Below are 115,343 nucleotides of genomic sequence, written 5' to 3' on the forward strand. Positions count from 1 at the left end.
GTCTTGGAGTATAGGGCTTTAGGTCATCTATCATGGTTATTTCACCTTCTAATGCTCTTTTTCTAGCATATGCACTTAGGTTTAGTCCTTCTTTTTTTGCTTTTCTGATAATAGTATTGTATTCTCTCTTGGTTACTCTTGTACTTATCCATCTTGTTTTATTTATGGTTATCACTCCTATGTTTTAGAGGGTATGGGATACTTCCCATCTGCCATTTTATTGGCAGAATTCATCTGTTTGTGGTACAAACAGGAAGCTTGCCATCAACTAGGGTTGATGTTATGATGCTATCTTCAGCTGTGTTGTTCAGTTATTGGCTGAACGATTTACGATGTAAGGATAATGGATATTGAAAAAGAATTATTAATCATTGATGATACCAATGGAGCGTTTTTATTTATTGAGAAACATATGTATGGTACTCTTTGCCCAGTTTTCTCCCGTTGCTTGTTCCATTGCTTTGGCTATTTGAGAGTAAGACATACCCCTTGCTTTGAATTCTGAGATAAGTCGTAGATTCTTTTCTGTTTTCCTTGATGGTCGTACAACTGGCTTTTGCATCGTGTTTTTTAGTGTTCTATACTCCCCTAATAGCTTGTTGTATCTCAGCAGTAGTTCGTTATACTCTTCTTGATTCTTCTCCAATAGTTCTTTGTATTTTTCAATATCCTCTTTATCTACTGTAGTTACACAGAGCTTGATGTTCTCATGTTTTAGCTGTGCTATCTGTTTATTCTTGGTTTTTATTCTTTCTTGCAGGATGGCTATATCTTCTTTTGCTTTATTAAGCTGTTCAGTATCATTTGAACCGAATATATTGAATGCCATTATCATCATGCCTCCCTTTTTTGAATGGTTTACATTTCCATATCCCATTCTTCTTCGTCATGTTTTTCAGTTATTTGTTCCTGTTGATAGGTATTGGTCATACCGAATCTTATGTTCATGCTTTCTTGGGCTAGGATATAATTAGCTTCATCTAGGCTATAATAGATGTCTAATGGTGATATCCCCATATCTGTATAGCCGTTGTAGAGGTTAAACCCTAGTCTTATTAATGCTTTTGAACTGGTACTAAAATCTACTTCACTGGCAGTTAGACATTCAGAGCTAATCATATGCTCGCTGAAGTCATAAATGGAGTGACGTTTTTGATATAGGTCATGATTACCTGATAGGATGTAGAATAGGACTTGTCGTTCTACATCTTTTGGATGCATACCATCCTCTGCTACTAGATGCATAAATCTTTGTTGGTGTTCCTCATTTTTGAATAACATTATTTACAGCTCCTCTCTAGACTATTTGAAAATAATTATTTTACCCTCCACTTTATAGGACAGTTCAGAAGGGTTTGTAAACCACTCCCTATATGACAACGTCAAAAAAACTAAGAGACCCTATGCTATCATAGAGTCCCTTAGTTTAGTGTGGAGTTTTTTCAGCCTTTTTGTAATTGCCATTTTTGATACTTCAAAGATATCCCCTATTTCTCGATGGGTATATTCTTCATAGTACTTATACGATATAAGTCTTTTTTCATCGGTATCAAGTGTAGCAATAGCACTTCGCAGATTTTCTAAGGTCAGGTTCTTTAAAGCAGTTTCTTCGGTATTATAGTTACCAGTTACATATCTGTCTAACATCGGTTCAAGTTCACCTTTACTAAGATGCCTACGATCAGAACGTCCCTGTGCTTCTATTCTCCGCCTATCTGCCTCAAGAAATTCTGCGACCTTCTTTGGCACTGAAATATCTCTCTTTTCGTAAGTTATGTTTACGTTCATTCTCTTCCCTTCTACTCATCGCAAAAGGGTACACACAATGTGTATCACCAGCTACTGTAGCCAATTTTACAGCGGAATAGCATGTCTCATTTATTTCTTTAAGTTGGATAAATGGTATGCTATCAGGGTTACATATTATATGTAATCCCTCTGGCTTAAGATTTTTTTATTTTTTTGAGGATTAGTGCTATATCCTCAGTTTTATTTTATCAGAATACACTTTAGTTGAATATGCTATTTACTCATAATTTTTACACTTACCAATTTTATTATTACTCCCACTTACTAATTCCACTTTCCCAGCCTTTTAAAAGTTCCTCTTCATTGAGAATTGCGTTAAACGGCTCTTTAATAAATAATATTAATTCATCAAGAACTAATTCAAAATCTAATTCTTTATCTAATGTATTCCTTGTAAAGGCATTCCACCTTGATAGAATTTCTTTATCTTTACTTAATGCTTTCACCTTATCAATTGTATCTCTTTCATATATTCTTCCGCGATTATTAAGGGTTTCATAAATAGCCTCCTGTAGCTTCCTACCATCATAATCATAATGATTAGCCAAGTAATAAATATCATAAAAATCTTTCATTCTACTATTAAACTGCATTCTATCTATTATTGCATCCCATTTCTCTGCAATTGTTGATTCAAGAGAATATGTAAATATCTCAGGTTTTGAAAACCCTTCTAGTTGAACATTTAACTGTCTTACTTCTGGTCTAGGAATAACTATATCTCCAATACCAAAATCTATATCAAAAGGAGTCTTTGTCTTATCTATTACGCCTATCATTTTAACTCTTTGTCCATGATATTTCTTATGCTCGGTTATAGGTTGTAAGCCTTTTATTTCGTAATTAACAAAATCATTTTCTGTATCACAACCAATTATATTCTGTATCATAATTAACATTTTCTGTTCGTCATTTGAATGGTTTCTAAGTAAAAAATCTATGTCCATAGTAGGTCTGCTCTCAAAATTGGTAAGCGTAAACAAAAATAGTCCCCCTTTTAGAATAAGGCTTTCTTTATATCTTGAATAGCTTACACGTCTAAGAAATTCTTCCTGACAAAATAGCTGCAACAACAATTGAAATGATATTCCTGACTTTCTTGATTTATTTTTCAGCTTCTGTAGCACTGATTTAGATCTAACCATTACAACCACACTCCTATCATGGTTTTAACTTTTGATTCCGACCTTAACTTCCTTGCATATGTCATTAAGTTTCCAATATTCTTTTTTGAGTCATTAAGATAATTTTTTATTGCTTGATTAATTATTTCTTTATCCATTTTATTAGAATATCTAATAGTGTCACAGATAGTCCTATCTCTATCAAATATGTTTATTCTTTGCTCTTCGTAAATATATTCCATTTTTCCAATACTCATATATTCTTTATTAATGTAGTAAGTTTTTACTCTAGGATAATCTATATCAAACTTTAATCTTGCACTACCTCTATTAACTGCAAGGTGCCATTCATTAGGTGTTCTATCTATATATCCATAAATGAAAAGTGCTGAATTAAGATACACTACAGCCTCTGGATATAATCTAGTAATTATTGTAGCATCAGATATAAACTCTTCTTGCCACTCGTAATAACCTCTCTTTATTTTAACTATAATACCTTCGTCAACTAATTTTTTTAGAATACTATGATGATAACCTTCTTTTTTAAACTCTGATGTTTTTATTACACCATTATACTTATCAAATATTCTTTTGTATACTTCATATTCACTTTTCATTGCAGAACTGTCTCCTTTTTCATCAACTTGTGTACATTTCTGCCTATAATTATATAGTTCTAATTTAAGTTCGTCAATCAAAAATTATATTTCTATTAAAAGATTTTCATTAATTATATCAATCCATTTCATCAATAAGAATATCATAATATCTACAAAATGTTGAACATAGTTCATAATGTAGTAATTCTAATTTTGAACAATCTTCGTCTGCCTCTTTCTTCTCTTGAATTTTTACTTCTAGTTCCTTTCGCTTTATTCTGATTTTTTCTAAGTTATTTAGAATTTCATGGCGTCTTAAATATAATTTTAATTCATAGTATATATATTCTCCAAGTTTGCTTGTATATACTATTTTACCTGAAGTATCTCTTGCTAAATGTTTATAATATTCATCTCCACAAGGATCTAAGAAACCTTTATCTTCAATACAATTAACCATAGGGTCTTCACTAACCCATTTATTTGATTTGGAAATATTACAATAAGGACAACTGTAGAGTAAATTATCATATGTAAATTCTAAATGCTTAAATTTTTCTTTAGGTGCAAAATGTTCAACATGATAAGAATTATACCCACCGCTGTATTTATCTAGGTCGTCACAGTATGCACACTTATTCTTAAAGTCTTTTGCGAGCCTTATTTTATTAGAACGATTAGTTTTCCATACTTCACCACTATAAGAACGGATTGGCTTTTCATGTTTTATTGGTTCACACTCATTCATATTAAGATTCATCCTCTATTAATATATCAATTTTTTTAAGTAACTCCGTTAACTTATCGGTTTGTAAGTCTTTCTTTATTTTATCAGGAATTTTATATTTCCCATTGATAGAACGTTCAATATACGAATCCAATTCTAATATTCTTCCATCAATCTCATTGTTCTTTCCTGCTAAAGGTAATAACTTCTTCATCTCCTCTTCCCATAATTTCTTCTGATTTCTATTCTTCAATATCTGTTCAATAATTTTAAAGTTAAGTTCTATTCTTTCAGCATCTTCATTTAAATACCTTGAAAAATCAAATACTTGATAGGCATTAAAAATTTCATTTCTAAACAAATCATCTTCATGTGATGTTAAAATAAATATAGGGAAATCGTGTAACCTCTCCATCAACATCTTGGCAAATTCTATACCAGTATAATCTATAGTACTGTATGATGAAAGCTTGTAATCTACTAAGACACAATCCAATTTATTCTCGATTACTTGTTGTACCACATCTTCTATCTCTTTTGAAAGTTTTAATTCAATTGGATTTAATTTATATGTAGAATACTTACTAATTTTCTCCGGCTTAGCCTTATTAAGCCCTTCTATTAATTTAGTCATTATTTGAGTTATTTTGCTAGAATCATCGTCAATAATTCCTATGTTAAATATTATTTCTTCCATGTTATCACTCCTAACTTAAAGCGGGAAGCAAATGTCTATTCCAAAACCATTTTTATATTCCGTTATTTTATAAGTTGCGTTATATTCTCTTGCCGTAGAAGCTACAATATACATCCCTAATCCAGTACCTGTCTGGTCTCCATTTACATCAAATTTACTTGAAGTTCCAAAATTAAAGATTTCATACGGATTTTTAAATAAATTATCAATTCCTCGTCCATTATCATTATAATGGAAAATAAATTCTTTATTTGATTCAAGAGAAATGTTGATGATTCTTTTATCAATCTTACACTTCTCAAAGGATTCGATTGAATTTATTACTAAATTATAAATTATGCTTTCAAAATCAGAAATAAAAATTCTTTTAAAGACTGGATTATTATCACATTCAATGCTAACATCAATCTTTTTTTGAACTAATATAGGTTCTAAGACTTGAATAATTTCCTTAATAGTGGCATAAACATCTTTCTTAAGTCGTTTTCTTTTATCACTCTTTATTTGGTTTGTCAAAGCAGATATCCAAGATTTTAAAAATATATCATTCTTTTTAAAATCCTCTATATTTCTATCAATTAACATTTTATTCCCCATAGCAAGAGCTGTAGCAAATGAATCAACTCTATTAACCAATATTGCATTAATTCCTTTCAAGTCATGTACTATTGATGTAGTTATTAATCCATTTGTAGCTAATGATCGTAACAACTTTATCTCACTTATTAATTCTTCTCTTTCTTCTTCGTATATTTTAACTGCTTTAGCAAGCGTTTCAGCACGTTTAACCACAGCTTTTTTTGTAGTTTTTGTCGGTTTCTTTTTTTTCTTGGTTTCAAGAATGTCATTAGCAATGTTCATACCGCTTTTCTTTGTTCTTTCTTTTTCGCTCATTTTATCAGCATATAATTTCATTGTATAACCAATGTAAGCACGATCTTTCTCAAATCTAGATATTAATTGCTTAATTACATCCTTAAAAATTCTAAAATGATTATTCTCTATTATACCTTCTCTACTAGATTTATCTAATATACTACCATTACTTATTCTAGAAATAAATATTGTGCCTTGTCCCTGTTTATTTCTAACCTGCCATTTACCAGATGGATTAGAGATACCCGCAGGATTTTTTGCCCTACGAGCATCTAACCCAAGCCAATCAAATGCATCTGATTGTTTATCTCCATAAGGTCTTACTAAAAAATTATCACGATATATTTTAATCCCACTATGTTGATCCAACCATATTTTTCTTTTCTTACTTATCTCCTTATAATAGAATGTCTCTTGAGAATCTTCTTGTATGGACATTTTCATAAATGTATATTGAAATTCAAATTTACCGATTTCCCTAATAACTTTTATGTATTCTTCATCATCATTTGCCATAAGTTGGCTAATAGAAAGGGGTTCTTGAATTAACTTTCTTTCAAAATCTTCTTTTCTGTATGGTTCCACTTGAAATCTTTTCATATCAAAAACATCTTCTGGAATTTTATCTAAGTCAAACTCATTGCGGATTATATCTATATAAAAGTATTCCCCATCAAATTTTGCATCTATTCTGTAGTCATATTCGTCTGAAACTTCATTATCAACAACTACTGCTTTCTTATCAATATCTTCTTTTAAACATAGTATATAATCTTTTTGTTCTGAAGGTGGAATTAAGTAGCCCATAGCTTCTAATAGGTTTGAAATATTTCTTTGTGTCCACTTATCTCGTAATTTTTTTATAACAAAGAGCGTTCCTGTTGACAGATAATCTCCCTCAAAAACAGTACCTCTAACATCTTTATCCTTCTCATACGTATCTTTGATTTCTTCAAGATCATTCACAATTTCTTTTGGTATTATGTCTACAAAATCTTGACCAATATAATCAAAATTTGCTTCAATCTCATCCAAGTTTTTCCCTGATTGTTCAAAGCTTTCCCAATTGGTCTCCCATAAAATAAGCTGATGGCTATCATTGTGTTTAGTATACATCTGACACTTACTACCTAATCTATCTAGTGCAAATCTCCCTATTCCTTTTTCTCCAGATTTTACTCTCTTCTTCTCTGATAAATACTGTTCTCTTTTATTATCCGTACCAATCATCATCCATTGATTTTCAATGATTTCTTCTGTCATACCAACTCCATTATCTAAAATATAAATGGTATCATTCTCAATGTCAAAATAAACAACACATAATGTTGCATCAGCGTCATATGTATTCTTAACAAGTTCAATTATAGCCCCATCTACTTTAGATACACTTTCTCTACCCAATAAAATTGTTGCTCTTGAAGAAATTTTATATTTCATTTTTCCCATTGAAAATCCCCCTTGCAAAAGAATTCATAATTATTGATATCAGAAGACGTAATTCTAAGTGAATTCCCACTAGCATTAATTCCTATACCTTGTACATATTTAAGAAAATCTTCAGACTCTAGCATTTTTTTTGCTTTGTCTAATGAAATATTAGTACGAGGTGTAATATATATTCCTGAATACGGAATACAATCTTCTGATAATTCATATACCTTCACAGTTTTAGTAACTACAGTTGATATCAATAATTTAGATTGATTTAGATGGGCTAATGCCTGCGATCTACCATACTCAAACCATTTGGTACTTATATCTGATTTTCGCTTGCTAAGCTCCTTTGAAAATGTTAATAAATATTCAACTGCTTTCGGGTATATCTCTTCAAATTCTTTCTGTTTATATCGCTTCAATACATTATCTTTATAATAATACGGAAAAATTATCAACTCTTTTTTATTAGAATTTAATCCTCTAGGGCTAGCAGCAACTCTTACAACACTTTTTTCTACAAGACAATCATTGACTTTATAATACTCGCCGTAATCTTCATATTGATTCAATACATATGCTTTATTATATAATGTTGCAATTGTAATAGAAGCTTTAAAATAGTCTTCAAAACGATATTTCTTTACATTGTTTCTTTTGGTAATATTAGTAAAAACCCACTTTCCACTCAAATTAACTTTCTTAATTTTTTTTGTTTTTTTATTAACTACATTGCTATAAACAATATAGTCTCTATTAATATTATTATCAATAATGATAAATGCAGAAGAAGTCAAAGCATTATTAAAGAGTTTTCTAGTTTTAAAATCAATAATTTTAATTGTATTCTTAATTAACTCTTCTCTAAGCTTTTGAGCAAATACATTTTTAAAGATACTATTTGGAATTAAAAATGCCATTTTTCCCTTCTCGTTTAATAGAGATAGTCCATGTTCTATAAAAGCATAACAATAATCAAATTTGCCATGTGTGCATGTACTAAATTTTGCTTTTATAAAACCCCTAGTTTTATTATCTAAGTCACTATACTTGATATAAGGTGGATTCCCAATTACAAAGTCAAACTTCATATTAAGATTAGTTTTTAATGAATCTTTATTTAGAATTTTCCATTTGACATGTTTGATACCATATTGACTTACAAGCATATCTAAATTCATCATACATTTTTTATAATGCGAAAAATCAATCTCTATACCATATATATCTTTTTCTAACCCCTCTGTTATATCGCTTATTGAAAGATCATTAGCTATTGCCTCTTCAACATATCTTTTAACTATAGTAACAAGCATGTTTCCATCGCCACATGCAGTATCAATTACTTTTTTACCAAACAAATCTTTCTTATATTCTACGCTATCAAGCAAATCTTCTACAACAGCTTCTGGAGTGAATATTTGGCATTTTTTATTCATAATGTCACCTCTTTACATCAAACCTTCTCATAGAAATATATTAACTAAACATTTATTGATACCTTTTCACCCCAATAAACAAAAATGACTAAATATCAATGAGCTTATTAATTTCATATATATAAATTTAGTTTACTTTTCTTACCTGACCTTCATATAGACTCATTTATCTAGTATTATAGCATTTGTAATAATATTTGCCAATGAAATCTAAATAGAACTTTATTTCTACATGCAAAAGACAAAATTCTACTTACAACATAGAATCTTGTCTTTGAAAAATTATATGCTAAATTCATCTATATACTACATCATTTAATACAACTTCCTCAGCCACACTCCTAGCAGTGTTATAATACCCAATCCTATCCATAAACCCACAATCCTCTGGAATAAGATTTTTCTTTAAATACTGCTCCTCAATCATCATAGCCATTTTATTAGCTTCATCATTAACCCTATTACAATGCTCCATCAGCTCACCATTTACAAGCAGTTCTCTATACATATAAGGCTTATACTCTTTAAGATATATAAGTCTCATTCGCCCATACTTCCCAAGCGGTCTTTCATCATCCTTAACATCATTAGAAATCTGAATCTTAGGATATAATATCCCATCAGCCTCTTCATACTCAAGTTCCACAGGCTTAAACTTACTCATCTGAAAGCACCTCCATCATCATCCTAGCACCAATTTTAAAGCCTTCTATGAAGGTTTCTTGATAATAATAAGAGTCTCTTTCATTGCGTGTAGTTAGTAATTCATCATAAAGCCTAAATTCAGCTTTATCTAGTTTACTTATAAAGTCATCTTCTAACTTGCTAACTTTTCTATTAACCTGTTCAAATTCTTCTCCTCTTGGCAAAGCCTCTTCATTCCTATAAATTTCCCCATAATACAACATTTCTAAAATACGCTTCATTCAAATCACCTTTCTTATTTTTATTTAAAAGGCAATCCAAACAAAAACATTCTTATATCCACTCACGCCCTACCTTAGCTCAGTACTGATTGGACATATCTACTCAGTACCTATTTTGATAGCAACACGCACCGTAATTTCTCGATTAAAGTTCTTATTTCTGAAATTGGCTATATCAGTACTAAAGGTACAAAAATCGCAGAAGTGTGTAAATTCCTTGATTATTAGCAGTCTGCTCGATATAGTACCGTTACACATTCGACGTGTGTGGGTTCTATCATAGGAATACACAAATTCGTCACTTTTATGTATTCCCAAGGACTTTTTTGCTGTGCTATCTTTCTCAACTTTCAAACCTGTCTTGAAAACAAAAGTTACTGAATAAGGATTCTTTATACCAGATTCATCAACTTTGCCTATTATAACATGGTCTATAACATTTTCAAAAATCTCTCGATCAAACTCTGTAAGTAGTTCATTATTGTTAAATAGATTTTTAAAAGAATTAATCTTTTCCCTTAATCCTTCTTGCTCATTATAATCACCATCTAGGCTCTCTTGTTCTACTTTCAACTTCTCGATTTTTTCAATGATGTGGGTATACTTACTTTCATAATCTTCCTTAGTAATTAAACCATCAATATTTAGTTCGACAAGTTTACTTAATTTCCTTTCATACTTATAGATGTCTTCACTAATCTTTTTAATCTTTTGTGCTGTTCCATCACTGCCTATAGACTCTTCAATAGTTTTTAGAAATTCAACGACCACATTTTTGTGATTGCTACACATCATATTAAATGAATCGACAAATGCGGCTTCTATGTCAGCTTCTTTTATGCTTTTAGAATGCTCACAATACTTCCTGCCTTTCTTGGTGCTAGTCACACATGCCCAAACGACCTTCTTATATTGCGAGCCACCATGCCATGACCTTCTTGATATGGTACTCCCACAAAATCCACATTTCATCATACTGCTAAAGGCATATTTCCTACTATACTTTTCTCTTTTAATGCCTTTCTCTTGGGATTTTCTACGGCTTCTTTTTGTTAAGATTCTTTGAGCTTCTTCAAATACTTCTTTTGTAATGATCGGCTCATGGTGATTTTCCATATAGTATTTATCTTCTTCGCCAAAATTCTTAAGACGTCTATGGGTAATAGGATCAACCGTGAAGGATTTTCCTAGTAATAAGTCACCTTTGTACTTTTCATTCTTGATGATGCCTGTAACAGTACTTGTTCCCCAGTTGGAGTTACCTCTCTTAGTTTTGTAACCAAGTTGTGTCAACTCTTTCGCTATAACATAGCATCCTACTCCTTCAACGTATCTTCGGAATATGTACTTAACAACTTCAGCTTCTCTTTCGTTGACGGTGAGTATCTTTTTATCTGAATCATAATCATAGCCTAAACAACCATTGAAGCCAACCATTTCACCTCGCTTCATCTTCATCTTTAAGCCCATTTTGACATTGGCTGATATTGATTCACTTTCTTGCTGTGCCAATGAACTCAAAATAACCAACAACATTTCACCATTCATGGTTAGCGTATTGATGTTTTCTTTTTCAAAGAGTACAGCTACATTACGTTCCTTTAATAAGCGTACATATTTCAGCGTGTCTAGTGTGTTCCTTGCAAATCTAGAAATAGATTTAGTAACTATTAAGTCAATTTTATCATCAAGGGCATCACTAATCATCTTTTGAAAACCTATTCGATTATTTATTTGAGTCCCTGATATGGCTTCATCTGTGTATATCTCAACCAAATCCCATTCTGGATTGTTTGAAACTAGTTGACGGTAATGTGTCACTTGGGAATCGTAGCTTAACTTTTGTTCTTCTGAATCAGTACTTACTCGACAGTAAGCTGCTACTCTTAATCGCTCTAATACAACAGCGTTTCTTCTATTGATTCTATCAGAAGAAGCTTGTATCACCTGTACTTCTTTCACTTAAATCCTCCTTTCGTTTTATCCAATAGCTCATTCATGAATGTGACTTTAGTGTATAATATTCATGTTCTAAACTACAAGAAATGGTTCAATAATTTTATACTTCTTCATCAATTTATTTTTTATCAAATCATACTCTGCTTTATTGAGTAAATCTTTTCCTAACAGTTGCTTTAACATAATAAGTTGCATGTTGTATAATAATAAGTTATCCACCTCTTAACCTCCTAATAAATATCCATCATCATGTAATATGGCTATAAAAAATATTCAGGCGATTTCTTAACCTGAATAAATGAAGTAATCTCTTTTATGTTGTGTGTGACCCTACAATTAGGCAGTGCTTTCCTTACAGCATCTTTGTATCTTCCATTAGCTCTAATATCCAAAATAGATATTACTGCTGTATCTGTTTCCGTTCTAACAGCTCGTCCATAGCCTTGTTTCAGTTTAGTAAGCATTTGTGGAATCAGTATTTCTTCTTTGAATAAGTCATCCTCATCCATTTCTTCTTTTTTATATTCTGCAATTGGATCGGGTACTGGAAAGGGTAATTTAACAATAATAAGATGAGACAGTAAATCACCTGTTAAGTTTACACCTTCCCACATACCCCCACATGCAAGTAGCACACCCTTCTTACTTTTTCGATAAGTTTGTAATACTGAACTTTTTCCTTTTGAAAGGATAAACAGTGGAAAAGCCACTTGCTCATTCTTTAATAATCCATAGACCTTGCTCATCATTTCATAGGATGTAAATAACACCAGAGCATGTCCATAACTAGCTTGAATTAATGTTAAGATTCTGTCAGCAACAGCTTTTATATATTGATCATCATCTGGATTAGGATAAGGCAGGTCGTTGGCTTGATAAAGTAATGTGTTCTGATAATAATTAAAAGGGGATACTTTGTACATTTCTTTTACTCTTTTAATATGCTCAATGCCTAACATACTTTTTGAATAACTAAAGTTACCACCTACTGATAATGTACCACTGGTTAATAAAACTGCTACATCATCTTTAAAAATGTCCTGCCCTAACATTTGGTGAATATTTTTGGGGATAGCCTTTATTAAAACTCTAGTTTGTTCCATTTCAACCCATCTAATTGAGTCCTCACTCATAATACAATCTACAATATCACCAAGTTTCTCAAAAGCAATTTGTTCCTTACGGTTATAATCTGGAACTGTTAAAACGAGTTGTTGTAAATTCTTCTTTATGCGATTGAATTGTCGTAACAAAGGTCTACTATCTTGAATACTGTATTTCGAAGATTCATCTTGATGATTTTCAATTGTTATATGCAAGTCTTCATTAAAAAGGTGATGAGTGTTTTCAATAATGCTATTACATAATTGATTCATCTTCTTAAATCGCTTGTTCTTTTCGGCTTGGGGCTTTATACGTTTTATCAAACTAAGAATTTCATCCTTACCCAAAACCACAGTTTGCATATCGCTGTATACTTCTATTAATTTATGAGCTTCATCACAGATAACTATGTGATGTCTAGGTAGTAATGACCTTTCTTCTCTACTTCTTTTAAGTATGTCTGCAATCATATAGTTGTGATTGGTTACCTGAAAATTGTAATGAGGAGCATTTAAGATTTTTAGGTAACGTCTATAACTACAAGTCTTTCCCTTTGGACAACTCTTACAGTGACCCGCTATAACATTAATTCGCTCCCTATCATAACGACTGATGCCCACTACATTTTCTAAATCAGCATGATTGCTGTCTAATGCTCTCTTCAATAGCTCATATTCCCTTGAGTTCTTCTTTTGAGGGTCAAGGCAATTCACATAGTTTCTAAGACGTAAATCACAAATATAATTGTTTCTACCTTTTCTAATAACCGCTGTGATTTCTTCATCTATGATACCGTGAGCCATCAGCATATTTGATATTTCTGGTAGGTAGTCTTTTACTATAGCATTTTGTAATCGCTTACTGGATGTTGAAATAATGATTGGATGGGTGATTGTCTCAACTTCTACTTCTCTGAAACCACATATCTGGTAAACAACAGCCGCCACAAGGTATGCATGCGTTTTCCCTAATCCAACAGCAACATCACTTAGGGAAATAGCTTTCTGGATCATGGCTATATACATATGTTTAGACAATTCTATCTGTTCATGTCTTTTATTAAATCCGAAATTCTCAAATACTTCATTAAAGATGTACTCTATTAATTCCTCACCTGATTCAGGATAACTAATATTATAAAAATTATAATCAGCAATCTTAGTTAGTAAATTCTCATAATCTATTGAACTGATGGCTTCTTTTTTATATCCCATATATTTTGTTTCACCTGTTATATAATTGTAGGCTCTATATTTATAGGTCTTTCCTGTATAGGTTTCAGTAACAATACAGTCCCTTGATATAAAGATACCTATTTCACGTTCTTCTAATTTCACTTTAGTGCTTAATTGCTCTAATGCATATTCCGTATGTCTATTTATTTTACTCATTCTTATCTCCTCCGTTTTTCTTCCTTAGTTTTTAACAACATGCCTATATAGCAACCTTCATTGCTCCATAAGGATGCTGTTAAAAAAGTATTAAAATAAATCTCTAAGGCGAGTCTTGGTGGGACTCTCATTGAATCTAATGTAGCTCTCTGCTTGCAAACTACACTATTTTCATCACTAACTTTAGTGACTGCACTCCATAGGATTATTAGGACTATGCAGAAGTATCATCATATCTTTTCCCTTGTAGATCATGGCGATTGATTTCATAACCACGAAATCATTTTTAATCAACCTTCATCGCTCCCACTAAGTGATCTTGGCGAGGTCATTAATGTCGCTTTCCTTACGGCTACAAGGTAACGTACCTTAGAGAATGATATAAATGGAGTATTGCTACATGGTTCATGTTAGTTATCATCAACCATGTAGCCTATCTGACCATTATTTTTCAATGTTCATGAAGAGATATGAAAAAGTCCCTTCATAAGTTAGGAAAAAAAACGGCTATTTGTACCCCCTATTTAAAAAACTTTTTTAATTTTTTTCTGGCTTGCTCAATGGACTTCTGTATTTTGGTATGATTTACACCTTCTTCATTGGCAATAGCTCTAAATGTTTTTCCATCAATATAGTGAGCAATAAACCTTCTTCTTTGTGTCTCGGTTAAGCAACTAAACATCTCTAATATCCGTTTATTGTCTGATTCATAAATTAAGAGATCTAACGCATCTTTATGCTGATTGACAATAAGTTTTTTGTCTTCTGCATAGAACAAATCAATGTGAAGAATGTGGTTCCGATGAGTCCTTTCTCTTGATGCTTGTCTCTTATCATCAGTTTCTATGAAAGCTCTAGTTCGTCTACATAAATTACAAGTTTCATGTGACTGCTCATGACAATGACCACAATACTGTTGTATATAGAAAGCACATTTGTCACAAAGTAACTCTTCATTCAACAGACCTTTACACTGATCACATAAAATAATTTGATTCATTTGCTATTCCCTCCGTATCTTCTTGAATTTGTAATTTCAAAATGACAGGAAGGAACATGGTGCACGAATAGAGTTTTTCATACTTGCCCTCCTCTTCATGCAATTGCATAAAGAGAACTGAGCTATATTTTAAATAAGCTATAATCTACATGACTTATTTAAAATTTGGTATAAAAAAAGACCTTATAACCTTCTAAGGTCATAAAGTCTTATCTCACTATATGCAATTGTTCTACATTAATTCAAATCAATTTATCCTTCTATTAATAAGGACATACAATTTACTTTTTTCCAAATAAAATAGCACTTATTTAATTTTTAAATAAACTCATAAATCCCTTAATACTTTATCAAAGTTCTTTTTCATTTTTTTCAGTATAATCTTAATTCTATATTCAGCAGTTGAAATTGCAATATTATTTTTTAGTGCAATTTCTTTATACGTTTTACTACGAAAATACCTATCTGTTACTAATTCTCTTTCATACTCAGAGAGATCATTAAGTGTTAGTAATAGTGCTTGAATATCTAATTTATGTATTATATAATCTTCAACTAAGATTGTAAGTATTGATTTATTATTATAAATAAATATATCAATACTTATTGAAAGCCAAATTGATTCTCGTCTTCTTATTTTTCTATTACGGCTTTGCTCCTCACGTTTTAAATGTTCTAAACATTCTTTTATTCTTTTATCTACCCATATAATTTGTCCATTGTAAGTAATCTTCACTTTCACTTTCTTAACCTCTATCTTATAAATCTCTTTATTTTAATTTACATTCAATTGTAAATTTTTATCTATTTATATAAAAAATGCTCATGGTTATAGATTTAACATCCTACTACCATGAGCGTTATCTTATAATTATTACGTCAATCGGATAATAACTATGATTTATTTATAGTTTTTATATTTGATCAATGACTTTTGTTAAAAAAATATTTACTATCTCAGGATCAAACTGCCTACCTGCATTATTTTTTATTTCTGTCTTTGCTACTTCTACTGTAAGTGCTTTTCTATAAACCCTATCATTTACCATGGCATCATAAGCATCCGCTACCGAAATAATCCTAGATAATAGAGGAATATTATCTTTACTTAACCCTTGTGGATATCCTTTACCATCCCATCTTTCATGATGATACAATACATAATTTGCAATATGCGATAATTCAGGAACTGATTTCAGAATTTGATATCCTGTATGACAGTGCTTTTTCATTTCCCTCCATTCTACTTCTGTAAGTTTATCTGGCTTCAATAAAATATCATCTCTTATTGATATTTTTCCTATATCATGTAACATTGCTAATAATTGCAATTCATCTAACTTATCACTAGACAAATTCATATTTTCTCCAATTTTTCTACTTATAAACTCTAGCCTTTTTGCGTGTTCCTCAGTTTCGTGGCTTTTCTCTGACAGCGTTTTTTGCATTGTAACAATTATAGAATTTCTTAAACTTTTCCCTTCTAACAGCTTTTTTTGGTACATATAATTTTCTGCTCGTTTTATTGTGTCAAATATTTGTTCACTATGCTTTTTCTTTGTTGCGTACCCAAGAGAAATACTTATTTCTGAAATCGCTGTATCTACAGCCTTACATTTTTGCTTTATTACTCTACACATACTACTTGCTATTTCATCTGATGAATTTATTAATAATATTAAGAATTCATCTCCTCCCCATCTAGCAGCTAAATCACCTTGCCTACACGATTCTACTATAATTCGACCAATCGACCTTAATAAATCATCTCCAATATCATGCCCAAAAACATCATTAATCATCTTTAAGCCATTTAAATCTCCCATAATAATAGAAATAGGCAAATTTTCTTGACTATCTATATTTTTGAGTACTTCTTCAAAATATCCACGGTTATATAATTCAGTCATCGCATCATACTGGCTTAAATATATAATTTTCTCATCTTTTCTTACCTGTCCAGTCATATCCCATATAACCATAACTACCCCAGTAACTTCATTCTCCTTATTAATAATAGGCGAAGAACAACTGTCAATATATTTTTCTTTAAAATCCTTAGTAATTAATATATTTGGTTCGCCCCAATTTATTATCTTTTTAGTTTCTAGAACTATATCCACAAAGTTATCAATCAGTTCTTTATTTTTTTTATCAACAATGTTAATAACTTCATTGGATTTTTTTCCAATAGCTTCATCCATTTTCCATCCTGTAATTTGTTCTGCTGTTTTATTAATCATCCTTATTTTCCCTTGCTTATCAGTGACAATTACTCCATCAGCAATTGATAACAGCGTTACCTCCATTTCTTCTTTTGCTTTACAAAGCTCATTTTGTACACTTTGCTTCATAATAGCTTGAGATACAACTATAGATAAAGCTTCTATCATGTTTATATCACTTTTTAGCCACTTTCTTTTGCCTCTTACTTGTCCGAAAAGTATAAAGCCTTTATAGTAATTATCTAAATAAAATGGAACTGCTAATACCGACTTGTAAGCATATTGAATAAATATGTTTCGTATACTTTCACAACCTATATCTGATACATTTACAAAATTCATATCTCCATATAATGTAAATCTTTTGTTAAGCCATTTTATCTCTTGTTCTTTAAGTTTATGGCTAAACTTTTTATGATTATTTCCTTCTTTCATCCATTTACTAATCTCTAATAAATTTTTCTGTAAATCGCAATATTGAACTATGTAAACGCAATCTAAATCCATAGCTTTTCCTACTAGTTCTATGCATTTGTTTATAAAAATTTCACTATTTTTTTCTGTTCCAGCTAACTGAGATATTTTTCTTAGTAATTCTCTATAGTTTGTATCATTTTTATAATATATTTCTTTATCTCCTTTTGTTATTCTAGGATGAATTTCATTTATAGTTTCATCTTCTTTAGATTTTCTAACAAACATTAATATCCTATTATTTTTAGGAACTATTTTTATAATGTATTTTCTAAGTGTATCGTCTTTCGTATAATTAATTTCTCCAGCTATCCCTTTACTATATAAAACGGATTTAACCCACAATCCAATTATTTCTTCAACACATTCGTTTGGAAAAAGCTCTTTCATATCTTTTCCTACCATATCCTTTAAATTACTTCTTCCATTTTGATCAATAATTTTAGAAACTTTATTAAGTTCATCGAATTCAATCATAGCATCATCTAAATAATCCATCACACTGTATAACTCATTTGACATACTATAACCCCCTTACATAGGTCAAAAACAAACTGCAGCTACCTTATTGAATTTAATTCAACTCATCTAGCTGCAACTTGCCAACGCATCTTTACAAATACTATATTATGAATTTTTCAATAGTTTTTTTCATTTTATCAGCGATTAAAGCTAACTTTTCACTGGCTCTTGCCATCTCTTCCATTGATGCAGTTTGTTCTTCAACAGATGCATTAACTTGTTCCGTTGATGCTGCTGACTCTTCAGATACCGCTGATATACTTTCAATGGCTGTAAATGTTTTAGTTTTGCTATCATTAATAAATTCTAGTGCTTTCTCAAGCTTATTAAACTGCTTTACTAAATCTTTCATTGAATCTCGAATAATATCATAGGAATCTACTGTTTCATCTAAATAAATATTTACACTTCCTACAATTTCACCAGCTTTATCCATATTCTCATTCGCTGCTATAATCTTGTTCGTCATAGCTCCAAGAATACCTGATATACTGCCCGTTGCATTTTCCGTTTCTTCTGCTAGCTTTCTAATTTCTTCTGCTACAACTGCAAAACCTTTCCCAGCTTCTCCCGCTCTTGCTGCTTCAATAGATGCATTTAGCGCTAATAAATTCGTTTGACTGGCTATATTGGAAATTATATTTAAAATATCCACAATTGATTTTGACTGCTCTTCTAATTCCTGTGTATTGTTTTTTACTTGTCCTGCAATATCTAAATTCAAACCAAATTCTTTTTTTAGTTTTGCTAGAGTGTCTTTACCTTTTAGCGTAAGATCTTCGACTTCTTGAGCACTTGTATTAACCTCTACAGCTGCATTTTGCGATTCGGTGATTAATGCTCCTAATTGAGAAAGTTCTCTAACCGCACTCTCAGCTTCTTGAGCTTGTGATGTGGCTCCAATAGCTATTCCTTCTATTGCCTTTGCTACCTCTTCTGCACTTGATACGTTATCATTTATGGTATTAGAAAGTTGTTTAGATGAGTCTAACAACTCATCAGAAGATCTGTGTATATCTATAATAATTTTTTTCGTACTCTTTGCAATTGTATTAAAAGCCCTTGCTAAATCTCCAATTTCATCTTGGTATTTCATAATTTTATCAGACACCTTAGTTGTAAAATCCAATTCAGACAGTGTTATAGCATGTTTAGTTGCAATGTTTATTGGCTTTACAAATATATTCCCTATACAGTAAGTAACAATAACCGCAATAATTATTGCACCAACAATCATGAATATTAAATTATTTCTAAGACTAAAAACATCTGCCAGTAATTCTTTTTCTGGGGCTCTCACAGCTAAACTCCAACCCGTATCTCCAATTGGATGATATCCACAATAATATGTTTCACCTTGATATTTGTATTCTTTTGTTGCTGATTTTCCTTGTATCATATCCTCGATTACCTTAGCTAACTGCGTTAACTCCTTATTCTCTTTAGCAAGCTGAATGATATTTTCTTGTCTTTCAACTACTGCCATATCTTTATGAGCAATTGTAGTTCCTTTGTCATCAACTATAAAAATACCACCCGTTGATTTCGATTTTATATCCGTAATTGCATTACTTAAATAATCAGCTTTAACAAAAGCAACAATAGCACCTTCAATGCCATTTCCACTTATTGGAGCTGAAACAAAAAACTCAAGTCCCTCAGTAACATCACTATATAACAACTCACTAAAATATAAAATTTCCTTTCATAGCTTCTTTGAAATATTCTCTTTCACTAACATTAGCTTTTTTCTCGTTAGTAAAATGTGCGTTCCCATTTTTATCAACAATAAACATATCTGCAAATATATCATTTCTTTCAACTTCATATTGCATAGTTTCTTTCTGTTGAGTCCAATCCCAAGATTTAATTGCATTTCTATTGGCAATACTATCTATAATTATCTCAGCCTTAATAAGTTCGGATTCTATATATGCACTATAAGCTTTTGATACTTCTATTAATTCCTCATCCACTGATTCTTGCAGTGCTTTAATAGATGATGTGGATGCCATTATTCCAAGACTACCACTAATTACAATAATAAGAATTGAAAAATATGCTACTAATTTAAATTTAATACTTTTAAACATTCTTGTCCTCCTATACCGTATAAGTTTGTTCGCTTGCTGTACTTCTATTGATTAAATTCCAATCCTCTAAATAAAACCTCAATTGAAGTTTTAAAGCTTTCTATAATGTACTAAAATGCTTTAGATCTTTTCACTTATTTGTAAATCTATCTGGTCAACATTCTGCACACTCTTTAATTCAATAATCCTAGATAAGTTAATTATAAAGATTAACTTATCATCTTTTTTACCAATTCCTGAAATAAAATCTTCGTTAAGTTCTACTATGATCTGTGATGATTTTTCTATTTCTTCTTCTTTCAATTTTAATATTCCACATGCTTTATCTACTAAAAATCCAATTTGTTTCTTATCTCTAGAAACAACTATTAGCCTTTCATCTTTTGTTATTTTATTATTAAAATTAAAAAGTTCTTTTATATTGATAACTGGTGTTATCTGACCTCTAAAATTAGTTACTCCTACAATATGAAGAGGTGCATTAGGGATTTGATCAATTTTTTGATATGGTGCAATTTCTCTTATTTCCATGACATCAATACCATATACTTCATTGTTAATTTTAAATAATACGAATTGTTTTTCTAACATAATAACCTCATTTCTATTATTTAAACTTGCTTATCTCTTTTTTTATCTCAATTTATATCATAAATTTAGAAATAGTTTGTTGTAATTCCAAAGCTAACTCTGCTAAATGGCTACTAGCATTAGCCATTTCTTGAATAGAAGCTGATTGTTCCAGTATCGATGCTGATGCTTCTTCCGAACTAGCTGCATTTTCCTCAGCCATTGCAGAAAGAGACTGTACAACATCAAGAATATTAGATTTTTTATTATCCATCTCTTTTACAGAAGTATTCATTTTCTCAATAGCACCTTCTGTTGAACTAACTGCTACTGATATTTCATTGTACTTTTCTTCTGTTTCTTCCATACTCTCAATTTGTTTCTCAACTATTATTCTAACTTCTTCCATCTTTTCTACAGCTCCAGAAGAATTTATAAGCAATTCATTTACTATACTATCAATTTCTGTTGTAGATGAAGTAGATTGTTCTGCTAACTTTCTTATTTCATCTGCTACAACTGCAAATCCTTTACCTGCTTCTCCTGCTCTTGCTGCTTCAATAGCAGCATTTAGTGCTAATAAGTTTGTTTGCTCAGCAATAGATGATATAACACCACTAGCCTTTCCTATTTTATCAGAACTATTACTTGTTTCCTCAATAATTGCAAAAATTTCACTAGCTGCTTGTCCACTTGCTCTTGTTTTATTGGTTAAATCTTTAATGACTTCTAACCCTTCATCTATTAAGCTATAAACGTTGTTAGATGAGTTATCTACATCATTCATATAAATTTGATTTTGATTAATCAATTCTCCAAGATCAGTAATTTTAGAAGCCCCAGTTTCCGTATCTTGAGCTTGATCCATTGCGCCCTTTGCTAATTCATCAATAGTTCTTGATACTTCTTCTGAGCTACTAGCTAATTGCTGAGAACTTGCAGTTAACTCTTCTGAAGATGCAGAAACATGACTCGCTACGTCTTGAACTTGTTTAATTAATTTAATAAAATTATTTTGCATTGTAGCTAACGACCTAGCAATATCTCCTGTTTCATCTTTACGTTCTAACAATTTAATTGCTCCATGACCCTCTTCGAAAGTTAAATTGTATTTTGCTAACCGCTTTATTACATCAGATAAAAGATGTATTGTCTTAACTATATATCTGCTATTCCAATACATAAAGAACACGATTACAGCTGTTCCTATTACTGCTAATATAATCGTTATTACAAGCAACTTCTTTGCTTCAGCCATCATTTCATCATATGGAACAATAGCACTATATGACCATTTCAAATCAGAACCTTCAAAATTAATTGGTGCATACACTTTTTGCACATTCTCGCCCATTGATTCTGACCACGAAAAATTGATAAATGATTCACCTTTATTTATTCTATCTAGTATTTGTTGACCTTTATCACCATTAAATTCTCCCCCAATTTTATTGAGTCTATCTTCTTTTGGATGAGCAAGAACTATACCTTTGTCATTAATTAACCTACCGAATCCATTATCAAAGAACTTTACCTCATTGCTAATATCTCTCAAAGTCTCAAGAGAAATATCAAATCCAGCAATTCCACTAAACTTCCCATTTTTAAGTATAGGCTGACTCAATGTGATACACATTACCTCTTTACCTTTAATATTCCATACAACAGGATCAGAAATGTATACTTTTCCAGTTTTTTTTGGAATATCATAATATGAATTTCCTTCAATATTTTTACAATAATTTATTATAAAATTATCTTCATCTCGAGTAATAAGTGGTACAAACCTGCCACCTGAATTACTACCTTGTTTCCCAATATTAACTAAATCCTTACCATCAAAAGCATTAGGATCAAATATTGCCCAAGCATCTATATAATTCTTATTACTGATAAGTTTCTTTTCCAAATAGTCAATTACACTTTCTCGATCGTCATTACCATTTGATATCATCAATTCTATTGACTCACCTAATCCAATAGTATTGTCTAAAGCATCATTCAACACTGCCTCCATGTCGTTAGCTTTATTTTGGGTATAGAGTTCTATTTCTCGAATAGCCGATTCTCTGCTAAAAGACCAATTTAAAAACAATAAATATCCAATGATACTTACCATTATTAAAATAATAATTCCTAAGTTTAAATATACTAGTCTAGTTTTTAATTTCATTGCTTGTCCCCCTAGTTTTAATTATTAAAAATATCATACAAATTTACATAATATTATTCAGAATATCAGCAAGATATTTTCACAGCCACGACAATTGTTAGGTTCATGATTTTTTGAACAAATAGCATAATATTATACATTTTTAAAATAGAATTTTAATTTAAAAGGTACAAAAGTAATATTTACCAAACGTTTAGTTATCATCTTGTTCATTTAAGCCAAACTAAGTTATAAACCAAAAAACTAGAAAACAATTTCTATTCTTCTAGCTTTTTAAAGTTTTCACAAAATCTTATTATATATTTTAAAGGTATTTCAATATAAGCTTCTTTTGTACACTGTCCCTCATATTGCTTCCGAAAATCAGATGGATTGCACTGATAAAATTTTCTAATATACTTTCTTAAATACTTGGGATCAGAAAATCCACATTGATTAGATATATCTATCAATCTATTGTTAGTTGTCAAAATTATTCTAGCAGCTTTCTCAGTCATCAGTGTATACTTTAACCAGCTAAATCCATAACCGAATCGCTCAAGAATATCAATTCTAAAATAAGCATAACTCACTCCTAAGTGCTTTGATAAATCCTTTAAACTCAAATCTGATAATTCACTATTTTCCAAAAAAACCTTTCTATACAGCATTTTGTTTCTTGCAATAATATATTCACTAAATCTTTTATGTCTCTCCCCAGATGAAATATAGTCAAAATGATAACATAATAATCTTACTATCTCCTTTGCTTTTTCTTTTGTATTACAATTACATGGTTCTTTTCCATATTCATGTACTAAATCTTTTAACTTAAATTGAAGTTCATGATATATTTCTTTATTTCTATTTCTGTATTGAACTGAATTGCATAATATGATCGATTCTTTAAAACTACAACAAGCTTCAATACAAAATTTTTTATCAAAAGATACAACAACAACTAAATTATCTTCTGTTATTGCTGTAAGTTTATGTACTTCTCCCTGATTTAAAACTAATATATCTCCTGATTTCATTATGTTATCTTTAGCCCAAACTCTCAATTTTATTTCGCCTGCTACTACCATCACAATAGTCATATCATCATGCCAATGATAAAATTGTTCTTTAACAACTCTAACACACGCATGTACGTCTCTACTCTTTCTCATTTATCACATTCCCTCCTTTCCTTCATTCTACCTCGTATCAAAAAGTTAACCTACTAACTGTGAACTTTATTTTATATAGGAAAATATTTATGTACCACGACGATTGTTATGTATATAAATCGCATAAAACATTTCATCTTTTAGCTAAAAATAAAAAACAACTATTCTTCTAAAATTCTAGACAGTTGTTTATTAAATTTTATTTTTGACATAAAAAAACTAAGACCTGTTAAGGTCTTAGAGTCTATTTCTTCTCTATATACAATTTTTTTACTGAAATTCTATACCTTGGCATTATATTAGAAGTAAATACTGTGCTAGTGTCAGAATAAACTTTACGATAACTTGGTTCTTACTTCACACGCATGATAACTTCGTAATCAAGTTTATTTTTCCGTTTTTTCCAATCTGGCATGTACAGGCTTAGAAGATTATAAAACTCCTTACTATGATTTGGGTGTATAAAATGAATGAGTTCATGTAATAATACATATTCTATGCATATTGAGGGTGCTTGATAAAGATAAAAATTGACAGTAATCTTACTCTTTTCTGGCAAGCAACTTCCCCACATGGTCTTCATTTTTCTTATAGAAATACTCGGTTTTTCGTAGTCATATTTCTTTATAATAGAATATAATTTATCCACTTTTTTATTTATTTTTTCAATTAAAGCATCTCTAATAAACTTATCAAATTGCTCTTTGATAATATGTTGTTTATCAAGATTTAGCGTTTCGATATATATTTTATCATTATCGTAATATACTTTTTTTTGAGCTGCCTTTTTTATAACTACAATGGTATCAATACCAAAAAATTTTACTGACATACCACTTTTTAAATCAAAGATATTCTCAACTCCAGCAGTTTTCTGATATTCCTTTAGCTTTTCATTAATCCATTTACTCTTTTGATTTAAAAACGATACTATCCACTTGTCAGATACATTTAAAGGCACAGAAATTGACACCTTTCCATCAGGAAAAACCTTTAATCTCACATTCTTAACATTTTTGTGATAAACACTCACATTTATTTTGACATTTTCGCTAAGCACAATGCTAATACTATCCATAATTAAAACCTCTTTTGTGCAATCGACATCAACTTCTCTAATAATAAATCTAATATCTCATCACTCAAATCAAGATTGTTCTCTTCCATAAAGTCAAATAAATTGTCATCCAGTTTCCCTTCAATTTTATCAATTACAATTTTACTATTTCGCCAATCACGTTTTGCATTTTCTTTTACCGTCTCTTTAACATCCAATGATAACTCAGCTATTTTTTCTTCAAAAGCCAAATCAATTTCGTCAATAACTTTCTCTTTAAACACCTTTAATATTGAGCCGTAAAAAGACTTCGCATCACTATCATTAGAAATAATGCTTGGGTAACTACTTGTTGTTCTACCTTCTCTAAAGTTTTCTGTGATATCTTCCATGTTTTTATAATAGGCATCATCATTTCGATCTTTTAAATACTCATCAATCGTTTTCTTAATTCGCTCTGAAAATGTTAAAAACATAATAGGATCATCATGCTCAAATGTACTAATTTCGGATATCATTCTAGTTTTCATTGAATCAGCTTTGGCACGTTTATCACCACCAAAAATCTTTAATTGCTCTTCCATCTTTTGTTTATCAAGAATGCTAAGAGGTTCTACAACAATACGTACGTCTTCTGAACTGATATAAGTGTCCAAAAGCTGTCTTATACCATCCTCATATTTGCTAAAATCTACGCTATCATTGTATCTTAATGAAATAGCACTTCTTAATTTAACAAAGTGTAGGAGTTCTTTTCTATATTGTTCAGCTTGGTCATATCCTACTAATTTAAAAAGTTCATAACTAGAGTACATATAATCAACACATTTTGAGTATTTGCGCAATCTTTCATAGAAATCATTTCTCAAGCTATCATTTTCAAGGAATTCCTGCCATACGTTTGAACGCATTTCGTTTCTATCAATCCCGTCAAACAATGCCCATAAATCTTTATGAGCCAACTCTAATTTTCTTTTTTCATCTTCTGGACCAAATATAGCATTCTTGATGTCTTTTTCATCATATCCATCAAAACCTGATTCACTATCACTATAAAGATCAAGAGCCGAATTTAACTTTTTGAACACACCCCAATAATCAACAATCAAACCAAATTCTTTACCTTCATAAAGTCTATTCACCCTTGCTATAGCTTGTAGTAAACTATGCTCCTTAATGCTTTTATCAATATATAAAACAGAGGCTATTGGTGCATCAAATCCCGTTAATAGTTTATCAACAACTATCAATAGGTCAATTTCACCATCTTCGTCCTTAAAAGAGCCAGTTACTGATTCTTCATATGCATCTGTATTCTTTCCGAACAACGGCTCTACTTCAGACTTAAAAAACTCTTCAATTTTCTTTAATCCCTTTTTAGAAGTATTATCTCCATTTCCTTCTGGTTTTACACCACTTGTAATTACAACTGCTGGATTAACACCTTCAAAATTCTTAAGAATGTTATACATCTCTATCGCATAAGGTCGTGAAGAAACAGTCAACATAGCCTTTTGCCTTTTTGGCTTCAGGTAACGCATAAAATGCTCATAAAGATCAAAAGCTACCATATAAATTCTTTCATTGGTTTGAGCTAGTGCAAAAAAACGGCTCCACTTTTTCTTAAGATCTTCCGTCTCTTTTTCGGTTAATGACGAAGTAAGATATTTTAAATGATCATTTATTTTATCACTTTTAACATCTTGCTTAATAACTCTTCCCTCATAAACAATAGGAACAGTTACTTTATCCTCAACTGCGTCTTCTAAAGTGTATGAGTCAATCTTTTTTCCGAATTTCTTGTAGGTATTTCTTTTTTCTTTACCAAGCAACGGTGTTCCAGTAAAAGAGATTTTAGGAGCATTAGGCAATGTGTGTGTCATATATGTGTTTAACTTTCCATAGTGAGATCGATGTCCTTCATCTATCAATAAATAAACGTTATCACTCTCATCCACATACTTTTCTTTCATTGCTGCTTCAAACTTGTTAATAATCGTTGTAATAACTGTATTCCCTTTTTCTTTTAATAAGCTAACAAGTCCCTTTCCTGTAGTTGCTCTAACAGGTGACATGCTCGTATTTATAAAATTATCACGCATTTGCTTGTCTAGACCTTTTCTATCAGTCACCATAACAAAGCGAGGATTTTTTATATCAGGGTCTTTTTGAATCATTTTAACAAGCATAATCATTGAGATTGTTTTGCCTGATCCTTGAGTATGCCAAATAACACCATCTCTAGTATCAGCATCATCAAGACCTTTGATTCTAGCAATACATTTATTTACAGCAAAGAATTGTTTATATCTTGCTATCTTCTTAATATTGTTATCATAGATAATAAAATGTTTAATTATACTCATTAATCTCTTTTTATCTAATAATGAAATCATGGCTCTATCTTGTTCTAATATTTGACCATCTGGAGAAAACCGCTTGCATTGTTCTTCTAGCCATAATCTATTGTCTTCTTTCCAGAAAGTAAAATGCTTTGCAGGTGTACCACAAGTTCCATATATTAATTTATTTGGATTAACAGCTATAACTATTTGAGCGAACTTAAATAATTGAGGTATAAAATCTGGTTGCCAATTTCTTATATTTTGGTGGACTCCCGCCATTACATCTATTGAAGATTTCTTACATTCAATAACAGCTATAGGTATTCCATTAATCATCAAAACTATATCTGGTCTAGCGAACTTACCATTCATTCTTTCGACTTCAAATTCTTCCGTAACCTGAAAAATATTATTTTTAGGATTCTTAAAATCTATAAAATGTATATCAAAGGATTGTAACGCGCCATCAGGCAGTGTTTGCTCAAGACTCATCCCCATACAAAGAAGATCATATATCCGCTTATTGGTCATAGTCAGCCCACCAACTATTGGCATATCTAACTCTTTTATTGCCTTTTCTATAGAGTCAAGAGAGAACTGTATCTCTTGACCCTTGTATTCAAAACGTTGACTCAATAAAAATTCTCTAAGGACATCTTCAAAAATAACTCTAGATTTATGTTTCCTTAACTTTTCTGCATCTGCTCTGGAGACAAAATCATAGCCCATTTGAGAAAATATCTTTAACATCCTATCTTGACTCTCTGGTCGTTCATTAAAAATATTGTGATTTGGCATGACAATCCTCCTAACTCATGTTTGTCGTTCTTACTTTTCCTGTTAACAGTAATTGCATAAGCGATTTTTTCTTCTTAATTTGTTGCTCAAATTCATCATTTAGTAATTTGATTTCTTCATCTATTGCAGAAAGTATTCTTGCTATTTCTAATTGTTCTTCTGGATCGGGAATTGTTACATTAAGTTTCAAAAAATCTTTTTTGCTCATTACTCGGTTTCTTCCTGCACCACCCGGAGATATATCCTGCAATTGCTTCTTGAATTTATCTCTTAAAATGAAGAACTTAAAAAATTCTGGTACATTATCATTAATAAATTCATAAGTAGGAAATCTATGCGATACTAGCTTATTTTCATCTCGCTTATTCGCAATCGTAATCGCATGTTCCCACGCAAATGTAATATTAGCTATTAAGTCATTTTCTTTTACTTCGTAAAGTATATCCATCGCATTCGTCTCTGGATTAGTTATAAATTCATGAAATGTACCTTTTCCATGACTTCTAAGTCCTAACCTCCAATAGCCATTTAGAGGCTTATTTACTTTCCTTACTTTGTTCTCAACAACTTTGTTCAGTAAAACATTTCGCCACTCACCACTAAATCCATCTAATTGCTTAAAATATTCACTATGGTAATTTAGTAATACCTGCATTAAATATTTCTTTACATTTACCTTCTTTTCTATCAATTGTTCTAGCATATGAATAATCTTATCTTGAGTTGATAGTATTTTTACAATTCTAATTTGCTCTTCTTTTGATGGTAACTGCACAAAAATACTTTCAATTGTTCTAGCACTTAAACTTGGTACACCTGAAGCTTCATTATACCTATACCAATTTATTGAATCAAAAACGTAATAAAAGAATTTTTCACAACAGTCAATCTTGAACTCACTATAAAACAGTGTATCTACTGTCCAAAAAGGAGTATTAAAATATTTAGGCTTATCGATTGTACCTTTTCTGCCTATCAAAACTGATGGCTTATTACATAAAAATTCATCAGTCCAGCCTATAATTCCTCCTGAAGCTAAAATTGGATATTTCCCATTAGGTACTTCTACTTTCTTTTGCGACTTTCCATGCTTTATTTTTAAAATCTCACCTATTTTGATGCATCGCCAATCATTAGGAATAATTCCTATCTTACTTTTCCAATAGCCCTCTGGAATAGATTCTTCTATTTCTGTTTTTTCATTAAGTTCCATCACCTATTCCTCCTGATTTTCTTTACTTTTTTATTATCTTGTACATTATTAAAGAACAACATATTACACCTCTAAGCCTAACTCTTTCATATATTGTTCCATCTTAGCTTCGACTTCTTTTAATTCATCTTTTATATTCTTAATATTCATCTGTACTTCTTTAATATCAATTAGTTCTTCTTCTTCAAATGTATCAACATATCTTGGAATATTAAGATTGTAATCATTCTCTTTTATTTCTTTAATACTAGCAAGATGAGCAAATCTATCTTTATCTTCTCTCGCATAATATGCATCTACAATTTTTTGTATTTGATCTTCTTCAAATTTATTTTGATTCTTTTCTTTATTAAAATGTTCTTCGTTTGATGCATCAATAAAAAGTACTTTATCATCCTCTTTATTCTTCTTAAAAATCAATATGCAAGCAGGAATACTTGTTCCAAAAAACATATTTGCTGGTAAGCCAATGACTGCATCTAATAATCCATTTTCGATAACTTTTTGTCTAATACGTCCTTCTGCCGCTCCTCTAAACAATACCCCATGTGGTGCTACTGCCGCCACTCTACCATTGGCTGACATACTATTAATCATATGCAATAGGAAAGCCCAATCACCTTTACTAGCTGGCGGAACCCCCCAATCAAAACGATGGAATTTATCATATGATGCTTCCATTTTCCATTTCTTTCCCTTGCCATCTTCTTCTCCACCAGGATTGAAGTTGATAGCCCACTTGTCTTTTGAGAAAGGCATATTTGCAACAATAACATCAAAAGTCATTAAATTACCATCATCATCTTTATGCTGAGGGTTTGCAATTGTATCCCCCCATGCAATCTTTGCATCTCTAACCTTATGAATAAACATATTCATACGTGCCATAGATACTGCTGATCCTCCTACTTCTTGCCCAAAAATGCTTACCTTATCAATGTCACCTTTTTTAGCTGCTCTGATTAGAAGTGATCCCGACCCACAAGTCGGGTCATATACTCTTTCTCCAGAAATTGGTGGCACTAATCTAGCCATTAATTCTGACACACAGGTAGGGGTAAAGAAACTACCTGCTTTCTTTCCTGCTCTAGATGCAAATTCTCCAATCATATATTCATATGCATCGCCAATTACGTCTGCTGGCACTTCGTCTTTTTTTACTTCAATCATTGATTCTCTCAAATCAAGATTTTCAAAATCCTCTAATAGTTCTCTTAAGATACTATTTCGTTGAGTTCTATTTCCTAGATTAGCTTCACTATTAAAATCAATACTTCGAAAAACACCAGATAATTGTTGTGCATTATCTTCTTCAATACCTCTAAGTGCTGTATTTATTAGTTGACCTAATGTGTCATCATACCTATTCTCATATAGATATTTAAAGCTGTGTTCCCATTTAACCTTAAATGCAAGTCTATTTATCTGTCTTTTAAGTCTTCTTTCATCAGTATATTTACTCTTTAAATGCTCCACTTCTTCATCAAAAGTATCACTTAAATATTTTACAAACATTATAGAAAGAACATAGTCTTTATAATTTGCCGCATCTATTGTGTCTCTGAACGTATCAGCACCTCTCATTAGTGCTGCATTAATATCATTTCTAGTTGTCATTGCAATCCTCCGTTACTAGGTTTTGATAAACCCCTTTTAATAATTTCTTCTCTTGTTCTTCCAATTCTCTAATCAACATTCTCTTATTATTATTTAATCTCCTAAGCTCTCCATACTTCTCCTGAAGTTCTAACGAAATAACAGGAATACTAATTTCTCCTAATTCCTTCTTGGATACTGATTGAATTGTTGTACCCTTACGAGAGAAATGATTGAGTTTTGATATGCCTTGCATTTCCAAAATGCTTGCAATATAATGGCTATTAATTCCCTTTTGGGGTCTAACAATTAAAATATTGCTTGTAACATATACTTTTTCTGTTTGGCTATGAAAGACATTAACATAACTTGGTGATAACCGCTTAATCAATATATCGCCTTGTTCAAGTAATGCTTTATCACTAATCTCCTGTGGGCGTAGGTGTTCATCAAATTCTTTTATAACATCAAATTCATCAAGTGATGATGGATGTATACATTTATAACTATATCCTTCGTATATTTTTTTCTTCCATTCAGGAACACCCGTTATAATTTTACATACTTCTTTTAACTTCTTATTTTTAATGCCTATGGTACTCACCTCCATACAAGCTAAAAAGCGAGAGTTGTCCAGCTCTCGCATCATTGTCTTTATCCTTTTGGTGGAAAATCATCATTACCATGAGAATCTTTTCTTTGAATTTTACCATTCTTACCGTGGATGACTAACTCTGTATTTTGGTTAGTACTTATTTGCCTAGCTATTCTCTCAGCTTCTGCTTTAGTATCAGTATGATGAGATGATCGTTTTGCTCCTCCACGTTTCACGTTCCACCCTCCATTAGGGTCTGGAACAACATGATGTGTATTTGACATAATCATTCCCTCCTAACCTGTATGACATGGGTTACTACAGTAATAGCAGCCATTTACCTGAGTATAATATTGTCTAGCTTTACTGACTGCACTCTGACATGAAGAGTGATCACCTAAATCAATTCTATTCTCTCTGTTAGGGAGTCTTGTGCAATTCTCCTTATGCACTTCATGGTCACCATTTGTTTGTTGGTTCTTATTAACGTAATATTTCATATAATATCACCTTTCCCTTTCGTAATTTAGATTATAAGATATCTTAATACCTTATCTTAGCTACAGTTTCAGGAAAAAGTTTCTTCTTGTTTTACATATCTAATTGATATATAATGTATTTGCGAGATACACAAGAAGATGTGTAGAGGTTCAATTCACTTTAGGACAATTAGTGAATTGGACCTTTTTCTTTTTCCCAAGAAAATAATACCATACAAACAAACACTGTGTCAATAATTATTTTTTGTAATCGTCTTACAAATACATTTTTTATAAAAAAACATGGTTTTTATCCGAAATATTTGCTTTTGTATTTAGTTAGCATTTATCATTATTGTTTATAGATGATTCAAAGATTTGCTCAAATATCTCATCATTTGCCCCTTCACCTAGTAACGTGTATATCATATTTAAGTAGTAAGTACCATGTTTGCTTTTCCCCTTTGAATAATTAATTATAACGTTACAATTATTCATATTACATAATCTTCTCTCCTCATGTGGCTTATCCCCCGCACATAGAATCCTTATCATACAATTCTCAAATCCAACTTTACTCTTATCATTAAAAACCCCCAAATCATAAACGATACATTCAAACTCTGTTTCATTCTTGGAATTAAGAGGTTCAAAAGCAACACCTTTATAAATATAACCGTCTCCATTCTTCTCCATCTCATAATATTCAGCAATCAACTTCATATGACCACTATCATTGGCTTCTACATAACTTACTTTTGCTCCAATTGAACTTAGATAAAAAGCAAACTGCATTGCCACTGTCGTAGTTCCAACTCGATGTTGTGACCCAACAACACCAATGGCTATTAGCTTTCCTTTAAAATCAATCATAGTCTCTTCTTTCACATCATATACCAGATTAAACTTATCTTTTATATACTTCTCTGTCATATCTTCTAGTAAACACATCTCAATCTCTTGCTTAAGCTTATCTACTTCAATTTCAGTAATGATATTGAAAAAGCCTAGTCTAATCAGTTCATGGACTAGGCTCTGCTCTTCATTTGGGATATAGAAACCTATCTTAATCTTGCTTAAGGACTTAAAGGCTCTAATGGCATCAATTATTGTTTCTTCTGTATTTATTAGACATGTTCGATCAACAACAATAGCTTGCACATGTCCTAAACGTTGTATTGATTTGATTAAAAAGTCTTTTAAATCAAATTCCCCTACATACTTTTTTATAACAAGCTCTTCCTTCTCTTTTAAAAAATCTAAGATATTCATATGAACTTTACTCGTTAAATAGAGTACCACCATAATTGCCCCCTTCCTGCACATTGATTTCAAATTGCCTTGGTATATCAAATTCTATTTCCTTCGGTTGAAAAAATAGAAGTGCGATTACACCAAAGATAATCAATACAATATAAAACATAATTTCAATCATATTAGTCTTTTTCATTGAACATCATTCTCCTTTACTTTTTCTATCTGCCACCACTGCTACCCATATAATCAAACTTATAGGATGGTATATGAAAGTTCACATGAAGTCTCTTAGAACCAACCATCAATAATCCATCACCCCTTTTCTTTTGAGCAAGTAATGCTTCTTCTGCATCTGTTAGATTATAGAGTTCTTTTAGCTCTGTAAATAGCGATAGGTAAACCTTTGATATAATCTCCAGCTTTTCCCCCGCTCCACACCGTGCATGAGACTTTCATCTCACACGGCGTTCCATCAATAATTATTTATTTACATTATTACGCAATTTCCTACCTTTTTCCTTAAAGAATTTAATTTTTTCACATTAATATTTTCAATCTTTTTCATATATTTCTCTATAGTTTCATCCTGAGTTGCATGAATCAATTTATGCACATCGCCACTTATAATAACTAGATTCTTATATTCATCACTTCCACCTTTATGTCTAGGTTTCTTGTGGTGAACATATATATCTCCAATTTTCAACTTGTTTCCAGTCACGTAACATTTTCCACCTTGTGCCGTAAATAATGATAATCTATTATCATTATATTCAATACTTTCACCTTGAACAGGATTATCCATTAGGTATCTTAATACAGTGATATTCACCATTTTCAATTTATTGTGAATTAATGTTCTTCCTTTAGCAGTATAGTTACAAATATCTTGGGAAAAACACATTGGTGGGACTGTTTTAATTGAGTATATTGAAAATAACGTAATCCCTTGTATATATTTAGCCTGTGCTTTCGAATGTCCATAGAGGTTTTGATATGTTCTGCTTTTTATTCCTTTGGTGCTGACAATATTTTTCAGTCTGTTTTTAATCATTCGATTAATTTCAAATGCGATTTTATCAAAATCAAGAAATACATTTGTTGCAACTTTATAGTAGTTTTGCATTCCGAGGATTGTTGAGTTATATTTATATACATTTCCCACACTAACTTCTCTTTGTATTGCTTTTATGCATTTCACTAGCTTCATTTTACAGTTCTTTATGCTTTTATCAGTTAGGTGTGACCTAACAACCATCTTTTTATTTTTCTTATGAAGTTTGAGTTTAATTCCTAAAAATTCTGAGTAATTCTTTTTAAGATTTATTATCTTACTTTTTTCAGAACTTATTTCTAAATTCAATCTTTCTTTAAGCCACATTTTTGTGGCTTCAAATATTTTAATGGCCGTTTTTCTATCAGTACAAAATAATTTAACATCATCTGCATATCTTACTATAAATACTTCCTTTAAGTTTGTTTTCTTTAAGGCTCTGTATTTATGCCTGCCTGAATATTGATGTCTTGTATCATAACATTCCCATTGTGAAGCTATCCACCAATCAAGTTCATTTAAAACAATGTTAGAAAGTAAGGGGCTGAGTATTCCACCCTGTGGAACACCTTTTATAGGAATTCCACTCCCTTTAATTTCTGCTTTACACATTTTAGATATTATACTAATCACACGTTTATCTCTTATGCCAAGACTCCAAATTTGTTTTAATAATTTGCCGTGGTTCACATTATCAAAAAATCCTTTGATATCTATATCCACGACATAATGGAATTGACTAACTTGCATAAGTCGCATTGTTCTTGCAATAGCATGATGTGTTCCCCTATTAGATCTAAATCCATAGCTATGTTTATAAAACTTAGCTTCACAAATAGGTTCTAATATCTGTTTTATACATTGTTGAATGATTCTATCTTGAATTGTAGGTATTCCCAGTGGTCTCATTTTTCCATTGGTTTTTGGGATTTCAACACGCTTTACTGCCATGGGTTGATAATTAGATAATCTATTTCTGATATACTCTACCAATTTATCAGGCTCTTTTTCTCCTATATCTATAATTGTACTTTCATTCACACCTTTGGTCTTACTTCCTTTATTCTTCTTTATATTTCTATAGGCTAGAAGTATATTTTCTCTACTGATAATCAAGTCATAAAGTTTGTAAAAGTTTTGATTATTTTTAGACTGTAAATATAATTTATCAAACACCTTTTGTGTATCATAATATTCATTATGCCGAAGCACTTTCTTTTTCTTTAGTTTATCTGTAGGTATAAGGCAACACTCCTTTATGTAGGAAATGTTTCTCTTAGTCATACTCGAAACTTATATCTTGCGTACTACTGCTTTTAATATAATTATTGACTTGTGGCTATCCCTCCACCACTTGTTATCATGGTTTCATTAGTACTATGCCACTACTCTCACTGATATTAAGATAAGTTATACATTATTGCTTTCCTTATCAACATGTCATTGGTTTCCCAAAACCTCTTTGCTATCAGCTTTCCACGTTCCGATAATTTTATCTTTACATATATATCCTTAGGTTTTCTCTTTGAGCCTGTTCACATCATATCGCCTATAACGATATCGGGACTTTCATAAAAACCACTCTTACTCATCCTGTGAACCTTACATTTAGTAAGTATAGCTTTTCAGCTATATCGGCATATAGACCCGTACATTCGAGAATTCGTCAGTTAAACCTTTATTTTTAACATTCTAACCATAGATATTTTATAGACTCCCGACCTATCATATACTCGACTTTTTACAGTTCGCTGTTCCTCAGCTTTACCTGTTAGGGTATATTCTCAGTCGACTTCTACGAGCTTATAACGGTATAGTATTGGGATACTATCCGCTATTCGTAGTATTAGAGAGGGCATTTCAAGGTGTTAATCTATCATTCTACCCTTCAAATTATCAGTTCTCCAGATTATTGTTTTGAAAGCTCCTTTCATTCTTTCTCTAATTTTAGTCTGTGCCTAACCTTTTCAGTTAGGAACGTGTCACACGATTCTTGCCATCTGTGCCTAAGAGTACCTTAAAACACGGGATATCTAGTAATGCTTGACCATACATTCTGATTGGTGGTGCAAGGAAATCCACGACTGAATGAGATACGATAGCCAAGCCTGCTTCATACTTTCTTGCTCGCTTAGCTACATCCCTAAGAAAAACCAAGGATTGTGGCACTCTTGGATCAATCATTAAATAAGCTTCATCAGCAATAAGTAAGACGGGTTCTGTTCTGTCTTTACTCATCTCATTCCAACACCAGGTCAATAGATTAAAATATTGAGTTTTCTTCACGTTATCACTGGCATTTTGTAATGAAAAAGTATCTAGGCAAATGCATCTGGATTCTGCTTTGATACTACTATGTCCACCAAATAAAAAAGAATCGCCACCTATAGCGATATCTTTAAGTAATGTTGACAGTTCTTTATAATCTGTTTCTTCTTTTGACTTTTCTAATATCAGTTCATACAAGTCCTTCATGATAGGAAAATCTTCATTCTTTAAAGGTCTAATATCTGTATCCCAATAAATCTCAAAGTTGTTATAGAGTTCGATTAAGGCTGATTTTAATAGAGCTTTTTGAATTTCTGTAAGTTCCATATAAAGATTGAAAAATACCTCTACATTTTTTAGATGAAGAGCCATTGCACCCAAACCCTCAGCTTCATCTTCTTCACTGGTTGCAGGTATATCTCTTATCTGTAATGGATTGATTCGACCATTACTGCCACCACCTGCATTAATCACATCGCCACCCAACGCTTGGCATAGCTCTCGATACTCTGATTCAGGATCGATAAAAAGAATTCGAGTACCTTTCATATATTCAGATATGGCAAGATGTTTGACCACTGTGGATTTTCCTACGCCTGCCACACCAAGTATGGTGAAATTACTGTTGGTTCTATCGCCACCTCGTTTCCATGTATCTAGCACAACCAGTCCTCCACTGGAATCCTTTGCAAAGTAATACCCTCTACCATCACTGTAGCCACTAGTTGAAAAAGGATAACCACCAACAAATGTACTCATTGGCATGACTCTTTGTAGTATATTTCCTATGTCCTTATGTCTTCTGTAATAAGGTGAGAGGTTCTTGAAAGCTTGCTCTTGAAGGTTAGCAAGAACTCTCCCTTTACATTTAGATGAAGCGATGGCACTCTGAGTTTTTCTACATACTTTTTCAAAATCCTTATCGTCTTTGGATAAGGGCATAATGCTTAGACTCATTGCACCTACCGATTGATTATCACCATCAATACTCTCGATCATTTTATCCCCATCAAGAGCTGCCCGTTCAGCTCGTTGTTGTAAAATGGGATCTTTATTGTAGACAGCATCACTTCTATTGCGGATAATGCTACTGGATATACTATCCATGAAATCACTACCGTCAACGGGGTTGAAGGTTATACTTGTAATGGTTTTAGGAACATTGGTGAGTTTGGATAACCAACCATAATCCACTTTTTGAGGATATTTGACTATGCCATAAACCTTGGCTATATTTTCACCTATTATTAAACTGTTTCTTTTCATTTCAACACCAATGGGTGTTAACATACTTAGCAAGGTTTGATTGGGCAATTTTTGTTTTTCTATTTGCTTTTTCACGATACAGCCACCTCACTTTTTTCATAGATAGAGTTATTGACCAAACTACATAGTCCTACGATATCGCCCTCTTTAAGCAAGGTACAAGGGACACCACAACTTTCAAAACGCCTGATAAAATCTTTGGCTCCTTTAATCAAGTCTTCTTCAACACCATCACAATATTTCTGCCAAAGAACAATATAAAACTGGCGTTCAACAACCTCGCCAGATAGAGCATAATCATTCATCTCAAGAATTTCTTTTCTAAGTAGTGCCTTTTGTATTTGATCGGTACTATCATGAAGTATGTCTGTATACTCTTTGATAAGTGCTGAAATATCAACTGGTCGAGATATAGCTATGAATTTGAAGGGTTCATTTAAACTTGAAAGTTCTGCTGTTAGCATGTTGCATAATGATTCTTTTTCTCTCTCCGATAAAAGTTCAATGGATATGGGTTGAATTTTAAAGTAACTCATTACATAATTATCTTTGGTATATAGAAAGTGATCTTTGATATCCACAATATTAACAAAGTCCTGTGCAGTATTTATTGATATTTTGTTTGACGCCACGAATTTTGTGTAAAAAAAATACCCTATACCTCCGAAAAGGCATAGGGCAATCATTATAATTGGTAGCATCATAGGCATTCCTCCATATCATCAACTAAAGGAATCTTCACATAGTACTCGATTTTATCAAAACGTTTCATGTACTTCTCTACCTGTTCGTCAGTTAAGGATATAGGCTCTTCTCCACCATTATCACCAACTATAATAAAGTTGCCTGCAATAACGTCACCATTGTCAAGTTCTCTGTTACCTTCTAATCCCAAAAGCTTACCAACCTCATTACAAAACATAACTGTGTTATTATCTAAGATTACCAGTTGAGCTTTCCCTTCAACCAGTAGTTTAAAATTTTGATTGCTATTTTTAAATTCAATAATTTCTGGTTTTTCTCCTACTCGAACATGTATACCTTTTATTTTCATTTCGTATCATCTCCTTTATTTTCAATTAATATGGCAGGTCTTCTAAAATAACGAAATCCTTTTGTTTCAGCGTCATCAATAGAAACATTATTAGCACTTGAATTACAATGAGCTACAAGAATTTTGCCATTATCACTTACTGCAACAACGATTCCAATATGATTGATTTTTCTTGTGTTGGGTGCAGCTATAAATGCCAGATCACCTTCCTTTACTTGTACTTTAGTGATAGATGTTGAAATGTTCCACTGGGCTGTAACACCATGTCCAATAGTTCTATCAATGGTCGTATGATCTAATCCAGTATTGGCAAACACCCAAGTTATATAACCACTACAATCTAGTCCAAAGGGTCTTACTGTCCCAGTTGACCTGCTACCATCAGCAGTTACTTCTCTAGGTGTTCCCCATCTATTATCCCAATCTGTTGCTAGGCTTTTGCCACCCCAGAAGTAAGATACTTTACCAACTAAGCTCTTAGCTTTCCCTACTATCAAATCTCTATCAGTATGATAGTCTACTGGCAAATAGGATTTTATCAAATCAATTTCATCATTTATAAGAAACATCTGTCCATCTATCCCAAGGATATAATCACTACTCTGAAGGACTTCCTTTAAAAGTTGATTTTGATCAGTATCAAACTTATATCTTGTAGCCATTTCTTCTGCTGTTAAACTATTAATGGTGATAGTTTTATGATGGATTGTAATTGTAATTATTGATGTATTGCCATTTGCATCTGTCACAGTCTTTTCTTCTCTTTCCTCTTCAATAACCACATCTATCTGATTCATTTCCCAAAAGAGTATCTCCAATTTTTCTTTACTTGCTCCATCGATATAAGCAACTTGCTCACCATTTTCTGTTGTTTGTAAAACACTAAAAAAAGATAACACTTGAACTGAATTATCAATCAAGGTGTTATCTTCACTGCCCATGACAATGGTTTCAATAGAATCCATATCAGGGTCTTGTTGTTCTATTTCAATTTTTTCTTGAAACTCGGTTTGTAACTCTAACATATATGCCTGAACTGAAATGTCTTCTTCACTGCTTCCACCATTAAATAAACTAGAAAATATGATGAATGGTGAAGATAGTAAGAGTAAAATCAATATAAGCGGTGTTAATACAGCTATAAGTATGATCCACCGCCCATTCTCACTTGAACCAAGTTTGCCAATAGTGGTTGCTACTTTTGCTATGGTTAATGGGTCTACTGCCATCTTGCTACCTCCTTACGGTAAATCGGGTGCAAATGACGATAGGTAATCCTTTGATATCATCTCCAGATTTTCCCCCGCCTCACACCGTGCACGAGAGTTTCCCCTCACACGGCGTTCCATCGTGAATTTCAACTGGTATAACAAAGCAGTTATCAACATTAACAAGTTTTCTTAATTTATTTAACTTCATGATTTGAGATTTATCGAGACTTAATGCACTTAATAGACGGAAAATCGTTTCTTCTCTATTTGCGTGTATCAGCTTATGTATAACCTCTGATACGATAGTGAGATTTCGATAGTTATCTTTCCCACCTTGATATCGTGGTTTCTTATGGTGGCAATATATATCGCCTTTCTCCAAGGTTATTTTACTGACAGCACACTTACCTCTTTGTGCACAATATAGGGATAGACGATTATCATTAAATTCTATGGAACTATTTTTTATAGGATTTCTCATTAGATAGTGAAGTATATCCATGTTGACTTGTTCTAATCTCTTATGTATTTGCTCTCTCCCCTTTGGGGTATACTTGTTAATGACCTTTGCTTTTGCCATAGGTTTCTTATGAGATACATAACCGATAGGAACTAGTACTTTATCGCTACCTATAAACCGTAGTTGTTTACTTTTTCCATAGCATTCCTGTATGTGCTTAGGTATGGTATATTTGATTTTCCTTTTGTCTAATTGTTTTCTCTTTTTCAATCTCTCTCGAAGTCTTGCTTTTAGGCTCTTATGAATAGGAAAGGCAATTTTCCTAAAGTCTTCTTGAACACGTGTTGCCATGTTGTAATAATTATGTACACCTATTACAAAAGAGTTGTACATGTAGGTTGCAGTAAATTGCCCATTTCTGTCCTTTGGATATTGAATCTTATATATTAATTCATGGGCTTTTTGAACAATCTTTTCTGCTGATTTTTCAGTGATATGACTTTTAACAATATATTTGGGCTTACCATTGCTCTTTTTCCCTTGTCTTCGTAGCTTTAGTTTTAACCCAAGAAATTCCGAGTATCTCTTTTTTAGATTAACAACCTGTGATTTCTGTTCATTAATCTCTAACCCTAGCCGATTCTTCAACCAATCTTTTACTGCAAAATATAGTTTGTCAGCGTCTACTTTGGATTTACAAAATATTTTAAAATCATCAGCATACCTTACTATATAACACTCTTTAAGGTTTGTTAGTCTCCTAAGCGAACCATATCTACTACTGTTGATAGGCGTTCCCTGTGGATTCATTCCAGTCGCATATTGCTTTTTAGTTGGCATTGATACCCATTGGCTATCAATCCACCAATCTAATTCATTTAGAACTATATTAGATAATAAAGGAGATATGATTCCCCCTTGAGGAGTTCCTTTCTCTGGAAATCCAATACCAGCAATTTCTGCCTTTAACATGGTTGATATAATAGAAATTAAGGTTTTATCTCTAATCCCCATGTGCCACATCTGCTTTAGTAGTTTTCCATGATTGACATTATCGAAGAATCCTTTAATGTCGATATCTACTACAAAGCTACATTGGCTTAATTGCATCAATCTATACGTCTCCGCAATTGCATGTTTTGTACTTCTGTTAGGTCTGAATCCATAACTGCTATCATGGAATTTCGCTTCACAAATAGGTTCTAGTATTTGTAGAACACACTGTTGTATAAGCCTATCCATAATAGTGGGTATCCCAAGTGGTCGCAATTTTGTAGGGTCATTTGGTTTTGGAATTTTAACCCTTTTAACGGGCTGTGGTTCATACCAGCTTAGCTTTCTTTTGACAAGGTAAATAAGTCGTTCATCACTTAATTTAGCTAGATTTTTAATTGTTCTATTATCTGTACCTGCTGTTTTACTTCCTTTATTTTTCTTTAGTGTACGAAATGCTAATCGAATATTTTCTTCGGATGTAATTAATGGCATCAGTTTTTTAAATATCTTACCATCTAAGCTTTTTGAATAAAGTTTGTCTAAAACATCCTGTAAATCATAATATTCAACATACCGTAGTTTTGCCTTTTTCTTGCCTTTTGTTGTCATAGTCGGCTCACCTCGTTGTAATCTGGTTTGCCTTTCTTATTCTTACTCGAACCTATGATTTCTCTGCTTTTGTTCTACTATTTTTCAGTTTTATTCTCGACTAGTGGCTATCCCTCTACTATGTTTCCATAGTTTCATAGGTACTATGCCACCACTTTCAGTTAGATAGAAATGGGTTATACTTTGAAAGTTTTCCCTATTACCGTTTCATAGCATTGTAATCTGCTCCACGTCCTAACCTTACCATGTTCCAATATTCCTATCTGTGCATATATCCTTAGGCTATCCTTTGAGCCTGTACGCTTGATGATACCTTTAATATCATAAGGTCTTTCATGGGCACTATTTTACTCAACCTCACGCACACCGCACTTTGACGGTTACGACATTTCTACCGTATCGACTTCTAGACCCTTTCATTCGGATGTTCGTCAGTGAGCGTCAACTCACATTCTTACCATAGATATCTTATAGACCTCCGGCATATAAATAGCACCATTCACCGCTGAACAGCTTTCGTGCAAAATATATCTTGCTTACGGCTATCCTCTGCCGACTTCACCGAGCTTCAAACACATAAATCATTACATATTTCCATGCTTGTCGGAGTATTAAGGGGGCGTTTCAAGGCGTTACCCTATCATTCCACCCATCGGAATATTAGTTATCATTTCTAACTATATTCAAGTAGTTTAGAAACGCTTCTCTTTTAGCATTACACGGACTTATGCCTGTAATTTTCTATTACAGGGTAATGTTTGTGAGAAAACATGTCGCACCATGCCAGTCATCATAGACTGAGCCTTCTATGGTTACACCGTCATTTAGATTCACTCTTAACATGCCATCAGGTGTCCAACAATCTATGACTTTACTATAAACTTTATATGCTCCGTCAGGATAAGGCAATGGGGTGAAATGGGTTCTACTGTTAAAGGTAGAGTATGGGTTCTCCTTAAACTCAAATGTTCTTCCTCCAGTTTTATCAAGGAGTCGCCAATAGTCATTGTAATGAAATTCTGGAAAATAAGTCACAACATTTTGAGCAGTGGTATAGTGACTTGACGGTGCATTGGTTGTAATCCCTACATCCACTTTGATATCAACACCATAACCACTGGCAATGGTATACTCCCCATATTTTCCTTTTGCAGTAGGATTATGAGCATCTGGCTTTAACTCCATATCTGCTTGGATACTGGCTGTATATCTTGTGTAAGTATAATCCCACTGACCGTAATCTTCCCACCATCCTTCATCAACCCATTTATAACGATGTACACGTTTTGTACTGCCGTCTGCTCTTGTTTTGGTGTAGCATCCACTATGATATTTTTTCCAGTTCTCATGCCATCTATAATTCGCATCCCATACGGCACTATAAATGCCCCAAGTAGCTGTTATTTTATCAGCTTCGTGGGGCAATGCAGGAATTTTAAAATTTGGCATCTTATCTGTTGGTCGTGGATCAGGTGGCATATTCTCAGCTAAATCTTCTATTTTAACTTTAAAACTCGTACTTCTTCCACCTTCTTGCAATCTAGCAGAACTGTTACCTGAAACATTGACATTAATCGTTACTTCACATGGTTGTGATGGGGTTCGCCATTTTAGGAAGGCATATTGACTGTCTCCATTTGGAATAACAACAGGCATGGTTGTTGATTGACCATTGGCAGTAATAGTCACATAGGCTTTACCATCTGATGGATTGGTATAGGCACTTTTTCGTGTATCTTTTTCCTTGTGACGTGTATCAGGCGTAATGTCACCATTAGCAGCTTGAACCATTACTGAGGTAATTACATCTGTATTCACTCGATAAGTATAATCATAGGTTGTATCATTAGGTACAACATCTATCCCATTGGCTTCAAGCATTCGCATGCCAATACCACCACCACTAATGATTCTGTCATCACTCCAGTGAACACCATCTTTCAAAGGACTTGTTACAGGAATACCTACCCAACTTTCTTCAAGTACAATAGAATTAGGGAGATCACTATGGGTCATCCCTGCTACATACTGCCCTGTGCTTCCCCAAAACCAATTGAAGTATCCTAACTTTTGAGAAAGGGCATATTCTGTTGCTGTAAAGGCAATCGGCTGTCTATAGCCACTACTATTAGGCTTTGTGTAAGTAATAATAACGGGTTCATAGACTATGAGCCATGCAACTTTATTTTGATATTTTTCATTTACTTTAACTGGTAGGATGTCTTCAGGTGGATAGTAATCCGTTTTATTATTGATGGTGAACTGTATGTTGCTGACAAGCCCTTCTCTAGTTGTACCACGTTTTTCTGCAATATTATCAATCATATAATTTAAGGTACTTGTATCACCAAAGTATGATTTAACAGAATCTATATTCCCACCATTAGTAATTGGTATTGGTGGTGGAGAATCAATGAGATAATCATTAATGACAATTGGAGATAGATTTATCCCACTAGAATATTGAATTTTATTATAAGGTGTACCATACGTATTATTAGGCAATGTAAATGTATTTGGTACTATATAAGTAGGTTCATTTCCTAATAGTACAAAATCAGATATAGGATTGTTCATATCTGCCACATCGGATAGACCAACATATATTGATACTTTATACATGTATTCAGCACTTCTATAAAACCCTTTTCCATTAAGTGCGCTATTTGTGTTCCCACTACCACTATCTGCATTGTCTTCTGCATTCACGCACATTCCTATACTTAAAATACAAACACATAGGAAAAAACTTATTGTTCTTCGCATTTTATCATCTCCTCTCACAAAAAAAGCCAACTTCTTCAAGTTGACTTTTTAACTCACTATCATATTTTGCTCTAAAACTTATCGCCTGTGTTCGGATCATAATCACTATGTTCTTTACCATCTACTCCTCCCCTATTACCATTACTAGGTACTTCAGAAGGTGGCTTTAAGAATGGATTTTCACTATCAGGTACAACATTTTCTTCTTGTTTATCATCTGTTTCCTGTGGCACTTTTGGTGTAACAACAACAGGGTTCTCAGGTTGTTCTGTTTCTTCTGTTTTGGGTGGTTCGTCGTACTTAGGTGGTTCAGGATTCTCTTCTTCATCACCTTTTTTAACCGTATCTTCACTTTCAGGTATTAGTTCTACCTCAGTATCAGTGATTTCTTCAACTGACTCTTCTCCCGATTCTTTTTCAGGCGATTCAGGCACAGGCGGAACTTTAGGTTCATCAATATCTAATATTATTTCATCATTAGAATTCTCTTCTTTAACTTCTTGATTTTGCTCTGAGTTTTGAATCTCGGGAACATCCACTATTTCCTCTTGTTCAATATCTTCAACATTAACTTCCAGTTGCTTCTTTACTTCCGAGTCTATCTGATTAATTTGTGTAGTTGGCTGCAACCTTTGATATATACCATAACCTAAAGCAATTGCAACAATTAATAGTATTGCAACAACGCTTATGTATTTCATTCTATCTTTCATTCATATCCCTCCGTATTCTTCTTAATACGAGATATTAATACCTCAAGTTTGTTTAACTCTTCATAAATCGTATGTCGTCCTTTTTCTGTAATTCCATAATAGATAATTCGTCTATTTTCGTTCACTTCTTCTGTTACCTCAATAAGTTCTTGTTCTAACATTTTCTTTAACTTGGCATAGGGTGAAGCATTTAATGTTTTTACTTCTCCTTCTGATATGCGAGTAACTTCTTTTGAAATATCATACCCTTTAAGTGGTTCTTTCAATAATGCTAATAAAATATATATCGTTAAATCTGTTTGTCTCTTTGACAACATCATCACTCCTCAAAATATGATTGTTATAACTATAGTTTCTATAATCATCTTATCACTTATTGGTTGATATTGTCAAGAGCTTAGAACTTAGGGGTGAACTTTGCCTTAACTTTTTGTCTCATGACCATGTCAGGTAAATGTCCCCATCCAAATTCTAAGGGAACTCTCAAGACTATATAAGCATCAGCACTAAATTCATCATTCTCGTTCCCTCTAAAAGGTGTGTTTTTTACATTAACAGAAAGATCATAAATAGCGTATTCTTTTTGACTACCTGCATACTTCACATATTCAGCTCCACTTCTCTGTAATCCTAGTAGATTTGATAGTTCTGCATAAACTGCTCCATTATCAATATCACTATTCCAATCAGAACCACTTAAAGTATATCCACCTGCATATCCTTGCCTAAGACCATTGAAGTTGTTATCCCAATTATTAGTTACAACCGATATCATCGATGATTGCACACCATCACGCACCCCCTTTGCAATAATTTTTAGCCTTAAATACTCTGCAATGACTGTAAATATAAGCATCATGACCAACACAATGACACACGCTATAAGCACCCCATTTCCCTCTTTGTTTCTTAATCTTTCCAATAGACTTCACTCCTTCCTGTAGCTTTTGATGTTAGTGTTATGGGAAATGAGCCAAAAGAAAAGAAACCGATATCGGTTTCTAGTGTAAGTTCAAGGCTAAACTCATTATTCAGTTGTATTTTTCCTGATGTTGACCATTCTGCTGTCGGATTCAATCCTGTATCATTTATCATTTGATTTATTTTTGCTGTTGTTTGTGTTCCTATTCTGCCTTCAATTTCTGCGTATCTTACTACTTTGTCGGCAAAGGTATCTAGTTTTGCTTTATTGATGAATATAGGTAGTACGCTTGTTGCAAGTGCTATCATGAGAACCACTACAAAAACTACGATTACTGTATCAATGTAGCCTTCGCCTTTTTTGTTTTTTATTATATTCATGTATTCATCCTTTCTTTAACATAAAGAGACTCTTGAATACAACAACCATAACTGTTATATATTCAAGAGCCTTATAATTAATAACATTTTTTTAAATAATCTTAATTCTAGATAACACATCTCTATGGTAATCATCAATCATCTTCGTGATTTCATGACTATCACTCAAATATTCCTTACTCAATCTCAAAGCATCTATTAACAAATAAATTCCTTCAACTGTCTTATTGGACTGTATATAGAATACAGCAAGTGAATACATTGATTCGATAGTATCTTTATGCCCATTACCTAGTGTCTCTGTTGAGAGTCTTAGTGCTTTTTCCAAAAGCAACTGGGCCTCATCAAAACGCCTTAAATCATTATATAAAATACCAAGATTATTTATTGTGGCAATTGTTTCTGGATGTAATTCACCAAGAATTTTACTCCGCACTTCTAATGACTCCTTTAAGAGTTTCTCAGCCTTTTCCATTTCATTCATTTCACTATAAAATCTGCCTAGATTATTAAGCGAAGTAGCATAATCAGCGCTTTCTACCCCTAAACTTAACTTACGACTATTTTTGGCATTTTCAAGTAGCTTCTCGGCTTCTTCATATTTTCCTAAATTTAATAACGTTAAGCCTAAATTGTTGCATGTAGTTGCAATTTCATTTGGGTCAATTAATGGATGCTTTTCTGTAAGAATTAGCGACTCTTTTAAAAGTGTCTCAGCCTTATCAAAATTGTGTAATTCAATACATAATCCAGCATAATTATTTAGTGAATTTGCTATGTCTCGATGATTAGGATTAAATATTGTTCTTCTTATTTCAAGTGACTTTTGAAAATATTTTTCTGCTAAGTTATATTTACATTTCTTTGTATACATATTAGCCAGACTATCAAGAATATCTGCTACAAACTGATTATCCTCTCCATTAATTGTTTTCTCAATATCCAAAGCTTCTAGCAAGTATTTTTCTGCCAAACTATACTCACCCATATCAATTAATAACGTAGAAAAATTATATAAAGTAGCAATTAATAAATCATTATTCTCTCCGTAATAGTTCAATTTTAATTCAATAACGTCTTGAAATAATTTCTTAGCTTCTTCAAAACGACCCTTCACTTGATATATTTTTGCTAAACATCCTTTTGATGTTAAATATATCTCAAAATTTTGATCATGTTTACTGTCACAACTCTGAATCATACTTAGGTAATGATTCTCTGCTTCCTCATATCTACCTTGATCTAACATTAATCCTGCTAGATTAATTTTAGTTCTGAGAGTCGCATTTGAATCTTTACCCATCAATTCTTCACGTATACTTAAAGCCTTAATTAAAAGTTTCTCAGACATACTGTAATTTGATAAAATCAAGTTATAGTATGTCCCAAGCTGATGAAATAAGTATGATACCTTTTCTAGTTCAATTCTGTTATGATAAGCACAATTAGCTATGACATTAATATGAAGATGCCAAGGCAAATATGAAGACCAGCTATCTACTGATTTCATTTGAAAATCTATGTTTTCATATGCAAAATTTATAAGTGAACTTAAGCAGTCATGATTATTGTCATACATCTGAATAACATTTTGTAATAGTCGATGAATTGAAATCGTATTAGATGAACGCTTTACCAAGGAATATTCGGCTAATTTTGAAATTACCTCATTAAACTCAATTTTATCATTAATAATTCCTGATATAGGTGAATCAATATAATTGGATAAGTCTGTTAAAATACTTAACTCTATATTTTCTGAATATAAATACGCCATCACCTGCATTAACTGTAATGATTTTTTATCTTGAATTTTATTAAAAGAAAGTAACCAAGTTGTTGCTACTGAATTCTCATATTTAACTGGATGGCTTTTTTCAAACAATTTCATTTGGTATTCGGAATACAATTTATAATATTCAATAATAGAGATGCAATGTTTTAGTATATATGCCGCAGCTTGTTCCAATGCTAATGGAAGATATCCTAATTCCTCTACAAGTTTTTCTACTCCATCATCAATTTTCAATTTAGTTCTATTCATCATAAAATCAACTGCTTCAACTTTATCAAACACATTGACCTCATATTTATCTCCAATCATATCCCAGTCGGCAAATCTAGAAGTAATTAATATATTCCCACTCTGAGTAACTGGTATATAATCATATAATTCATCGAAATTACTTGCGTTGTCATACACAAATAGCCAATTACTGTTTTGAGAAGCCCATTCACTTATCATTAATACAACTTCATTAACATCTTCAATTTCTTTGTCAACAAAACCTAATTTTATCAATAGCGAATTATAGCTTTTAATAATCGTACTACTGTCCTCTGATTCTATCCACCAAACAACTTCATAATTCTCTTGAAATCTAAATATGTACTCAAGTGCAATTTGAGTCTTTCCAACGCCACCTAATCCAGTCAATATAAATACCTTATCTGAATCAATTTGGTTATCAAATTTGTCTTTAATGGATTTTAGGATATTTCCTCTTCCAGAGAAATGCCTATTTCTCCTAAATTTTAGGTTTAAAATTTTTTTTGAAGATTTTTCATTATAAAGTCCTGGAAATCCAGATGCAACTCTTCTTCTTTTGGTTTCATCTACGCCAGAAAGTAATTTCTTCTTTGATTCCTCTTCACTAGCTTCAAATAAATCAATGTAAATAATCTGTTTTAAAAGCCCTTCTGGTCTAAACTCACTAACTCTAATGGGTATTAGCGTAGAATTCTTGCCTGTGGGATCTTTTACAAAAGCTGCTTGCCATTCTGATTGTGTAAAAAGGGATTCAAAGTACTTCTCTGATAGAATACTTATTGTTCTATCACAATTAATTGTAGCTTCATGCATTTTTTGAACAAAATTAGATCCTGGATTAAAGTCCCATGCTTGAATTGTAGTTGTATATCCTTCATCCTCTAACGTCTTAGCAACCCAAGTAGCCCACTTCTCATCTGAATGAGTGTAACTAATGAAAAAATCTTTTTTTTCGTTACTCATTTTTACCTCCACTAACTGTAATTATGTAATCACATTAACTTTATAGTTTATAAATTATTGATATTGTGTAGATTCAAAAACTATATCTCACAACTCGTTTAATAATGTAAATCTAATGATTCTCTCTAATTATACACCTTCCAATTTATCCCTGTCCACAACATCAACTAAAACAACTCTCCCATGCTCTCTACAATCTGCAACAACATCACCACAAGATACATCATGACAAAACACCCAAGCATCATCATAGAATACTTTTTAATCTTTGCAGGTCTTTTCATCACTTCTGCCTTCAATCTTTGTAGTTCAAGTTGCTTAAAATCATGTGATAGCATTTGAAAATAAACGATATTATTATCTCCCCGAAGCGTTCCAATAAGCCCTCTAATAACATCCGATAGCATACTACTACCGATTCTTGTTTCAAATCGAGTTAATGCACTTTCTAAGTTACCTGATTTCATATCAGCGATTGTAATCTCTAGTTCTCTTTTAAATATGCCTGTGGTATTTTTCTTATAAGTTTCCAAAATAGCTAGGAGGTCTCGACTCCCATGTAATTCTTGAGTCAACGTATTGACAAATCTGGGGATTTCATATTCAACAGCCTTCTTGCTTTTTTTTAGTTTTTCATCGGCACTGCCAAGTTCTTTATATAATACAAGAATAGCTGTTATTAAGAGAACTGGTGCAAGTAATGGCAATATTAATACAGCAGGAACAATACCCAACAGTACTATCCCTGCTTTTACATAGGCTTGTGCGATAAACACCTCTGGGGTCAATTTAATATTAGCTGATCTTAAGGTCATTATAAGCTTTCTTTTTTTGAAATTTCCAAGCTTAATGAACCTCCCAATCTTCTCTGATAATTCCAATATAATCACTTCAAAAGCATTTGGCTTTTCTATGCCTTTTTTACTCACTGCTAAATAGACTTTATTGGCTCGCTTTGTTGGTACTTTCAATACGTCTAATAAGACTAAAAAAAGCCCTATTCCGAAAAATAGAGCAAACATAAATAGTATACTGTTCAATTACATCACCTCCTGTATTCTACTGGTTTTGATAACTTGATTACACCCGATATGGATACAAATAATACCCCAATACATATCGCCAATGTTCCCTTACCTATAGGTGTATGCATCAACGCATGATACCAGTCACGATTAAGAAAATAGATGAGTGGTATATTTCCAAGTAATAAAGCTACCATCATCATGAATTCTTTAATCGGCTCATAAAGCATGTTATCTAGTTCAGATGATACAATCCTCATATCTGATAGCTTAGATACAATTGGTGTTAACGTGGATTTCAAATTCTTATCTTCTTGGCAATCCATTATGGCATCTACCCATTCTCTGAAAACATCGCTATCAATCTTCTCTCTTAATTTTTCCAACGCCATATTAATATTAGAGTTAATGAGTTTGGTATCTGCTAAAAAAGCATTGAAAATATTATAAACAGGTTGATTGATATAATCTATATTCTCTTCAATAGCAGTTATAATACTGTCACACCTCATATAAGATGTGGTAACCACTGATAAGACTGTCTCTAACTCTCCATTAAGTTCATTTTTCCACTTGGTGGATATAAGCTTAACATACCAAAAGGGCATTAATGCAAATCCAACACCTAATATCGGCATTAATAATTTGTTTCCAATTAGTAAAGCGAAGATCATTCCTACCACAGACAGGATCAAAGATAATGTTGTTATAAAGTAAAAGTTATTTTCACGTCCAGTCATTATTAATATTTCTTTTGTTTCACGTAGTAATCGCTTTATTCCTTTTGACTTCTTTTTCTGAGTCACATTTAATACCTTTAGTCTTATACTCACTCGTGATTTCTTGGGTCGGTATGACTTTAATTGATTATAGATTTCTACAGGTGATATATCTAGAAGTACCATAAATCCCACCACCAACAAAACAAATGAAATCTTTATTAATCTATTCATCTATCACACCTCCCATGAGCTGACTTAATTCAGCCTTTGATATACCATTTTCTAATAATCTCTTTTGCATAACTGCCGATGGTCTATTCAACATTTCATATTGACCAATGATCTTTGACCTACCATCAACCTCCATATTGTCAACCACATTGTATTTATATAGTGTACGAATCTCCCTGCTACCATCTTCTTTAATCAGGCACTCCGTAATCTCCATGATATGCCTTGTGTTATCCTCTAGCTTTTTACAGAATGCAATAATAGGAAAAGCTTCTGTTACAAGGTTATACAATGTTTTTTCATCCATATCATATTTTTGCTTACATAACGTCACCATCCTGTAATAAGTTGCTACACATGAGTTCGCATGAATAGTTGTTGAAACACCATGCCCTGATCTTGCAGATTCTTGGGCATAAAAAGCCTCATCACTTTTCATCTCGGCAACACATATATAATCAGGATTAACCGTAAGGGCAGTCTCTAACAATTTTGCCATTGTGATCGACTGTTTAGGGTCATCACTTTGTCTTGTGACTGTATGAATCACGTTATTGATGACCTCGCCTTTATCGTTCTTTTTTATCAATGTATACCATCCCTACATTGAAGCTAGGGTAGGTATTTTTAACGATAGGTAAGTCTTTGAAATTATCTCCAACTTTTCCCCCGCCTCACACCGTACGTGAGAGTTTCCCCTCATACGGCGTTCCATCGGTTATTATTTATTCTTATTAATTTTGATTATTCAATTAAACTTTGAAGTTTCCAACTAAATCACGAAGCTTATTAACTTTCGACAAAGCAGTGGTACTAAGATTTAACTTTCCTAGATATTTGGCTATTGTATCATCGTCAGTAGCATGTATCAATATATGCACATCCTCTTTAAGGTAAATTAGATTTTGATATTTATCTGTTCCACCTTGACTTTTAGGGGTTTTATGATGTACATGCATACTTCCTATTTCAAGTTTTTCATGTGTTATTGCACATTTCCCATTTTGCGCTACATAAAGTGATATTCTATTATCATTAAGCTCTATGCTCTCATGGGCTATAGGTGTTTCCATTAAGTACTTTATAATTTTATGGTTAACATTATTTAATGTAGAATGTATTTTTATTCTACCTTCTATTGTAAAATTACATTTGTCTTGTGAAAACCCTTTTGGTATTTGAAATCTTATTAATGATATTGGGAATAGTGCTATGTTGTTTACATAATATACTTTTCCTTTGTAATCACCATAATATTTAATAAAAGTTCTACTCTTATTACCTTTCTTTGTACTATTGTTTCTAAGCCTGTTATAAAGGTTCTTGCTTAAAGGAAAGGCTATTCTTCTAAAGTCAAGATATACTCTGGTAGCTACTTTATAATAATTATGTATTCCTAATATAGTAGCATTATACTTGTTTACTGTCTGTTTACCAGGGCTATGTTGTATATCCTTTATTCTTTCTTTCAGCGTCTTTGTAATCTTTTGCTTTGCTTTATCTGATATATGTGATTTAACAACCCATTTATGTGATTTTCTATATACTTTCATTTTTGTCCCCAAGAACTCTGAGTATGATTTCTTAAGGTTGACCACCTTTGATTTTTCCTTATTAACTTCTAGATTAAGGCGATATTTTAGCCAATCTTTTACTGCACACATCATAATCTCAGCATCTTTAATATTTGTGCAAAATATACGAGCATCATCCGCATATCTAACAATAAAGCATTCCTTTAGATTTGTGGTTTTTAATGCTCTATATTTATGCCTACTTGCATATTGATATCTTGTTGGCATGTATTCCCACTGACTAGCAACCCACCAATCAAGTTCATTTAAAACTATATTTGATAATAAAGGACTAAGTATACCACCCTGTGGCACACCTTTTGACTGTACACCCATTCCTTTAATTTCTGCCTTAAGCATTTTAGAGATAATACATATTAAATTTTTATCTCTTATTCCCATGCTATATATTTGTTTTAATAACTTTGAGTGGTTTACATTATCGAAAAATCCTTTAATATCTACATCTACTACATAATAGAAACTACCATTGTTACATAGTGTTGATGCTCTTGCTAATGCATGATGTGTTCCTCTATTTGGTCTAAACCCATAACTATGTTTATAGAATTTAGCTTCACATATTGGCTCTAGTACTTGTAGTATGCATTGTTGGATTAATCTATCTTCAATTGTGGGGATTCCTAGAGGTCTACTACCTCCATTAGGTTTTGGTATCTCAACTCTTTTTATTGCTTGTGGTTTATAGTTTCCTAATCTACTTTTTACATAATTAATCAGCTTTTGAGGATCATTTACTCCAATATCAATGATATTTGTTTTATTAGTCCCCCTTGTCATGCTCCCTTTGTTTTTCTTTATATTTCTAAAGGCTAGCATTATGTTCTCGTTGCTGGTTATTATTTGCAATAGATTTTTAAACTGTTTTCCATTTTTACTTTGTTTATATAGGTTGTCAAATACATCTTGAATATTGTAATATTCATTATTCCTAAGTTTCTGATTCTTGAGAACTTCTCTTTTAATTGTCATAGGTCGGCTTTTTCTCCTGTAGGATTATTTTGCCTCTCTTAATCTTACTCGAACCCTATTAGTTGTTGTTTTCAAAATTAATATTTTATTATAATAACTGACTAGTGGCTATCCCTCCACTACTTATTATCGTAGCTTCATTGGTACTGTGCCACCACTTTCACTATAGTTAAAGCAAGTTATACTATTGTTTTCATTGCTACCACTTCATCAGAATTTAGTCCTCCATGTCCATAGCTTACCACGTTCCGATAATTATATCTTTGCATATACCCTTAGGTTTTCTCTTTGAGCCTGTTTGCTTGATATTGCCTGTAACAATATAAGGTTTTTCATATCAACCAGTCTTACTAAACCCCACAAACTACACACTTTGGTGTCATTAGCCTTTCGGCTAATCCGAATTATAGACACGTACATTCAAGAATTCGTCATTCAAGCGTTTTGCACTTGAAATACTAACCATAGGTATTTTATAGACCCCCAGCCTATCATACACTCGACCACCTCTGGTTCGCTATTCCTCAACTTTACTTGTTAGGGTGTACTCTCAGCTGACTTCACCGAGCTTATGACCCTTATATGCTAAATCATATAACGCCATTCGGAGTATCAGGGATAGCGTTTCAGGACGTTACTCCTTCATTCCACTATATCTAACCATCAGTTCTACTAAATCAGAACTTTCACGTTCATTATTTAGTGCGTAACCTTTTCAGTTACGAACGTGTCGCACAATTAAACTCACGAGTCCCATTTTCAATGGTGAAAAGCCTTTTATTATTGGGCAAAGTTGATAATACATAACTCATTAAAGTTGTTTTACCGCTAGATGTTGCTCCTGTAAAACAGATACTCTCTCCATATCTATGTGCCAATGTCAAAAAATCTAACATCTCAGCACTGGCTGTATCATTCCTAATAAAATCCTCTTTTGATAGCTTTCTTGGATTAATGATACGGATTGATACAGTTACCCCTACATCTTTATCTACAATGCCTTTAGCTATGGCTGTGATCCTTATTTTATCACTAAGATGACCAACGACAATGGGTTGTGAACTATCCAAAATCATACCACTTTGATGAAGTAATCTTCTAATGACATCCATTGCATGGGTTGGCGAATTAAAATGCTCATCCGCAGGTTTTATCTCACCATTAGAATAGGTCACCTTGATGTCATCAAAGCTGTTTACATTGATTTCTTCTATATCATCTCTTTCAAGGTATTGAGTTAGGAAGCTGAATTCAGCCATTTCCATATACAGACGTTCAATCAAGCTATAACTATTGTATCCATCTACCTTTAATTGATTTTCTTCTATATACTTCTTGATATAGGACTTCAACTTAATTTTGCTTTCAACCACACCATCATCTGTTATCAAAATGGCATAGCTCTTTGAAATATGTTCCTGCACACGCCTTAAAACTTCTGTAAAGTCCATATATTTACTCATAATCATCTTGCTCCTTTTCTTTTTTTCTTCTTAGCTTTGACAAGAATTCTCGGATTTTAATGTACAATTGCTTTGGGGCAATTCTTTTCTTTTTTGATCCTTCTTTACGCTTCTTAACCGTTTTATTAGTCTGCTCTATTTCTATTTCCTCATCTGAAATTACTGACAGCAATTTTTCTAAATTTACATTATAACTTTCGCTTTTTTTATCCTTTAAAGCATTTAACAAAAGTCCCTCCCTGTACTGACCCACAATTTCATCTAAATACGTCAACTCATAATCAATGTCCCCATAATGATTCAATATCATGGCTCTTGGTTCGATTTCTTCTAACTTACTCAACACTTTTATGTGATTATTTAAGTTATAAGATTTATCCAATAGCAATGGTAAAGTTGATTTAAAATAGCTGACTGCTTTTAAATCACTGCCACATAATCGGATAACTTGATCTGCTAATTTTAGAGATGCTTTTGAAAGATGATTTAAGTGAAGGATTGAAGATACATCAATAATTAAATAATCTACCACATGGGATAAATTAACGATTAATTCATTGGCACGATATTCTGTATAATCGGCATAACTCGCTATGTTTTCACCTTGTCTATATCCTAGAAAGACAATATTCTTATTATCTTTTAGGGTCAATAGGTTCTTTAAAATATCCTCTTGGGTTAATGTCACCATTTCTAGTAGCTTCCCTAAAGATTTATCCTCTTCCTTCACAAAGGGTAATATCACGCCCATCGGTGGAGCAATAATATCTGTACACAGCACCATTACATTATTATTCTTTGAGAGCATCTTTGCTAGTTTCATTGATAGAGTTGTTTTACCACTATTAGGACTGCCCCATATTGCAATTATCTTACTCAATGATTTCTACCTCCCCCTGGTCAAATTCATCCTTTATACTCGGTTCGTCTGTGGATTCTTCAAGAACTAAACGTTTTAATACTTCATCTTGTTTCATTAAAAAAGCCTTTGTATTATCGTCATTCCCACGATATACAAAGGCTAGATGTATCTTTCCGTTAGTTTCTAGGTCTGCAAGCATAAGGGCTTGTCTTTCAGATACGCATAATGTAATTGTTGTCGGTAATTCTTTTTCCTCTCCTTCTTCTGTTTCATTTTGATTGGTATCATATCCAGTACCTAATGTAACAGCAAGCACCTTAATATATTTGAGTTCTATTGGTGAGAGTGTTTCTTTCTTATCACCATAATCTGCCACATAGACCGAAACAATATCTCCCATTTGTAGCTTCCCTGATAGTCCACTGGCAAAGGTTCTTAGTGTTACGGATATGGCTCGTTTATCTCCTTTAAAATCTTCAAGGTATCCATATTCAGCTATTGGTACATCTGATAATTTTGATGGCAAGATATAATCTGATTTTTTCATATCGACAGTTACATACTTGCCTATGATATTCTCCTTTTTTTTAATAACCTCATTAGATAAATTGTATCCACCTACTTCAACGGTTTCGACCATATTAGATGTAATTTCATCACCTATGGCTACGTCCTTTGTTAACCTAACGATACTTACTTTGCTTGATACTGCTTCATTAAACATTGGTGTTAAACCAAAGCAAATAAAAAGAGATAGCACAATACAGGCTATCCCTAAAATGGTTCTATTTTTTAGTAACTTCAATCTATTTCCTCCCTATTTAATTCAATTTAATAATTAACCTTTCTTTTCAGTTTCAATATTGGCACTGCTTAGTAGAGTATAAAAATAATCATATATACACCATTCTTTGCTGAAGTTAATTTCCAAATACTCTTTTGCAGTCTTAAATTCATTTTGTGATACAATATTATTATCTAACATAACAGCTAAGCAAAATTTATTTAATTTGGCTTCTTGCAATAAACGGTCTCCATATTCTTTGGCATCAAAATAATCTTTAAAGTCCTCTTCAAAAAACTCAGGGAATTGACTTATCATATACCCACAGAAAAACTTGTATTCATCGTCATAATAATAATTTTCTCTTGCGATCTTAAATGCAACTCTTAATAAACTATTAACCTTACCTATTAATGATTCTAAACTCGGTGCAAATCTCCCCCATTCATCTTGCGTATACCACATACAATACATAAAATTATATAATTCTTCCTTTTTAAACCTAGAGATATTATATTTATTCATTTTTTTTATTTCGCAAGAATAGTGATCCCATTTCTCTTCATTCAATAGTTCATTTATAATCATTATATCAACTCCTAACTAAAACATTATATCATGAATAATGATGTTTGTTATGTATAAGACTAAAAAGCTAAAGGCCTATTAATAGGCCTTTTCAGCTATTTATTTACCCAAGCATCGCTTATTCTCCAAAGTGTTTCACTTACTTTTTTAAATGTAACTGTCACTGTTTCACCTGCTATATTGAGAACTCTTTTTGTTGCAGAGCCATAACTGCTTTCAGAGCCTTCCTCCATAACTTTTTGAACTACTTGCCTAATTTTTTCCCAAGTTACTGATCCTGCAATAATTTTATCCCAATCATGTTTTGGTTTCTTGATATGATTTTGCTTATTAGTATCATTATCCAGCGCATCCATAGCATCATCAATTAGTTCTTGCTCTGACATAACAATCGTTCCTGATTGAGAATTGCTATTAATCCAGTCCATTATCTTATTATATAACCATCCACCAGCAAGTGTAATTCCCCCTATAACAATTACGCCTGCTGTAACAGCTAATGCTACTTCCCCTATACCTGGAATTGCATAAATAACAACTGCTCCTGCAGCTGCTGACCTAGTAGGTGATGAATTCTTCGATAATAACTCTTCATCAAATTCATTATTTTGAATAGTGCGCATTTCAATTTCCCAAGCAAGCTTTATATCATCATTTAGGGTAGTTTTAACTTGTGCATTAGATGTATTTACAAAAACTCCAGTTAATATACAAATAGTCAAGACATAAGATATTGTTCTAATAAATAAATTTTTCCTCATAAATATTAATTCCTTTCTTCTTTAATAGTTTTTATTGCTTGTCCAAAATTACTAATGGGCAGATTTTTTTCTTATGCTGTGACTCTAGTCGTTCGATATTTTGTAATAATCTGGTCAATAAAAATATATCCCCCCCTTTCTTCTTGATACAATTATAAATTATATTACTTGAAAAATTTGTAACTATATAGAATGAATTCGTAATTTTTTATCTTGATAATTTTTTATTTTTTGCTATAATATTCAAAATAATATAACAAAAGCATATCCAATTCCAAAATAAGACACTAACGCAATTTTTCTAGTATAATTCAATCTCATATACCAAATGTATATTATGTTTACTAAAATTCCGAAAGCTAGTCCCACGCTACTTCCAACCAGCCCATTAGAAAATCCAAAAAAAAACGAACAAGCTCCAACTAGCTTAATATCGCCACCACCCATTGACCCTTCTTTTAGCAGTGCCACTACCAAAAATGGCAGTGGCACAAGAAGCAACCCTAGAATAGAGTCAAACCAATTCACCCGAATCAATCCAAGCAATATAATCATCACATGAACCTTATCAGGAATAATTCGTGTTTTTATATCGCAATAACTGGCGTAAATCAATACCACTACAAATAATACATTTTTTATCATTAACATAGTTGTCACCTCACAATATACTCATTTGCCAGTCTTCCACCATCCTCTGTATATTTGCTACGAATATAGATACAACCACTTTTTTCTAATCGCCAAAGATTCTTACGTACAGTTGTTTTATGTATCCCAAGAATCTTACTTAGCCTTTTCTGTGATATCTGAACACCACCTTCTCTATCTGCTAACTTGCTCAGGAGCATATAAATCATTTTCGCAGATACTGTAGTCTTTATTTCTCCCACTACTTTAAATTCATTAATCCTATCCACCATGTCTTCTCCTCTCCATCCTATAGACATATTTGTATTTCTTTTGTCCAAATTGATATCTAATAATAAAGCCCATTTGATCGACTACTGATATATTGGAGTTGTCCTTAGTTAACATAAGAACTGCTCCTGATACAGCAACCAACATAAATACAATGGTGACCACCGTATTTCTTGTTACAAAGAATTGCAAAGTATCTATTGCTCCTGCCACTAAAGTAACTAGAATGGTTTTCATCAATTCTTCCTTACCATATCCATTGAATATTTCTTTTCTTAGTTTTAATCCCTGTGGGATATATAATGGTTTTTCTCTTGCCATCTCATCACTCCTATGTGTAATAGCTGGTTATCACGTCTTTTATCACATAACAACTTTCTGCTAGGATATAAAAGACAATCACGTTCCTAATCTTCTTTTTATAAGCCTTCTCTAACTCTTCATCTGTTCCCATCATCACAAAGCAATAAACTACTCGAAGGACTGTGCCACTACGAATGAGGATTAGGAAGACATTAGATAGTTCTTTTAATATATCCATCCTCCCACCTCCTACTTCTTAAATAGTGCCTTACCCATTTGATAAATTCTTGCTGTAGAATAAATCTTATTACTAAGTCCTCCACCTTGACCACCTGATATGATTAAGAATTCTTGCAAAAACTTCGGTGTTCTAATGGCTAGTACCATACTAGCAACGCCCCAAAAAACATGGGCGTTGAGCATAAGCCCAACGCCGAGTTTTGCTAGTACAATCTGTACAAGGACTGCCAGTGTACTTTGAAAGAATTTCTGTATGTAGCTTTTAAATAGATTGCTATCAGCTCTATCCATTAAACCTACACAGGCAAGGGGCAACCCTATCCTTAGAATCATAATCTCTAATCCTCTTGTTAGAAATTGAATATATAAAACAAAGAAGCAAATGAAGAATATCAGCGATACAATACCAGTAAACAATCCTGCTGTGGCTATACCTGCAATGACGGTTTCAAAGGATATGGGCATTCCTCCTGATATAAGTAAGATTAACTCATTAGACATATCTTCTATGATGGTTGCAAGCCAACCATACATGGTTGGAAAGCATATACTGGTGGCAAGTGCCTTTAGAAAACCTATAAATAACGTTGAAGGTTCATCTCCTGCATCACCATCATGCCATAGGATGTATTTGTTGAATCCATTCTTTAGGAATTTGAGAATAATGAGAGATATACCAAAGGCAAAGAAGATATCAAAGATCGGCTCTATGGCATTAATACCAAGTAGGGTGTCCATATACCTTTCAGCATAAAGCACCATTGGTACAAGCCCTTCTAAAAGGGTGTCTACATAAATGAGACACCCTGATAAAATAGCACTTATAAGGAGCATAATTACAACTTCCAAATGTCCGCCTCCTTACATTTTTTCTCTAGCCTATTCAAAATGATAAAACACTGAATAAGTAATATTGCTTTTGTTATACATGCAATTGTGGTTGGTATAATAATAAAACTCCAACTCGCTGTAAATACCCGAAGTTAGAGTTTTGTTAAACGTAATACCATTTTTCGTTCTTTGATAACTGAGTTGATCCCATACGCCTGTTTTTATATTATAGCCACGTACACGTCCATAATCATCCCCACTATGACCACTTACTGGTGGTACTGTAAAGGTGTATTTTGTGATAGTTGCTCCCTCGATGCCTTCCTCAAGAATGACCGATTCGGGACCAGTTAAGGTCATGCCACCACCCTTATTAGGGTCAGCAACAAAAAATACGATAGCTGTCCAAGGTGATTCAGCACCTGCACTATCTACTGCTTTAACACGAATTACATTTTTACCAAGTGGATATGTTGCTGACTGAGATGGTCTACCTTCCCAAACATAATTAATATCATCTCCTTCGGGATCAGTTGATGTTGCTGTCACAGTAACTTGGGTACTCGGTAAGACACTATTACCACTAGGAGTTCTTGTAATAATGGGTCTACTAGGTGCTTGATTTGAGACAGTAAAGGTTAATTCTACCCACTCTGAATACCCACCATATTCGTCCTTTGCTCGTATCTGAATGGTATGTGTACCAACACCATAGTAACTATCTTTTGTCGTTCCTTGAAACTCATAGATTAGCGCATCATCATTAGAATCAGTGCTATTGGCGTTGATATTCACTTTGAATTTATCATTATTAGATAACCTAGTCACATCAGCCGTAACGATTGGTGTTGATGGTGGATTATTATAAATAGTAATGTCCTTTTCTGATATAAATACTCTACCTGTCGCATCTGCGACTTTAGCACTCAATGTGTAACTACCTGTGGTATTAAAAGTTAACTTCCCTCCATTATCAGTAAGTGTTCCTTCTGTATATGCATCTAGTGAAACCAACTCACCTTCCTTTTTCAACGCCCATAGAATACTCATATCATTGAACTTCTGCGCACTGACTGACACACTTGTTCCAACATGAGCTGTCTGAGGAAGTGTCAATTCTATGTTAGGAATGGGATGAACTAAAATAGTTCTATTGCAAGAAAAAGTTCGACCTAAGTTATCTACCATTTCTGCTGTTAATTCATATTGTCCGTCTTCTATAAAACGGATATTACCACCCTGTGCATCCAGTGTACCTTCTGTAAATTCTTCTAAATTCTCAGAGTTGCCATCTTTAATAAGATGCCATTTTATAGGTAGCGTATTCGTATCTCCAGTAAGATTAAAATCAATGATTTTATCCGTATGAGTTGCTTTGGGCAGTTCAAATTGGATATTCAGTACAGGATGTACTTTAATGCTATTTGTGGACTCAAAATCAAAAATACGTCCAGTATCATCTGTAACTTTAGCTACTATTTCATAGTCTCCCGTATTTTTAAATCGGATTGTGCCAGACTCATTATCTAACTTTCCGTCTACATAGATATCCCAGTCCTGAAAATCATGGCTATCCTTTACCATCCACTCAACTGTTAGATTTTCCATATGCTCAGTAATTGTGGAAATCGTAATGGGCGTATCCGTATGAGCATTATTAAGTAAATCAAATAAAACCTTTGGAACAGGATAGATAACGATAGATGCTGTGTTTTCAAAACGTCTATTAGTATTATCCGTAATAGTTGAGGTTAATGAATATGCGCCCTTATCCTTAAAACGTATAACACCACCTTCACTTGTAAGTTCTCCTCCAATGTAATCACTGAGAGTTACGTTTTCACCATTACGAGTGAGACTCCAAATAAGGGTTGTATCTTCTAAGGATTCAGAAGATACTACATTAAAATTAATATTTTTATCTGTATGTGCTTTGTCAAGAAGCTTAAAACCCATATTTATGGTTGGATAAATGATAGTGGATGCTTCATGACTATAACTACGTTCTTTTTCATCAGTGCAAGTTGCTATGATGCTGTAGTTCCCTTTTTCCTTTAAAGTAATGCTACCGCCTTCATTACTAAGCATACCTTCTATAGCCGCATCCCATGCTACATTTTCGCCATCTTTGACTACCGACCATACAAGGTCAAGTTCCCCTAATTCTGTCACCTTTACATCTATTGAAATGGGTTTATCAGTATGGGAATACTCTGGTAGTTCAAAGGCAATGTTAATCACGGGTAAGACTATTAAACTTTGAGAATAGCTTGTCGTCTTACCATTATAATTGGTCACTGTAGCAGTCAATGTATAGTTGCCTTTTTCTTTGAAAACGATGCTACCACCATCTTTTGTGAGCCTTCCATTGATTTCTTCTGGGAGCTTAAGTTCTACACTGCCATCGCTAGTTTCTTTGGTAAGAGACCATTTTAGGGTACTGGTATTTTTGCATATTGTTGTTACCTTGATTTCTGTATCCGTATGCACCTTATCAGGCAGTTCAAAAGTTACCTGTGCTTCTGGATAATAGACATAGTCATCATCAGAATGATTAGATGACTGTTTCTTTTTATTTTCTTCTTCCAGTTCTTTTTTAATCTTCTTCAAGGCTTCTTCTTGTCTTAATAAAAGTGCAAAAGCTTCAGCTCTTGTCGTCTCACCATCAGGACGAAAAGTACTATCAGGGTAGCCTTTTATCAAATCATATTTTGTTGCAAGATTGACAAATGCCTTATCTACTATAGCGATCTCATCGTCATCTTTATAAGGTGTTCTATTGTTTAACTGCTTTGCTTCTTCACCTTTGTCAAATGATCGTACCATCATTTTTACAATCTCTATTCTTGTAATTGGCTCATTAGGCATAAAAACATCGGCATAGTCTGATGGATCAAGAATGCCGATATCAATAAGTATTTCAATGTTTTTCTGTGACCAATGGTTTTCGATATCTTTAAATATAGAGACTTCATCTTTAACATAATGCTCTTTACTCTCTGTCTGCCTAACCAAGAGTGCTGCAAATTCCCCTCTTGTAATTATTTGGTCTGGTCGAGCTGTTCTGTCAGGAAATCCTGACACAATCCCTTTTTCCATAAGCTGAGTAATAATTTGCTCTGCCCAATGCCCTTCTATATCAGAAAATGTTAGTTTCTCAGCATAGCTACTCCCAAGTGAGAGTAGCAGCATTAATATCAATATATAAATCATATTCATTTTATTCTTCATAATCTACCTTTCCTTTCGTATAATTTTTATGGACTACTGCTTAACCATTAAAATTGAACATTTCAATAATTCTTTGTTTAAGCTGTGGTAGTACTACATCGCCGATTAATGCATATAGACCTGCAAGTAATAACGCACCTAATACGACACTTATTAGAACGGTAATTGCTGTATTTAATGCACCTTCACCTTTCTTATCTGCTAATACCATTTTCCCTCTTAATACTAAATTCATGATTTTCCATTGTAATTTTTTCATTATAATTTCTCTCCTTTTGATTGATATTTTGTATCTAAAAGCATTTGCTTTTAAATCAGTTTTAATTGATTTGATGCTACTTATTAACTATTGATAGTAGCCAACAATTAGATTGATAATGGCACTACCAAGGACTGCCCCAATGACAGATATAATCGCTGTCATAATACGATTGTTCCAACGCTTTTGATCTTGCTCATCTGCCCCACTTCTTCTGATAAAGAAGTAGATAACAAGTAGACCTCCAACAATAGGAGCAAGTATCATTAACCATGTAGTTGCGTCCCTGATAAGAGCTTCTGTACCTTTAGCGATTTTACTGTCTCCCACTGGACCACCTGTAGCAAATACAGGGGTACTAAAAAACAGCACTTGCATCATCACAAGCACTGCTAATCCTTTACTTTTAATTTTATCCATGAACTAATTTCCTCCCATCTGTGCATACATGACATTTTGATTGCTACTTTTAGCAGTCGATTTTTTTAACTGGTCTTTGTGAAACTCCCATATATTCCATAGATCAATGGTGTTTACGCCTTGCCTTTCTTCTCGCTCCCTCTCACGATATTGTCGAATTTTTCGGTTATGTTCTTTGTTCCCAAGTCCAAAGAGTTTATTGAACTGCCATTTACCTAAGTCAGGTATGGTCATCATGGCAGGATGGGTACGAGAAGTCACTAGAGCATAGGGACGATTAATCAGTTTTATTTCATCTGTTGTGAGTAATGCCCTATGAGTAAGATTAGTCGAATGAGATGTAGATGGTGTGGTATATTTTCCATGAGAACTGCTAAGGGAATAGGTTGATACCGTATAGTTCCCTAACTTCTTGGATATTTCTTCGAGTGTACCAACATCATCTGCCTGTAAATAAATCCATGTCTCACAGTTACTCTTAATGGTTTGAGCAACGTCCTTGTTATAGATTTCATCTAATTGGGCAAAGGCTTGGATGAATAAAGAAAACCTTATACCACGCCCACCACCTACGGTTAACTTATTGGCAAAGTCAGGTATCTGTGTGAAGTTACCAAACTCATCTAATAAAAGGTTCACTCGATTAAGTAATCGTCCTCCTCGATCATCTGCTACTTTTACAAGTGCCATATAACACTGATTAACAAAGAGACTGGCTAAACTATAATAGGTTTTTTTCTCATCAGGTAAGATAATAAACAGTGCTGTTTTCTTATTACTGATATCCCTTGGGTTAAAATCACTTTCATTGGTCATTGACCATATAAGAGGATTAGTAAAAAGTCGTAAATTAGTAAGATCTGCCGTAAAGAAACTTCCCTTCGTTTTAGATGGTGCAACCTCTGAGATAGCAAGTAACCCTCTTGCAGGATGGGTACTTGGAATGGTATTCAAATAATCTTGAAGTGGCATTTTGCCATTAACCGTTTTGCACATTTCAGATATAAAAAAGTAAACATTGCTTAGGTTCTGATATTTACGGTTATGTGCGCCATCATTGATTCTGTTATCATAAACCACTGCCATAATAGCAGCGGCGATGATACTGGCTTCACCATTCGACCATATCTTTTCATTGTGACTTTCTTCTGGTACAAGTGCTTGCGTTAAATCCCATGTGGCTTCAATGGCTCTTGGGATATTGTCTTCATCAATGGCATCAATAATCGGCTGTAGGAAGTTATACCGCTGAGACTTAAGTGGATTTTTAAAATCAAGAGCATAAACTTCATAGCCTAAGTTTCTAAGATAAGGTGCTGTGTAAGTAAAGAGTTCTGATTTAGGGTCACTAATAACCATACTCTCTCCTGCAAGCCCTAAAAGACCGATACTTTCTAAAACAATGCACCGTGTTTTACCACTTCTAGTTGCCCCAATGCATAATGTATGAATATCATCATCAATATAATAAACAAGCTCTTTACGCCCCTCCCTCTTCATGCCAATGACCACACCACCAGTAGCTACCTTTTGATTTTCTTTGGGTTGCGTATTTTCTTTTGATGTGGCATATATCCTCTGGTTTTCTTCAAGGATTTGATCTTCGAGATTTTTAATTGTTTCTTCTTGTTCATCACATTGAACATCTTGCTTTTCTTCTTGGGATAATGCTTCATCTTTTAGTTCTCCCTTCTTCATAGCACTTACTTCTGTTTGACTTTGTTTTTTAAGTGATTTGATGGTATCGTCGTCTTTCTCTAGCACCACGGATTTAAAGTGATTGTCCCTCTCTTTATCTGTTAGCCACCTTGCTGAACCAAATTGTCGTTGTCCTGCTGATACTGGTGTTTTTATGAGTGGTGTTATTTCTACAAGTTCACTGTGATAGGGTCGATCATTTAGCAAGTAATAAAAAATAGCCCCTAATAGAATCACTCCATTAAAGGCTAAAAATAAGAGCAGATGTTGTTTATCACTTATCATACTCCCTACAATGGTACTTAATTTAAACCATTGAACGTACCCAATTTCTCTTTTTAATAGAAAATGAATATTGGTGGTAAACAGAAGGTTCACACCTGTCCCTAATATGAATATACCTACACTCAGATACAACTTTAGCTTTTTATCCATTCACTGCATCACCTCTTTTCACACATTTTCTAATCATGCAATAATACTTGATATGTTGATTCCCCTCCTCATCTTTTCTTTTCATCTTATGCAGCAAATACATACAGTTATCGCATTTGCAATTATCATTGGTAAATGTAATACCTATAATCGCCACCTCCCTTACATCTCATGACCACTTTCTTTTTCCCAGTTAAGTCCTGTATTTTGTTTGGCATTTAAAATATCATCTGCCCTTGATGCATTCTCCATCTGACTTAATGGATAAGTATTTTTATGATCCATACCGCCATCCATTTCAAAGAGTTTTATGGCAGACAATAAGCCCTCAAACTTTGCCTTTGATACTTGCTTGTCTAACTTGACAGCATTTACTTCAAAGCGTTGTTCGAGGGCTTCTTTAGTAAACCTCTCTGGTGGATACAGTTTTCTATTTCTGCATTTCTTCCCATCTATGTTGGTAAAGGTAATGTACTTTCTATTATCTGACCATTCAGTTTCATAGCCTAACCGCTTCAGTTTATCAATAAAATCTTCTCTTGACGTGGCATACCTTTTAGCTTCGCTCACAGCTAAGAACAGTTCATGTTTCCAACTGTGTCCCTTTCCCTTGGTACGATATTCACCACGATTGATGTGGCTACCTTTCTTACCGTGAGTTACAATCAAATCATAGCGTCTACAGATTTCATCTGAATAATCTTTAAGTTCCTGTAAATCTTCTTTGCTCATTTTCCACTTCATGCCTGTATAGCTGTTGACCGTGTTCAGAATAAAATGGGTGTGAAGATGTGACTTATCTGTATGCGTTGCATAGACTATTTGAAATCCTTTGAATTTATCCATTAACAATAATTCATCAGCAATAGCTTTAGCTGTTTCTGGTGATATGGCTTCACGATTAGAAAAGGACTGAATGAAGTGAATATATTGTCTACCTGTTTCTTTATTATAATGTCTTTTGGTCATGACAAACTCATTAAAGGCATTATCAACATCACAGTTAAAACCACCATATAGACCAAAGGCTGTTTTATCATTACGAAGAATATAGTCTATGGCTCTTCTTAATCCTGTATACGTTTTGTTCCTTCCGTTAATGAATTCAATAATTGCCATATCTCATGTATCTCCTTTTTGATGGGCTGTACATCAATAGTTGTTAGCTTTCCTTGATGTGCCAAGATCAGGGCTTGATTTAAATTGCTCCCTAACTTAGATAATTGGTGAGTATGCTCCTTTAAGCCTTCATAAATAACAATATCCCTCTCAAGGGCTTGGAGGGATACATACTGGCTCATATTCATTTTGGCTTTCTTGGCTTTTCTTTCAATCTGTCGATACTCGGTATCGGTTACTCTTAGTCCAATAAATCGTTCTTTTTTTATGGTCATCACTCCTCACTAAATACAAAAAACTAGCGGCATCATAACCACTAGCATTCATTGTTTTGTTCATTTAATTTTTTCATGATTCTCATACCATCAACTTGACCCTGTAAATAGATTTGATTGCCTTCCAGTATGATAAGAGCAGAATAGATTTCAATAAATTGTTCTATTAAATTCTGCTCTGGCTTCTGCAATTTCTTTGAAAGGGTTTCTATCTTGTCGTGTAGCTGTCCAAATTCTTTACGTAAAATGGAGTATTCTACACTATGTTCCCTTAATTTCTTTAAAACTTCTTCTCTATATTCAGTAGAGAACTGTTCTAAGCTTTCATAGAATAACTCTTCACTTACAAAACCACGCATCACATTCCCTCCCTAAGTATGATTAAGACCATTTTAATTCTTAACCTTACTAGAAGTCTAGTTATGGTAGGAAATATTTGTGGGTTTGGGCAACGCCCAATCTTAAGGGGACTGGGGATATCCCCAGCAAGCAACTTTGTTTAACAAAGTGGAAGCTTGCCCGCAGGAAGGCAAAGCCTTCCGAGGATTGCGGTTTTGTGGGATATTGGAAAGTAAACAATGAGTATCATTCACTTCTCCCAATGTTATTTCATCACATAACTATTGAACAATTAAGTTAGATCTTCTCATATATGAATTTAATTCTTCAATATTGCGATTGAATATTTTACTCATTAAATACTCTTCTCTTCTAACAATATTAGTTCCCAGTTTTGGTATTGGTAATACCGCTCTAAAACCATCCACCCACACTAAACTAAAACGCCTTCTTATATTCCCATCAACAAATAATTTGTAATCATATCTATAGGCTGATTTATCTGGATGACATGTAGCCCAATCTTCTTGAAATGCTTCTCTTTCATCATAATCATTCCAACTTATCTTGATATTCGGATTTAAATTAGATATTGCTTCGTTTTGGGACTCATCAACATTCCACTCACCACGAATAGCCTCGATGATATTACCCTCTTTCTCATAGACATAATTTGAATTACTAATCAACAACTCACTAAATTTAATTAAATGCTCTATATAATGAATTCCCTCATTCATTTCTCCAATTATAAAAAATACACGTATCATATTATATATTCCATATGTACCACCTTGATTAATGATGTACTGAACTATTGCTTCTCTCGTTTCTTCTTTTTCATAAAGAACAGCGGTAGGAAAATGACAATATTGCACAAACTCATTACCAAAGTATGATGGATAATTCATTTTGCTAAATGTATCATATAATTTAGTCAGTTTGCTATCTAAGCTGTATTCTATTTCTACTAAATCACGCCAAAATTGAATAGATTTATAGGGCGCATCATTAACTCTACAAGCATAATATTCTTCTATATTCTCAATGTTAATACAATCCATATCATACTCAAATATTTCTCCATCACTATAGGGAGAATAAGCAGATACATTATATAGATATCGTTGTAAAAATTCACTCTCAATGTTACATTTTTCTATAACCCACTTAAGATGTTCCATTGAACCAGCATTATCTGAGGTTTTATTTATTGTTTCTAAAACGTTATATAGTTGATGACATTTCTTCTCCATTATATCGGCATCGTACCAGAAGCTTTGATGAGCAAGATACAAACACTCCGGTAATGCTCTACTCACTAATTGCTCTGCTCTGTAAGCTGGTCTTACCATACTATTATCTATACCGTAAATCAGCAATTCATATTTTTTATCAATATCAACACTATCATACATAACTGCTAATTGAAATATAGATTCGCTCTGACTATTATATTCATCAATATCGTCTCTTAAGGTGTCTTTTAGAATTTTATCTAACAATCCTTTATTTGCAACCTTTTCAAATAGATTCTTATTAGATTTATAAATTGTAAACAACACTGTTTGTATATATATAATGCTCTCGTAATTCAAGAGTTCTCTCAGAAATTTTTTCACCTGCAAAGGATCAAAATTAAGCTTTGAAATAAAAACCCCTAACATATGAGAATGGTAATATCTTAACCATCCATTATAGATAAAATTATATGGCTTAATTACTTCCAACCACTCATCTAATATTTTTCTTGTATCATGATAATTATTATAAGCGATTCTAGTGATCTCCACTCCTAACTCAAACTCGCTTAATTTGTATCTACAATTATCTTTTTGTAGAATTGCTAAAAGTATATGTAACTCAATATGTCTTGACCATGATGGATAATTTCTTTGGTTCGCTTCATTAAATGCTTTCTTCAATTTTTCCTGATATTTATCTTCATCACTTAAAAGAGTATATATTGCTAATGTATTAGTGTAATATTTTTCGTCCTTATCCTCAATTCTATAAATTAGTTTTTCTCTAAATTCAATAGCTTCATCTGTTTTTTGTAACAAGATATTAATATATTGATGTTCTACTAAGTTATAGGATAATACTTCTAACATGTATATATCCATATTCTCAACTAAAGTAGACAAATACTTCAACTCAAATTCCAAAGACGTTCTGATGAAGGAATGTTCTAGTTTATTATCATTTGCAACATAATCCATGTGTTTTACATTACTATCAGTTAACTTGGACTCACTTAATAACTTCTTGTAAATATCATTCATGCCTTCATTTTTAATATTATATAGATAGTAACAAAGTCTCCCAATATTTTCATGATTTACTTTGACTGTTTCTATTGAAAACTTTTGCTTTACAAAAGGACTTATATCAACACCATTAGTTCTATGATATACCTCTGCGAAATCAGGAAAATTCTCTTCGGTTATAGCATCTCCAATATTCAAATTATCATTGCTTAGTAAAAACTCCAATTCTTGTTCCTTGTATGTTGATAATAAATATAAAAATGTATTAGAATACGAATAATGCGGCTCTACATACATATATGATTTATTTCGTCCAATCAAATCATCTCTATATTCTTTTGAGATATAATACGAACCTAAATACCCTTCTAAGAGCCTTAACGATAAACATTTATAAGTATTTCTATTTAATTCTGATCTTTTTAGACTTGTCCTTAGGAAAATATTTATCATGAAATCTCGATTAGAAAAGAGTTTTAATTCTCTTAATATTTCTGGTCTATCATAATATTCTTTTTCTATTTTCTGATACAAAAAGAATTCTTGGAATCTCTTATGTCTAAACGACATATTCGTTTTTGTACCTTCATAATAACTTGCTTCAAAAAACAAATCTGTCAATGCTTCAATAATTGTATTAATATCACTAGGCGATTTCACCCCAAAGTTTTGCTTAATTATTTCTTGAGCTTTATCTAATGAAATAGAATATGAGAGCTTCTTTTGCATTTGAAAAGATATTTCTTGGCATATTTCACATATTTTTTCTTGCTTAGGTTGTAGTAAAGAAAGTTCCCTAAGTTTTGAATAAGTTCTTATCCAATAAAATATAGCTAATTCAATAATTTCTATTTTGCTTGTTGTAAAATCTACATCTTCTATATTTTCCCACAAAATATTAGCTGAGAATATATCATCTATTTCACTTATCAGTTTTCCATTTTCAAGATTCTTCAGTTTTTTCTTTTTAATATCATTATTCTTTGAATCAAAGTACTTTTCTATATCATTAAATTTTAGTTTATCGAAAATATACTCGTTCCATAAAAATTCTTGTCTAAAATACGAAAGATTACTTGAATCTGATCTTGATGAAATTACTAACCCCTTCACATCATTTCGCTTTGATAATTGCTTAATTGAATGGAGTATCTTACTAGCATCATAATATGGTACTTCGTCTAAACCATCAAATAGGTAAAAATATTTATTTCTTTCATTTCTATAGGATAAATCATAATCAGTCAATCTTTCTCTAATCAGATTTTCAATATTACCATTTATACACTCTCTTAACCTTATAAATACTGGAATGCATACACATTCATCCTTCTTAGGCTTCTCAAAATAGAATGCATTAAATTTATCTGAAAAATCTTTGTAAAGTTTCTTCATTGCAACAGATTTTCCAGTTCCCGCTGCACCTAATATTACTGCAAATTTATCTTTCGTCAAATTTGATATTAAGTCTTCTACAGTCCTTCCATTTGTAAAACTTAAATTTAGAAATTCATCTGATTGTAAAAAGGTATTATCTTCAATTGAAATAGCATCTCTTATAAATTCCCATTCTCTTGAATCGGAAAAATACATTTTATATAGATCTAGATTACTAGATTCTTTAACCATGTCTAGTATATTATCAGCTTGTAACCACTTGATCTCTATGTTATTTTTTTTAGCAATACGTGCTATATCTATTCTTGGCGTATCAGATCCCGAAAGTATCTCCTCATCAGTACAGACATGGCTTAATTCGGCATTTGTGTAAATATAAATAACATCTAATTTTCCTTTAAAATACTTCACTGCTTTTTTTAGTGACTTTCTAACCTGACGATATTTCGTGTCATTACTTTCACTTATAAAGAATTTGCACTGTGCTCCATACCATTTCTTTTCATCTTTATCCTCGACAGGTTGAAATTCTAATCCCGCCTCATTTATATTATAACTGTATTCATATGCTGTCTTTTTTCTATCTCGAAGAAAGAGAACTCTACACATGTCTTCAAAAGCTTTGGTTCTATCTTTATTTTTCCTATTAAAATCATACCAATCAGCTCTTACCAAAATCTATTTACTCCTTTCTAAATTATTTTTCAAAACTCAACTCCTTATATATTACATATTATACCATGTTGAAATAATAAAAAATAGCCTGTCAAGCAAGCTACTTCAACAAATTCAACCGATGCATCAAAACAACACAATCACTATACCCACGCATATAAAAGAAATCACCCTCAAATTCCTGCACATCCCTTAAGTCCATCATATAATCTCTTATACACTGACTTTGTTCCTTAGAACACTCATCCAATGCCTTAAAAAATTGCTCTTCTCGTTCTTCTAACGAAGCAACTAATTCAGCATAATGAGGAATTCTTTCTAGCATATTTGCTCTTGTTGAATCCTTCATTGACTGAGTGAGCTGACACAAAGCATCCATAATATCCATTACATCGTTTATGTAACCTGACATACACACCTCTCCTTTTCCTCAAATAAACAAATGAAGCAATACTATTTAAATAGATTAAATCGATGTAATAACGCAATACAATCCCTATATCCACGCAAATAGAAGTGATCGCCTTCATCACTGTGTTTATCCATCATATCCACAATGTATCCTTGTATCACTTTTCTCCGCTCCATTGGACACTCCTCCATGATTACACGATAACGTTCTTTCTTTTCGTTTAAGGATGTAACTTTTTCTATATAGTCTGAATTATGTTCTATCATCTCTTGCTTTGTTACATCTTTTAAAACCTGTGCAAAATCACATATAGCATCCAAAACATCAACTTTCTTTTCATTACAAATAGGCATGTTCACCCCCTCCTTTTCTACTCTAAGAATAGATGAGTGGGGGCTTTAATGTCTAGAAATCATCACAATAATTTACATTTCTACGCCTTCCTCTTGTCCCGCAACATATTCTTCTGAAGGGTATTGTTGCATCATCGCTTGGTAGTGCTGTTTGTAAACCTCTTGGTTCTGACCTTCTGGTGTTTGTGGCTTTTCAGTTGTGCTAATTTCATCTGTTTCTTTATCGACACTCTTTTCAACAGGCTGACTATTTTCCTTTTCATCAGTTATTTTCTTGAAGAGGTTTTTTTTTAAGGATTCAATATTTTTTCTTGATATCTCTGCTTTGCCTTCTTCATAGACCTTTCTTATGCCTTCTATCTCCTTAGCTCCCCTAACTCTTCCATTATCTTGTTTGATACACTTAGTTAGTAAATCGAGGGGCAATTCATTCTCCAGTCCAATTCGTACCTCCCGCATTTGTTGTGGCGTTAGATAAGACTGATTGATAAGAAACTCTACTTGCTTTTTATTTAATCCAAGTTCAAAGCCTTTTCGTATTTCCATCATCTGCTCTGGCAATAAAGTTGGCTTAGCATACATCTCAACTTGAGCATTGCTAAGATTCCCCTCAAGCCCTAGACGAACCTCCTTCATTTGCATGTGGGTTAGTGTAGGCTTATTGGCATAAAGTGCAACTTGTAACTTGCTTAGTCCACTTTCCATGCCTGTTCTAATCTCTTTCATTTGCTTGTCATTTAAAATATCATGGGCATACATTTTAACCTGTGATGTGGCAAGTCCCGCCCTCAAGCCTTCCATGACTTCACCGTACTGAATTTTATTAAGTTCATTACATGCTAGTTCTTTTAAGCTCTTTCGATAACGTAACTTTTCCCATAAATCTTTTATAACACCCATCTTAGTCCTCCTTTCACATGGCGATTTCTTCGCCTTTTCCTTGTTCTAAATCTTGCTTCTTGTCAAGCACTTTATTTTTATGAAACTGTATTAAGTCTTCATTGAAATCCTTGTTCTCTGGAACATGTTTTGTGATATAAAATCTATCCCCGTAACGTTCTCTGATTTGTTGTGAAAAAAAATGACCCTCATCGTCATTGTCTAGACAGAGGATCATCTTCTTGATGTTTGGATATTTACTTGTGTAATAATCAATGGGCAGATAGGATGTACCACCCATTGATAGCATATGGTGTTTAATAGGGTTTACATTGTGAAGCTTTATTAAGCTTAAATAGCTCATTAAATCAATGGCACTTTCAAAAACAACAAGCGTATCATTACTGCCCTTTCTATGAAAGGGATATGTTTTATCTGAACCCCATAGGTCTTTCCTAAATCTTTTACTACCTGTTCCTCTAAGGCTAATAAATTGTGGCTGCTTTTCTTCATCATATCCTACAAAGACACAGTTTTTTCTTTCATCTTCATAAAGTTGCTTGTTCTTCACAAATTCTTGGACAACAGAACTATCTATCTTTCTTGTTTTAATGAGGTAGGCAAATATATGTTTATAGGTACTATTTTTCTTTGGTGGTATGAGTTCACCTTTTTCATCAATATCCTTTGGTGGTGGTTCAATAAAAGGTAGTTCATCATGGGTAATGCCTAATAGTTCTTTAACAGACTCTACCCATGTTTTGCCTTCAAGTTCCATGAGAAATTGTATTGCACCGCCACCTTTACCATGAGAAAACCAGTTCCACTTGCTACCATCTGCTTTGATGTATAGTCCGCCGTAATGTGGAATCTTGTACGATCTTGGCGTCACTTTTTTAATGTCATATCCTCTACTACTGGCTAGGGCAACAATGTTAATGCCACTGGCTTCTCTAATCTGTTCATCGGTAAATCGCTTTTCTTTATACATGGCTCACCACCTTACAGTTCCAACTCATCTTCATCATCTATTGTCACAAGGTTTTCTTCACAAACAGATTGAAGACGAATTGGCTCATAGCTTGATTTATTTAATACATGCTTTGGTAGACACCCTTGATTTGCCATTGATGCGTAATTGTTTCCACCAATAAGAATATGGTCGATGACCCTTATATCTAGCGGATCGAACACGTCAACGATTCTTTGAGTCACACTAATATCCTCACATGAGAATTTCAATGATGTACCTGGATGGTTATGAGATAAAATCATACCCGTACAATCATTAGTCACTGCAATTTTCAAAATATCCCTTGGCTTAACAATAGCCATATCAATAGTACCCTCTGAAACAATCCTTGTTTCTATGACACTGTTACTGTTATCTAAAAAAGCTACCATGAAATGCTCTCTATCCTTCATGCCTCGTAGTAGTGCTAAAAAATATGCACCTGCTTGGCTAGGTGTTGTGAACCTTATACGTTCTTGACTCTCTTGGAGTTTTAATGCTCCATAAGAAGCTATAAATTCATTGAGCATGTTAATCTTTTTAAGTTGTCTTTCACTTGGTTCAATAACCATTGGATGTTCAAGGATGTTAAAGGGATTATGCTCTTTAGAATAACGCTTAATCTTTGTAATAGAAATCCCTGTTAAATCCCTGAGACTCTTATAAAAAACTTCTGAACACTCTATTCTTTTAGCCACTTCCACCACCCTTTCCCTTTTGCTCAGTAACCATATTCAGTACAAATTCTTCTGCAATGTTTCTAAGGTCTGTTAGCTTTGTCATAACCGGTTCTGATAAATCGAAATGCTCTAAGCTCAGTAGAAATAATCGAATACCGATTAATGCCACAACATTTTTGATTATTTCTCTTTCTTGTGGTGATGGTTCAATTAAATAATCAATAGCATCCATCAAGGTTACTCTTTTATCATCCATCATCTTCATCGCTCCTTTCAATAATCTAGCCATCACCTACAATGCTTCACCATCGCTATATTGCTCTACTATCGAAGCTGCTTCCTTTACATCTTCATCACCTATAATCGTATCAGCTTCCTTATTCATATCCAATAAATGGTTCAATTCATTTTGACGTTTTAGTATGCGTTCCAGTGTTGATTGATGAGCAAATGGCTTTTCCCATTCTTCCTTTGCTTGATTCTTATTACGAGTCAATTCTTCAATGGTCATTTCATGCTTTTCGATTCTCTTTTCAAAAGCTTCAAGGGTATTTTCTAACTTAATCATGTTGCCGTGAGGACTATCAGAGAATCCAATGAAATAGGTCTTACTGCCATGTAAGGTCATACCTTGTTCCATATGAAAAGGACTCTTGGTAATAGATAACTCAAAGCCTTTTAGATTACCAACAGTACGAGTCTCACCATCTTTCATGCCATTAAGAAGTGCTAACATGTATGTACCTGCCTTTTCTCTTTCATGAAAGACTTTACCTTCAATGGTTACTTTGAACTCTGTGGATGTATCCATATCCCTTTTCTCAATATCCTTTACAATACATTCAATGGCTTCTTCATGTCTTTTGATTTCCTGTGGATACCGATAGAGAAACCGATCTTCAAGAGAATACTTGTTACTGTCATAAGCACCTTTTAAAAGGGTTAACCTAGAAACTTCATTATCCACTTCCATCTTTTCTTTAATCAAAGGATTACCTGTGGCAATGGCTTTTACCTCAGCATAAGACAATACGGTTTCATCAATATCCTCAGCACTTCTTGATACCGATTTAGAAGTCATAATCTGAGATATAAATCGCTGTTTATTCTCCACCAGTTGCCAGAGGTAAGAATCAAAAGTAGATTTGGTTACATACTTATAAATGTTTACTTCCTCATTTTCATTTCCCTGACGAATTATGCGACCTTCTCGTTGCTCTAAACTTGATGGTTTCCAAGGGCAATCAAGGTGGTGGAGAGCCACAAGCTTTGATTGAATGTTCGTTCCTGTTCCCATTTTAGGTGTTGAACCAATGATGATTCGCTTATTGCCACTACGCATGTCAGCAAATAGACTTTCTCTTTGGTGGTCACTCTTTGCATCATGTATAAAACAAATTTCCTCAGCAGGGACGCCTTTCTTAATCAGTTCTTCTTTTATATAGGGATATACTGAAAAACGCCCATCACTTGTGGGCGTTCCTGTATCAGAGAAGATAATCTGTGTTCCTTTTATTTCACTGCTCTCCATGTATTCTTGAAAAACAGCTTCTATACAACGATTAACTTTGGAATCAGGGTCATTTGGTGCTTCTGAATCAAGGGTTCTTGGATCAAGTCCTAGAAGCCTTGCTTCATTGGTCACCTTCAACATGTTATCTATTCTTGGGTCAGCACCGCCCCTTATATGTTCTGCCCGTTCTGCAAAGGATGCCATCATTTCATCAATGTAATCATTACTCTCAGCTACTATGACCTTGGACTTGCCACCCTTTAATTTAGGCACTGGAAGATTGAGCATATCTGCCGTCTGTATGTCCGCCACATTCTTAAACATGGTCATAAGTTCAGGTAGATTAGTAAACTTAGCAAATCGATTCTTAATGCGATAGCCAGTTCCTTCTGGGGCAAGTTCTAAAGCTGATACTACCTCTCCAAACTGTGCTGCCCAACTATCAAAATGCTTTAATCCTCGGCTTTCCAGTTCCTTATTTTGAAGGTAGCGTTGCATAACAAATAATTCTGTCATGGAGTTACTGATGGGCGTTCCTGTAGCAAATACAACACCTTTTTCACCGCCATTTACCTCTTGAATATATTGAGTCTTCATAAGCATATCACTAGCTTTCTTAGCTTTTGATTGTCCTACCCCACCTACATTACGCATCTTAGAAAAGACTGCACAATTCTTATAATAATGGGCTTCGTCCAAATAAATAGCGTCCACACCCAACTCCTCAAAATTAATCACATTATCCTTTGGAGTATCATGTAAACGCTTAAGTTCAACTTCTAACTTTTTCTTTTCTGCTTCCATCTGTTTTACTGACCAGTTCTGACCTTTTTCTGACTTGGACTGGTCAATACCATGAATCAGATCATTAATCTGTTTGTGTATCATATGTTCTTGTCGTTCGATGGATACGGGGATTCTCTCGAACTGGCTATGACCGATAACAATGGCATCATAACTGCCTGTAGCAATTCTTGATACAAACCGTTGCCTATTCTTCTTTTCAAAATCCTTCTTGGTGGTCACTAATACATTGGCATTGGGATAAAGCCTTAAAAACTCTGATCCAAAATCTTGTGTGATATGATTAGGCACTACGAAGATAGCTTTTTTAAGTATCCCCATACGTTTCTGTTCCATACAAGAGGCAATCATCTCAAAGGTCTTCCCTGCCCCTACCGTATGTGCCAGTAAGGTATTGCCACCATAAATGGTTCTCGCAATTGCATTGACTTGATGGGGTCTTAGTTTAATATCGGGATTCATTTCAGGGAAGGTTAAATGACTACCATCATATTCCCTTAATCTAATGTTATTAAAGTTTTGATTATAGAAATCCACATACTTCTTACGACGTTCAGGAGCTTTGAATATCCAATCTTTGAAAGCTTGCTTTACAAGACTTTGCTTTTCCCTTGCGAGCATAGTCTCTTTTTTATTTAAGACATATTTTACTTTGTCCCCTTCTTCTACTCTATCTTTCACCGTCACATTTTTAAGATTCAAGGTATCCTCAATAATATAATAGGCATTCATACGCCTTGTACCAAAGGTTTCTTTAGCAGATACAGAGTCTCCATCTAGCCCTTTACCATTGATGGTATAAGATGTGTTGTAATTGTTGTAGGATAGACAGATTTCATCCCTTGCACCTGATCTGTTCTTATAGTAATTGGGGGTTTTAAGCAGTTCATAGATAAACTGTTCATAGTCATGATTTTCAATCCATGTAGTGCCAAGTCTTACGTCAATTTCACTGGCATCTAGGTCTTTGGGTTGTACTTTCTCTAAAGCTGTTACATTGCCAGAAAACAACTCAGTATTTATCTCTGCATAGACTTTAGCAAATTTCAGTTTTTCTCTCACATTACCTGATAAGTATTCATCGTATGTTTCATAACCAACATAGGGACTGTTCTCATCGTATCGTACAGGATTTAAAAAGATTTCTCCATTAAGTTCATGAACAATGTCCTCAACATCTTCATCATAAAGTTCTGCCATATAGGGTAAATCAATTTCACCTTTTTCATTTAAGGATACTGACAAAGCATCTCTTGCCGTATCAACAGAAGTAATCTTCTGACTAGGCTTAATGGTTTGTTTGGTAAAGATATCTGCCTTGGTGATTTTTTTATCTTCATCCATAACCTCTAATGAACAAAGTAGAGGATAATCGTTGTCTTCTCTAAAGGCTTGCATATTCATTTTTGATGAGATTGCCTTATACTTTTTTACAAAAGCATCATACTTGGTATTAAGGATTTGTTGTTTCTCTTTTAGAGCATCAAGGGTGCAACCTTCTACTTGCATGTTGATAATATCCCTTGTAATCTCTCTTAGCTCAATCATACCTTTAATACGTTCTAGCTTCTTACCTGTGATATCTAACTTTCTCATATGGCTGTTTTCACGGTAATAGAGAATACTATCTAAGTAGGCATAGGTATAATTCTTTACATTAGGATTTGCAGGTATTAAACCGTCTTCCTCTTCATCTTCACCGACTTCTCTTACATAAGGCTTGATTGACCCCCTAATAGACCTAACAGCCCCATTTAATCCTTCTTCAAGGTTAAAGGTTTCATCCTGAATCATACAGGTGGTATAACGACTGTCTTCACCATACATCCTTGTATCAAAGACCATCTCACCTAAACACATATGAGGGTTGTCTAGGAAGTATTGATTCATAGGTACGCCATTTTCATTCTCTCCTACCTCAAGCCAACTTGGATTCTTTACCGATAACCGCTCACGCTTTTGCAAGAACAAAATATCTGTGGTTACATCTGTTCCAGCCACTTCTTTAAATGCTGTATTAGGTAAACGAATAGCTCCTAGTAGTTCTGCTCTTTCTGCAATATACTTTCTTACACGGTCATCTGCTTTATCGAGTGTCCCTTTAGATGTAACAAGAGCAATGATCCCATTTGGTCTGACTTTATCAAGGGTTTTGGCAATAAAATAATCGTGAATGAGAAAATTATGTTTGTTGTACTGCCTGTCATAGACCTTGTAATTTCCAAAGGGGATATTACCAATGGCTACATCAAAGAAATTATCTTTCATATTTGCCTTTTCATAACCATCAATTGTGATATTGGCATTTTGATAAAGTTGCTTCGCTATACGACCTGATAGATCATCTAGTTCCACCCCATAGAGTTTGGAATCTGTCATGTTATCAGGTAAATGGGAGAAGAAATTACCTATACCCATACTCGGTTCTAAAATGCTACCACCAGTAAAACCTAACTGATCCAAGACTTGAAACATGGTATTAATAACTACAGGAGATGTGTAATGGGCATTTGGTGTAGATTCTCTGGCACTACTGTACTCATCTGGAGACAACAACTGCTTTAATTCTTGGTATTCATTTGCCCATGAACTATTATGGCTATCAAAAGCACTGGCAAGTCCACCCCATCCACTGTATTTAGCTAAGATGCTTTGCTCCTCAGCAGTAGCAAGGCGATTTTCTTCTTCAATAACACGTAATGTCTTGATGGCTTCAATGTTCTGTTTATACTTGGTCTTTGCACCACCAATTCCGATACCATCTTCAGGTTTGTAACTGTAATTGATTTTGGCGATTATATTTTCTGTTTCTACGGCATCCTTAGTAGCATCTGTGAGTTCATCTTCCTTAACTACTTTGCCATCAAGATCATTTGATGATTCAATTGGTGAAGATGGCTCTTCATTATGTGGTTCAATAACATTTTCTATATCTGAATTCCTTTGAGCATCCGTTTTTGAAATTTCTACATCTTCACTGATTTCACTGTTCATTAGAAATGTATTATTATAAACCATTGTTTCAATATGCTTATAGGCTACTTCCCATAAATAACCGTAGGTGCTGTATGTGCCATTCTCAAGTTTAGCAAGCAAAAGATTATTGGCTGTAGTTTTGAACATATAGTTTTCATCTTCTAGCTCAAAAGTAATGTTTTTTTTCATGAGTATATCTTTTACGGACTGAACCTTTTCATCATCTGAATCGGTACTACTCAAAATATATTCTTGGATTCGTTCCTTCTCATCATTTAAATCAGGTACATGTTGTATCACTTTTAAATGCTCATTAGGATTACTTAGAAAACCAACATTCCCATGTGATTCTTTTTCTTCAATTACTTCATCCTCTGGTATATCATTAGTGGTAACTAAATCTGTTTCAGTGGCTTTATAATTCTTAGCACTCTCAATATCTTCACCCGTATTATAAGGCTCTTTTATTTCTCCTTCTGCTGCCATTACTTCAAAGAGTTCTTCCTGCCATAAACTTTCCTTACCATTACTATCAAAGGTAATACTTTCATTGTTGTAATCTAGTAAATGTGCTTCTACTGGCATATATCCTTGAGATTCAATATTGCCTAACCATGTGCTTAGAAAATCATTAAGCTTTTCACTTAACTGAGGTGACCATTTGTTATCTTCCAAATAGACTTCTTGATAAATCCCTAAACTATCTTGCTGAAAGGTTGCCGCCATAATGATTTCTCTTTCATGATCTATTATGAGTTCCATATTAGGGTCATACATCTGGTCACCGTTCTGGATAAAATAATGTCTCATAGCAATTCGATTATAATCTAGTCGCTCAATCGTTAAGTCCATATAACCCTTAGATTTCAATTTAAGAAAACTATAACGTCCGTTGATAATACCTGTAGCAAGAGTGCTTAAATGGTCATAGTTCTTCTGAGAAATTGCTTTTTCTTCATCTACATAATCAGTACTTTTCGTGGCAATAGATTTAGACTCTGCTTCTCTTATTTCATCTATTTCATCAGGAATATCATAATCACCAAGTACTATAGATTCTTGTTCATCATTAAGTGGAGATAGAATATCTCCAGTATCAGTTTTAACTTCTACATGACTTTCTTCTAGAATACGCTCTTGATTATATGCTTCGTCAAACAGAGTAGGCTGCCTTTCAGTTTTAGGAATAGGCGGTTCTTCACCTTTATATCGTGGTTTAAAGTAGTCACCACTTTTAATAAGCCTCTCAATTCCTTTAACAGCTTTTGACCACGTTATTTTGATTTTTCGTCCATCATTGAGTCGAAGTCTTATACTTTTACTGTCATGATCTTGGAAACCTATAGTCTCAAATTTCTGAACAGATGGATCATCGCTTATGTTATATGAAAGCGTTCCACCTCCTGTACCATATTCATTTTTAAGAAATTCAGCCTTTTCTTTTGCTGTGGCTTTACCCGCAAAGAAATCTACAATTCTCTGTTTACCATTTTGAAAACTGCTTCCTCGATTGAGTTCATAACGAATCAGTTCATCATCTGTAATATCAGCCAAAACAAAAGAGCCATCGTATGATGACTCCTTAGTTGGTGTTACCTCGCTTTGTAAATGATTTCGTGAAGGACTATTTCCTCTGCTGAGGTTCTTATCATCTCCCTGTGTTTGTAGCTCTCGTAAAAGTTCTGTGGGTTGGGAATGGGGTCGGTTTTCAACATTTGTTCCTGTAGCACTTCCATTCGCCCCTGTGCTTCCTCGTTGACTTTCTGCATGATTTCCATCAACGTCCCCTCTGCTCTTAGCAGGCTGTACCTGTGAGGATATTCTTCCTTCAGATAATTCATGGCTCTCATGCCGTACTGCCCTATTTCCTGATTGCTCCCCGCTACTTCTAGTACTGGTTCGAGAAAGCCCTGTGGATTCATTTTGTAATCCAGTTCGACTGGTTTCATGACTTGCACTCCTTTCTTTTTCGATAGCTTTTATTTCTTTTTCAATATCCCTTAGAATTGATTCCGATAGGTTACTAACCACACTCCCTAGCCTAAAGATAAAAGCCTTTGTATTAAAATAGCTAATTACCTTAAACTCAGGTTCTACTTCCATACCACATCGTATAGCTGTCATAAAGTAAATGCTTTCTGTAAGTGTTGCTCTAAATTGTTCTTTAACCTTTACTGGGTCAAAATTAGATAATGGACTATTTTCAACATCTCTTTCAAAGCCACGATAAATCATTTGCTCCCACTTATCCAGTTCCATTTCTGTGGCAAGTCTCAAATAATCAGCTACTGTATCAATAGGATACTCTTTTTTTAGCAGATTCAGAAGAAGTGGTGTTTTTTCTTTATCCAGTTGCCAGAAAACAGGATGACTAAAACGATTTTCAACCCTCACTGTTGTATCTTTGATGTCAAAATAATTCTTTAAAGTTGGAACGCTTTTGCTATTATCAAAGACAGCTATGGACTTTGCACCCTTCTTAATCCAACGCCCTACTTTCTGATTCCATGTTTTCATATCGGCAACGAAAGTAGCATCAGGTCTTTGAGCATAGATAAGAACTGCATCATCAAAGGTATGTTTGTACACTCTAGCATGGAAGGTTAAGAACTGCATCCATTCTTGACGGTCTTTCACAATCTCAGAAAGGGTATAGTCATAAATATCCTTTACCTTGTCATATCGCTTCAAGTCGTCTCTCCTTTCATAGCTCCATTTCTTCACCATTTGTATTGGCTTCAACTACTTCTGCCACCTTCAATGATTCATAATACATAGCTAATGCCTTATCAATGATGCTTATAACTTCTGATTCCTCTTGGTCAGGCTTAAAATGTTTGACAAACACCTTCCCCCAATACTTAGGTGGCTTAGGTTTCTCAGCCTTTTCTTTCTTTTCGCCTCTAATAATGGCACTAGCTGAATCAAAGGTCAGTGGTGCTTTCTTATCAGCTCCACGTAAGTCCCTTGCCCTTTTCATATCAATCTTGAAGTTTTCTTCTGTAACAATAGCATGGACAATATCGAGACTTTCTTCTCTTAAATAAGAGAGATCAACACCTGCTCTGATAGCAATTTTTCCTTCGTCTACTAATTCCTTAAATTCTTCGGGGAGTTTAGATATACGAAGATAACGAGCTACAGAATTTTTTGAGAGATTATATTCTTTGCCTACTTGCCCCATACTTGTCTCGAACTTCTTCCCCACTGGGGAAGAAGTTGACTCATCAATATTGGGTGATTTAGATAACCTTTCAATTTCTTCTAGTAAATCTGTTCTAAATCCCTGCTTCTTCATAGCATCATGCCTTACAGATACAACCGTTGCTCTCTCAGAATGAGGTAAATCGCCAAAAGAACGTTGCATCGTATTGGTCTCTGTTACAATCAATAAAGCTTCTTCTTCTGTTAATCCTTCCTTCACAACAGCAGGTATCTCTTTTAAGCCAAGTATCTTACACGCTTCTACTCTATTATGCCCACTTAGAATTTCAAACTTAAGTCGTTTTTTCCTTACAACAATCGGCACTATCACACCAAATTGCCTGATACTCTCAACCATTTCATTAAGCCGTTCCCCTTCATACAATTTGAAGGGGTGGTTCTTAAATGGCACTAACTGCTCTATCTTAATGATATCCTGATTAGGTGTTTCTTTATTTTCTACATCGGGATCATAATCTTCTCCGAATATCGCCATAAATGGCTGAACCTTTTTTACTTCACCTTTACTCAAATGACATCACCTCTTTTTTCAGCAACTCTCTTGTGAATCTTTCGTAAGCAATTGCCGCTTTATTCGTAGGCATATAGTCAATGATACTCTTACTTCTTGCGTTGGCTTCACCAACCTTTACCGACTTAGGTATCTTGGTTCTAAATACCTTGATATGCTCTCCATAAGAAGCTTCAATCATTTCTAGCATTTCTTGTGCAAGATTGGTTCGTTCATCAAACATGGTCAGTAGAATACCCTCAAAATCAATCTTCTTATTGATACGTTTCTTGATTTTAAATATGGTTTTTAGAAGTAACTCAAGACCCTTAGCTGATAGATATTCAGGTGTGGCAGGAATCAATACGCTATCACTACTGGCTAGTACATTAAGTGTCATAAGTCCAAGAGAAGGCATGGCATCAAGTAGCACATAATCATAATCCTCTTTGATTTCATCAATAATGGCTTTAAGAATATACTCTCTACTCATAGCTGACACCAACTTGATTTCAATATCCGATAGTAGGATACTGGCAGGTAGCACATCTACCCCTTCCCTATTAATAATGTACTCTTCCTTCTCAGGCAAATCCTCATCCATAATAATGCGTTCCATTAAATGATAAAGGGTCACATCCAACTTATCAGGACTTTCAATACCAAAACAATCTGTCAAATTCGCTTGGTTATCACAATCCACCACCAACACCTTGTAACCCATATATTTTAAAATCGTAGCTACGTTTCTACACGTTGTACTTTTTGCAGTGCCACCTTTTTGACTTGCTACAGCTATCACTTTACTCATCTTCATATCTCCCTTCGATTTTGATATTTTTTCTGCAAAAACAAAAGAGATAGGTATCTGATTATTAATCAAATCCTATCTCTTTTGCTCTCTCTCATAAAGTCCTCTGAATCAGAGGTACTGTACGTTGACATGTCTATATTGAGTTAAGTGCGCACTGCAATGATAATTTCAAGTTCTCCAACGGGTATTTTATTCCTAAAATCACGTCCATCTTTAATAAACTTAAAATCACTCGTAGCCCTTGTAAATACAGCTATTTCGCTGATTCTTTCCTTTGTATGATGGTGTCAAGTTAGGACAACAAAACCATACAGCTTTTTTTACAGGATATTTTATAATGCTAAATCTTAATTTCTATCTCTTTAAGTACCTTCTGCAATTTATTATCAAGTATGATAATCCTACGTCTTTCTGCTTCTTCAGCTTTGTCATCATATTTGTCATAGGCATCTGAATATCTTATATTCATTTGTGCAATTACTACAGTATTAGGCTTTGATTTTAAGTAAGAAAGAAATTCCCCTTCTTTAATAAATAACATATTACCCTTTGAAATTAAATTATACATTCTATCATCATTGGAGTATGACCAATACTGAGTTTTTATTGGATAACTATTATTTTTTGTAATACAATAATCCGCAGGTGATGTGCCATCAATTTTTAAAAAATGCTCAATATCTTTACTTGGTTTTAGAAGGCTATAATTCATTTCATTTGTATACGGATCAAAGGTTTCAAAGCTACTATCCTTTCCATAATACTCACCTGTTACATCCTCAATAAATCTATCATCACATCTATGATCCTCATCACTTATAAAACTCCATTCAATCCAATAGTTTAACATTCGGACTTGTTCAAGAAGCTTATTTAAAAACTTCTTATCCATTATTCCAATAGACATACTATAGGCTTTTCGGCTCTTTTTATATTCTATAGAGCTATTATTATAAAGAATAAAATATTTCTGCTTTTCATGTACATGCCAAAAAGATTTATGAAATATACCATCATCAATTACATACTTCGCATCTTGAACATACCTCTTCATATCTAAGAATATTTCTTTTTTTGGAGGCAATGATTTAAGGTCGGAAACCCAGCTTCCTTGTATATTTGTTAACCAACTTTGTATCCACCCTTCAAATGTATAAATTGGGTTTTCGTCATTTGAAATAGACTGGGTTTTCCTATATTCATCAGCTATATAATACATTGCATTGTATTGTACATATTTTGATAAATCTTCTACAGATGTACCTAATCCATATGAATTCTTACTATATTCGCTGGTTTTATATTGTTCATTCCATTGAGCTACTGTATCATTTGTAATCCCCCATGAAGAAATTATTTTATCACAATCTTCCATAACTTTTCCTTCTGATTTTTGGAATATTTGTCCCAAATAATAATATACTTTAGGTACTATATCCAAGGTATCGAAATGAAATTCTACACTTTTCTTTTCTTTATTATATAGCTTTCTTGGTTGATATTTTACAATTTTTTTACTAACCACATCACATGATATTTCAACTTTTTTTGAGGGTCTAATGATCATTATAATCTCTTTAGCTAATTGTCTCTGTAAGATATTAATAGTTTTATTCGTTAATGCTATATGCTCTAAAACAGGTAGATATTTTATTACTATTAAAACATCTTCTTCAACTATTTTTCTTAAGGCAACTAGTAAATAAATAATTGCACTATCTTTATAATAAACATATTGTTTGTCCTTATATAACTCTGGTATATTATCATCAAAAATTAATTCTATAATCTTATCTATTATTTGTCCTTCTTTTAGCTTGTACAAGCTATAGATTGCATGCATAGCATACCAGCGCTTCTCTTTTTCTACATGGCCTAACATCTTAATTAAATAAATTGCTAAGCTTTCTTCTATTGAAAATATGTTTCTTTTACTTGCCTTATAAACTTCATCGCCAGAAGCAGGATGTACATTTGTGATTTCTTCCGCACAACACCACTCTAATAATTGGCTACAATTTTCACAATCATCTATTGAAGATAAGCTTTCAATATATGAAAAGATTCTCCATGGCTCATAACATAAATAGGAAGAAGCATTCTTAACCATTTTTGACAAAATAGTATCATTATCAATCAAGAACATTCTAGATATATGATGTAAGTTCTTTTCTTTAAAAGACTCGGTCTTCTGGCTATATAGCTCTAAAATCTCATCTAGTTTTCTCTTATCTTCACGCCAATCCATTATCCTCGGATTATATTCCCCCCACTCATTTAAGTAATCTATAAGAATCTCAAAGCACTCATCATTTTCCCAGCAAGATGTTGTAGTATACATAATATCAAGTAATAATTCTATAACGCTTAGTTGATTTTCATAGGCTGTATTCTCAAATACGAACTCTACTAATTTTCCACGGTCTTTATAATACATAGAATCCATTGTAGAGATTAATGATTTTTTATTTTGCTTAATTGTATTCTTATCTACATTATCCCAGCATAGTTTCTCGTTTACATATGATTCTAATTCTGTATTTCTAAATTTTTTTTCAATAAAACAATATTCATCATTTAACTTTTTTATACAGTCAATCGAATCGTCATACTTATCCTTACTCCATTCGTAAATTTTTTCTATGATATGTCCATTTTCAAAACCACCAGACAACTTTTCAATATCATATGATATAACTTGGATAATTCTTTCAGTTTTTTTTATACTCTCTCCTCTGAGTCTTGCTAGAATAATATTTACAATATTGTTATATGATTCTCCATACTTAATATCTATGTTTGATAGTGCTGTTGCTGTTTCTACTGAAATTTTATGGTCTTGCAATAATTGTTCGATAATGTAGGGTATTGAAATTTCAAAACCTAGTGCTACATAATCATCATCTCTATCTTCTAGTCTACATGCAGCAGCAATTGCAGATGATGGGTGTACTTTTGTTAATAGTTTATAAATATTTGATTTAGGAAGATGTTTGTTATCGTCTAATCTTTTATAACTGTCTTCTATAATTCGCACAAAATTATAAACAAGTTCAGATGATTTATTATCTGCTCTATAGTTTTCAGACAACTGCTTGAATAAGTCTATTCTTCTATATGCCTCTTCATCAACGCCAGTTGTAGCATTAATTGCCTTAAGAAAATAATCATATGCTAGTCTTCTATCAATTAATATTGCTTTATTTGAGCAATCCAAATAAAACTTCTTCAAATCATATGCTGATTGGGGATACTTATTCATTTTTGCATCAAGTTCTTTTAGATACCACGCTGCTAAATCTATATATTTTTTATCTTTTATAATATCACCAATAATCTTAAAGTGAAAATTATTATCAAGGTATCTATTATCTTGAAAGACCTTACAAAATTTTTTCAAGGTATTTTTATCTCGACTAAGCAACATGCAGAATATATTTCTTGTTATAATTCTATAATAATCATAAGAATTATGATCGTTGTAAAATTGATAGCTTCCCCTTTCACAATTAGACCATTCTTTATTAAAATCATCCATATTTAGTCTTGGTGTATTATTACTATCTATCATCTTTAATCTAATAAAAAATGAATTAATTATAAAATCCAGAATTTTTTTTAGTTCATTCCGTCTTTCTCTTATCTCACTTTCAGTGTATCTTTCATACCTTTGAGAATCCGGTGACCAAAAATCATCAAAGCAATATTCTTCACCTTTTAAGTATTTCTTGAGAGCATAAAATCTAAATGCATACTCCTTAGGCAATTCTCCATTCATTTCATAAAATGATATATATGAATAATCTATTGCTACTTCAGTGTTATCAGCTATATTCGTTGCTTCTTTAATTCTTCTTCTCTTCAATAACATTTCCATTAGATTAATTCTATACTTTAGCCCTGTAACATTTATTTGTTTTTCTTTTTCTATATGTTTAATGAGCCTTTCACCAATTGTCCAAAACTCATCTTTTATAGAATAATTTAATTCTACGAAGGCAACAGCACATGCTGCAAACATATCTATATCATCGGAGTAACCAATTATTAACTCTGCTTTCTCTATGAATCCATGTAATAATAAACTATAGGTGACATCGTAATATCCCTGTGAGGGATATGGACTCCATCTATGTAACCACTTTACAGCATCTTTAGCACCATATCTCATCGCTATATATATAGCCAATCTAGATATATCTATTTTTTCAACTCTATGATTTAAATTTCTATCAGTATCTTTCTCTTCTTTATACTGGTTTATTTTTATTAGAGAAGACTTAAAAAATTGATCTGCTAGTTTATAGTCTTCAAGTAGTGAATTTGTATATGTTTGTAACGTTAGTTCACTCAAAGAATGAAATTCTGATTTGACTAGGATATACCGGTCAATGGTACTTTCAAATCCTAACTTCTTTGCCAACCCCATATTTTCTAATATAATTTCTTTTACTCCAGCATCAGTAGCTTTACACTTTGTCTGTATGTATAATAATTTGTATGCATCTAACCTATACTTTTCATTACAGATTTCATCTATTGAAAAAGCACTTTTTATCCTTTTAGATATAATTTCATTTTTTTCATCTTCAATTAACGGAATACTAATGTTTTTAGTTGTATAAATAGAACTTAAAATCTCATCTAGTTTTTTTGCTTTTTCCAAAAATATATGTAAATATTTTATAGAATAATAATCATCAAGACGTCTATTGTATAGGGTTTCTGCAATCTTCATAATTGCTGACTCGCTACTTTTAGCAGTAGTTCTTAAATACTCCTCAAAGTCTTCATCTCTAAAAGTTATGATACCATTGCCAAAGTAAACACCTATTAAATATTCTGAGCAGGCACTCGCTAGTTTTTCAGTATTATAATCAGTTGAACTTGTAATAATATCAACAGGAATTGGTCTGGGTAATTCGACTAATGCTCTACATAGTTCTTCGAAAGATATCATTTCTGAAGATATTCTACTATCTACTTTCCTTATTGCATCTTCAAATATTCCTTTTAAGTTCTTTCCATTTGGATTGAGATATTCTAAAGCTTCCCCAATATTATGAGATATCTTAGAAAAAACATAATACTGAACTCTTGGATTGCCATTAGTAAGTTGTCTTATCTCTTCACTTTGAATATCTGATACATTTTTATAAAACATATCTATATAATTACGTTGCTCCTTTTTACTAAATCCTTTCAACTCAATCTGAACCGTTCCATAGGGCAATTCAAATTTATTTAATCGCTCTGTTCTTGATGTGACTAGAATAGCAACGTTTTCTGGTAATGTAATTTTCATGAGTTTATCTGCAAAACACCTATCCCCCAGCACTTCTGATGCTGAATAACTATTGTCCACTGCATCCAATATAACTAAAATAACCGCATTCTGATTTATTTTCTTTACATAATCAGATGCTTGGTAAAGTCTGGTTGATAAGCTTTTCAGATATTCACTTTCCTCCAAATTTGTTCTAACTAGAAAAGGTGTATAGCATTTCAGTGCTAATTCATTACTCAATTGTATAATTGCATTTTTATATGTATGCAATGGTGTTGATGGATCTAAATATGAGCCACCACCAAAACAATCATACAATAATACTTCGGAACCACTCGGTAGACTATTCTCTAAATCAGATATTACACTTGTTTTTCCTATTCCACCAGTTGCATGTAAACAAATATGTTGCATTCTATTAATAACTATCTCCTTAACAATATCAGCACTCACATCTCGTTTAACATATTGTTGTGGTTTTATTATTTGTGAACTTGCTGGAAACAAACTATCAGGTATTGTATTAAAGAAACTTGCCACGATATTTTTATCAATTGGTTCCGCCTCATTTTCTTCAGGTGACATTTGCTTTCTTATAAACTGAATCAATTTATCATAATTTGCTTTCAAATCTAATATACCCAATTTGGCTAAAGAAGTGATTACCTCTGATTCCTGTATATCCCTTATTCCTGTACCACATTCACTGAAATCAATACTTTTTATAAACCCTATAAATTCAGCACTGCTTAATTTCGTGTTTTCATAAAACAATTTTAGATGCTGGTGATCTTTTTGGGGAATTAGTCTCTTTAACTCAATATACTTTGTACAGTTACTTTCTTCTATTGTTTCATGGTATTTATTTAATTGATTTTTAAATTTTTCATCTATTTCCCTATTAGTTACTAGTTTTAATTGCAATTTCTCTATATCTTTGGGGTATTTTTTTAAAAAGCCTTTATAGGTTTGAGCTAATCGTTGAATTATTGAGTTGTCTTTTTTACTATTAGTAGTTGCTGATAGAGAAGAAAATGTCCAAGGCAAATCTCCATGACGAGTACTATATTTTAACTGCGAAAATATTACTTTTGTAGCATCTTTATACTTTCGACCTCCAAAATACTCCGCTACATCTATTGATAGTAATGCATTTCCATCATCTTCAAATACTATACTATCTTCAATATTTGGTCCCTCAACACATAATGCCTCAAAATCTGTATGAGGTTCTAATAGTTTTAATGCTTTCTTCGCAGACCAAATAAAATGAAAATCGTCTCCTGCATTTGACTCTCTTGCCCCTGTCATTTCCTTCATAATAAATCCACCTCTATATTCTATATAATTACAATAAATTTACCAGTATCACTAACCCCTATAATTTACTATTTACTTCTCTTCTAATGAACTTATCAAGTCTTTATAATAATGGTCTTCTGTCAAGAAAAAGGACAAGTTAAATATGTATAAATTCTTAGTTTTAAGTTAACCTGCAAAGCTAGCTTCAAAATCATGAGGTGATTGCATGTTACAACAACTATGAATTCTTGTTGTATTATAAAACGTTTCGATATATTCGAAAACTAGCTCGTGGGCATGCTTAAGATGCTTAATCACAAAGCGATTAAGCCATTCTCGTTTTATAAGTGCATGAAATGATTCAATACACGCATTGTCCCAAGGTGTACCTTTGGCTGAATAACTTCGAATGAAGTCTTTGGCTGGCATTTCAGCGATATACGCTTTTGAAACATATTGGCAGCCGCGATCACTGTGTATAATAATCGGATGGTTTGTCTGTCGATTTTTCTTGGCCTTTTGAATAGCTTTAATGACACCTTGTGTTGATAAACTATCTGATAAGTGCCACCCTATAATTTTCCGTGAAAATAAGTCCATTACAGAAGTTAAATACATAAAACCAGAAAGTGTATGGATATATGTTATATCAGTAACCCATACTGCATTTGGTTTATCAGGCGTAAAATGCCTTGCTAAAACATTCTTTAGCTTTATATCGAAGTCTGGATCGATTGTAGTCTTTACATAAGGACGAACCCATATGGCTCTGATTCCTAGTTCTTTCATGTAAGTACTTACAGTTCTTTCTGCAATTACATGGCCTCTAGAACAAAGAATTGAAGCGATTTTTGGTGCTCCATATATTTGTTTAGATTCATTATATATTTCGGTTATTTCATCAGAAACTTCTTGTTTACGTATTTCTTGATTAGATGGTGTTCTTTTAAGCCAACTGTAGTATCCGGATGTTGAAACGCCTACAAGTGTAAGCACACTGTTAACTGAAATCTTGCGTTCCTTGCTAGTCTCGTGCGTCTAACTATATAATGTTTGAGTTAATCGTTCAGTATGCTTATGGCCTTTTTTAAGATTTCTAATGCGTCTTGTGAATCACGTAGTTCTTTTTTTAATTTAGCAATTTCTTTTTCGGCATCAGAACTGTAATTCCCTGATCCACGATGTTCTACCTGACCATCATTGTGCTTAGCACTTGTAATCCACTTACTTAGTGTTGATTGGCCTATTTTCAGGTCGGTTGCTACAACTTTTACTGATTTTCCTGATGAATAATAATAATTTACTGCATCTTGCTTAAATTCTGCTGAATATGACTTTTGTTTTCTTCCCATAAATAGATTCTCCTTTGACTAATTCTATTGTAACTTAGTTTTAAGATTTACTCTATTTAAGTTGTCCTATTTATATTCTAGCTCCATAATATTTTTTATAGTTATAAAGTCAATTTATAATTCATTAGTATATATGTAATATTATCCAATTTATTATACGCCTTTTCAATACCAAAAACAAAACATTAAATGATTGTTTTAATTTAGTGAGTCGATTTACCTCAGTATCATCTAGATAACTTCATCTGTTATGTTAATGATAAAATCTTAATTTAAATCTATACCACTTTTTTGTTTTTCCAGAATTATCAATATATATATATTACTAATTCCATTATTTCTTCATCATATAGCAAAAGCTTATTCTATAAATCAAATATAGTTGTAATTACCCACATGCTAAGTTTTCATTAACTTTCTAAATTTCCCTAAAGATTACTATTATTATAACTCTAGTACGTTACATATCGCAATATTAATAGTTAGAATTTTATTTGATTATCTAAAAAAGTCCAAGAATACTCGAACCTTCTTGGACTTTATAATATTTAATTGACGCAAAAAAACTCATTTCCAAACCTAAACCTAACCTCAATCCTATCCACCGAATACACCATTACCCCTTCAACGAAGGTATCATATAACTCCTTAGTCAACGTATTTGCTCCATAAAATACTTTAGCTGTCTTCGCTTCTTCTGATTCCCCATAAACCAGCTCCTTTTCTATAATCTCCCTTAGCTCAACTGTCTTCTTTTCGATTTCAGCTATTCTAGTATTAATCTCATCCGACCTATCTATAAACTCCACCTTTGAAATCTGATGCATTTTATAATCTTCGTACATAGCCATCTTATCACTTTTTAGCTTCACTATCTTTTCCTTATGCTTTTTAATTGAACCTTCTAGTTTCGCCTTCTCATCTTCCTTGGCTTGTACACTACTTTTCTTAAGTTCATCATACGAGATTAACACCTCCATATGCTTCTTAATAAGTTCAAAGACTATCCCCTGTAACTCATCAATAAATATCCTCTCATGAAAGCAGTTATTCTCACCCGAATACCAGTTATTGATACAAAAGAATTTAGGTCTTTTCTTGGCTGTACGGTGTAATTTTGAGTTGCATCCACCACATCTTACATTGGATAAAACGTGCTGTTTTCTAATATTTGATTGTTTTGATTTGACTAAATACCTGTCTTTTCGTAGCTCCATAACCTTATCAAAATCAACTTGAGAGATTATAGGCTTATGTGTATCTTCAATGATGATCCAGTCTTCTTTCTTTTTATATTCACATTTTGCAGAACCAACCTTTGTGACACCTCTTCTGTTACTGATTAACTTACCTGTATACCTTTCTTCTTTTAGAATTCTATCGATGTAGTCTCTTTTCCAAAACATCTTTTCAACAGAATCACTGTTAATGGTACATGAACCATAACTACTACCCATGCTCTTTTTATATTGTAATGGGGTTAGTACATTCTCATCATTTAGAATTCTCGCTATATCTGTCATACCAGTACCTTCAAGATATAGTTTATATATTCGTTTTACAACCTTTGATGCTACTGGATCAATGATTAGCTTATGTTTGTCCTTCTTATCCTTAAAGTAGCCGTAAAAGGCATAAGCACTAATGAACTTGCCTTGTCTTTTTAGAGCTTGATGAGCTGATTTTACTTTCTTTGATATATCTTTTGCATATAGATCATTAATTAGGTTCTTAAAAGGGATTTCGATTCCTGTCGTTGTGCCTACATTTTTATCACTGTCATAATCATCGTTGATGGCTATAACACGAACGCCAAGGAAGGGAAATATCTGTTCAAGATAATTCCCCATCTCAAGGTAGTTCCTCCCAAGTCTTGATAAGTCTTTTACAATGATGCAGTTGATATATCCTTTTTTTGTTTGCTCTAATAGTTTAATCATACTGGGTCTGTTGAAGGTTGTACCTGAGTAACCATCATCAACATATTCAATGACTTTTGCTGAGGATAATTCAGGACTCTTATTGATATATGTACTGAGCAAATCCCTTTGATGTTTTACGCTATTACTTTCACCAATGTTTTGGTCATCTGCTGATAGACGTATGTAGGTTGCTATGGTATACATTTTTTTATTCATGAATACCACCACCCATCTTATCATTTACATGATTCTTATAACGCTCATTAGCCATCTGAGCTTTATTAAATAAATCTTCTGTTATAATAGGCTCGTGCATATTCTTGACAATAGTCCAGTCTTCCCTTGGTATATTTTTTATCTTGTTGCTACCACATGAAATAACCCTCGCAACACCCTGTACAACATGACCAAGATAAACTTGTTTGGTCAGCATAGCGTATATGGCAGATTTTAGCCATAATACGTCCTTATATCTTCTGCTCTTGGTTTCTCCTTTTAGATATCTATGTCTCATGGGAGATGGTATATTCTCATCATTAAGTTTTCTCGTAATTTCTTTTACTGATTGTCCATCAGCTCTCCAAGTAAAAATATTTTTTATGATGGGAGCTGTTTCTTCATCTATGACAAGTTGATAGCTGTTATTAGGGTCTTTTCTGTAACCGTAAGGTGCATAAGTGCCTATGAAATTTCCCTTTTGTTGTTGAAGCTTCTTTTGTGAGCATACTTTCTTGGATAAATCTTTTGAATAGGCTGCATTGACTAAGTTTTTAAGAGCTATCATGAGTCCCGCATTTGTATCTGTATCTGCACTATCATAGCTATCATTAATGGATATGAAGCGTACACCCATAAAGGGAAATATCTGCTCAATATAATGACCTGTTTCTACAAAGTTCCGTCCTAAGCGTGATAGGTCTTTGACAATGATACAATTGACTTTTCCCTTTTTAACTGCATTTATCATAGTTTTAAAGGCAGGTCTTTCAAAGTTAGTCCCTGTCATGCCATTGTCACTGTAAATTTTATAGAGCTGTAGATCAGTGTGCTGAGCTAGGTAATTCATTAATAAGTTCTTTTGAACTTCTATGCTATCACTGCCGATATTTCCGTTATCTTCATGGGATAATCTTACGTAAAGTGCTGTGTTATAGGTTTTAGTCTTCTGCTTCTTTACAGGCTTTTGTTGATTTATTGCCTTTCTGCTTACTCTTGCCATTTAAACCACCTCCGATAAAGATGTAGTTTCCAGTTCTTTATTGGATATGGATTTTATATAGCTTAGAGTTTTTTCAAAAGCACTTTGGTACTTAAAATGAATCTCTATTCTGTTTTCTTCATAAATTTGTATTTGGTCGATGAGCGTAATCATCAAATCTCTTGATAAAATATCTGCCGAATGATATTGTTTGAATCTACTAATCCACTCACTTTCAGGTGAAATGGTGTTTTTAAAATATTCTAGCTCATGATGAAGATTATCTAAGATAGCCTTTGTTTCGCCACTTCGTTCTTCATAAATATGTTTCATATCTGCATAGTCTTCTTTTTTTATTAGACCTTCTGTATAGTCTTCGTAAATGCTCACTTTAAAGCGATTTATTTTATCCCATTCCGCTTCATTTTTTACTATTAATTCCTGTATTTTGTTAATTTCACGGTTCTGAACGGAACTACCATCAATAGTTGATAAGATATTTTTCATTGATAAGATAATGTCTATATGCTTACGAATAACATGTAGTATGGTTTCTTTTAATGCTTCTTCTTTAATGGAATGATTGCTACACTTCTTTTGATTTTTATAGGTATTGCAAACATAATAGACATATTTTTTCTCACCGGATACTGCTGATTTCCTGACCATTGAATTACCACAGTCACCACAAATAAGCATACCTGAAAACAGATATACTTTCTTCTTATTAGGTGCTATACGTGTATCTTTTAGAAGTACCTCTTGTACTGTTTGGAATAGTTCCTTAGAGATAATAGGCTCGTGTACGTCCTCTACACGTATCCATTCTTCTTTTGGTTTCTCTATACGTTGTTTGATTTTATAATTGACCGTAACTCTTTTCCCTTGGGATATGACACCGATATAAACTTCGTCTTTTAATATTCTTAAAACGGACACGTGAGTCCACTTAGCTTTATCATTGACTTTGAAGGTGGTTTTGAAATTGCTTCCCTTTGATTTTTTATATTCCATAGGTGATAATACACCTAAGCTATTTAATTTATCAGCTATACCTTGATGGCTCATGCCTTCTTTTTTCCATTTGAATATAGTTCTTACGGTGTCTGCCGCTTCTTCATCAATAACCAGTTTATTATGATGCTCAGTAGATTTCTTATAACCATAGGGACTAAAAGAACCGATAAACTCACCTTTTTTTCTCTTTACATCAAACTGACTCCTGATCTTAATAGAAATATCTCTAAGATAGGCATCATTAATAAGGTTCTTAAAAGGTATTAACATGTTATCCATTGTTGATTCATTAAAACTGTCAATGCCATCATTTATGGCTATAAATCTTACGCTGAAAAAGGGAAATATTTGCTCAAGATAGCGTCCTGTATCAATGTAGTTTCTACCCATTCTTGATAGGTCTTTTACAATGACGCAATTAATACGACCAGATTTTATATCATCCATCATGGCTTGGAAGGCTGGACGCTCAAAATTGACACCTGAATAACCATCATCAATCCTTATGGACTTGAGATGCATATTTGGCTTGTTGGAAAGATAGGATTGTATCAATTCTCGTTGGTTAGCGATACTATCGCTTTCTGCTTTGTCACCATCTTCTTTGGATAAACGTAAATACATGGCAACATGATAGGTTTTTTCTTCAATATTCTTGTTCATAATGCGCCCTCCTAAATGTATAAGAATTAACTTAGAAACACATAACATTTAGGGGTAGCGTACTGCTGTCCTAATGGCATCATACCACAAGGACAGCCCAAAGTCCATAATTTGGTATATACGCTTCTAAGTTTATAAATCTGATAGGTAATGTTTCATTTTCTCTTGCATGGTTACTTTGTTTTTGTCATAGCTCACCTTGACGACCACGTTGCCACATTTATAGCAATACGGGTTTTTAACTTGATCAATGAAACTCTTTATTTTTTCTTCTTTTGATTGGTGCTTTTCTATATGTACATCTCTTATATCAACAAGTTCTTGTTTATTTACCGTTGAAACATCAATGTTTTCCATAGCTTTTAATGCTCTACCTGTTGGTAATCTTGTCATCTATTCACGCCCCTTTAAGAATCGTTTTAAGCATCTCTTAGGCATTTTATAGACCTCCTATCTACATTTCTAGTTCATTCTCATAGCTCTGCTGGTTATCCCAATCCAATCCCGAATTTTGCTTCATATTGGCTATCATATCTTTGTATTCAATGCTTGATAGTGGGTAATACTTTTTATCATTTGCATGATTATTATTTGATAAAAGATTTGATATAGCTGTTAACCACCCATCTACAGTATTCTTCATATTTTGGTGATTTCCTAAACTGTGGTTGAATCCTAATCTTCTTTCAATAGCGTCTTTTGAATAATCTTCTGATAGCTTATTGTCTCTACACCTTTTACCACTAGGGGTTGTGAAGGTGATGTATTTTCTTGTGTCTGTCCACTTCACTTTGTAGCCAAAGGTTTCCATGTTGGTGATGAAGTCTTGCCTGTTGATGGAATTGTACTTGCATATATCAATGGTTTTCTCCAGTTCATGTTTCCAACTCTTCACCTTGACTAAGCTCCTGTACTCGCCTGATTTCATGTGATTATTATTTTTACCATGTGTGACGGTTAATCCATAGTCTCGTATAATCGTGTCGGAATAGTTTTTTAGTTCTTGGAGCTGTTTTGGATTCTGTTGCCATTTATAGCCCGTTTCATAGTTAACTGTGTTGATGATGAAGTGGTTATGCAAATGATTCCTGTCAGTATGAGTAGCCATGACTACTTGAAAACCATTGAATACAGGATTTTCAAGTAGTTTCTGACCTACTTCGTACACTGTGTCAGCTGATACATTTTCCCATGTTGCAAAAGATTGTATGAAATGTATAAACTGCCTTCCAGTCATCTTGTTGTAGCTATGCTTTATGGCTTTCATCTCCATATAAGCGTTATCACTGTTGCAGTCTTTTCCATAGATTAGATGAGACTCTGTTTTTGATGGTTGAGTGATATAGTTGATGGACTTTTTGAGTCCTGTTAGCGTTTTATTCCCTCGGTTAACAAATTCAAGCACTGCCATATATTCTTTAGTTCCTCCCTTGTGGATTCAAGACCTAGCGTGGTTATTCTGCCTTGATGACAAAGCATCACCGCTTGGTTTAGGTTTGTACCTATTTTAATGAGTTGCTTTTCTACATCGGGTAAACCCTCTATAGATGTTATGGTATTACCTAGTGCTGATAGAGCAATATATCGACTGATCGTCATACCTGATTGTTTAGCTTTTTTGGAAATTTTATTGTATTCTTCCTCTGATACTCGAAAGGTTATATGTTTATTTTTTTTCAATACGTTCCTCCTTTTGCAATGTTGATGGATGCTGTGGAGTAATCTTATATTTTTCTACAAGAGGGTATGGGATACTTCCCATCAAGCTCTAAATGGTGACGATAGTAACACATTTAGTAAGCTTGCCATCTATCAAGATAGATGTATTCTTCTATGACCATGATTTGCTTTTCCCCCAATGGCATTTGATTTCCGCCAGTGGAGAATAGGGTTTTTGAAAGAAAAATAAGGGATAGGATGCAAGATTGCAATTTCTCATCCCTTAACAACTACGCAATCTTGATTTCAAGAATGCACTTTCTCTAAACACCCTGTTCTTGCATTGTTGCATGGTTAATCTAATGCCCATACCCAGTAGTTTTTGATTCTACTGGATTTCACCTTCAGATTCTTCTTGGCTGTATCCAGTGTTCTCTTGGCTATGCCTTCTTCTTTGGCTTTGGTATAGATAACAGAGCTTTTAACACTGCCTTCAGCTAGAATAGCCTTGATGAAGTGTTCAGCTTCACGTATCGGACTATTATTAGGTGCAGTCCCTTGTAGTAAGCTATCTGCATCAATATTATATTCTCCAATCCATTTAAAACCATTGTCTCTATCCAGTTCAAAAGCTATTGAACAACCTTCTGGAGCTAGATTACTCTTGATCTGTATCACTGCTCTTAATGCTTTATCATCTTTTATTCTACCGACCATTAATACACTTCTTGCAGCAGCTGCTATATCAATTGACCCTAATCCTCTGTGAAGGCTCTTGCCTGCCATATTTTTATTCATATGACCAATAAGGACAATGGCACAGCCTGTTTTTTCTGCAACATCCCCTAGTTTCTTGAAAATGGGACGTACTTCATTGGCTCGATGCATGTCCACTCTTGCTCCTAGAAAGGCTTGGATGGGATCTATAATGAGTAATTTAGCACCTAATTGCCTGATCGCTTCTTCAATACGTTCATCTGTAAGAGTCAACTCTTTTTCACTTTCATCAATAACAAGCACTTTAGAGCAATCAGCATTGTTAGATATAAGTCTAGGCTTAACTGTATCTCCTAGACCATCCTCTGCCGTCTGATAGATAACATTACAAGGCTCTAACTCCTTACCTAATGGCAAAGTCCCTCCTGTTGTTAATGTAGATGCTATAGCTAATATAAAAGTGGTTTTACCTTCTCCTGGATTCCCCTGGATAATGGTTATCTTGCCAAAGGGGATATAGGGATACCAAAGCCACTTTGTTTCTATGGCTTCAATGGTATCCATCCTGATTAATTTAAGCTCTGTATCCATGTCAGCCCTCCTAGAGTTCTAGTTCGTCCTCTTCTTCTATTCTTTCAATATCCTGTTCTTTGGTTTCTTCCATACCACCAAACCTTACATGAATAGCATTAAATGCTAGGACATAATTTCGATCATCAAGGTTATGAAAAATATCTAGTGGTGTTGTGAAACCATCTTCATAATTGTTATATAGATTAAAGGATAATCTTATTAAACTCTTGGCACTTGATGAGAAATCAACCTGTGTGGATTGCAAGCATTCAGGACGTATACTATGATCATCAAAGTCATAAATATGATTGACCTTGTTCGCTAGATCAAAATTACCTGAAAGAATATAAAATAGGGCTTGTCTCTCGTGATCGGTGGGATAGGTATTGTCTCTTTGTATCATCTTGTGATAATTCAATAGGTGTTGTTTGTCTAAGAATTTCATTGTGATCATCTCCTTTTTATCGTTTAGTGGTATCTATATAAAAAGCAAAATCTAAGCCGTACGCTCTCAGATTTTACTTGAATAAAAAAAAGTCCCTTCATAAGTAAGGAAAAAAATCGACGATTTGTACCCCCTTTTTGCAAAAAAAAATGACCTTTAATAAAAAAGGACACTCTAAACAGCTATATTAAGCTAAAAAAATCCGACTACATTATTGCAGTCGGATTAACTTATCTAAATTCTATATGAAGTTCTTTTCCTAGTGCATGAGCAATTCTTTTAAGAAACGCTATGCTCGGATTATAATTGGCATTTTCAAGCCTACTAATGTGACTTTGCTGTATGCCAGTCAGAGTTGACAGTTCCTTTTGAGTGAGCTTTTTTTCTTTCCTTGCATCAATCATGGCTTGTTTAATCTCATATTCTACAGCTAAATCATCATATTCCTTTTTAAACTCGGGGTCTTTCATACATTCATCTAAATAGTTGTTAAAATCAGTCATTGCTATGCCTCCTTTCAAACGCCATCTTATATTTTATTGCCTTTTCTATTTCTCTTGGTGGTGTTTTCTGCGTCTTCTTTATGAAGCCATTGGTTAGTATAATATTATTGTCTACGTAAAAGAAATAAAATATCCTTGATATATTACTTGAGAACTTAATTCTAAGTTCAAATATCCCCTTATCAATATATTTGCAGTGGGGTTCTCGTAGTTCCTGTCCGTTATCTCTTAGGAGCGTTATTTCCCTTAACGCTTTCGCTTTCATCTTTGTATCTAAGCTATCAAGAAATTCTCTTACTGGTTCTTTTCCATTGTCACTTTGAAAGAATTTTATATTATGCATCACTATCTCCTACTTATATAATATGCTATATATGGCATAATGTCAATGTTGATTTATATAGTTTCAAGGTTTCTCTAATCATTTTCTCCACTATATATTTCGGCAGCTAATCTAAATCCCGCTTTAAAACCATAGACAAAATGGGTTTTGCACTCTATCAAAGAGCGCCCCGCTTCCATATCTGCTAACTTATCAAATATTTGTCTTTGCTCTTGGGTGATTTTCTTAAAAAATTCATCTTCTTCCTTCATAATTTCTGAACTGCATTCATTATATTCATCTGTTCGAGTGAACTTATCAAATGAGTTAATTTCCCCTACAAATAGTTGTTCTATTATTGATCTCATGTGCTCCTCCTAAATTGTGTAATCATTAAATATACGTTGAATTCCACAACAAGTAGATGTATAATGAACTTACTTCTGCTTATTGTGGGGGGTAGAATGAAGCAGTGTTCTGATTTAGCGATTGGGTACTGCTTCATTCATTTTTTTCATTAAAATACCAAAATTTTCATCTTGGCATATACACTATTTCACTAAGTACAATTTCTTCTGCTCTCGCTCTTATCATTTCCCTGTGCTTATAGCTCTCGTAAAAATTCTCTGGATCTAATATCGGGATTTTCATTAACATCTGCTTTTGCAAAACTTCCATCATTTGATGAGCTTCCTCATTGACTTTATACATGGTTTCCATCAATGTCCCTTCTGCTCTCAATAGACTGTATCTATACGGATTCTCATTCTTTAAATAACTCATGGCTATACTTCCATATTTGCCTATTTTAAGTCTAGCGTTCGATACTTCTATAACAGGTTCTAGAAATCCTTGCTTAGTCATTCTGTAGTCAAGCTCAACTGGTTTCATTCATAACACCCCCTCTTCGTAATCAGATTTACTCTTTTCTAAAAAAGAGTATAAAAAAATAGGACAGCAGTTCGCAACCCTTCATATTACAGGTTTCTAACTGTTGTCCTATTATATCACCTACTTATTCGTACAATAGTCTCCACATGCGGCGTATGGGGAAACATATCTACACACTTAACTTTTTCAACGATATAATCACTTTCCTCATTTATTTGTTTTAAATTCTCCGCTAGGGTTTTAGGATTACATGAAATATATATAATCTCTTTTGCTTTAAATTCTAAGATTTTGCTTAACGCTTTGGGATTAACCCCTACTCTAGGTGGATCTAGTATGATTATATCGGGCTTTTCATTTAATTCATCAATCTTTTTCAGTACATCTCCAGCAATAAAATGACAATTATTTAATCCATTGTTTGAGGCATTATGATTTGCAGCATCTACTGCTTCTTCAACTATTTCTATCCCTATTACCTTCTTAGCCTTTTGTGCAACTATCTGACCAATGGTACCTGTCCCGCAGTAGAGATCAAAAACTGTTTTATTATCTTTATCTTCAATAAAATCCAAAGCAGTTTTATATAAAACCTCTGCCCCTAATGTATTTGTTTGGAAAAATGAAAATGGAGATATCTTAAACCTTAATCCGAGAAGTTCATCATAAAAATAATCCTGTCCGTATAAGATTTCCATTTTATCACATTTAACTGCATCGGCCAAATTATCGTTAAGTATATGGATGACTCCCTTTATTTCTCCCTGAAGCTCAACCTCAAGAAGGTTATTAACATAGTCAGTCAAATCAATATCTAACTGTGTGGATGTAACTAAAACCACCAACATTTCACCTGTGTTTAAACCCTTCCTTACAATAAGATGTCTTAAATATCCTTTATGAGTCTTATTAACATAGTGTGGAATTTCTCTTTCATTAAAGTATTGTAGGTTTAATTTCAGTATGTCGTTGAAATCTTCATCAACCAATTTACATTGATTCACTGTTACAACAGAGTTAAACTGTCCTCTTTTATGCATTCCTAGGGTCATTTCTCCACCCTTTATTTCATCACCAAAGGAATATTCCATTTTATTTCTATATCCATATACCTCTGGACTTTTTTCAATACCAAGGAATTCATAATCATGGATTCCCGCATCATCAATTAGTTTTTTTACTAAATCGGCTTTTATTTGAAGTTGTATATCATAGTCAACAGTTTGCCTGGCACATCCTCCACAAAGTCCAAAATGTGAACAGAATGATTCTGATTCAAAGGGGGACTGCTTAATAACTTCGATTAATTTGCCTTCGCAGTACTCCCTACGATTCTTCTTTATTCTAGCCCTTACCGTCTGTCCCTTCAAGGCATTTTTTATGAAAACTTTTTTTCCTTCAAGTTCTCCTATACCCTTTGCGGGAAACTCCATATCCATTATTTCAACTTCTACTATTTGTCCTTTTTTCAATATGACACACTCCTTGATATAATATTATTTCTATTAATCCATTTTTCTTCTTATGATATAATATACCCTAAATTCATATAAGTAAAGGTTAAATAATAACTTAGGACCATAGAGTCCCTTCGTTTTTTGTAGAATCTTTCTGCCAAAATGACCTATAAAAAAAACTACCGGGTAATCCCGGTATATTCTATGCAATATTTATATAATTTTCAATATAGTCTTCCGCCAAATCACATATTTCTTTCTTATATGGTAGAGATAGTTCATCGGATATTGCAATAACATTCATCCCAGCACGCTTCGCCGCCAGAACACCTGCATAGGTATCTTCAAACACTAAGCAATCATCAGGTCTTACATTTAAATCCTCTGCCACTTTTAAGAATACATCGGGATGGGGCTTTCCTTTTTCAACTTCACAGGATGTTCTAATTGTATCAAAATATTTATATATATCATGCTTTTTAAGAACCGCTGATGCTAGTTCCCTTGAATTACTGGTACCAAGACCTAATTTAATATCCATAGACTTTACTAATTCGATAAAATCCAATACTCCGTTTTTTAATTGGATTTTATTCCTATAAAAATCAAATGCCATTGTATTCCATTCTTCTTTTATTTCTTCAATGGGATCAGATATATTAAATGTCCGCTTGAAATACATAGCGGTTTCCGTGAAGCTCATTCCTTCAATATCCTTTTGCAATCCTTGAGGCAATTCAATGCCTCTTTTAGCTAAGTATTTTATATCTATTTCCCTCCAGATCCACATAGAGTCAACTATAGTTCCATCTAAGTCAAAAATTACAGCTTTAATGTTTTTTAACATATACCCCTCCATAAAATTATTTTGGCATTACTATAAACTAAAATGAATTTCAATGATTTCCTATGATTTAAACTCAGAGACATTCCATCCCTGTCCTTTAGTTATATTCATCTCAAATAGGTTACGTGCAAAAAGATAGTTAGTTTAGAAACATTCAAAAAATAAACTAGTCATCTCACTCGTTATTTTAATTCTTTTCCTAGTTGCTTTATCCCTTACATACGTAAGTATACCTATGATAAGGTGCCCAGAAAATAATCAAAATCACTTCGCAATCTGACTTGTTTGTTTTTTTATGTGCTTTATCTCCAACTATATTTTAATATTTCATTTCCTATTAGTCAAATTAATTTAATAAGGATGTCTCAGAATATGAATCTTTTAGGGATTTAAAACCTCCATCGACCCATGATATTAGCAAAGTCGTTGGAGTTTATAGCCCTAAAATTTCATTTATCCTGACACATCCTAGTACAAAGCTAAAAAATACCTTTTAAGATAGACCTTGTTTAAATCTATATCTTTATTCTAATCTAAAGTTTCTTTTGTAAGTTATTTTTGATTCAATATAGAATTCGTTTAGTTTTCTTAGGTTTATAATCCATAAATATATAACATAAGGAACAAACAATAAAAAGGCAGATTGTATTTGGGTCATTAAAATGAAGTTAAAAATACCATGTAATCCTGCTGGTACAAACCAAGATTTTCTAAGATATTTTTTTCGTTCCTTTTCATCATGGGAAAACTTAGCCAATGATAAATAATAACCCATGGTTACAGCAAATAGCATATGGGCAGGAACGGAAAATATTCCTCTATAAAGTCCTATATGGGGATTTGTTGTAAACCTAAAGACAACATACATGACATTCTCTACAGTAGCAAATCCTAATGCAGAAAAAATCGCATAAACTATTCCATCCAATTTTTCATCAAATGCTCTACTTTTAAAGGCTGTTAATAGTACAACTCCCCTTTTAAAAAACTCTTCTGTTAATCCTGCAACAATAAACGCAGTGAAAGCTGCACTTAATATTCCAGTAAAAACATTAAAATTCAAAAGAAGTCTTTCTACAAATGCCGTTGGTATTACTGATGCTGCCCCTAAAACAAAAACCTTTATTAATAACGTTAAAGGCTCCTTATCATATCTATCAGTAAAGTAAACTGATAATGCCAGGGCAATACCTGGTGTTATAGCTATAATAAATAATCTTGTATTCATCATAAGCACCCCTTCAACATGGCTTATGATATTAGTATCTGTAGAAAAAAAATTTTTATCTCTCCATTTCTTGCCATAGGAGAAATTTCATAACTCTTATTTGACTAAACCTAATATGGGAATATCATCCTTAATTTGGGCATTTAAGATATAGCATATTTGGTGATATAGCTTTGAAGATTTTTAAACTGCATGTAGTAGATGGTTTTTATAGCAAATAATCATGCAATTTGCTCCATAGATAAAAATGTAATTTCACTTGTATATTTCTGAGTTTTATCATAGAAAGTTGTTGAAATATATTAAGTTGAAATTTTGACTGGAATGTCTATAGGTTCATAAAACCTTTAATTCAATATTTTTTCCTGGGAAATATATTAATAGCAAAAACTTCAAATTATCTAAAAGTGAGTTTCTGCATAAAATAATTGGGAGGAGGAATATTCAATGATAAATAATGACCCATTAATCAATACAGGTCTAATATATTATGAAGATATGTTTGCTTCAAATATAAAGACAAATAACAGAAAAACTCCAGATCTTATGGATAGGGATAAGTTAATTAATACTAGCGAAATATTTTATAAAGACATGTTAAAACACAAATCTTAACCCTATATATTAAAGCCACATACTAAAGAAACCGGGAGTGATCTATAATGAAAGAAAAGAATAAGTTTATTGACGGCTATGAAATAAATTATAAGGATATGCTGAATTCAAGCATTAATAGGAATCATAGAACAAATAAAAATGAAAACAGTAAACATATCATAGACAAGGATACCTTTGAAAGCAAGAAGGATCACTTCAATCCATCTAGCTGGATTGATTAACATTAGCTATGATTTGTTTAGAATGTCAAACAGGGTCAAAGTTTAATGGACTTGACCCTAGCTCCATTTATAATTTTCAATTGAGGAAATTGTATATTTGTGACTTGGCGAAATTGCATATGCGAATATCATCCTTGATGTAATTACTTAAGATATAAGCATATTCGATGGTATAATTTCAGAGATCTTAAAACTATATATAATAGATAATTTCTGTAGAAGGTAATTATGCAATTTGCTCAACTAATATTTCTGATTTATATAATCATCGATTAATGACTTTCTTATTTCCTCTTCAAAAACACCCTCGAACCTCAATCTCTCTAACATATATTCACTTTTAGAATGTAGTATTACATCTTGAAAATCCTTTAATACTATTTCATACAGCTTATTTTTCAACGCACGAGATTTGACTTTTATAAAATATGATTCTACATTTTCAAAATCTATATGTTCAAGAAGCTTTAATGTCGACCAATCCTTTTGATTATAATAATGCCCTGCTTTTTGTCCATATTTTCTGGCAACATAGGGATGCTTTTCAATAAGCTTTCTGTCCTTAGATTTCATATAGCAATACTTTGCAAGCATATTATAATATTGATAATTATATATGCCCTTTTCAAAGGAATCTATCCTATGTGTAAATGGTTTCAAGTTTAGTTTTTGTATGAAATAGTAATGTTCCTCAATGAATTCTCTTTTTGTAATATCTCCATTATTAAACTTTATAAATAATGAATTTCTATGTTGAAAAAATTTATCAAATACATTTTCAGGTATCTTACGTCTTATCATTATTACACCCATTCTAAATCTGATTTAAGCACTTGAATACAGTATAGTCAAGCACCTTACTAAAGTATAGTTATATACATATCCTATCAATATAGAGATTTACCCTAGACTCTCTATAATAAGAACTTACATAAAGCTAGTCAATTATTTTAACCGGATTAAACTCAATATAATCGCATGATGCTAAAATATAATCAATACCTCCATAGTTTCCCTTTAGTCCCATTTCAAAGGAATCCTTATGGTGCAAATGTCCATAAATTACCTTTGAAACATTATATTCTTCATAAATTTCTATAAATCCTGATCTTTCAAATTTTTCGTTTGTTGGAGGATAATGAGTCATTACAATATACTTTTTACACCCATCATTTTTGGCATTTTCTAGAGAAAGCCTAAGTCTATGAAGCTCTCTATCGTATATTTTCTGGTCATGCTCATTAAACTTTATTTCATTGGGACAGGTCCAGCCTCGGGTACCACACAAAGCATAATCATTGTATATATAATAATTATTCTGCAAAAAAAACATATTGTCAAATATTTTATTCATTTTAGATAAAGATGTCCACCAATAATCATGATTTCCTCTGAGCAATATTTTTCTACCCGGAAGGGCATTGATCCAGCTTAAATCCACCATAGCCTCTTTCAATCTCATGGCCCAAGATATATCTCCAGGTATTAAAACAGTATCTTCATCTTTAATTTTATTTATCCAATTTTTTTTAATGCTTTCTTCATGGTTTTTCCACAGATCTCCGAATATGTCCATAGGCTTATCAGCTTCAAAGCTCAAATGTAAATCTGCAATTCCATACAATGCCATCTTATCACCAACAATCTCTTCTTTGCTTCCACATATTTTTCAAATCAATATTACTTAAGGATGTGATTATTTTTTGCTTTATATCTGGATAATCATTTTGTAGCCCATCTATTAACCCTTTCATTTCCTGCCTACTTGTACATCCATCTATGGGACATTTAGATTTAATTATAGGAAGCTCTAAAATCTCTACTACCTTTATTATAACCTCTTCTTTTACATAAATTAAAGGTCTTATAGAAAATATATCTTTTTCAGGTTCATAGACCTTTGGATGAAAGGTTCCTAACTTACCAGTATAAAGCATATTCATAAGAAATGTTTCAACGGCATCATCCATATGATGCCCTAAGGCTATTTTTGACGCACCGAATTTTTTAGCTACTCTGCCAAGTGCGCCTCTTCTCAAACGCCCACATAGATAACAAGGATTTTTACTTGACTCAAAATCCAAAAAATTTATGATGTCAGTTTTTTCTACATGAAGCTTTATGCCCTCTTTTTCACAAAGCCATTTTAAAGGCCCTATATCCATATCAAATCCACAATCTAAATGCACCCCTATTAGATCAAAGCTTTTATAGGAATATTTGCTTAGTAGATTGAGGGCAATCAATAGTAAAGTGCTATCCTTTCCACCAGATAACCCCACTATTATTTTCTCATTTTCTTCAATCATATCATAATCATCTATTGCTCTTCTTATATCATTTAAAAATAATTTATTATACCATTTTTTCATATGCTTAACTCCCTACTTTAACAAAAGAAACAACAAAATATTTGTAGTTTAATTGTAAAGCTTAAGATTCAAGCGTTCAATTTATCAATCAAAGGCTTGATATCTCTGAATTATAAATTTTATTCTTTCAGAAAGCTTTTGCAATTCTTCTAGACTTCCATTTTCCCATATATCATCAAACTTACTCTGAAAATCCTTTGCTTCATCTTTATAGCCAAATAGGCTCAATAACTGTATATTGTTAGCAATTTCATAAACACTACTTGTTTTTTCTTCAAATAATATTTGAGCATTAATTATTTCATTCCTAATTTCATACATCTCTTTATCCAATTGATACGCGGCTTCTGCCGCCTTTCTCAATCTTATTCTAACATTTTCAGGAATATTCTTTTTATATTTATAATTTAAAGAATGCTCTACGGTTGCCCAGAAGTTCATAGCTAAAGTACGTATTTGTATCTCTGCCAGTATATTTTTTTCTCCTAGGGCAGTTTGAACGGGATACTTAATTATCACATGATAGCTTCTATATCCACTTTCCTTATTATTCTTTATATAATCCTTTTCATAAACAATCTCTAGGTCCTTACCACTTCTTTTTCTAATAAGCTCTACAACCTCATATATATCATCTACAAATTGACACATTATCCTTATGCCAGCTATATCCTCAATCTCTTCCTCTATTTCATCTTCAGGAATATTTCTTCTACTAGCTTTTTCCAGTATGCTAGATATCTTTTTTACCCTTCCCGTCACAAATTCAATAGGTGAATATTCATTCATATCTCTAAATTCATTTCTAATAGATTTGAATTTAACCTTTAGTTCTTCAACAGCTTGCCCATAGGGTAATAATATTTTTTTCCATTGTTTTATTCTCTGCAACTATACCACCCCACTAAAACCTATAGTCATTAACTTAATCTTAAAATATCTAGGTTATTACTTCAGACCCTATTCTTGTCTCATTTATGTATTTTCTAATTTGTTAATATGGATAAAAATTCTTCAAAATCTTCAAAGCTTTTGAACAAATAATCCGGTTCAAATTTCTTTAGGTCTTCATAGCTAGACCAACCAGTTGCAACAGCAACAGATTTTAATCCTAATATCTTCCCACACTCAATATCTAATGGTGTATCTCCAATAACATATATATCCTTTTCTAGAAAATCAATCTTATAAAAGTCTTTAGCCTCTTCAACGGCTTTTTCTATAATCTCCCACCGCTCAGCATCTTCGTCTCCAAAACCACCTATTTTAAAATACTTATTTAATCCTAAATGCAATAGCTTTAGTCTAGCTCCTCTTTCACAATTCCCAGTACCTAAAACATGAAATAAATTCTTTTGATTTAAAGTTGTATCAAATATCTCATTGATCCCTGGTAGAACTCTTGATGAAGTATTTAAGCTCAGCTCTTGTTTTAACATTTCTTCATACTTTTCAAAAAATCTAGCCATATTTTCTTCCTTGATGTCATTTATCTCAAGGGCATTCTTTAATATACGATAGTCCAATCTACCAGCCATATTGACTTCTTTAAATCCTTCCTCAATATTATAAAGATGAAGGAAGGTATTGTCCATAGCTCTTCTTCCTGAGCCCTTACTATCTATTAATGTTCCATCGATATCCCAAATTAAGAGTTTATTCTCCATTCTTATATCTCCCCAATATAGTAATCTTTCAACCTTATTATTCCCCAATTTTTATTAAGAGAAAGCATAGATAATCTTAAAAAGTTCAAATCATAATTTAATGAAACAATGCTTTTAGCTTAGACTATGTATTATAGAGATTCCAGTCAAGACTTTAATTTATACTATAAAAACCCTATATAATATATTTCGATTACTTATTTATCTCAAACAATACTATATCATATTTTCATTAATAAATTCTATATGTATATATAACTTTATATATTAATGTGGAAAATTGACCCTCATATAGGTCTGTTATTTCAAAAATTTTTTTACCCCTTTACCACTTAAATAATCATATCCTTTACCCTGATATATATCTAGCTGATCTAATTTTTCTTCTATCATATCCCTAATCCTCCACCAACTCATATTCCAATTACAGAAAAGAGTTTCTTCCTTAGGGGCTCTGCCTGCTATCCTTTGTATTACTATTTCTGGGCTTAAATAATTTATGAAACCCACAACCCTATTTACATATTCTTCAGCGGTAATTAGTGAAATCTTACCTTCTTCAAACATTCTACCCAGTTCTGTATTTTGTAATATATATAAAGAATGTAGTTTAATTTGATTTACCCCCATAGCCGATACTATCTTGGATGCTTCAATTACATCCTCCATATCATCCCAAGGGAGATTTAATATTAAATGACAGCAGCTTTCAAATCCAAAGGATTTAATATTATTTATTGCATCAATAAATTCAGCTAAGGTATGTCCTCGCTTTATCTTCTTTAATGTTTTGTAATTAATAGTTTGTAATCCTAATTCTATAGTTATTTCCACTCCATACTTTTTCTTTAAGTCATCTAACACCTGTAGATACCTAGGATGTATACAATCTGGTCTAGTTGATACACATATTTCTACTATATTTTCAACCTCTGCTGCCTCTTGAACATATTTTTCAAAGGAATCAATAGGCATATATGTATTAGTAAAGTTCTGGAAATATGCTATAAACCTTTCAGCCTTATATTTTTTTCTGATGTATTCGATGTTTTTATTTAGTTGTTCCTGAACAGATAGTGTATTTTCTAAGCTTTCAAAGCCTGTTCCTACATCTCCACAAAAAATACATCCTCCTATTCCGCATTCTCCATCTCTATTTGGACAGGTTAAGGGAAGATTAATGGGAATCTTATAAACTTTTTGTCCATATTTCTCCTTTAGATAGCTTGAGTATGTTCTATATCTTTGTCTACTTTCTTCCATATTCACTTCCCTCTTTCACGCTTATGAATAATCACTATCTTAGTATATCATTAATAGGTATATTTATCACACAAAAAAGCAAGTGTTTATTTCCACTTGCTTTTTTACTCTATACAGCTCTTTCATTAAATTCATTAACAGGTACAATCTCCAGTACAATATTTCGATCTAGCTTTCTTTTAAATCTTTCTATCATATTTTGTTGCGAGGATTTTTCTAAGGATTCACCCATAACTACTATCTCTATATTGTTCTTTTCAGCAAAGTTCATTAACGTTTCTTCTATATCTGGAGCCTTTATAACCGTTAAATCTGCGCCATAGGATTTAGAAATATCAAATAGATATTCCAATGCGTCAGATTCCTTAAGCTTACCAAAATACTTCCATCCATCTTTTACAACATGAATTACATGAAGCTGTCCATCTACATCTAACTTGTTTTTGACTTCAGCGCCTCTCTCGATTAGTCTCTCACAGGATTTTTGCTGTGTAACACAGACCATTATATCTTTGTTTTTCTTCATATCATACCCCTCTCGCGGTAGATCACCGTTAAATTGGGTTAAAATAATCCCTAGTATTTATTCCTATATATATATTATACTACAATTCCATATGCTTTAAACATCTTTTAAAAATTGTTAACTTTTTATTAACATTTAAACTACAGATGCCAATAACAAAAGCTCTTCATTATCATTATAAATCTTATCAAACTGAGATATTGGCAGGGGATTTTTGCCCTTACCCGCCTCTACTGTATATCCTGGTCTTCTATATTCCTGAATAAACCAATCCTTCATTCCTGCATAGGATGCTATTCCATATACTTCCCCAAGCCTATACCCGCTCACATCTGAAAACATTTCACCTATTGTCTTTGCCTCAGGT

At 32.9% G+C, this 115,343-nt stretch carries 102 protein-coding genes (1 of these 102 running past the window's edge); 2 read left to right on the forward strand and 100 right to left on the reverse strand.

The features are described from left to right. Positions 1–394: 394 nt before the first annotated feature. The 92 genes from N4A68_04200 to N4A68_04655 all read right to left on the reverse strand — a co-directional run bounded on the left by N4A68_04200 (position 395) and on the right by N4A68_04655 (position 108,309). Positions 395–829 carry a hypothetical protein gene (locus N4A68_04200; protein MCT4563500.1) on the reverse strand — a complete coding sequence of 145 codons (435 nt, stop codon included), beginning with the start codon at positions 827–829 and terminating at the stop codon, positions 395–397. A 29-nt stretch (positions 830–858) separates the two neighbouring features. Then, on the reverse strand, positions 859–1,281 hold the full coding sequence (locus tag N4A68_04205; GenBank protein MCT4563501.1) for a DUF6075 family protein: 423 nt from the start codon (positions 1,279–1,281) through the stop codon (positions 859–861). 120 nt (positions 1,282–1,401) lie between these two features. Next, entirely contained in the window at positions 1,402–1,788 is a 387-nt protein-coding gene (locus N4A68_04210; GenBank protein ID MCT4563502.1) for a sigma-70 family RNA polymerase sigma factor, read from the reverse strand. A 272-nt stretch (positions 1,789–2,060) separates the two neighbouring features. Further along, a complete protein-coding gene (locus tag N4A68_04215) occupies positions 2,061–2,954 on the reverse strand; it encodes a nucleotidyl transferase AbiEii/AbiGii toxin family protein (GenBank protein MCT4563503.1) in 894 nt (297 codons plus the stop codon). Beyond that, positions 2,954–3,634, reverse strand: a complete 681-nt coding sequence (locus tag N4A68_04220; GenBank protein MCT4563504.1) for a type IV toxin-antitoxin system AbiEi family antitoxin domain-containing protein — start codon at positions 3,632–3,634, stop codon at positions 2,954–2,956. The genes N4A68_04215 and N4A68_04220 overlap by 1 nt, the downstream gene beginning before the upstream one ends. A 37-nt stretch (positions 3,635–3,671) precedes the next feature. Next, positions 3,672–4,283 (reverse strand): HNH endonuclease, encoded by a 612-nt coding sequence (locus tag N4A68_04225; GenBank protein ID MCT4563505.1) that lies wholly within the window; start codon positions 4,281–4,283, stop codon positions 3,672–3,674. Between the two features lies 1 nt (position 4,284). After that, positions 4,285–4,959, reverse strand: a complete 675-nt coding sequence (locus tag N4A68_04230) for a hypothetical protein (protein ID MCT4563506.1) — start codon at positions 4,957–4,959, stop codon at positions 4,285–4,287. 15 nt (positions 4,960–4,974) lie between these two features. After that, positions 4,975–7,284 (reverse strand): ATP-binding protein, encoded by a 2,310-nt coding sequence (locus tag N4A68_04235; protein MCT4563507.1) that lies wholly within the window; start codon positions 7,282–7,284, stop codon positions 4,975–4,977. Then, positions 7,272–8,711: an SAM-dependent methyltransferase gene (locus N4A68_04240; protein ID MCT4563508.1), complete on the reverse strand. Its 1,440-nt coding sequence runs from the start codon at positions 8,709–8,711 to the stop codon at positions 7,272–7,274. The genes N4A68_04235 and N4A68_04240 overlap by 13 nt, the downstream gene beginning before the upstream one ends. A 295-nt stretch (positions 8,712–9,006) precedes the next feature. Next, positions 9,007–9,375, reverse strand: coding sequence for a TnpV protein (locus tag N4A68_04245; protein ID MCT4563509.1), 369 nt, complete (start codon positions 9,373–9,375; stop codon positions 9,007–9,009). Beyond that, positions 9,368–9,637 (reverse strand): hypothetical protein, encoded by a 270-nt coding sequence (locus N4A68_04250; GenBank protein ID MCT4563510.1) that lies wholly within the window; start codon positions 9,635–9,637, stop codon positions 9,368–9,370. Before N4A68_04250 ends, N4A68_04245 begins: the two co-directional genes overlap by 8 nt. Positions 9,638–9,736: 99 nt before the next feature. Further along, positions 9,737–11,599 carry a recombinase family protein gene (locus N4A68_04255; GenBank protein MCT4563511.1) on the reverse strand — a complete coding sequence of 621 codons (1,863 nt, stop codon included), beginning with the start codon at positions 11,597–11,599 and terminating at the stop codon, positions 9,737–9,739. Positions 11,600–11,668: 69 nt separating this feature from the next. After that, positions 11,669–11,815, reverse strand: a complete 147-nt coding sequence (locus N4A68_04260) for a conjugal transfer protein (GenBank protein MCT4563512.1) — start codon at positions 11,813–11,815, stop codon at positions 11,669–11,671. 41 nt (positions 11,816–11,856) lie between these two features. Further along, a complete protein-coding gene (locus N4A68_04265) occupies positions 11,857–14,091 on the reverse strand; it encodes an ATP-dependent DNA helicase (protein MCT4563513.1) in 2,235 nt (744 codons plus the stop codon). A 520-nt stretch (positions 14,092–14,611) separates the two neighbouring features. Then, complete coding sequence (locus N4A68_04270; protein ID MCT4563514.1) at positions 14,612–15,091, reverse strand: hypothetical protein; 480 nt, start codon at positions 15,089–15,091, stop codon at positions 14,612–14,614. A gap of 328 nt (positions 15,092–15,419) precedes the next feature. Further along, positions 15,420–15,833 (reverse strand): hypothetical protein, encoded by a 414-nt coding sequence (locus tag N4A68_04275; protein ID MCT4563515.1) that lies wholly within the window; start codon positions 15,831–15,833, stop codon positions 15,420–15,422. Positions 15,834–16,005: 172 nt separating this feature from the next. Next, complete coding sequence (locus N4A68_04280; protein ID MCT4563516.1) at positions 16,006–18,312, reverse strand: diguanylate cyclase; 2,307 nt, start codon at positions 18,310–18,312, stop codon at positions 16,006–16,008. A gap of 100 nt (positions 18,313–18,412) precedes the next feature. Continuing rightward, entirely contained in the window at positions 18,413–19,993 is a 1,581-nt protein-coding gene (locus N4A68_04285; protein ID MCT4563517.1) for a methyl-accepting chemotaxis protein, read from the reverse strand. Between the two features lie 4 nt (positions 19,994–19,997). After that, positions 19,998–20,405 carry a hypothetical protein gene (locus N4A68_04290; protein MCT4563518.1) on the reverse strand — a complete coding sequence of 136 codons (408 nt, stop codon included), beginning with the start codon at positions 20,403–20,405 and terminating at the stop codon, positions 19,998–20,000. A 120-nt stretch (positions 20,406–20,525) separates the two neighbouring features. Continuing rightward, a complete protein-coding gene (locus N4A68_04295; GenBank protein ID MCT4563519.1) occupies positions 20,526–20,996 on the reverse strand; it encodes a chemotaxis protein CheW in 471 nt (156 codons plus the stop codon). 52 nt (positions 20,997–21,048) lie between these two features. Further along, complete coding sequence (locus tag N4A68_04300) at positions 21,049–23,148, reverse strand: methyl-accepting chemotaxis protein (GenBank protein MCT4563520.1); 2,100 nt, start codon at positions 23,146–23,148, stop codon at positions 21,049–21,051. 257 nt (positions 23,149–23,405) lie between these two features. Further along, on the reverse strand, positions 23,406–24,299 hold the full coding sequence (locus N4A68_04305) for a helix-turn-helix domain-containing protein (GenBank protein ID MCT4563521.1): 894 nt from the start codon (positions 24,297–24,299) through the stop codon (positions 23,406–23,408). A gap of 352 nt (positions 24,300–24,651) precedes the next feature. Continuing rightward, on the reverse strand, positions 24,652–25,377 hold the full coding sequence (locus N4A68_04310; GenBank protein MCT4563522.1) for a M48 family metallopeptidase: 726 nt from the start codon (positions 25,375–25,377) through the stop codon (positions 24,652–24,654). 2 nt (positions 25,378–25,379) lie between these two features. Then, complete coding sequence (locus tag N4A68_04315; protein ID MCT4563523.1) at positions 25,380–28,499, reverse strand: HsdR family type I site-specific deoxyribonuclease; 3,120 nt, start codon at positions 28,497–28,499, stop codon at positions 25,380–25,382. A 10-nt stretch (positions 28,500–28,509) separates the two neighbouring features. Continuing rightward, a complete protein-coding gene (locus N4A68_04320; protein MCT4563524.1) occupies positions 28,510–29,712 on the reverse strand; it encodes a restriction endonuclease subunit S in 1,203 nt (400 codons plus the stop codon). A gap of 63 nt (positions 29,713–29,775) precedes the next feature. Further along, positions 29,776–31,329 (reverse strand): type I restriction-modification system subunit M, encoded by a 1,554-nt coding sequence (locus tag N4A68_04325; GenBank protein ID MCT4563525.1) that lies wholly within the window; start codon positions 31,327–31,329, stop codon positions 29,776–29,778. Further along, positions 31,319–31,957 carry a restriction endonuclease subunit S gene (locus N4A68_04330; GenBank protein MCT4563526.1) on the reverse strand — a complete coding sequence of 213 codons (639 nt, stop codon included), beginning with the start codon at positions 31,955–31,957 and terminating at the stop codon, positions 31,319–31,321. The genes N4A68_04325 and N4A68_04330 overlap by 11 nt, the downstream gene beginning before the upstream one ends. 5 nt (positions 31,958–31,962) lie before the next feature. After that, positions 31,963–32,187, reverse strand: coding sequence for a DUF2188 domain-containing protein (locus tag N4A68_04335; protein ID MCT4563527.1), 225 nt, complete (start codon positions 32,185–32,187; stop codon positions 31,963–31,965). Between the two features lie 12 nt (positions 32,188–32,199). Then, positions 32,200–32,403, reverse strand: coding sequence for a hypothetical protein (locus tag N4A68_04340; protein MCT4563528.1), 204 nt, complete (start codon positions 32,401–32,403; stop codon positions 32,200–32,202). 318 nt (positions 32,404–32,721) lie between these two features. Then, entirely contained in the window at positions 32,722–33,687 is a 966-nt protein-coding gene (locus tag N4A68_04345; GenBank protein ID MCT4563529.1) for a hypothetical protein, read from the reverse strand. Continuing rightward, the gene (locus N4A68_04350) at positions 33,662–33,832 is read right to left on the reverse strand and encodes a hypothetical protein (GenBank protein MCT4563530.1); all 171 of its coding nucleotides are present in this window, start codon (positions 33,830–33,832) and stop codon (positions 33,662–33,664) included. Before N4A68_04350 ends, N4A68_04345 begins: the two co-directional genes overlap by 26 nt. A gap of 294 nt (positions 33,833–34,126) precedes the next feature. Beyond that, positions 34,127–35,977 (reverse strand): group II intron reverse transcriptase/maturase, encoded by a 1,851-nt coding sequence (ltrA, locus tag N4A68_04355; GenBank protein MCT4563531.1) that lies wholly within the window; start codon positions 35,975–35,977, stop codon positions 34,127–34,129. A 687-nt stretch (positions 35,978–36,664) separates the two neighbouring features. After that, positions 36,665–38,227, reverse strand: a complete 1,563-nt coding sequence (locus tag N4A68_04360) for a DUF87 domain-containing protein (GenBank protein ID MCT4563532.1) — start codon at positions 38,225–38,227, stop codon at positions 36,665–36,667. Between the two features lie 71 nt (positions 38,228–38,298). Then, positions 38,299–38,931, reverse strand: a complete 633-nt coding sequence (locus N4A68_04365) for a hypothetical protein (GenBank protein MCT4563533.1) — start codon at positions 38,929–38,931, stop codon at positions 38,299–38,301. Further along, positions 38,928–39,281 (reverse strand): DUF3846 domain-containing protein, encoded by a 354-nt coding sequence (locus tag N4A68_04370; protein ID MCT4563534.1) that lies wholly within the window; start codon positions 39,279–39,281, stop codon positions 38,928–38,930. The genes N4A68_04365 and N4A68_04370 overlap by 4 nt, the downstream gene beginning before the upstream one ends. Beyond that, positions 39,278–40,510, reverse strand: a complete 1,233-nt coding sequence (locus tag N4A68_04375; GenBank protein ID MCT4563535.1) for a C40 family peptidase — start codon at positions 40,508–40,510, stop codon at positions 39,278–39,280. Before N4A68_04375 ends, N4A68_04370 begins: the two co-directional genes overlap by 4 nt. 79 nt (positions 40,511–40,589) lie before the next feature. After that, positions 40,590–42,557 (reverse strand): group II intron reverse transcriptase/maturase, encoded by a 1,968-nt coding sequence (gene ltrA, locus N4A68_04380; protein MCT4563536.1) that lies wholly within the window; start codon positions 42,555–42,557, stop codon positions 40,590–40,592. Between the two features lie 744 nt (positions 42,558–43,301). Further along, the gene (locus tag N4A68_04385) at positions 43,302–45,323 is read right to left on the reverse strand and encodes a hypothetical protein (GenBank protein ID MCT4563537.1); all 2,022 of its coding nucleotides are present in this window, start codon (positions 45,321–45,323) and stop codon (positions 43,302–43,304) included. Positions 45,324–45,394: 71 nt separating this feature from the next. Beyond that, positions 45,395–46,036 (reverse strand): hypothetical protein, encoded by a 642-nt coding sequence (locus N4A68_04390; protein ID MCT4563538.1) that lies wholly within the window; start codon positions 46,034–46,036, stop codon positions 45,395–45,397. Then, positions 46,033–46,350, reverse strand: coding sequence for a PadR family transcriptional regulator (locus N4A68_04395; protein MCT4563539.1), 318 nt, complete (start codon positions 46,348–46,350; stop codon positions 46,033–46,035). Before N4A68_04395 ends, N4A68_04390 begins: the two co-directional genes overlap by 4 nt. A gap of 83 nt (positions 46,351–46,433) precedes the next feature. After that, on the reverse strand, positions 46,434–46,958 hold the full coding sequence (locus tag N4A68_04400) for a hypothetical protein (protein MCT4563540.1): 525 nt from the start codon (positions 46,956–46,958) through the stop codon (positions 46,434–46,436). Beyond that, positions 46,946–47,338, reverse strand: coding sequence for a DUF4320 family protein (locus N4A68_04405; GenBank protein MCT4563541.1), 393 nt, complete (start codon positions 47,336–47,338; stop codon positions 46,946–46,948). The genes N4A68_04400 and N4A68_04405 overlap by 13 nt, the downstream gene beginning before the upstream one ends. A 91-nt stretch (positions 47,339–47,429) precedes the next feature. Beyond that, the gene (gene fxsT / locus N4A68_04410) at positions 47,430–50,351 is read right to left on the reverse strand and encodes an FxSxx-COOH system tetratricopeptide repeat protein (GenBank protein ID MCT4563542.1); all 2,922 of its coding nucleotides are present in this window, start codon (positions 50,349–50,351) and stop codon (positions 47,430–47,432) included. Between the two features lie 167 nt (positions 50,352–50,518). After that, on the reverse strand, positions 50,519–51,391 hold the full coding sequence (locus N4A68_04415; GenBank protein ID MCT4563543.1) for a secretion protein F: 873 nt from the start codon (positions 51,389–51,391) through the stop codon (positions 50,519–50,521). Positions 51,392–51,396: 5 nt separating this feature from the next. Continuing rightward, complete coding sequence (locus tag N4A68_04420) at positions 51,397–52,329, reverse strand: hypothetical protein (GenBank protein MCT4563544.1); 933 nt, start codon at positions 52,327–52,329, stop codon at positions 51,397–51,399. Continuing rightward, positions 52,322–52,918, reverse strand: a complete 597-nt coding sequence (locus tag N4A68_04425; protein MCT4563545.1) for a CpaF/VirB11 family protein — start codon at positions 52,916–52,918, stop codon at positions 52,322–52,324. The genes N4A68_04420 and N4A68_04425 overlap by 8 nt, the downstream gene beginning before the upstream one ends. A 163-nt stretch (positions 52,919–53,081) precedes the next feature. Further along, a complete protein-coding gene (gene ltrA / locus N4A68_04430; protein MCT4563546.1) occupies positions 53,082–54,896 on the reverse strand; it encodes a group II intron reverse transcriptase/maturase in 1,815 nt (604 codons plus the stop codon). A 719-nt stretch (positions 54,897–55,615) separates the two neighbouring features. Beyond that, positions 55,616–56,359 (reverse strand): ATPase, T2SS/T4P/T4SS family, encoded by a 744-nt coding sequence (locus N4A68_04435; GenBank protein ID MCT4563547.1) that lies wholly within the window; start codon positions 56,357–56,359, stop codon positions 55,616–55,618. After that, positions 56,352–57,239 carry an ATP-binding protein gene (locus N4A68_04440; GenBank protein MCT4563548.1) on the reverse strand — a complete coding sequence of 296 codons (888 nt, stop codon included), beginning with the start codon at positions 57,237–57,239 and terminating at the stop codon, positions 56,352–56,354. Before N4A68_04440 ends, N4A68_04435 begins: the two co-directional genes overlap by 8 nt. Further along, positions 57,232–58,026 (reverse strand): Flp pilus assembly protein CpaB, encoded by a 795-nt coding sequence (gene cpaB / locus N4A68_04445; GenBank protein ID MCT4563549.1) that lies wholly within the window; start codon positions 58,024–58,026, stop codon positions 57,232–57,234. Before cpaB ends, N4A68_04440 begins: the two co-directional genes overlap by 8 nt. Before the next feature lie 33 nt (positions 58,027–58,059). Continuing rightward, entirely contained in the window at positions 58,060–58,593 is a 534-nt protein-coding gene (locus N4A68_04450; GenBank protein ID MCT4563550.1) for a hypothetical protein, read from the reverse strand. A 95-nt stretch (positions 58,594–58,688) separates the two neighbouring features. Then, positions 58,689–59,354 (reverse strand): polymorphic toxin type 35 domain-containing protein, encoded by a 666-nt coding sequence (locus tag N4A68_04455; protein MCT4563551.1) that lies wholly within the window; start codon positions 59,352–59,354, stop codon positions 58,689–58,691. 243 nt (positions 59,355–59,597) lie between these two features. Then, positions 59,598–60,005 (reverse strand): A24 family peptidase, encoded by a 408-nt coding sequence (locus tag N4A68_04460; protein ID MCT4563552.1) that lies wholly within the window; start codon positions 60,003–60,005, stop codon positions 59,598–59,600. Between the two features lie 5 nt (positions 60,006–60,010). Next, entirely contained in the window at positions 60,011–60,274 is a 264-nt protein-coding gene (locus N4A68_04465; protein MCT4563553.1) for a helix-turn-helix domain-containing protein, read from the reverse strand. Further along, the gene (locus tag N4A68_04470; GenBank protein MCT4563554.1) at positions 60,267–60,596 is read right to left on the reverse strand and encodes a hypothetical protein; all 330 of its coding nucleotides are present in this window, start codon (positions 60,594–60,596) and stop codon (positions 60,267–60,269) included. The genes N4A68_04465 and N4A68_04470 overlap by 8 nt, the downstream gene beginning before the upstream one ends. 10 nt (positions 60,597–60,606) lie before the next feature. Next, complete coding sequence (locus N4A68_04475) at positions 60,607–60,816, reverse strand: mercury transporter (protein MCT4563555.1); 210 nt, start codon at positions 60,814–60,816, stop codon at positions 60,607–60,609. Between the two features lie 11 nt (positions 60,817–60,827). Next, entirely contained in the window at positions 60,828–61,667 is an 840-nt protein-coding gene (locus tag N4A68_04480; GenBank protein MCT4563556.1) for a DUF6102 family protein, read from the reverse strand. A gap of 30 nt (positions 61,668–61,697) precedes the next feature. Beyond that, positions 61,698–64,880 (reverse strand): S-layer homology domain-containing protein, encoded by a 3,183-nt coding sequence (locus N4A68_04485; GenBank protein ID MCT4563557.1) that lies wholly within the window; start codon positions 64,878–64,880, stop codon positions 61,698–61,700. A 40-nt stretch (positions 64,881–64,920) separates the two neighbouring features. Continuing rightward, on the reverse strand, positions 64,921–65,139 hold the full coding sequence (locus N4A68_04490) for a DUF6133 family protein (GenBank protein ID MCT4563558.1): 219 nt from the start codon (positions 65,137–65,139) through the stop codon (positions 64,921–64,923). A gap of 87 nt (positions 65,140–65,226) precedes the next feature. Next, positions 65,227–65,559 (reverse strand): hypothetical protein, encoded by a 333-nt coding sequence (locus tag N4A68_04495; GenBank protein ID MCT4563559.1) that lies wholly within the window; start codon positions 65,557–65,559, stop codon positions 65,227–65,229. Positions 65,560–65,562: 3 nt separating this feature from the next. Further along, the gene (locus N4A68_04500) at positions 65,563–67,692 is read right to left on the reverse strand and encodes a type IV secretory system conjugative DNA transfer family protein (GenBank protein MCT4563560.1); all 2,130 of its coding nucleotides are present in this window, start codon (positions 67,690–67,692) and stop codon (positions 65,563–65,565) included. A 162-nt stretch (positions 67,693–67,854) separates the two neighbouring features. Then, a complete protein-coding gene (locus N4A68_04505; protein MCT4563561.1) occupies positions 67,855–68,811 on the reverse strand; it encodes a relaxase/mobilization nuclease domain-containing protein in 957 nt (318 codons plus the stop codon). Continuing rightward, positions 68,760–69,086: a MobC family plasmid mobilization relaxosome protein gene (locus tag N4A68_04510; protein MCT4563562.1), complete on the reverse strand. Its 327-nt coding sequence runs from the start codon at positions 69,084–69,086 to the stop codon at positions 68,760–68,762. The genes N4A68_04505 and N4A68_04510 overlap by 52 nt, the downstream gene beginning before the upstream one ends. 41 nt (positions 69,087–69,127) lie before the next feature. Continuing rightward, entirely contained in the window at positions 69,128–69,445 is a 318-nt protein-coding gene (locus N4A68_04515) for a hypothetical protein (GenBank protein ID MCT4563563.1), read from the reverse strand. A gap of 261 nt (positions 69,446–69,706) precedes the next feature. Next, complete coding sequence (locus tag N4A68_04520; GenBank protein MCT4563564.1) at positions 69,707–73,768, reverse strand: hypothetical protein; 4,062 nt, start codon at positions 73,766–73,768, stop codon at positions 69,707–69,709. A 100-nt stretch (positions 73,769–73,868) separates the two neighbouring features. After that, on the reverse strand, positions 73,869–74,180 hold the full coding sequence (locus tag N4A68_04525) for a hypothetical protein (GenBank protein MCT4563565.1): 312 nt from the start codon (positions 74,178–74,180) through the stop codon (positions 73,869–73,871). A 41-nt stretch (positions 74,181–74,221) separates the two neighbouring features. Then, a complete protein-coding gene (locus N4A68_04530; protein ID MCT4563566.1) occupies positions 74,222–74,533 on the reverse strand; it encodes a hypothetical protein in 312 nt (103 codons plus the stop codon). A gap of 72 nt (positions 74,534–74,605) precedes the next feature. Then, the gene (locus N4A68_04535; protein ID MCT4563567.1) at positions 74,606–75,433 is read right to left on the reverse strand and encodes a hypothetical protein; all 828 of its coding nucleotides are present in this window, start codon (positions 75,431–75,433) and stop codon (positions 74,606–74,608) included. A gap of 13 nt (positions 75,434–75,446) precedes the next feature. Beyond that, positions 75,447–76,403, reverse strand: a complete 957-nt coding sequence (locus tag N4A68_04540; protein MCT4563568.1) for a DUF3991 domain-containing protein — start codon at positions 76,401–76,403, stop codon at positions 75,447–75,449. An 11-nt stretch (positions 76,404–76,414) separates the two neighbouring features. Next, positions 76,415–77,122: a JAB domain-containing protein gene (locus N4A68_04545; protein MCT4563569.1), complete on the reverse strand. Its 708-nt coding sequence runs from the start codon at positions 77,120–77,122 to the stop codon at positions 76,415–76,417. Further along, complete coding sequence (locus tag N4A68_04550; GenBank protein ID MCT4563570.1) at positions 77,115–77,363, reverse strand: hypothetical protein; 249 nt, start codon at positions 77,361–77,363, stop codon at positions 77,115–77,117. Before N4A68_04550 ends, N4A68_04545 begins: the two co-directional genes overlap by 8 nt. 33 nt (positions 77,364–77,396) lie before the next feature. Then, complete coding sequence (locus tag N4A68_04555) at positions 77,397–84,632, reverse strand: helicase-related protein (protein ID MCT4563571.1); 7,236 nt, start codon at positions 84,630–84,632, stop codon at positions 77,397–77,399. 469 nt (positions 84,633–85,101) lie between these two features. Continuing rightward, positions 85,102–86,133, reverse strand: a complete 1,032-nt coding sequence (locus N4A68_04560; protein MCT4563572.1) for a ParB N-terminal domain-containing protein — start codon at positions 86,131–86,133, stop codon at positions 85,102–85,104. After that, on the reverse strand, positions 86,126–86,929 hold the full coding sequence (locus N4A68_04565) for a ParA family protein (protein ID MCT4563573.1): 804 nt from the start codon (positions 86,927–86,929) through the stop codon (positions 86,126–86,128). The genes N4A68_04560 and N4A68_04565 overlap by 8 nt, the downstream gene beginning before the upstream one ends. A 337-nt stretch (positions 86,930–87,266) precedes the next feature. Further along, positions 87,267–93,533 (reverse strand): hypothetical protein, encoded by a 6,267-nt coding sequence (locus N4A68_04570; GenBank protein MCT4563574.1) that lies wholly within the window; start codon positions 93,531–93,533, stop codon positions 87,267–87,269. 168 nt (positions 93,534–93,701) lie between these two features. Beyond that, positions 93,702–94,526, reverse strand: coding sequence for an IS3 family transposase (locus N4A68_04575; protein ID MCT4563575.1), 825 nt, complete (start codon positions 94,524–94,526; stop codon positions 93,702–93,704). A 47-nt stretch (positions 94,527–94,573) separates the two neighbouring features. Next, entirely contained in the window at positions 94,574–94,867 is a 294-nt protein-coding gene (locus N4A68_04580) for a transposase (GenBank protein MCT4563576.1), read from the reverse strand. 548 nt (positions 94,868–95,415) lie between these two features. Further along, positions 95,416–97,005: a recombinase family protein gene (locus tag N4A68_04585; protein ID MCT4563577.1), complete on the reverse strand. Its 1,590-nt coding sequence runs from the start codon at positions 97,003–97,005 to the stop codon at positions 95,416–95,418. Continuing rightward, on the reverse strand, positions 96,998–98,008 hold the full coding sequence (locus tag N4A68_04590) for a recombinase family protein (protein ID MCT4563578.1): 1,011 nt from the start codon (positions 98,006–98,008) through the stop codon (positions 96,998–97,000). The genes N4A68_04585 and N4A68_04590 overlap by 8 nt, the downstream gene beginning before the upstream one ends. After that, complete coding sequence (locus tag N4A68_04595; GenBank protein MCT4563579.1) at positions 98,009–99,667, reverse strand: recombinase family protein; 1,659 nt, start codon at positions 99,665–99,667, stop codon at positions 98,009–98,011. 132 nt (positions 99,668–99,799) lie between these two features. Then, the gene (locus tag N4A68_04600; GenBank protein ID MCT4563580.1) at positions 99,800–100,060 is read right to left on the reverse strand and encodes a hypothetical protein; all 261 of its coding nucleotides are present in this window, start codon (positions 100,058–100,060) and stop codon (positions 99,800–99,802) included. Positions 100,061–100,121: 61 nt separating this feature from the next. Beyond that, on the reverse strand, positions 100,122–101,078 hold the full coding sequence (locus N4A68_04605; GenBank protein ID MCT4563581.1) for a relaxase/mobilization nuclease domain-containing protein: 957 nt from the start codon (positions 101,076–101,078) through the stop codon (positions 100,122–100,124). Next, a complete protein-coding gene (locus tag N4A68_04610) occupies positions 101,036–101,347 on the reverse strand; it encodes a MobC family plasmid mobilization relaxosome protein (GenBank protein ID MCT4563582.1) in 312 nt (103 codons plus the stop codon). Before N4A68_04610 ends, N4A68_04605 begins: the two co-directional genes overlap by 43 nt. Positions 101,348–101,680: 333 nt before the next feature. Further along, positions 101,681–102,634 carry an AAA family ATPase gene (locus N4A68_04615; GenBank protein ID MCT4563583.1) on the reverse strand — a complete coding sequence of 318 codons (954 nt, stop codon included), beginning with the start codon at positions 102,632–102,634 and terminating at the stop codon, positions 101,681–101,683. A gap of 10 nt (positions 102,635–102,644) precedes the next feature. Continuing rightward, positions 102,645–103,061: a DUF6075 family protein gene (locus tag N4A68_04620; GenBank protein MCT4563584.1), complete on the reverse strand. Its 417-nt coding sequence runs from the start codon at positions 103,059–103,061 to the stop codon at positions 102,645–102,647. A gap of 230 nt (positions 103,062–103,291) precedes the next feature. Then, complete coding sequence (locus N4A68_04625; protein MCT4563585.1) at positions 103,292–103,564, reverse strand: helix-turn-helix transcriptional regulator; 273 nt, start codon at positions 103,562–103,564, stop codon at positions 103,292–103,294. Continuing rightward, complete coding sequence (locus N4A68_04630) at positions 103,557–103,907, reverse strand: type II toxin-antitoxin system RelE/ParE family toxin (GenBank protein ID MCT4563586.1); 351 nt, start codon at positions 103,905–103,907, stop codon at positions 103,557–103,559. The genes N4A68_04625 and N4A68_04630 overlap by 8 nt, the downstream gene beginning before the upstream one ends. 74 nt (positions 103,908–103,981) lie before the next feature. After that, positions 103,982–104,254, reverse strand: coding sequence for a hypothetical protein (locus N4A68_04635; GenBank protein ID MCT4563587.1), 273 nt, complete (start codon positions 104,252–104,254; stop codon positions 103,982–103,984). Positions 104,255–104,420: 166 nt separating this feature from the next. Beyond that, positions 104,421–104,777 carry a TnpV protein gene (locus N4A68_04640; protein MCT4563588.1) on the reverse strand — a complete coding sequence of 119 codons (357 nt, stop codon included), beginning with the start codon at positions 104,775–104,777 and terminating at the stop codon, positions 104,421–104,423. Positions 104,778–104,893: 116 nt separating this feature from the next. After that, positions 104,894–106,249: a 23S rRNA (uracil(1939)-C(5))-methyltransferase RlmD gene (gene rlmD / locus N4A68_04645; protein MCT4563589.1), complete on the reverse strand. Its 1,356-nt coding sequence runs from the start codon at positions 106,247–106,249 to the stop codon at positions 104,894–104,896. 187 nt (positions 106,250–106,436) lie between these two features. Beyond that, complete coding sequence (locus N4A68_04650) at positions 106,437–107,081, reverse strand: HAD family phosphatase (protein ID MCT4563590.1); 645 nt, start codon at positions 107,079–107,081, stop codon at positions 106,437–106,439. Between the two features lie 523 nt (positions 107,082–107,604). Next, complete coding sequence (locus N4A68_04655) at positions 107,605–108,309, reverse strand: PrsW family glutamic-type intramembrane protease (protein MCT4563591.1); 705 nt, start codon at positions 108,307–108,309, stop codon at positions 107,605–107,607. Positions 108,310–108,756: 447 nt separating this feature from the next. On the opposite strand from N4A68_04655, the gene N4A68_04660 reads away from it, so the two are divergent. Then, positions 108,757–108,924: a hypothetical protein gene (locus N4A68_04660; protein ID MCT4563592.1), complete on the forward strand. Its 168-nt coding sequence runs from the start codon at positions 108,757–108,759 to the stop codon at positions 108,922–108,924. A 47-nt stretch (positions 108,925–108,971) separates the two neighbouring features. Further along, complete coding sequence (locus N4A68_04665) at positions 108,972–109,148, forward strand: hypothetical protein (GenBank protein ID MCT4563593.1); 177 nt, start codon at positions 108,972–108,974, stop codon at positions 109,146–109,148. A gap of 243 nt (positions 109,149–109,391) precedes the next feature. Here the strand turns inward: N4A68_04665 and N4A68_04670 are convergent, their stop codons facing one another. The 8 genes from N4A68_04670 to N4A68_04705 form a co-directional block, all read right to left on the reverse strand. Continuing rightward, entirely contained in the window at positions 109,392–109,949 is a 558-nt protein-coding gene (locus tag N4A68_04670; protein ID MCT4563594.1) for a hypothetical protein, read from the reverse strand. Positions 109,950–110,085: 136 nt separating this feature from the next. Beyond that, positions 110,086–110,778, reverse strand: a complete 693-nt coding sequence (locus N4A68_04675) for a metallophosphoesterase (GenBank protein MCT4563595.1) — start codon at positions 110,776–110,778, stop codon at positions 110,086–110,088. Between the two features lie 4 nt (positions 110,779–110,782). After that, a complete protein-coding gene (locus tag N4A68_04680; protein ID MCT4563596.1) occupies positions 110,783–111,520 on the reverse strand; it encodes a tRNA 2-thiocytidine biosynthesis protein TtcA in 738 nt (245 codons plus the stop codon). Positions 111,521–111,604: 84 nt separating this feature from the next. Next, positions 111,605–112,411, reverse strand: coding sequence for a GTP pyrophosphokinase family protein (locus N4A68_04685; protein ID MCT4563597.1), 807 nt, complete (start codon positions 112,409–112,411; stop codon positions 111,605–111,607). Between the two features lie 95 nt (positions 112,412–112,506). After that, positions 112,507–113,187 (reverse strand): HAD hydrolase-like protein, encoded by a 681-nt coding sequence (locus tag N4A68_04690; GenBank protein MCT4563598.1) that lies wholly within the window; start codon positions 113,185–113,187, stop codon positions 112,507–112,509. Positions 113,188–113,487: 300 nt separating this feature from the next. Then, positions 113,488–114,450, reverse strand: coding sequence for a TIGR01212 family radical SAM protein (locus tag N4A68_04695; GenBank protein MCT4563599.1), 963 nt, complete (start codon positions 114,448–114,450; stop codon positions 113,488–113,490). Between the two features lie 109 nt (positions 114,451–114,559). Continuing rightward, positions 114,560–114,976, reverse strand: coding sequence for a universal stress protein UspA (locus N4A68_04700; protein MCT4563600.1), 417 nt, complete (start codon positions 114,974–114,976; stop codon positions 114,560–114,562). Positions 114,977–115,111: 135 nt separating this feature from the next. After that, positions 115,112–115,343, reverse strand: partial view of a M14 family metallopeptidase gene (locus tag N4A68_04705; GenBank protein ID MCT4563601.1) — the end only. Its footprint extends 1,040 nt past the window's final position; 232 of the gene's 1,272 nt are visible here — the last part of the coding sequence; its start codon lies off the right edge, out of view; it ends in the stop codon at positions 115,112–115,114.

Source organism: Maledivibacter sp. (assembly GCA_025210375.1).
Lineage (GTDB): Bacteria > Bacillota > Clostridia > Peptostreptococcales > Caminicellaceae > JAOASB01.

Excerpts from the sequence above, each read along its gene's own strand:
- N4A68_04525 (MCT4563565.1), bottom strand. The coding sequence starts at position 74,180 with ATGTCAGGTTACATAAACGATGTAATGGATATTATGGATGCTTTGTGT.
- N4A68_04490 (MCT4563558.1), bottom strand. The coding sequence starts at position 65,139 with ATGAAAAAATTACAATGGAAAATCATGAATTTAGTATTAAGAGGGAAA.
- N4A68_04210 (MCT4563502.1), bottom strand. The coding sequence starts at position 1,788 with ATGAACGTAAACATAACTTACGAAAAGAGAGATATTTCAGTGCCAAAG.
- N4A68_04515 (MCT4563563.1), bottom strand. The coding sequence starts at position 69,445 with ATGCGTGGTTTTGTAAGTGAAGAGTTATTCTATGAAAGCTTAGAACAG.
- N4A68_04300 (MCT4563520.1), bottom strand. The coding sequence starts at position 23,148 with ATGAAATTAAAAACTAGACTAGTATATTTAAACTTAGGAATTATTATT.
- ltrA (MCT4563536.1), bottom strand. The coding sequence starts at position 42,557 with ATGACAACAAAAGGCAAGAAAAAGGCAAAACTACGGTATGTTGAATAT.
- N4A68_04535 (MCT4563567.1), bottom strand. The coding sequence starts at position 75,433 with ATGGGTGTTATAAAAGATTTATGGGAAAAGTTACGTTATCGAAAGAGC.
- N4A68_04265 (MCT4563513.1), bottom strand. The coding sequence starts at position 14,091 with ATGAGTAAAATAAATAGACATACGGAATATGCATTAGAGCAATTAAGC.
- N4A68_04540 (MCT4563568.1), bottom strand. The coding sequence starts at position 76,403 with ATGTATAAAGAAAAGCGATTTACCGATGAACAGATTAGAGAAGCCAGT.
- N4A68_04215 (MCT4563503.1), bottom strand. The coding sequence starts at position 2,954 with ATGGTTAGATCTAAATCAGTGCTACAGAAGCTGAAAAATAAATCAAGA.
- N4A68_04495 (MCT4563559.1), bottom strand. The coding sequence starts at position 65,559 with ATGGATAAAATTAAAAGTAAAGGATTAGCAGTGCTTGTGATGATGCAA.
- N4A68_04405 (MCT4563541.1), bottom strand. The coding sequence starts at position 47,338 with ATGAATATAATAAAAAACAAAAAAGGCGAAGGCTACATTGATACAGTA.
- N4A68_04205 (MCT4563501.1), bottom strand. The coding sequence starts at position 1,281 with ATGTTATTCAAAAATGAGGAACACCAACAAAGATTTATGCATCTAGTA.
- N4A68_04530 (MCT4563566.1), bottom strand. The coding sequence starts at position 74,533 with ATGCCTATTTGTAATGAAAAGAAAGTTGATGTTTTGGATGCTATATGT.
- N4A68_04580 (MCT4563576.1), bottom strand. The coding sequence starts at position 94,867 with ATGGGAAGAAAACAAAAGTCATATTCAGCAGAATTTAAGCAAGATGCA.
- N4A68_04340 (MCT4563528.1), bottom strand. The coding sequence starts at position 32,403 with ATGAAATATTACGTTAATAAGAACCAACAAACAAATGGTGACCATGAA.
- N4A68_04450 (MCT4563550.1), bottom strand. The coding sequence starts at position 58,593 with ATGATTATAAATGAACTATTGAATGAAGAGAAATGGGATCACTATTCT.
- N4A68_04625 (MCT4563585.1), bottom strand. The coding sequence starts at position 103,564 with ATGACTGATTTTAACAACTATTTAGATGAATGTATGAAAGACCCCGAG.
- N4A68_04680 (MCT4563596.1), bottom strand. The coding sequence starts at position 111,520 with ATGAAAAAATGGTATAATAAATTATTTTTAAATGATATAAGAAGAGCA.
- N4A68_04505 (MCT4563561.1), bottom strand. The coding sequence starts at position 68,811 with ATGGCAATTATTGAATTCATTAACGGAAGGAACAAAACGTATACAGGA.
- N4A68_04555 (MCT4563571.1), bottom strand. The coding sequence starts at position 84,632 with ATGATTTATCGTGGCTTTGAAAGAGATGTTGAAAATAGTCCATTATCT.
- N4A68_04690 (MCT4563598.1), bottom strand. The coding sequence starts at position 113,187 with ATGGAGAATAAACTCTTAATTTGGGATATCGATGGAACATTAATAGAT.
- N4A68_04510 (MCT4563562.1), bottom strand. The coding sequence starts at position 69,086 with ATGACCATAAAAAAAGAACGATTTATTGGACTAAGAGTAACCGATACC.
- N4A68_04595 (MCT4563579.1), bottom strand. The coding sequence starts at position 99,667 with ATGAACAAGAATATTGAAGAAAAAACCTATCATGTTGCCATGTATTTA.
- N4A68_04390 (MCT4563538.1), bottom strand. The coding sequence starts at position 46,036 with ATGAAAGATAGAATGAAATACATAAGCGTTGTTGCAATACTATTAATT.
- N4A68_04310 (MCT4563522.1), bottom strand. The coding sequence starts at position 25,377 with ATGGATAGTATTAGCATTGTGCTTAGCGAAAATGTCAAAATAAATGTG.
- N4A68_04590 (MCT4563578.1), bottom strand. The coding sequence starts at position 98,008 with ATGGCAAGAGTAAGCAGAAAGGCAATAAATCAACAAAAGCCTGTAAAG.
- N4A68_04570 (MCT4563574.1), bottom strand. The coding sequence starts at position 93,533 with ATGAAGGAAATGACAGGGGCAAGAGAGTCAAATGCAGGAGACGATTTT.
- N4A68_04565 (MCT4563573.1), bottom strand. The coding sequence starts at position 86,929 with ATGAAGATGAGTAAAGTGATAGCTGTAGCAAGTCAAAAAGGTGGCACT.
- N4A68_04385 (MCT4563537.1), bottom strand. The coding sequence starts at position 45,323 with ATGCGAAGAACAATAAGTTTTTTCCTATGTGTTTGTATTTTAAGTATA.
- N4A68_04585 (MCT4563577.1), bottom strand. The coding sequence starts at position 97,005 with ATGAATAAAAAAATGTATACCATAGCAACCTACATACGTCTATCAGCA.
- N4A68_04695 (MCT4563599.1), bottom strand. The coding sequence starts at position 114,450 with ATGGAAGAAAGTAGACAAAGATATAGAACATACTCAAGCTATCTAAAG.
- ltrA (MCT4563546.1), bottom strand. The coding sequence starts at position 54,896 with ATGACAATTAAAAGAGAAGTTCTCAAGAATCAGAAACTTAGGAATAAT.
- N4A68_04700 (MCT4563600.1), bottom strand. The coding sequence starts at position 114,976 with ATGAAGAAAAACAAAGATATAATGGTCTGTGTTACACAGCAAAAATCC.
- N4A68_04335 (MCT4563527.1), bottom strand. The coding sequence starts at position 32,187 with ATGTCAAATACACATCATGTTGTTCCAGACCCTAATGGAGGGTGGAAC.
- N4A68_04280 (MCT4563516.1), bottom strand. The coding sequence starts at position 18,312 with ATGTCAAATGAGTTATACAGTGTGATGGATTATTTAGATGATGCTATG.
- N4A68_04235 (MCT4563507.1), bottom strand. The coding sequence starts at position 7,284 with ATGGGAAAAATGAAATATAAAATTTCTTCAAGAGCAACAATTTTATTG.
- N4A68_04305 (MCT4563521.1), bottom strand. The coding sequence starts at position 24,299 with ATGAGAAAGAGTAGAGACGTACATGCGTGTGTTAGAGTTGTTAAAGAA.
- N4A68_04485 (MCT4563557.1), bottom strand. The coding sequence starts at position 64,880 with ATGAAGAATAAAATGAATATGATTTATATATTGATATTAATGCTGCTA.
- N4A68_04675 (MCT4563595.1), bottom strand. The coding sequence starts at position 110,778 with ATGGCATTGTATGGAATTGCAGATTTACATTTGAGCTTTGAAGCTGAT.
- N4A68_04435 (MCT4563547.1), bottom strand. The coding sequence starts at position 56,359 with ATGAGTAAATATATGGACTTTACAGAAGTTTTAAGGCGTGTGCAGGAA.
- N4A68_04470 (MCT4563554.1), bottom strand. The coding sequence starts at position 60,596 with ATGGCAAGAGAAAAACCATTATATATCCCACAGGGATTAAAACTAAGA.
- N4A68_04370 (MCT4563534.1), bottom strand. The coding sequence starts at position 39,281 with ATGAAAATAAAAGGTATACATGTTCGAGTAGGAGAAAAACCAGAAATT.
- N4A68_04330 (MCT4563526.1), bottom strand. The coding sequence starts at position 31,957 with ATGATGCGAGAGCTGGACAACTCTCGCTTTTTAGCTTGTATGGAGGTG.
- N4A68_04240 (MCT4563508.1), bottom strand. The coding sequence starts at position 8,711 with ATGAATAAAAAATGCCAAATATTCACTCCAGAAGCTGTTGTAGAAGAT.
- N4A68_04325 (MCT4563525.1), bottom strand. The coding sequence starts at position 31,329 with ATGACAACTAGAAATGATATTAATGCAGCACTAATGAGAGGTGCTGAT.
- N4A68_04630 (MCT4563586.1), bottom strand. The coding sequence starts at position 103,907 with ATGCATAATATAAAATTCTTTCAAAGTGACAATGGAAAAGAACCAGTA.
- N4A68_04250 (MCT4563510.1), bottom strand. The coding sequence starts at position 9,637 with ATGAAGCGTATTTTAGAAATGTTGTATTATGGGGAAATTTATAGGAAT.
- N4A68_04600 (MCT4563580.1), bottom strand. The coding sequence starts at position 100,060 with ATGACAAGATTACCAACAGGTAGAGCATTAAAAGCTATGGAAAACATT.
- N4A68_04665 (MCT4563593.1), top strand. The coding sequence starts at position 108,972 with ATGAAAGAAAAGAATAAGTTTATTGACGGCTATGAAATAAATTATAAG.
- N4A68_04650 (MCT4563590.1), bottom strand. The coding sequence starts at position 107,081 with ATGTTAAAAAACATTAAAGCTGTAATTTTTGACTTAGATGGAACTATA.
- N4A68_04315 (MCT4563523.1), bottom strand. The coding sequence starts at position 28,499 with ATGCCAAATCACAATATTTTTAATGAACGACCAGAGAGTCAAGATAGG.
- N4A68_04660 (MCT4563592.1), top strand. The coding sequence starts at position 108,757 with ATGATAAATAATGACCCATTAATCAATACAGGTCTAATATATTATGAA.
- N4A68_04290 (MCT4563518.1), bottom strand. The coding sequence starts at position 20,405 with ATGTTTAAAAGTATTAAATTTAAATTAGTAGCATATTTTTCAATTCTT.
- N4A68_04245 (MCT4563509.1), bottom strand. The coding sequence starts at position 9,375 with ATGAGTAAGTTTAAGCCTGTGGAACTTGAGTATGAAGAGGCTGATGGG.
- N4A68_04605 (MCT4563581.1), bottom strand. The coding sequence starts at position 101,078 with ATGGCAGTGCTTGAATTTGTTAACCGAGGGAATAAAACGCTAACAGGA.
- N4A68_04295 (MCT4563519.1), bottom strand. The coding sequence starts at position 20,996 with ATGTTAGAAAAACAATTCGTATTATTTAAAATTAACAATGAAGTATAT.
- N4A68_04500 (MCT4563560.1), bottom strand. The coding sequence starts at position 67,692 with ATGGATAAAAAGCTAAAGTTGTATCTGAGTGTAGGTATATTCATATTA.
- N4A68_04365 (MCT4563533.1), bottom strand. The coding sequence starts at position 38,931 with ATGATGCTACCAATTATAATGATTGCCCTATGCCTTTTCGGAGGTATA.
- fxsT (MCT4563542.1), bottom strand. The coding sequence starts at position 50,351 with ATGAGTAACGAAAAAAAAGATTTTTTCATTAGTTACACTCATTCAGAT.
- N4A68_04350 (MCT4563530.1), bottom strand. The coding sequence starts at position 33,832 with ATGAAAAAGACTAATATGATTGAAATTATGTTTTATATTGTATTGATT.
- N4A68_04200 (MCT4563500.1), bottom strand. The coding sequence starts at position 829 with ATGGCATTCAATATATTCGGTTCAAATGATACTGAACAGCTTAATAAA.
- N4A68_04620 (MCT4563584.1), bottom strand. The coding sequence starts at position 103,061 with ATGAAATTCTTAGACAAACAACACCTATTGAATTATCACAAGATGATA.
- N4A68_04345 (MCT4563529.1), bottom strand. The coding sequence starts at position 33,687 with ATGGTGGTACTCTATTTAACGAGTAAAGTTCATATGAATATCTTAGAT.
- N4A68_04270 (MCT4563514.1), bottom strand. The coding sequence starts at position 15,091 with ATGAATCAAATTATTTTATGTGATCAGTGTAAAGGTCTGTTGAATGAA.
- ltrA (MCT4563531.1), bottom strand. The coding sequence starts at position 35,977 with ATGACTAAGAGAAACATTTCCTACATAAAGGAGTGTTGCCTTATACCT.
- N4A68_04615 (MCT4563583.1), bottom strand. The coding sequence starts at position 102,634 with ATGGATACAGAGCTTAAATTAATCAGGATGGATACCATTGAAGCCATA.
- N4A68_04475 (MCT4563555.1), bottom strand. The coding sequence starts at position 60,816 with ATGGATATATTAAAAGAACTATCTAATGTCTTCCTAATCCTCATTCGT.
- N4A68_04375 (MCT4563535.1), bottom strand. The coding sequence starts at position 40,510 with ATGGCAGTAGACCCATTAACCATAGCAAAAGTAGCAACCACTATTGGC.
- N4A68_04550 (MCT4563570.1), bottom strand. The coding sequence starts at position 77,363 with ATGATGGATGATAAAAGAGTAACCTTGATGGATGCTATTGATTATTTA.
- N4A68_04670 (MCT4563594.1), bottom strand. The coding sequence starts at position 109,949 with ATGATAAGACGTAAGATACCTGAAAATGTATTTGATAAATTTTTTCAA.
- N4A68_04455 (MCT4563551.1), bottom strand. The coding sequence starts at position 59,354 with ATGAGGAAAAATTTATTTATTAGAACAATATCTTATGTCTTGACTATT.
- N4A68_04360 (MCT4563532.1), bottom strand. The coding sequence starts at position 38,227 with ATGAAAAGAAACAGTTTAATAATAGGTGAAAATATAGCCAAGGTTTAT.
- N4A68_04460 (MCT4563552.1), bottom strand. The coding sequence starts at position 60,005 with ATGTTAATGATAAAAAATGTATTATTTGTAGTGGTATTGATTTACGCC.
- N4A68_04420 (MCT4563544.1), bottom strand. The coding sequence starts at position 52,329 with ATGAATAGATTAATAAAGATTTCATTTGTTTTGTTGGTGGTGGGATTT.
- N4A68_04640 (MCT4563588.1), bottom strand. The coding sequence starts at position 104,777 with ATGAAACCAGTTGAGCTTGACTACAGAATGACTAAGCAAGGATTTCTA.
- N4A68_04635 (MCT4563587.1), bottom strand. The coding sequence starts at position 104,254 with ATGAGATCAATAATAGAACAACTATTTGTAGGGGAAATTAACTCATTT.
- N4A68_04230 (MCT4563506.1), bottom strand. The coding sequence starts at position 4,959 with ATGGAAGAAATAATATTTAACATAGGAATTATTGACGATGATTCTAGC.
- N4A68_04320 (MCT4563524.1), bottom strand. The coding sequence starts at position 29,712 with ATGGAACTTAATGAAAAAACAGAAATAGAAGAATCTATTCCAGAGGGC.
- N4A68_04225 (MCT4563505.1), bottom strand. The coding sequence starts at position 4,283 with ATGAATGAGTGTGAACCAATAAAACATGAAAAGCCAATCCGTTCTTAT.
- N4A68_04655 (MCT4563591.1), bottom strand. The coding sequence starts at position 108,309 with ATGAATACAAGATTATTTATTATAGCTATAACACCAGGTATTGCCCTG.